The sequence below is a fragment of the Streptomyces sp. PA03-6a genome, from assembly GCF_033792765.1.
In the GTDB taxonomy this organism is placed as follows: Bacteria; Actinomycetota; Actinomycetes; order Streptomycetales; family Streptomycetaceae; genus Actinacidiphila.
On record NZ_JARAVK010000001.1, the window covers coordinates 1 to 115,343 of the forward strand.

Here is a 115,343-nt window from a genome sequence, read left to right on the forward strand (position 1 = left end):
GTTATATGTTGGTTTACTCATACTCTTCTATCTAGTCCTGCGCCGGACGGCCCTCGGCAGGCGCGTTCAGGCGGCTTCCACAGAACCGACCCGAGAGGCGCGGCGCGCCGCGGCGCCCGGTCCGGCGGGCGCCGCCACGCGGCCGCCGCCACTGGCGGGCCCGCCGCCGCCAAAGCCCATCCGGTGCGGGCCGGAGCGTGGTGGGCGGCGAGGGCGGCCCTGCCGACCGTGTGGGCCACCCGCCTGCGGTCGCCGGTGCGGGCGACGGCGTTCTCGTCGGACCAGCGTTCGATCGTGTACGTCACGGCAGCGGCGAGAGGGCGCAGGAAGGGGTTGGCGGCCGCGCCGAGCTGGGCGAATGCGACGAAGGCGTAGTGGTGCCCGGTCAGGTGGGCGCGTTCGTGGGCGAGCAGGATGTCGCGTTCGGAGGCGTCCAGGGTGCGCAGCATGCCGGTGGAGACCACCACGCGGCCGGGAAGACCGGGAACCGCGAAGGCGTCGGGGGTCTCGTCGTCGACCACGACCAGGCCGTCGTGCGTGGGCATGCATGCCGCCTCAAGCGCGGCGGTGGCCAGCGAGCGGGCGCGGTACCAGAGCATGCGGGCGGCCATGAGGACAGCGACGCCCAGGAGCAGGCCGGCGATCAGCGCCACGGACATCTCGGCGGGGTCGTTCCGCTGCGCGGCCTGGGCCGACCAGTGGCCGAGCCCGGCCAGTGCCGGGATGCGGATCAGGCCGGTGACCGCCAGCAGGCCCAGCGACACCGTGCTTGCCGCACCCAGCACCACGCAGACGGCCGTCAGCAGCCAGGTGGCCAGGCGTGGATCGCAGCGATCCGACAGCGGCCGTGCCCCGAGCGGGGCGAACAGGGACAGCAGCAGCGGGAGGTAGACGGCGATGCGCATCCGGGCGCCCCTCTACGGATTCTGGTCGGGGCCGAGCAGTTGGCGCAGCAGCTCCGCGTCCGCGTCGGACAGGCCGTCGGCGAAACGGGCCAGTACGGCCTCGCGATCGGAGCGCTCCTCCAGGACGGAACGCATACGACGGGCGGCGAAGCCGGGCTCGTCCGTCACCGGAGCGTAGGCGTAGGCGCGGCCCCGCTGGGTGCGGGTCAGCAGCTGCTTGGTGTGCATGCGGGTGAGGATCGTCACCACGGTGCTGTACGTCAGCTCGCTGCCGAGGCGTTCGGCTACCTCGCCGGGGGTCAGCGCGCCGTCGGCCTGCTGGAGCAGGCCCAGGATCTCGGCCTCGCGCTCGCCGTTGGCCCGCTTCGGGCCGCGGCCTTGCATGGGAGTGCTCATGGAGTTTGCCGGTCCTCCTCTCGTCTTCTACAGTCGTGTAAAACTTCTACGACGGTGTAAAAGCCGCCGTCCCCCGAGTGTGCCATGCGCCCGCACCAGACAGCACGGCCCCCTGGCTGCGCACGGCAGGAAAGGCTTACCGGTGCCCCTCGCCCTCAACCCGCTGGACGCCACATCGCTGCTGACGACGTTCGGCACGGCAGGCGTCTTCCTGGTGCTGTTCGCCGAGACCGGGCTGCTGATCGGGTTCTTCCTGCCCGGCGACTCCCTGCTGTTCACCGCCGGGCTGCTGTGCACCACCGGCGCGCACGGCCTGCACCTGTCCCTGCCCCGGGTGCTTGTGGCGGCCGCGGCCGGGGCGCTGCTCGGCGCGCAGGCCGGCTACCTGATCGGCCGCCGCGCCGGACGGACCCTGCTGACCCGGGCCCGCAACCGGCACCTGATCGACGGCATGACCCGGGCCGAGGACCTGCTCGCCCGGTACGGCCACGGCAAGGCGATCGTCTTCGCCCGCTTCATCCCGGTCGTACGCACCGTGCTCAACCCGCTCGCCGGTATCGTCCGCGTACCCGCCCGAACCTTCGCGCTCTGGCAGATCACCGGCGGCCTGGCGTGGACAGTCGGGCTCGTCCTCGGCGGCTACGCCCTCGGCGAGACCGTCCCCGACGTCGACCGCTACCTCCTCCCCATCGTCGGCGTCATCGTCGCCGTGTCCCTGCTGCCGCTGGCCCTGGAACTGCTCCGCTCGCGCCGTCGTACCGGCACGGAAACGAGCCGGGGGCCCGCCGCATGAAGATCACCTTCCTGATCCACAACGTCTACGGGATCGGCGGCACCATCCGCACCACGCTCAACCTCGCCACAGCCCTGGCCGGCCGGCACGAGGTGACGGTGGTCTCGATGCTGCGCCACCGTGCCGATCCCCGCTTCGCCGTCGACCCCCGCGTGACCGTCGTGCCCCTGGTCGACATCCGCCCGGACTCCGCCGACGCGGCCGACCCGCTGACGCACGAGCCGGCCCGCGTCTTCCCCGCCGCGGAGAAGCGGTACAAGCAGTACAACCGCCTCACCGACCAGCGCGTCGAGCAGTACCTGAGCACCTGCGACGCGGACGTCATCATCGGGACCCGGCCCGGCATCAACGTCTACCTGGCCCGCCTCGGCCCTGCCCGCGCCCTGCGCATCGCACAGGAGCACCTCACCCACGACGGCCACAGCAAGAAGCTCCGCGCCCACCTCGCCCGCTCGTACCGCGAGCTGGACGCGGTGGTCACCACCACCGAAGCGGACGCCGCCGCCTACCGGGCGAAGATGAGCCTGCCCGGCGTACACATCCTCGCCATACCCAACAGCGTCCCCGACCCCAGCCTGCCGCCCACGCAGGAGACACCGAAGGTGATCGCCGCAGCCGGCCGGCTGGTCCGCGGCAAGCGGTTCGACCTGCTCATCGAGGCGTTCGCGCAGGTCGCCGCCAAGTACCCCGACTGGACGTTGCGCATCTACGGCACGGGAACCGACCAGCAGCGGCTCCAGCAACTCATCGACCAGCACGACCTGGGACGGCAGGCGCGGCTGATGGGCGCGGTCTCACCGATCGAGGCCGAGTTCGCCAAGGCCTCGATCGTCGCCTCCGCCTCCGACGCCGAGTCCTTCGGCATGACGCTGGTCGAGGCGATGCGCTGCGGCGTACCGGTCGTCGCCACCGACTGCCCGCTCGGCCCCGCCGAGATCATCGACGACGGCGTCGACGGCCGCCTGGTCCCCCTGCGCGACCCGCAGGCCCTGGCCTCCGCGCTGTGCGACCTGATCGCCGACGAACCCGGCCGGCTCCGCATGGGCCAGGCCGCCCGCCACGCCGCCGAACGCTTCGACCCCGCCCACGTCGCCCGCGCCTACGAGGAACTGCTCACCAACCTCGCCGCCTCCCGGCGCTCCCGCACCTGGCAGCGCCACAGGGCCCGCTGGCGCAGCCGGGCGCGCCGGGCCCTGCGCCGACTGCGCCGCTGAGCCCGCCCGCACCGCACGACAACCACCGCCCGCACCGCGTCACAGAAACGGACCCAGATGAGCGCCATCAGCATCGGCCAGGCCGCAGTCCTGGGAGTGGTCGAAGGAATCACGGAATTCCTCCCCATCTCCTCCACCGGCCACCTGAAGATCACCGAAGGGCTGATGGGCATCCCCGTCGACGACACCTCGGTCGTCGGCTTCACCGCCGTCATCCAGGTCGGCGCGATCGCCGCCGTGCTCGTGTACTTCCTCAAGGACATCGTGCGCATCGTCTCCGCCTGGGGCCGCGGCATCCGCAACCGCGATGAACGCCACCACCACGACTACAAGTTCGCCTGGTGGGTCGTCTACGCGACCATCCCGGTGGTCGTCGTCGGCCTGGCCGCCAAACCACTCATCGAAGGCCCGCTCGCCTCGCTGTGGGTGGTGGCCGGCTCCCTGATCGTGGGCAGCGTCGTGATGTGGGCGGCGGACCAGATGGGCCGCCACAAGCGCGGCGAGGACGACACCAGCCTCAAGGACGCCATGCTGGTCGGCAGTTCGCAGATCCTGGCGCTCCTCTTCCCCGGGTTCTCCCGCTCCGGCGCCACCATGTCCACCGCCCTCGTCCTCGACCTCGACCGGGTCGCCGCCACCCGGCTCTCCTTCTTCCTCGGCATCCCCGCACTGACCGGCGCCGGACTGTACGAACTGAAGGACGCCGTGGGGTCCGGGGCCGCCGCCGCTCCACTCGTCGTCGGGACCGCCGTCTCCTTCGTCGTCGCCTACGCCTCCATCGCGTGGCTGCTGAAGTTCGTCGCCAAACACTCCTTCAACGCCTTCGTGATCTACCGCGTCGTCGTCGGTGTGCTGCTGTTCGGCTTGCTCGCCACAGGCGTGCTCAACGCATAGCGGGGTTCAATTGACCGGCCACAGGCTCACCATCTGCTCGTTGCTGTTGTCGTAGCTTCCATGGACGGCGGCGAGCGTCGCACCGTCCGGGCTGAAGGCCATGCCGCCGACGGCATGACGGGTGCGGCCTGTGGTGAGGGTCGCGGTGATGCGACGGTCGGCCACGTCCCACAGCGTCAGGGAGTCACGGCCGACAGCGAGAGTCCGGCCGTCCGGGGCGAAGGTGACGACCATGCCCGAGGCCCCTGTGAGCGTGGTCGGCTGACGTGAAGCGGTGTCCCACAACTGCACCACGCCGTCGCTGCTTCCGGTCGCGAGGGTGCCGTCGCGGCTGAATGACAGCGAGTACACGATGGTGCCCGCGGCGGTCAGGGTGCTGGTGATGCGCTTCTCAGGTACGGAGATCAGCCGGACCGTTCCGTGGTCCTGGCCATCCTGACCGCCGACGGCAAGCGTGTTGCCGTCGGGGCTGAACGCGAGCGCGTAGATCGGACCGTCGCTGATGGTGAGCTCCCCGATGGTGCTGCGGGTGGCGATGTCCCAAAGAGCGACCTCCTGGTCCTCGCTCGTGGCACCCGCGCTGACCACGGCAAGTGTGCCGCCGTCAGGGCTGAACGCCAGATCGGCTCCTCCATTGACTGCGTTCTGTCCGGTCAATGTAGTGATGGTGTCGCTGAGCTGGCCTGTTTCCGCGTTCCGGAGCTCGAACACGTGATTGCCGGACTGCATGCCGGCGCCACTGGCCACAAGGGTCCCATCAGGGCTGAATGCGACTGCGGACACTCCGAGGCCTGTCGCAGGGAAGGTGCGCACCGGCCGGCCGTTGGTTGTGTCCCAGAGGCGGATGCTTGCCGACGAGCCGTCGCCGACAACGGTCGCCAGGGACTGCCCGTTGGGCGCGAAGGCGAGCGAGTTGTTGCCGGTGAAAGCGTCCTCGAGGTTCAGCTTGGGTTCGACCGCGGCCGGAAGCCCGTTGGAGCTCTGCGATGTGACGGGGGCCGTACTGCCGTTCTGCGAGCTTTGGTTGTCGGTCCGGGCGGGGAAGTTCTGGTACCCCCAGAGACCGAGGAGGAGCAGCAGCGGTACGGCCATGGCCAGTGGCAGTCGCAGCTTCTGCATGAGCCGGTGGCCGCCGGGCCGGCCCGCTCCCTCTTCCAGGGAGTGGTCGCCCTCACGCCGGGGTCCCGGCCCTGACGCCGGTCCTTGTGGCGGCTCCGACGGGGGTTCGTCGGTGTGGCAGATCTCCCGGATACGGTCGGAGATCGCCCGACGCAGGGCAAGGCTGAGGAGGATGGGAAAGACGACGGGTGCGGCCATGCGTAGCAGGTGTCGCTGCTCTGTGCGGCAGACCGCGCAGTCGCCGCAGGTGGGGCAGGTATCCACGTGCTGCTGGACCAGCAGGGCCAGTTCGGCGGTGAAGGCGGTGCCGTGGTCCCGCTCGTGCGTCTCCAAGAGCGCACGCAGCTCGGGGCAGTTGGTGCGGTCGCCACGTACCAGCAGGAGCAGTCCGAAGTAGCTGCCGACCTTCTTGGTGAGATCTGTGCAGCGATTGCTCACGGTCTTGGAGTTCTTGCCGAGGTGTTCGGCGATCTCGGCGGGCGGCAATCCCTGGGTGAACCGCAGCCGGAAGAGCTGCTGCTCGCTCTCGCTCAAGGCGTCCTGCACTGCAGCGATCAGACGGCGAGCCTCGTTCGTTCTGTCCGGGTCGTCACGGACCTCCAGCTCCCGGGACAGCGCACGGTCGTTCAGCTCCGCCACCCCGGCCTCGTCCGCGGCGGGACGCTCACGGTGTTTGCGCCAGTACGCCTTGACACGGTTGCGGGCGACACCGCGCAGCCACGGACCGAGCAGGCCGGGCGGCGGCAAGGTGCCTTCTCGTTCGAGGTAGCTGAAGGCATCAGCGAAGGTCTCCTGGACCACGTCATCGGTCCCGGCCAGGTCACCGTCCATGGACGAGGTCACCAGGCGAACGATTGCATTCCCATGCCGGCGGGTGATCTGTTCGTAGATCTCGTTGCGGGCCGAGGCGCTGGGCCGGGGATCCACCTCGAGCGCGGCCAGCAGAGTCGCGTCGTGATCGGGCGTCCCCGTGCTCTCCAGGGTCATGGGATCAGGCACCGGACGGTCCCCTTCGGGGCCCTCAGCCGGACGGCGGAGCCGCGCCCAGGAAAAATCTTGAAAGAATTCTGCGCCCGTCCCGGGAAAAGCGGGAACTCGCCGACCTGTTCCTCCGTACGGCCCCGAGCCCGAGGAGGCAACCATGAACCGTACGGCAGCCCAGACCCTGGTGTCGTCCCGGACCGGCGCGGGACGCGGCGGGAGGCGGACGGCATGACGAGCACCGCGGGGAGGCTGGTCGCCTCCGGTGCGGCAGGAGGTCCTACGGCGGCCGTCGCCATGCAGCACGGCTGGGCCGGGGTGGCTGTGACCGTGGCGGTCACGCTCGGCGCGGCCCTACTCGCCGGGCACGGCAAGGACCTGGTGGCCGGGCTGTTCGGGTGGCTCAGCCCGCCGCATCTTCGGCTCCTGCGCTGGTTGCTGCGTAAGGACCACGTGGCAGGGCCACTGACCACCAGCCAGCTCATCGCTCTCACCACCGCCCTTCACGGCCAGGAGGCCGACGTCGAGCCCCAGGCGCCGGCGGCCGGATTGTCGCCGGGTCAAGGCACGGCGGCAGAGCGGCCGCGGCGGGGCACTGGCTCTCAACGGCGCAACCGCAGAGAGGGCAGGCCCATACAGTAGGACAATTCCCTTATGGGGAGCAGGGTTTGCGGGAAATGTGCGGGTCGCGAATCCTGGGGACCTGCCAGGGGACGCCGCCAGGGCGTAGGGCGTCAGCAGCGCCTGAGGCGGCGCCCCGTGCCGTCGGGACCGCTGTCGCATTCGCGGCCGCGCATGCCTTCATCGCCATGCTGCTGGAGTTCAGTCCTCTTCAGGGGGTGGCGGCTTCAGCACCGGGTCGTCCATGCGCACCAGGCGGTAGCCCTGGCTCCTGCCCGCCGGCCGGCCTGGGCGGCGTGGGCGGTAGGTGGTCGGTACGAAGTGCTTGGACCTCCGTGGCTGGAGCTTGCGCGCGGCCCGCGTCATCGCGGCAAAGACAGGTGAGGTGCTGCACAGTTGCCGGAAGCCCCATTGGGTGAGTCCCGCCCATCGTGCGGCGGTCTGCCAGGTCTCGCCCTGGCTGATCGCCAGGGCCGCGACGCGGACCATGGCGGGCGTGGTGGCGCCACCAGGCCGCAGCCCATGGGCATCGGCCAGCGAGGCCGCCGAAGCGACGGCGGTCGCAAACGCGGGATCCTGGTCGAGCCAGGTCTGCAGGATCCGGTGCGGCACCCCTGCCCACACCGCGGCGGCCTCCCGCCCCAGGCCGTGGGCCACGGCCTGCAGCACGTCAGCCATCCTGGACACGGTCGCGTCCCGCTGACTGGGCTTCTCACCGGCGGCTTTGCCCAGCTCGCGTTCCATCCCCTCGCGTGCACGCAGCCACGCCACCACCTCGGCGGCCGCGCCATCGGGCTCCGGAGCGCTGCGGTCACCGGACTCGCCCGCTGCTTCCCGCGTACGGCTGCCGCTGTGCGGCACGCGTGCGCGTACCTTCGGCAGCCGGCCCTCGGGCAGCGCAGCGCGCGCTGAAGTCTACTGAACTGTAGACACGAAAGGCTGCCCTTATGTCGCGCGTGCGGATCGGAGGGGCGGCACCGTCACCGCAGGGTCACGGGGCAGTGAGAGGGGTCTTCCCCCTGCGCCACCTCGACCCCGTCGTGCAGCCAGATCGCTCCGGTGAAGGACGAGAGGGCCGCGGCACCGCACAACAGGACCACGGTCAGCAGAGCAGGAGCCAGGCGGCGGGTGGGGGCCTGGGCGAGAAGGGCCTTGACCCGGGCCGGCACCGGACCGCTGGTCGCACCCGTGGCGAACGTGGGCAGTTCGCTGCGCTCCCCGTTCCGGGTGACGGCCAGGGCCGCCCTGCCGACCGCCTGCGCCGTCAGCGTACGGTCGCCGGAGGCTTTGGCCGCAGCCTCGTCTGCGGCCCGCTCGGCGGCGAACGACACTTGCGGGACAACGGCGGCGAGTCCCGGATGGCACCAGCCGGCCAGTTGGGCGACCGCCAGGAAGATGTGGTGGCGCCCGGCGAGGTGGGCACGCTCGTGAGCCAGCAAGGGCTCGCGCTCCTCGGGCGCCAGGGCGCGGAGCATGCCGGTGGTCACCACGATCCGGCCGGGGCGGCGCCGCGTGCCGGGCAGGGCGTAGGCGTCCGGCCGGGGATCGTTGAGCACGCACAGGCCCCCGGCCTGCGGGACGTCGGCCACATCACCGTGCGCGGTGCGGAACCTCCGCACTTCCGAGACCGCGCGCCGCACACCGATGACGCAGGTGACCACAAGCGCCCCCGCGGCCAGAGCCGAGACGGCCATCACGACAAAGCCCGGTCCGGCCTCGAGCGGCTGGATGACCTCCGCCAGCTCCGCCACGGCCGGCACCTTCAGGGCCATGGGGAGCAACAGCACTCCCAGGCAGGCCACGACCCCGATCGCCAGCGCCGCGGAGGCCGAGGTGACCACCCACAACGCGATCTCGGGCCGCACCTGAAGCACGGCCCGCCGGGCCAGCGGCAGCAGGACGAACGGCAGCAGCAGCGGAAGCAGCAGCAGGGCGATCACTCGCCGTCTCCCTCCAGTAGGCGCCGGAGCTCGGCCTCGTCGGTGGGGCTGAGCCCTTCCACGAACCGCGCCAGCACCCGCCCGTGATCGTCGTCCCTGTCCAGCTCCCGGTGCATCCGACGGGCGGTCAGACCATGGGAGTCCTCCACGGGGAAGTACACGAAGCCACGCCCGCCGGGGCTGCGGTTCACCACCCCCTTCTCGTGAAGCCGGGCCAGCAGGGTCGCCACGGTGGTCCGCGCCAGGGGCTGCGGCATCGCCTCCCTGACCTGCGCCGCCGTCTGCGGCTTCCCCGCCGCCCACAGCGCCGCGAGCACGCTGGCCTCCAACTCGCCCGCAGGCCGCCGCTCACCGTCCGCGTCCGCCATGGAACCGTCCTCTCCCCTGGATCGTCTACAGTGTTGTAGACGAACTCTGGCCTGTCGACACAGGTCGCCGGCCGGCCCTGACGCCACCCCTGAAACAGGCTCTGGCAGACGGCAACCGGCACCCACCCATTATCCAAGGGGCCCGCGCCGATGATCCTCCCCCACCCCGCATCACCGCAGGCAGCGGACCTGGCCGTGAACCTCCTGGACGCACAGTCCCTCCTCGCCGCGTTCGGAACACTCGGCATCGCGATCATCCTGTTCGCCGAGACCGGCCTGCTCATCGGATTCTTCCTGCCCGGCGACTCCCTGCTGTTCACCGCCGGACTCCTGTGCGCCGGCTCGGCCGGCAGCCCAGGCCGCCTGTCGCTGCCCTGGGTCCTGACCGCCGCCGCGGCCGGAGCACTGGCCGGAGCCCAGACCGGATACCTCCTGGGACGGCGCGCCGGGCCGGCCTTCCTCACCCGCGTGAAATCCCCCAAGATCCACGACGGCGCCGTCAGAGCGGCAGAGATCCTCCAACGCTACGGATACGCGAAGGCGATCGTGCTCGCCCGCTTCCTCCCCATCGTGCGGACCGTCCTCAACCCACTCGCCGGCATCCTCGACGTCCCGGCCCGCGCCTTCGCCCTGTGGCAGATCCTCGGCGGGCTGCTGTGGACCGTCGGCCTGGTCCTCGGCGGCTACGCACTCGGCGCATCCGTCCCGAACGTCGACCGCTACCTCCTGCCGATCATCGCCCTGATCGTCGTCATCTCCCTGATCCCCGTCGGCCTCGAACTACTCCGTTCCCGGCGCACCCGCCGCGCCGCGGAGAGCGCCTGAGCCGCCCATGACCAGCCACAGCACACGCACCCACACGGCAGCCGAAGCCGCCCCAGCCACACCGAGCCGGTCTGTCCTCCGCTGTGCCCTCGCGGCCGCGGTCGCCTTCGGTGCCCTCGCCGCAACCGTCCTGGTCCGCGGAACCAGGACGCTTCCAGCAGAGCTGGGCATTCACCGGCTGCTGCTGGAAAACCGCACCTCCCCGGTCGTGACCGCCCTGCGCGCCGTGACCGCCACCGGGACCGGCGTCTACCCCTACCTCCTGGCCCTGGCCGGCGGCCTGATCGCCGCGCCTGCCGCAAACGCCCTCGCCGCACGGCGGCCGGCGACCCGCACCGCGCTGCTCTGCCTCGCCTTTGCCGGATGGCTGGCGCTCGGGCAGGCGGTCAGGTTCGCGCTCATGACGACCATCGCCCGGCCGCGGCCACCAGGCGACGACTGGATCACCCACGCCTCCCGCTGGTCCTTCCCCTCCGGCCACGCCACCACCTCGGCCATGGCCGCAGGCCTCCTCGTCGCCGCGCTCCTCGCCCGCCGCCCACCCGCGTGGAGACCGTGGGTCGCCCTGACGCTGTGCTGGGCCGCGCTGGTGGGAGTGAGCCGGCTCTGGCTCGGCGTGCACTGGGCCGGCGACGTGGTGGGCGGCTGGCTGCTGGCCACGGCCTGGATCCTCCTCGGGTGTGTGATGGCCGCAGCCTCAGGGCTCCTGACCGCACGAACCGGGGCGAGAGGCTGACCGCAACTGGGTTGGCAGTCGGGCGAGTCGAACCAGGCACGGAACCGCGCCGCCCGTGCGGGTGATCCGCCGGCCGGTTGAGGCGCTGGCGGGCCGTACCAACGGCTCCGGCCCCTGCCCGACGGGAAGTCAGGCAGGGGCCGGATGTTGGTAGCGGGGGAGGGACGGGAACCACGCGACCTCCGGGTCATGGGCCCAGCGAACTACCCACTGCTTGTGCGGCAGGCCGCTCAGCGCTGCGGGACAGCGACGCTGTTCAGGCAAGGCTCGCAGTCGGCCGGACGATGATCTCGCTGACGTCGACCTCCGAAGGCTGGCTGATCGCGTAGGCGATGGCTTCGGCGATCGCCGAAGCAGGGATGGACACCTTGCGGAAGGCACGCATCTCGTCGCGGCCCGCCGGGTCGGAGATGGATTCCGCCAGCTCGGATTCCGTGACGCCTGGCGAGAGCGTGGTGACGCGGATGTCACCGCCCACTTCCTGGCGCAGTCCTTCGGAGATGGCCCAGGCAGCGTGCTTCGTGGCGCAGTAGACCGCCGCCGTGGGCGTGACGGAGTGAGCGCCGATCGAAGCGACGTTGACGAACTGGCCGTGGTGCTGGTCCTGCATGATCGGCAGTGCTGCGGCGATACCGTGCAGGAGACCGCGGATGTTGACGTCGATCATCCGGTTCCACTCGTCGACCTTCGAGGCCTCGAGCTTCGAAAGGGGCATCACACCGGCGTTGTTGACCATGACGTCGATACGGCCGTGCTTGACGTGTGCGGTCTCGACAAAGCGTCGGACGTCTCCGGCCTCGGTCACGTCGAGGGTCTCGTACTCGGCGCTGCCGCCGTCCGCCTGGATTTCCTCAACCACGGCTTTGAGGCGTTCCGTGCGGCGGGCGCCGAGTACGACGTGGTGGCCGCGAGTGGCGAGCAGGCGGGCAGTCGCTTCGCCGATTCCGCTGCTGGCGCCGGTGATGAGGACGATCTTTCGGTCGGTCGAGACAGACATGGGAGTGCCTTTCCGGGATGAGGATGAGGATCAGGGAGCGATGCAAGGTGTCGTGCCGTGCCGGATACAGCGGCCGACTGGAGCAGTTGGCGGGCGTTCACGCCGACCGGTCGGGCTGTTCCCCTTCGCGGAACAGCAACAGGTGCTCGTGATGGAGCACACCGTCGCGGACATCGCCTGTGGCGGTGAAACCGGTGTCGTCGACGTAGTCGATGTGGTTGCCGACGACGGTGTAGCGGCCTGTGTAGGCGCTCTTCCGGTTGCCGCGGGCCTCGTCGTAGCGTCCGTTTGCGAGCAATTCCTGCCGGATGAAGCCGTCTGCGGTCACCCACATGCCGACGTACGGGTGCGGCGGCTTGGGGGAGTTGTTGGTGGTCATGTCTCCACGGTGCGCTCCGCCGCAACGGGCTTCCAGGTCGCGGTCCACCCAGGGTGATGCGGTCCTGGGAGATGCGCACCCACCTTGTGGCGGGCCTGGGATGCAGCCGTGGAGTACGACCTCGGCGGCCGCCGGTAGGCGGCCTTGAGCGAGGGGCATGGACCGCGGGACAACTGGTCGGCAACCGGGTGGGGCTGGTCGCCCTGAGGCACCAACCCCACCCGCCGGGGTCAGATCGCCTGTGCCGTCGGCAGGATGGTGATCTCGGTGAGGTTGACGTGGCGGGGAACCGCGGACATGAACGCGACAGTTTCGGCGATGTCGGAGGACTGCAGGCAGTCGATGTCGCGGATGAGGTTCGCCATCAGGGTGCCGGCGTCGGCGTCCGTGACGTGGTCGGGCAGTTCGGTGTCGACCATGCCGGGCTCGATGGAGGCCACACGGACCATCTTGGGGCCGAGTTCCACCCGGAGCAGCCGCGTGAGGTGGCTGATGTAGGCCTTGGTGCCGGAGTAGATCGAGAACTTCTCCAGGATGCGGGTGGCCGCGATGGAGGAGGTGTTGATCAGGTCGGCAGGCTTGCCCTGAGCTGCGGAAGCCGTCAGTTGCGGCAGGAACGCGGCGATGACGTTCATGACGCCGGTGACGTTGAGGTCGATCTGACGCTGCCACTCGTCGACCTTGAGTTCCTCGATGCCCGAGATCAGCTGCACTCCGGCGTTGTTGAAGACGAGGTCCACCGTGCCCAGGTCGCGCGCGATCCGCTGAGCCGCTTCCGTGACAGCGGCGCGGTCCGTCACGTCGACGACGTACGCGCGAGCGGTGCCGCCGGCGTTCTCGATGTGCTTGACGACGCTGTCGAGCTTGTCCTTGCGGCGTGCCAGGACGGCGACCTTGGCGCCCAGAGCGGCAAGGTGTTCGGCGGTGGCGGCGCCCATGCCGCTGGAGGCGCCGGAGACGACTGCGACACGGCCGTCGAGCGGAGAGCCCGAGAGGAGAGTGGACATGGCAAATTCCTTCGGAATGGAGGGGAGTGTGCGAGGGGGTACAGGTCGGGGTGGAGCCGCCTCTCGCGCGGCGCAGCCTTGCCGGGGCTCGTCAGGGGGAGACCGGCCCGGCCGGGGCTGCTGTGCGGGTGGCGCGCAGTGGCGAGGAAGTCTTCGGCGGGCCCGCGTTACACGGCGACGTCGTGCGCGGTGGCCGCGGACTTCTCACGCCAGGGGGCGAGGTCGTCCTGGATCCGCTGGAGCTTGACCTCGAGACGCTCCAGGGTGTCGCGGCCCAGGTAGAGGTGGGTGGGCAGCTTCTCACCCGACGCCGCCTGGACGATCAGCGCAGCGCCCTTGGCCGGGTCGCCCAGCTGGGCGTGGTTGGCCCTGTCGATCCAGTCCAGCGTGACGTGGGCCGGGGTGTCGTCGTAGTCGGCGATACGCATGGCGGCCACTGACAGGGAACTGGCGTCGAGGAAGTCGGTGCGGAACACACCCGGCTCCACGACCATCGACTGGATGCCGAACGGCGCCATCTCGGCCGAAAGGGCCTCGCTGATCCCGGCCACCGCGAACTTCGACGCCGAGTACAGGCTCACACCGGGCTCGCCCTCGAAACCGGAGCGTGAACCGATGTGGACGAGCCTGCCGGAGCCCTGGCCGCGCATGACCGGCAGTACGGCGCGGGTGACGTTGATCAGACCGAACACATTGAGGTCGAAGAGCGAGCGCGCCTCCGCGTCCGTGATCTCCTCCAGGGCACCCAGCAGGCCCCGGCCTGCGTTGTTCACCAGCACGTCGATCCCGCCGAAGCGTTCGACCGCGGCCTGGACGGCGCCGTTGATGCCGGCCGTGTCGGTGACGTCCAGCGCGACGGCCAGCACCCGGTCGGACCCCTTGAGGTCGTCCGGGACGCGGTCCGGATTACGGACCGCGACCACCACGTTGTCGCCATTTGCCAGCGCGGCACGGGCGATTTCCACGCCGATACCGCGGGATGCTCCGGTGACGAACCAAGTAGTCATTTTCAGGCCTCTTTCTTCCGTGTTTTTCATTCACGTGTTCCGGGTTTTCCCCGACGCATCCGATTCTGCGGAATTCTGCGAGCGGCAGGAAGGCCGGAAGTTTCCTGGGAGAAAAATTCCCAGGCTGCGCGCGGCCGTCATCCCGTCAGCCGCGGAGCCCGCCACGCCCGTGCCCCCCCACCACGGGGACGGAGCCCCAGCGGTGCCACGGGGGCTCGGATTCCTGGGGGAACCGCACCCACTCTCCGGACCGCCACACGAGGCCCAGCCGCCCTAGCCTCGGCTCATGGACACAGACAGCCGCCCCGCGGGCGAGAACGCGCTGGGAGGCTTTCTCCGGGCACGGCGCGCCCAGCTACGCCCGGAGGACGCCGGACTCCCCACAACCGGCCGCCGCAGGGTGCCCGGTCTGCGCCGCGAGGAAGTAGCCACTCTGGCGGGGGTGAGCACCGACTACTACGTACGGCTGGAACAGGGCCGCGAACGGCACCCCTCACGCCAGGTGCTCGATGCCGTGGCGAAGGCCCTGCGCCTGGACGACGATGCAGTGGCGCACCTGTTCCGAGTGGCGATTCCCACCCCACGCCGTGCACGCCGGGCGTCGCGCGTCGAACGCGTCAGCCCCCATCTGCAGCGGCTCGTGGACACCTGGAGTCACACGCCTGCCTACGTACTGGGGCACGCCATGGACATCCTCGCCCGCAACCAACTCGCGGGAGCCCTGTTCGCGGGCTTCAAGACCTGCGACAACCTGATGCGCATGACGTTCCTGGATCCGGCCGCGCATCACTTCCACCGTGACTGGGACCGCGCAGCCGAGTCGTCCGTGTCCGCACTGCGACGGGCGGCCGGGATCGACCCCGACGATCCGCGGCTGGTCGAACTTGTCGGTGAACTGTCACTGAAGAGCGAAGAGTTCCGGTATCTCTGGGCCCGTCACGACGTCAGGGGCAAGACCCGCGAGGCGAAACGCTTCCACCATCCCGAGGTCGGCGACCTGGAGCTGCACTACGAGGCGTTCGCCGTGAACAGCGCACCCGGCCAGCAGGTCGTCATCTACCAGGCCGCGGTCGGCAGTGCGTCAGCCGACGCTCTCGCGCTGCTCGGTTCGCTCAGCGCACGGACAACCGCAGACCGCCCCGTGTCCCGCGGACGGCCCGACTGAGGACGAGAAAGGCGGGGGGATTTCGGGGATCCCGGGGAAAGTGGCACGCGAACAATGCGAGTGCTACGACGCACGAGAGCCGTCCGTCGTTTCCTGGGTGCGACAGGGCCACCTTAACCACTCCACACCCACACCGACGTCGCGGAGAATGACACTATGAGCCAGATCGTGGAACTGGGAGACTTCCTCCGTTCGTGCCGAGGCCGGCTGAGTCCCGCGGACGCGGGAATGCCGAGGACGTCCCGGCGGCGCGTCCCCGGCCTGCGCCGCGAGGAACTCGCCCAGCTGGCCGGAGTCAGCTCCGACTACTACACACGCCTGGAACAGGGACGCAGCCGCACCGCCTCGCCCGAGATCCTCGAGTCGCTCGCAACGGCACTGCGCCTGGACGACACCGAGCGCGAGCACCTGTTCGATCTCGCCAATCGCCGTCCGACTCAGCGGCGCGCGTCCCGGCCCACCCCGGCCGAACGGGTCAGCCCGGCCGTCCGTCAACTGCTGAGCACCCTGGACTCGGCCGGCTGCCCCGCCTTCGTCCTGGGCCGCCGCACCGATGTGCTGGCCGCCAACCCACTCAGCCGTGCACTGATCGCCGACTTCGCCACCATGCCGGCGGGCGAACGCAACCAGACCCGGTTCGTCTTCCTCGACCCCGCCGCCCGGGAACTGTACGCCGACTGGGACACCGTCGCCGCGGACACCGCGGCCATGCTGCGCATGGACGCCGGACGCCACCCGGACGACCGGCAACTGCGCGAGCTCGTCGGTGAAGTCGCCGCACGCAGTGCAGACTTCCGTGTGTACTGGGCGGAGCGCAGGGTGCACGAGCGCACCGAGGGGACCAAGGAATACCACCACCCGGTCGTCGGTGACCTCACCGTCACCTACCAGGCCCTCAGCCTTCCCGGCGACAGTGAGCAGACCCTGTTCATCTACAGCACCGAACCGGGCTCCTCCTCCGAATCCGCCTTGCGGTTCCTCACGACGTGGTCGAACGCATCCCCGGGCGGCCAGCCCCGGGCGGCGGCAGCACTTCGTTCAGCGAGCTTCGCGAAGTGAACCGCGGCGAACGGCCGAGCCTGATGAGCCGAGCACGCAAGTGCTCCCGCCGGGCCTGGCCGGTCGTCGGGTCAGTCCGGTGAGCCCGCCAGGCGGGACAGGGCTCTCACCAGCCCTGGAACGGTCATTCACCGGTCACGTATCGTTTCGGGCTAGCCTGAGGGGATGAGTGGCATCACCCCCTTGGGAGAGTTCCTCAGAGCACGGCGGGAAGCGCTCAAGCCACAGGACGTGGGGCTGCCGGAGCACGGCCGCCGACGGGTCCCGGGACTGCGCCGCGAGGAAGTCGCCCTGCTCGCCGGGGTCAGCTCCGACTACTACATGCGCCTGGAACAGGGCCGCGAGACCAGCCCCTCACCGCAGGTCGTCGATGCCGTCGCTACGGCTCTTCGACTGGACGACGAGGCCACCGAACACCTGCGCAGGCTCACCCGAGCACTCCACGAACGCCGTACCCCCGTGATCAAGAGCGACGAGGTCAGCCCGCAGTTGCTCCGGCTTCTCGACAGCTGGCCCGACACCCCCGCCTTCGTCCTGGGGCCGGCCCTGGACGTTCTGGCGCACAACGACCTCGCGGCCGCGCTCCACAGCGGCTTCCAGCGGTTCGACAATCTCGCCCGCATGGTGTTCCTCGACCCCGCCGGCCGCGATTTCTATCAGGACTGGGACAGGGCGGCCCAAGCGTGTGTCGCTGAGATTCGTTCCGCTTTCGGATACGACCCGGGATCTCCGCGGATCACCGAAATCGTGAAAACCCTGTCCACGAAGAGCCCTGAATTCGCCGAACTGTGGTCACGGCACGATGTGAAGCGGAAGACGCAGCAGGCCAAAGACCTGAAGCACCCGCGCGTCGGTGACCTGCAGATCCAGTTCTCCGCCTTCACCGTCAACGAAGCTCCGCACCAGCAGCTGATCGTCTACCAGGCCGAACCTTCCAGTCCCACCGCTGCGGCCTTCGCCGAGCTCCGTTCGAAGGCGGAGGATCACGAGGGCGCGCCGGAAAGCCTGCAGGAGTACGAGCGCGCCGGCGGCGAGCCGAGGCACCATCCATGACAAGAGTCCACTCGAGGTCGAATGACCCCGGTGGGCATACCCTGGCCGTCACACACCCGGGAAAGACCTGGCCTTACACCTCCGGTGCTTCCTGGCCGGACTGAACGTACCGCGAACGACGAGGGCTGCAGTCCGTGATCGCCCGCAGCCACTGCCGTTCGGCAGGCTGGTACGTGTCAGGAGAGATGAACGATGATCACTGTCGACGATCTGCGGGAACACCCCCTCGACCGGATCCACCGGCTGATCGAGCCCGGCCCGGTGATCCTGCTCAACACACAGCACCGAGGCATCCCGAACGTCATGACCAACGGGTTCAACATGATGGTCCGCCATGCCTCACCGCTGATCGGGTGCGTCGTCGGACCCTGGGATCACAGCTACACCGCGCTCCGGGAGACCGGAGAGTGCGTCATCTCCGTCCCCGGCAGCGAACTCGCGGAGACCGTCGTGGACATCGGCAACTGCTCCGGCGAGGACGTCGACAAGTTCCAGACGTTCGACCTGACGCCCATCGCCGGGAAGCATGTCAGTGCACCGCTGATCGCCGAATGCTTCGCCAACGTCGAATGCCGGGTCGCCGACGCCACCCTGGTCGGTGCCTACGACCTGTTCGTCCTGGAAGCGGTCGGTGCCTGGACCGACCCCACCCAGCCGAACCCGCGGATGCTTCATCACCGCGGAGACGGAACCTTCACGCTGGACGGCGAGATCATCGACCTCAAGGACCGGATGACCAAGTGGCAGTACCTGCAGTGACTGCCTCGTGAGGTCGCCCAACCAGTCGGGTCCACAGGCGTGGGGGCCTCGCGTTTGGAATGCGACCTCAGTTGTATCGACGTTTCGGTCACCGATCAGCGAGAACCGGCCGATGCCCGTGTCGATGCAGTCACACCCTTCCGGTGCGAACACGCGTTCCCGTAATCTCCCTTTCTGCATGATCAAAGGGGTCAGGCCTCCCGTCACCCGAGGGCAACACCCCCGTCATGGCACCGGCTGGCGCGGCTTCCGCGCGCATACCGGGCCGGTGACCAGATGCCGAAGCGGCTTCCGCAACCGAGGGGACCATGTTGGACTTCGACACCGCAGCGTCGCGCCATGCCGGCCGTCGCATCGGCCTGCCGCTGGCGGTCGTGGCCGTGACCGCTCTCGCGGCCGGATGCGGCCCGTCGGAGGGGAAGCCGTCCGCGGCTCGCACGACGTCACCGGCCCCCCTCGTCGTGGTGACGGCTCACGCGAGCCCGTCGCGGTCCGAAGCCGAGCCGCGGGGCGGCGGAACAGGCGACGCGGGGACCGCCGCTTTCAAGGACGGTGTCATGGTGCGTGAGCCGGTGCTGAAGGCGACCGGCGACGCCTTCCGGGTCGGCGTCAGGGTCGTCAACACACACTCCGCACCGGCCAGGATCCAGGCCGTCATCCGGCTGACCGGACCCTGGGGGTACAACGCCGTGATTGATGTAGAGACCGACGTTCTGGGGTACGGCGATTCCTACGACGGCGTCTACACCGCGCACGACGAGACTGCGGGTGCGGTGATCCCCGACCGGCCAACGGTCGTGGTGGTCGCGGTCACTCGAACCCGGGCGTGACGCCCCGCGTTTCACTTCACCGCCCTGGCCGCGGGCGCGCGGATACGCCGAGAAGCGGGTCTGCCGACGCCTAGCGCGCCGCTCCGTGGTGTCCGGCCCGCCCTGAACGTCCGAGATAGCAGCTGCCGTCCCGGCCCATCCGGCCTTCCCCCTCCCGGAGGCCGGCGGGGGAGGGCAGACTGGTGGGCATCTGCGCCCCCGCCAAGGCAGTGTGGTGGAGAGAGGGGCGCCGATGGGCAGCGCCGTGCGGAAATCCCCTTGAACGGGCGCCAGTAGACGTGCAGGCTTGCGCGGTGATTCCCGTGCTGGCCCCTGGCTTTCTGAGCTGGGACGAGGTGGAGCCCACCCGTCATCCCTTCGACAGCGTGTCGGCTGCGCAGGTGGTGCGTTCGCTCGGGCCGGCCGGGCGTGTGCCCCGCCGCCCCGACGTTGCTGTGGCCAACCCGGCAATGGGTGCTTGGAGCCACGGCGAGGGCAAACTCTGGGCCGACGCCATGTCTCATGTCCTCGTTGAGCGCTATGGCCGCTGGGCCGTGGGCTGGCGGTGGGCGCACGACGAGGGCGACTTCGACGGTGGGCCGGTCGGGAACTGGTGCTGCCCCCGTCACTCGATCACCACTCCGGACGAGACGCTCGCGCGTGTTGTCGCGGCGCTGTGCGAGTGGCGCGGCTGGCTGGAGAGTCTCGCCGGGTGGTTCGAGGCGTATCCGTTGGACCTGACCGCCGTCGAGGACCAGCGGATCCTGTGGGAACGCGCCGCACGCAACCTGATCCTGCAGGTGACCGACCGCACCGGCTGCGGCAGCGGTTGGCACGGGCACTGTGAGCAAGTGCTCATCTGGTTCCTCAGCCGCTGGGGAGTCGCGCCCGATGCCGCGAAGGAGCTGGTCGGTCAGGCCATCGGCGGTCGGTTCCAGAGCTGGACCGGCCCTGACACGGTGCTCGTCGAGGACATCGCGGAACGGATTGCGCTGTCCCTGCGGCCGAACGACGGCGTGGGCCCCGCCGGGCCCGCGCCGGACCACCTGCAGCGCTGGCTCGAGGTCCGCGAGACGGTGGCGTGGCAGAAGGCGCCGGACGGCGTCACCGACGGCCCGGTGGTTCCCGCCCGCGACGGCGCGGCGGAGGACATCCGCGCCTTCGACGGCGCTGTGGACGCAGCGAGGGCGGATGGCCTGCTCGCCGCCCTGGAACAATCGCGGGACGACGCGGCGCGCGGCGCCCCCCTCAATTTCGAAGTACTGCAGGGTTGGCAGCAGCACGTCCTGGACACACCGCAGCCGCCACCGTTCCGAAGCCTGCCCGCCTTCGCCAAGGGCGGCCGGGAACGCTACGGCATCGCCCCGGACACCCGCGACCGCCTCGACGCCTGCCTGAGCGAGAGCGCAGCCGGCGGCGAGCAGCCTTTGCCCCTGACAGCCCGAGCCGCCCGCGCCTATCTCGACGTCTGCTTCTTCCATCCCTTCGACGACGGCAACGCCAGGTCCGCGTTCCTCGCCCTCGTCTTCGTGCTCGCCCGCGAGGGCGTCGCGTTGAACGGGGTCAGCTTGCTGCGTCGCATCGCCTTCCAGGCCGCCGACCCCCAGGACGCGCTGCTGCTGGCCCGGTACATCGACACCCACCTCGCGGATACTCGGCGCAGCTCGCCGCCCTCGGCTCCTAGCCCGACCGGCAGGACGACACATGGCCCCCCGGCGACTGCAAACCTGCCCTGAAGACCGGCACAGGAAAGACTTTCCTACGCAAGACCCCATTCCGTCACGAATGCGCTGGGGACGCTGTCCGAAGACGCGGTCATGCTCATCGTCGTGGTCTCGGTGGTCGCCTACGTCAGGTCCAGGATGAGCCGGAAAGCACAGAGCTGAGCGGATCTGGTGAGCGATGCGCGTCGGGGCGAAGGCCGCTGAAGCGACCGTTCGTCGTCTGTGCGGCACACTGATTGAGTGCCGCACAGGGAACGGCAGACGGATCAGCGCCTGGAGCGGGCCATTCTGGAGCTGCTGGACCGTCGTGCGCCGACCGCGACGATCTGCCCTTCTGACGCCGCGCGGGCGGTTTACGAAGGGGATGACGACGGCTGGCGCGCGCTCATGGAACCGGCCCGGCGAGCGGCCCGGCGGCTGGCCGCAGCCGGCGAGGTGGAGATTACCCAGGCCGGCCGTCCCGTCGAGCCGGACAAGGCCCGCGGCCCCATCCGTATCCGCCGCCTCCGCTGACCTGTCCCCGGGTCGGCCCGTTGCTGGTAGTCCGGTGGTCTGCCGGTCGTGTGTGGGAGGCGCGCGGTGGGACGCGGTGATCAGGGGGCTGTGGTGGCGGCGCTTGTCGGGGCCGGGCTGTCTTCGGTACGGGCGGTCGCCCTGAACTGGCCCGGCGGTTGTGAGCGTGCCCGGCGGAAGGCCCGGCTGAAGGCGTAGCCGGAGGAGTAGCCGACCGAGGCGGCGATCGCGTCGAGGCTGTCGTGGGTGTCGCGCAGGCGCCGGGCGGCGAGGTCCATGCGCCAGCGGGTGAGGTATGCGCCGGGCGACTCGCCGGTGGCGGCGGCGAAGCGGCGGTCGAGAGTGGCGCGCGAGACTCCGACCTCACGGGCCAGGGCGGCGGTGGTCCATGGTCTGGCGGGCTCCTCGTGGAGCCTGGTCACGGCGGCTCCCACCACCGGGTCGTCCAGAGCCCCGAGCCAGGAGGGGGCGGACGTTCCACCGGAGGTGAGCCAGGCCCGCAGCACTTGGACCAGCAGGACGTCCACCAGTCGGTCGAGGACCACGCCGGTGGCCGCCCGCGGAGCGGCGAGTTCGCGGCCGAGCAGGCGCACGGTGTCCTGGGCCAGCCCGTTCGGATCATCGCCCGAGCGCAGGTGGACCACATCGGGCAGCAGGGTGAGCACCTGCGTCGAGACGGTCCGGTCATGGTCGTAATCGGCGCACAGGATGCGGGCACGTACCGGTCCGGTGCCGATCGACACGGTCCCCGAGCCGGTGAGATGCCAGTCGTCGAACGTGCGGGGCCCCGTGCGGGCCACTGCTGCCGGGTCGCTGCCGAGTGCGTGCGCGGCCCCGCCGGGCAGGAGGACGACGTCACCCGGCATCAGTTGCAGGGGCGGGCCGTCCGGCAGACCCACCCAGACCGTTCCCGCGGTGACCGCGTGAAGCGACGCGCGCGGCGTTGCGGAGGTCCACCACCAGCCCCAGTCCTCGCCGGCCTCGATGCGTGCACCGACAGCTCCCCGCACATCCGACAGGGCCAGTACCTCGGCGAGCAGATCCATGGAGGCAGCCTACCTAAGTGCGGTGAGGCAAACAGATATGTTTTTGCGGTAATGAGCCATCGTTCCGCTCAAGGTCTGCGCCATACGGTGAACGCATGAAGATTTCGGGAAGCACTGTACTGATCACCGGGGCCTCTCGCGGGCTCGGCCGTCACTTCGCCGAGGAACTCCTCGCGCGCGGTGCCAAGGTGTACGCGACCGCACGTGACCCCGAGCGCGTGGACATCGCGGGCGCCGAGCGCCTGCGCCTCGACCTCCTCGACCCCGCCTCCGTCACCGCTGCGGCCGCAGCCGCACCGGACGTCACGCTGCTGATCAACAACGCGGCCATCAGCCTCTACCAGGACCTCGTCACCGGTGACCTGGACAAGATCCGCCGCGAGCTGGACACCTCCTTCTACGGCACCCTCTCGGTCGTACGTGCCTTCGCCCCGGTGCTCGCCGCGAACGGCGGCGGCGCGATCCTGAACGTTCTCTCGCGTCTGTCGTGGCTCTCCTATCCGGGCGCCAACTCCTACGCGGCCGCCAAGGCGGCCGCCTGGAGCCTGACCAACGGCGTCCGCCTGGAGCTGGCGGGGCAGGGCACCCAGGTCACCGGCCTGCTGATGAGCTCGACCGACACGGACATGATGAGCGGGTGGGACATCCCGAAGAACGACCCCGCCGATGTCGTGCGCCAAGCCCTGGACGGACTCGAAGCCGGCGAACTGGAAGTCCTCGCGGACGAGGACACCCGCCTGGCGAAGGCGGCGCTCAGCGCCGACCCGGGCGAGACGTACGGTGCGCTCCTCACGCAGTCAGGAACCCACGGTGACCCGGAGGGCGGCGCCCGGCAGTGAGGCGGAGGGAGTGACGCGCCGCTGCCAGGCCGTCTTCAGCCGCCCACGGCCCTGGGCCACCATCCGCACCCCACGGATGAGGGAGACCCCACTGCCTGTGGGCTGCGCGGTGGGGCCTCGCGAGGGTCCCGGTTCCTGCGTGGTACCGCGCACGAACCGGTCCGGAACGGTGAGCCAGGGCTTCTCCGGCGTCGCCCGACTGCCCGGCCGCGTACGCGAGGTCCTCACCGCGCGGGCGGATGGGCCAACCGCTCACGCGGGCACGGCCGATACGGAGCGAGTGGATCGACTCACCCCCGTGTCAGGCGACCGATGTGTAGTGGGAGGCGTCGCCCTTGATCGAGTAGCTCGCCTTGCCCCCGACGCCGACCGGCACGTCACCCGCGACCGTCACGCGGTGCAGGCGGGCTACTGGTCCTGCGGCATCAGGGCGCGGAACACGAGGAGCACCATCGGGCGGGGATGCGCGGCGACCGGCGCCGGTGCCACACGATCCAACGTCCAGCCCACCGCTTCCACCTGCTCGATCACATCCGAGAGGTCATTCGTCGTCCCGGCCCGAGCAGACTCCAACTCGACCAGCACCGAATACACCTGCCGTCCTGCGCCACGTCGGGAAGCAGCCTCATCCGCCGCTACGACAGCGGCACGCGAACCCCACCGCATCACAGCTCCCTCGGCCCAGTTGCATCGACCGATGTCGTCGTCACCGGTCCGGAGCGATCGTCGTCCATCTTGTCCTTGTGCGGGTACATCCACACGGCTGCACAGATGAGCACTCACGAACACCCCCCTCTGATCTGGAAGCACACGGTACAGCGGTGCTTGATCAACGACCATCGCCAAACGGCCTCGCTCCGTAGGCAGGGGGGACTTCACACCCCCAGGACGTGGCCCGGCAGCGCCGCCCTTGCCGACCGGCCGGGCAGGTCGACGTCCAGCGTGAGGCGGTGTCGTAGGAGGCGTCCCACCCGTCGCTCCACTTGTGTGTAGATGAGCGCGGCGAGACCAAGCACGAAGACAAGGGACACCGTCATCGAAGGCAGTAGTCCCAGCCCCGGGACTGCCTTGAGCAGTCCCTTGGCCAAGGGGATCCCGATGCTTTGGTGGACGAGGTAGAAGGGATACGTCAGTCCGCCGGCTGTGATCAGCCAACGCCACCGCACTCCGGCCCATGGTCCGACACCGGCCAGTGCCAGCAGCGCGAGGCAGAGGGTGAGTATGGCCGCGCACGCGGCCCAGGAGGGCCGCCCCTCGCCACCGGCGTGGTCCGCCACGCGGAATTCCAGCACGGTGAGTGCGTAGCACCAGGCGAAACCCAGCAGCAGCCACAGCAGCAGGTTCTGGCCGAACCTGCGCATCAGGTAGAGCACGATGCCGGCGACGAAGAGGCCGGTGTACCGGCTCAGTACGAACTCGTCGAGCATCGGCGAGTCGACTTCAAGTGCGATGGTGCCGGCCAGGAGCCATGCTCCGCAGAACGCCACCATCCGCCGGTAGGTCAGCCCGAAGACGAGCAGCACGGCCATCAGGAGATAGAAGCGGGCTTCCACCCAGAGCGTCCAGCTCACGCCGCTGACCAGGTCAAGCCCGAGTGGGCCCGGAGCCATCGTCAGGTTTCCCAGGACCGTGCGGGTGTCGATGCGCGTGGCGGCGTCCCAGTGACCCAGCTGCGCGACCACGACGAGGGCGACCACCAGGAGCACCGTGCACCAGTAGGCAGGGAAGAGTCGTGAGACGCGGGAGACGGTGAACTGCGCGGGTGTACGTCCCCAGCCGCTCATGCAGATGACGAATCCGCTGATGATGAAGAAGAACTCGACGCCGAGCCAGCCGTAACCGCTGAGCGTGTGCAGGAGCGGCACGGCGTCCTTGAGTTCGGTCCGCCCCCAGAAGTGTGGGGTGGGCGTGCCCAGATAGTGGTAGGCGGCCACCATGGCCGCTGCCACCAGGCGGAGCCCGTCGATGGCGGCCAGTCGTACCGGCCCCTTCTGCGGTCGGCCGGAGTCGACGGACCCGCTGATCTCAACGGGGCGGTGGCCGTGACTTGAGGCCTGTCGTTCCTTACCGGGATGCACGCTCATGCTGTGTGTGCCTCTTCGTGGATCGCTCGTCGCAGACCATGAACCCCAGCGAGAACAGGGCATGGCCGCGGATTGGTTGGGCGCTCAGGTGGAAACCGCGGACGGTGTGACCGGTGAGCACGTCCAGGACTATACATGCCATGTATACACACGCTGTATAGGAGTGTGTTTCTTTTCCCGGTCTCCACACCTTCATCGGTGGGGTCAGGACGTCGACGCCGACGGAAGCCGCATGCCGACCGCACGTGAGCGTCGATTTCTCCTGCTCAGGCATGTGGCGTCGGCTTCGTGAGCAGGCGTGCGCCGTGGCATCGGCGCCGGGAATCCGGAGAGGGGGCGGTCGGGACCGAGCAGGTACGGCATCCGCTTCACACCGTTCACACGACTCAAGGCCAGGGGATCACCACCCCGCTCAAGCGGTACGGTTGGAGCCACAGCCCGGTCCTCCGCGGCGGATCCGGGCGCGGTGACGCGGCCCGGGTCGTGGCGCCCGCAGGGTGGGGACCCCTACCCGAGCACCTTGCCGTCGGCTGACACGTCCTGCATCAACTCGGCGATGTCGGTGGGGATGGGCGGGACGGCTTCCCGGCGCACCCCGGTCTGCGGCGACCACACCAGGTTGACCGTCAGGTCCGGGTCGAGATCGGGGTAGTCGGACCGGTTGTGGCAGCCCCGCGTCTCCCGCCGCTCCACAGCGCACTCCAGTGTCGCCCGGGCGGCGAGAACGGTGGAGCGGAGGTTGAAGGCGAACGCGAGGTCCTGGAAGCCGCTGATGTCGACGTGCACACCCACGTCCGCCATCCGGGCCTCGATCTCGTCGAGTCCGGCGAGCCCGGCGGCGAGCCCGGCCTCGTCCCGTACGACGCCGGCGTGCTTCGTCATCAGGTGCCGCACCGACCGTTGCAGCCCGCGGACGTTCTGGTCGCCGTCAGCGGCCAGCAGCCGGTTCACCTCCGTCTCCGCGGCGCGGATCGCCCCCAGCGACCGTTGCTGGCCGGCGAGCCCGGCCGAGTAGGCTGCCGCGGCCCGGCCGGCGATCCGGCCGTAGACGAGCAGTTCGATCAGCGGGTTCCCCTCCAACCGGTTCGCGCCGTGCAGTCCACTGGCGGCCTCCCCGATCACGAAGAGCCCGTTGACGTCGGTGCCGTGGTCCTCAGGCCGGACCCAGACGCCGCCCATCGAGTAGTGGGCGGTAGGTGCGACCTCGATCGGATCGCGGGTGACGTCCATCTGCAGGTCCAGCAGGGTCCGGTGCACTTGCGGCAGCCGCGTCAGGACCGTCTCGCGCGGCAGGTGGGACAGGTCGAGCCACACACCGCCGGCCTGGGTTCCGCGACCCTCCTTGATCTCGGTGTAGGACGCCAGCGCGACCCGGTCCCTGCTGGAGAGCTCCATCCGCTCGGGGTCGTAGCGCCTCATGAACCGCTCACCGAGGTTGTTGAGCAGGACCCCGCCCTCGCCGCGTGCGGCATCGCTGACGAGGGTGCCGGCCGCGTTCTCCGGATTGATCAGCCCTGAGGGGTGGAACTGCACCAGTTCGGCGTCACGCAGCCGGGCACCGGCCTCGACGGCCAGGCGGAGGGAGTCGCCGGTGTTCTCGTCGCGACGCGACGACGCACGCCGCCAGATGCGCGTGTGCCCTCCCGTCGCGAGGATCACGGCGTCGGCATGCACGACGTAGCGCGAGCCGTCGACGAGGTCGAATCCATAGGCACCGAACACCGTCCCGTCGTCGACCAGCAGTCGGGTGACGTACAGGTTCGACAGGATGGGAATGGCGAGCCGGTTCGCGTGTGCGCGGAGCACCCGCTGCACCTCCGAGCCGGGGGAGTGGCCTGCGAGGGAGGTGCGTCGGTACGCGGGGGCGCCGAAGTGGCGCGGATCGATCCGGCCGTCGCCATGGCGGTCGAAGTGCATGCCGTAGCGTTCCAAGTCGTGGATCCCGCGTGCGGCGTGGCGGGTCACGACCAGTACGGTGCGTGGGTCGGCCAGCGAGTGGCTCTCCCGCAACGTGTCAGCCGCATGCTGCTCCCACGTGCCGGCGCGGTCGGAGGGGGCCAGCGCCGCGTTGACACCACCGGACGCCAGGACGGTGTGGGCGTCGTCGGCCGCGCGCTTGCCCACCGCGATGACCGCGACACCGGCTTCGGCGACCTCGATGGCCGCTCGAAGGCCTGACCCACCGGTTCCCACCACGAGAACGGACGTCGCGAGTTGGTGTCCGGGCGATGACATGGAACCTCCTGGGACAGCGGACGGGCGATAGGCAGTGCCTGACCCGATAGGGGAGCCGTCCGTGACAGCCCCGGGAAATTCTTCGCTGTGGAGTAAGTCACACGCTTTGCCATCCCTTGCCGGGCAGGGCGACGCCGTGATGGCGATACGGCGGACCCAGGCCCGCCCCCTGCGGGCCTTGCTGCTGGTCGCGAGCGTTCGACCCGGACTCTCACTCTTCACAATAGTGTGCCACGTAAAGTGTGAATGCGGTGGTCGTCCCAGGTATGGTTCGACGGTCGTCCAGCCAGCCGTCGTGGGAGCCGTCCCAGGAACCTCTAGGAGCCGCGTCGCATGACCGCCAGCCCGCTTCCCGTCCTGGTTGGCAGGCATCGCGAGTGTGCGGCAATCGACGACCTGCTGGCCGGCCTGCGCAAAGGTGAGTCCCGGGTATGGGTGATCCGTGGCGAGGCGGGCATCGGGAAGTCGGTGCTCCTGGAGTACGCGGCCACCCAGGCGTCGCGGGTGACGGTGACCCGGGCGCGAGGCATCGAAGCCGACATGGAGCTGCCCTACGCGAGCCTGCACCAGCTGTGTGCGCCGTTCCTGACCGAGGTCGAAGCGTTGCCGGGACCCCAGCGCGATGCCCTCCGCGTGGCATTCGGGATGGCCGCCGGAGACCCGCCAGACCGCTTCCTGGTCGGCCTCGCCGTGCTGACCCTCCTCACCCGGGCCTCGGAGACCCGACCGGTGCTCGTGGTGGTCGACGACGCCCAGTGGCTGGACCAGGTCTCCCTGCAGACACTGGAGTTCGTGGCCCGGCGGCTCCTCGCCGAAGCAGTCGCGATGACGTTCGCCGTACGGGACCCCGAGGGGCGGGCCGCACTGATCGGTCTGCCGGAGATGCGGATCGACGGCCTCGACGCCGCCGCGGCGGGAGAGCTCCTCGAGGCCGCCGTGGGCGGGCGGCTGGAGAAGCGGGTCCGGGACCGGTTCGTGGCCGAGATGCACGGCAACCCGCTCGCGCTGCTCGAGTTCTCCCGCGGCCGCAGCGCCGCCGATCTGGCATACGGGCTGGACTCGAGTTCCCCGGGTGTCCCAGGTGCGGTGTCGAGCCGGATCGAACGGGACTTCGCCAGCCGGCTCGGTTCGCTGCCGGCACCGACCCGGACGCTGCTGCTGATCGCCGCGGCGGAACCGGTCGGTGACGCGCGCCTGCTGGTCCGCGCAGCCGCCTCTTTGAAGATCACTCCCGATGCGGCACCGGCCAAGGCGGCCGGCCTGATCGAGTTCGGCGAGTCCGTCCGGTTCCGGCACCCGCTGGTCCGTTCGGCGGTCTACCACCAGGCCGACCCCGAAGAACGCCGCGCGGTGCACCGGGCGCTGGCTGAGGCCACGGACCCGGTCCTGGATCCCGACCGGCGCGCCTGGCATGCCGCGCAGGCTGTCGGCGGGCCGGACGAGGAGGTCGCCGCAGGTCTGGAGCAGGCAGCAGGCCGAGCGCGGCAGCGGGGCGGCATGGCGGCCGAGGCGGTGCTGCTGGAGCGCGCGGCCGAGGTGACGCCGGACCCTTGGTCCCGGGGACGCCGCGCCCTCGCGGCCGCCGAGGCGCACTTCTCGGCCGCTTCCCCTGACCGCGCCACCGAGCAGGCGACGCTGGCCGAATTGAGTCCCCTCAGCCCCTTGGACCGCGCCCGCCTGGCGCGCCTGCGTGCCAGGATCCTCTTCGCCCGCAGCCGCAGCGACGAAGCGGCACCGCTGCTCCTCGACGCCGCCGCACAGTTCACCGCTGCCGGATCGCCTCTGGCGGGGGAGACCTACCTCGAGGCGATCAGCGCGACCATCTTCGCGGGAAGGGTCCACGGTCCGGCGGGTGCCCAAGCCGCGGCGATCGCGGCCCGCGGGTCCGGGGCGCCCCCCTCGGGCTCCCACCCTGCCGACCTGCTCCTGGACGGTGTGGCCACGCTCCTCGCGGACGACCACCAGGCCGGTGGCCGGGCACTGCGCCGCGCGCTGGAGCCGCTCGCACACGAGGACGTCAGCACCCGCGAGGCGACGATGCGTTGGCTCCTCCTGGCCCCGGTCGCGCTGGAGGCGTTCATCCACTACGCCTGGGACCTGGGCGCGTGGGACACGCTGTCGACTCGCGCGGTGCGCCTGGCGCGCGACATCGGAGCGCTCGGCGCACTGCCCCCGGCACTGATCTACGCCAGCGGGGTGCACATCCACACCGGCGAATTCGCCGAGGCGGAACGGATGATCGACGAAGCCGACGCGATCGCCGACGCGACCGGTCACGCCCCGCACAAATACGCGACGCTTGTCCTGGCCGCCTGGCGGGGCGACGAGGACGTTGCCGCCCCCTTCATCGAAGAGGCCAAGGAGAGAGCCGCGCAACGTGGCGAGGTGTCCCTCCTCGGCGTCACGGGCTACATCCAAGGCGTGCTGTTCAACGGCCTGGCACGCTACGACCAGGCCCTGGTGGCCGCTCGTTCGGGCATCGAGCACGACGGGTTCAACTTCACCGGTCTGTCGCTGGTCGAACACGTCGAGGCCGCGACCCGGTGCGGCGAGCTCGACCAGGCCCGGGCCTCGCTCGCCCGGCTGGTCGAACTCACCCGCGCCGCCGATTCCGGCTGGGCCCGTGGCGTCACCGCGCGCAGCCAGGCTCTCCTCACCGACGGCGACGAGGCCGACGGCCTGTACCGGAGCGCGATCGAGGAGCTCGGCCGCGACCGCGTGGTCGTGGCCGTGGAGGTGGCACGCACCCACCTGCTGTACGGCGAGTGGCTGCGCCGTAGCCGGCGCCGTTCACTGGCCCGGGAGCACCTTCGCACGGCCCACGAGATGTTCGGCGGAATGGGGGCGAAGGCGTTCGCCGAGCGGGCCCGCCGCGAGCTGCTCGCCACCGGCGAGCACGTCCGGGTGCGGGAATCCCAGCCGGAGAGCGCCCTGACCCCACAGGAGTCGCAGATCGCGACCCTCGCCGCCGCCGGCATGACGAACCCGAAGATCGGTGCGGAGCTGTTCATCAGCCCGCACACCGTGGAGTGGCACCTGCGGAAGGTGTACACGAAGCTCGGGATCAGCTCACGTCGCGCGCTGCCGGGTGCCCTCACGAAGGCCCCGGCCACGGACACCAAGGGCGCGGGCACGGTGCGATCCGGCTGAGATCCGGTGCGGGCCCCCCGGGGTCCCTACGGACTCGACCACGGACTTCCAGGGCGCGGTGAGCGGTGCCGCGAACCGAGGGTGGAGGCATCGCCCTCGATGGGCGCTGTCCACGAAGAGGAGCCCTCATTGTCCGCGCCCAGCCTGGAGACGACCACGCCGACCGAACCCCCGGTCGCCCGGTCGGCCCCGGACGACCTGGACGACCTGGACGACCTGGACGTCGCACTCGACATCTTCCTGGCCCAGCGGACGCGACTGTTCCGCGTCGCCTACCACGTTCTCGGCGACGTCCCGGGAGCCGAGGACGTGGTCCAGGAGATATGGGTGCGCTGGCAGCGCACCCACCGTGCGAAGATCGAGAATCCGGCCGCGTTCCTGACCGCCGCCACGACCCGACTGGCGATCAACGTCATCCAGTCCGCGCGACACCGCCACGAAACCCCGACCGAGTGGGAGTTGGTCGACCGCGTCGACCGGGCCGCCCAGGATCCCCTGCTGCGTGCCGAGCAAGCCGCGGCGATCAAGGAGGCCTTGGCCCTGCTCATGGCGAAGCTGACGCCGGACGCACTGGCCGCCTACGTGCTGCGCAAGGGCTTCGACTACACCTATGCCGAGCTCGCGGGGGTACTTCGGACCAACGCCCCGAACGCACGACAACTGGTCCACCGCGCGCAGGCCCGCCTGCAGAGTGATCGCAAGCGGCCGGTCCCCACGGACTCGCACCGTCGCCTCGTCGCCGCCTTCCAGACCGCGGCTGTCACCGGTGACCTCGAAGACCTCACACAGCTGCTCGCCCCCGACGGTCATCCGCACCGCTTGCCGTCGCCCCCTCAGCCGTCGCGTCCGGGCCGCCGGCCGGCATGACGCGCTGCGTGGGCGGCCGACCTTGTCGGCCGGACGTTTTGCGCTGAGTGTTGACCGGTCAAGACATCCGATGTTCACTTCCTTTGACGCGGCCATGCCGATGTCGTGGTGTACCCGCACGCCGTACCTCCGCTTGTCGTAGGCGCGTCGAGGGCGAACAGCCCTCGTGTGCCGTGCTTTGGTCATTCGGTTACATGTCCCGATCGGTGCACCGCTTCTCCATGCCCTCGTGCGGCTCGGGGAAGTGAGTGCGCCGAAGAAGCAGTCCGGCCAAGTCATCCGATCAATCAGGCTCGATGCGACCGCTCACGCTCCAGCCCCGCGCTGTCCGGCACCGGTCGTCACCCCCATGACCAGCAGGGAGGGCATTCGATGAGACTGCGCAGACTCGTGCGAGCCGCGCTCGCAGCCGTCTGCATCATGACCGCGACCGCCGTCGGCCTCTCGGCCCCGGCCGCGGCGGCACCGACGGACGCCGCGTTCGACTCCGCCACCGGAGCCCTGAACGTGGATCGCGCCGCCTACCTGTCCAAGCACGACCTCGTCTACAACCGGCCCACCACCAACCCGCTGCACGGGCTCACCGTCGGAAACGGCCGTACGGGTGCGATGGCCTGGCAGAACAACGGGCTGACCATGCAGGTCTCCGGAGTGGACACCTCGCAGCAGACGGCGTTCGGCGCGGGACTGCTCAACCTGTCCACGACCCCGGCGCTCGAGAGCGGCTACAGCACCTATCAGCAACGCCTGTCGCTCTACGACGGCACCCTGACCACCAGGTACGACGCCAACCGCACGGTGACGGTGATGGGCGTGCCGAACTCCGAGGTCATGGGCGTGCACGTGGAGGACTCGCGCTCCGGGGTCTCCGCGGTCAACCTCGACCTGAGCCTGTGGGACACCTCCCAGCTGGGCAACAGCGGAGACGTGCCCGACCTCAACACCTGGAAGACGGTCTCCACGTACGCCGACTCCACGGGCGCCGGACTCAGCCGCGGCCAGTCCGACCCGCAGAACTTCGGCTACACCCTGGCGGCCACGGTGGAGGGAGCGGCCTACAACGCACGCGTCGTCGACGGCCGGACCGTCCGGCTGTCGATCACCCCTTCACGCAGCTACACCATCTGGTTCACCGCGAGCAGCCGGCTCAACGCGCCCTCCCACGACTCGGTGACCGAGGCGAAGCGCGCGCTGGCATCGGCCAAGAGCCGCGGCTACAGCGCGACGCTCGGCGACTTCACGTCCTGGTGGCACGATTTCTGGGGCACGTCGTTCGTGCAGTACTCGGGGCTGTCCGGGGACGCGGACTACCTGGAGAACGTCTACTACCTGAGCACGTACATGATCGCCGCCGGCGGGTACGGCACCAATCCGTTCCACTTCATCAACGGCGTGTTCCGGGCCACCGGTGACCAGACCAAGTGGAGCAACGCCTACTGGTTCTGGAACCAGCGCGACGTCTACAACTCCTTCCTGGCCTCCAACCACGTCGACCTGCTGGCCGGCTTCAACCGCCTCTACAGCCGCAACTCGGCGGCGCTGAAGGCGTACACCCGGACCCGCTACAACGTCGACGGGCTGTGGGTGCCGGAGACCATGGGCTGGGACGGCAATGCCCGGGGCACCGTCAACAGCGACTTCACGAAGAACATCTGGTCGACGGGCACCGAGGCCGCGTACAACATGTACCTCCAGTACGCGTATACCAACGACACCGCCTACCTGCGGGACACCGCGTACCCCTTCATGCGGGACGTGGTGAAGTTCTACGCCGCGAAGCTGTCCTACGACTCCGCGTCCGGCAAGTACCACGTGGCGAGTTCGCACGCGCACGAGACGTACTGGAACGTACCGAACGCGATCACCGACCTCGCGGCGGTGCGCACCCTGTTCCCCCTCGCGATCCGCGCGTCCCAGTCCCTGGGCCTGGACGCCGACCTGCGCCCGCAGTGGCAGCGGATCGTGGACAACCTGATCGCCTACCCGTCCACCACGGACGTCTACCTGCCGCACACCCCGCCGCTGGCGCAGACCCGGAACGGGGAGAACGTCGCGGCCGAGATCATCTGGCCCTACGACCGGACCGGCATCGGCTACCCGGATCAGCAGAAGGCCGTGAACACCTTCAACGCCCGTCCCTTCCCGTACGGCAACGTCTGGGCCAACGACGCCGTGCAAGCGGCCCGGTTGGGGCTGGGCGATCAGGCGTACCAGGGCATGAAGACGATGCTCCGCAAGTACCAGACCTATCCCAACGGCATGACCGACAACACCAACGGCGTCTTCGAGTACCTCGGGGTGCACCTCGCCGCCCTCAACGAGTCGCTGCTCCAGTCCTACAACGACAAGATCCGGGTCTTCCCCGCGGCGCCGAGCGACTCCTCGTTCACGGGACGATTCACCCTGCTGGCCAAGGGCGGCTTCACGGTCAGTTCGGAGCGTGAGGCGGGCGAGGTGAAGTACATCGGCATCAAGAGTCTGTACGGCAACACCACGCGGGTCGTGAACCCGTGGGGGAGCCAGCAGGTCAGGGTACGTGACGTCACCGGTGGCACGACCGTACTCACCACGAGCGCAGCCGAGTTCGACCTCCCCACGGTCGCCGGACGGGTGTACGTGGTGGAGCGCACCGCCAAGCCGCTGTCCTCCTACACCCCCGTACGGCTCACCGGATCCGCGAACCAGGGGGAGAAGGCCCTGAGCGGCACCACCTCCACACTGGGCATGGCCCAGACCCCCAACCCCATGGTGAACAACACCCAGTTGACCTACGACAGCAACTGGTATGCGACCAGCGGGCGAGGCTACGGCGACTACAACGACGACACCCACCACAGCACGACGGTGAACGCCGTGGCCCAGTACACCTTCACCGGTACGGGCGTCGCCTACATCTCCGAACGCAACGGCGACATGGGACCGGTCGACGTCTACCTCGACGGCGCCCTCCAGGCGACCGTGGACCTGCGGGTCTCCGGCGCGCGGCAGGTGCAGCAGACCGTCTGGCAACGCAGCGGCCTGACCCGGGGAACGCACACCATCCGCATCGTCAACCGCAGCACCTCGGTGGGGATGGTGGACGCCCTGCGCATCACGTCGTAGGGCGTCCGTGGACCGAGGGCAGGACGTGCCCCCGGTCGGGTTCCATGGGCTGGGCCGATGTCCGGCCGAGCCCATGGAACCGCACGGAGCATCCTGGAATCGTCGACATCCCTTGGTGCGTCCGCAGGGCGCCGCGGGTACGGTCGCCCCATGTCGGCCTTCCGGACGCCTCAAGTGATTCTGTTCAGCGACGATCTCCCGCGGGCCGTTGCCTTCTACGTCCGGCTGGGATTCACCGAGACGTTCCGCGTGCCCATGGAGGGCGAGCCGATTCACGTCGATCTCAACCTGGACGGATACAAGATCGGCATCGCCTCCGCTGCCTCCACCCGCGATGACCATGGCCTGGACCCGCTTGTCCACGGCCAGCGCGCGGCCGTCGTCCTCTGGACGGACGATACGACCGCGGCCTACGACGCTCTCGTCGCGGACGGAGCACCCGCCCTCGCGGCCCCGCATGCCTGGCTGGATCGGCTGGTGATCGCCTGGACGGCTGATCCCGACGGCAACCCCATACAGATCGTGCAGTCCATGGCGCGACCGGCCGCAGGCCGGAACCCGGACGGGCCGTCTTGATGCAGCGCGTCGTTCCAGGCCGGGCATCCGCAGGCCTGGATTGACGCCGCCACACATCAGTCCAGCGGGTCAGGCCACTCATGGGCGGGCAGGAGTCCGCGCAGCCTCGCCGTCTTGTGGCGTCCCAGGACTACTTCGGCATCCAGGTACCCACCCGGCCAACCCGAGGCCACTGCACTCGGCCCTGCTCTTCGCCTGGGGCGCGGCGTCCGACGACTCAGGCGGCGATGCCGCGCTTGTCCATGGAGTCCTCGACGATGCGCAGCCCTTCCAAGCCGGGCAGCTTCGCGATGTGCGAGTCGACGTCGCGGACGAGCCTGCGGCCCTCGGCGCCTGCGAAGAGGTGGGTCATGACGTGCGTGACCTCGCTCTCGGGCATGACGCCCGAGCCGACCGGGCCCCAGGCCTTCTCGAGCGCGAACCGGGCGACCACACGGGCCTTCTTGCTCGCCGCGAGCCGGTCACGCGCCTGCGACGCGTAGAACGCGACGTGCTTCGTCTCCTGCTGAGCGATCCGCTTCAGCAGCGGCACCAGAACCGGGTGGCTCTCCAGCGCCGCGAGCCGGTGGTACGCAGCGTGCGCCGACCACTCGTTCGCCGCACCCCACGCCATGTGCACCGCGACGAAGTCATGTCCGATGAGGCGGCTCATCGCCGTCTGCTTCACCGTCCCCAAACGGTCCTTCCAGCCGAGCTTCAGACGGGTCGCCTTGAGCTCGTCGAAGTCGACGCGGACGCCGTGGCGCTCGAGCACGGCCGCGAGCGCTTCGCCGTGCCAGAACTCCTCGCGGTTCCACATCGTCATGAAGGTGCCCACCGCGGGCTCGTTGTGGGACGGGGTCGTCAGCAGATCACGCATGTAGCAGACCGTGTGGTACTCGATGTCGCACATGTAGCGCAGCGTGCGCAGCGTCCCCTCGGGCAGCGGGTTGCGCTCGAACTCGTCGAAGTCGAGGTCGGACCACTGCACCCCGGTGGAGTTCTTGGCGTACTTGTCTATGTCGAAAGCCATCAGGCACTCTCCTCTTCGGTCCGCGCCGGATCCGTCACCCGTGCGGCGATGACCTCGCTGCGCACACCCGAACCGCCCCTCTTCCAGCGGTGGATGTCCCAGTTCCTCTTGTGCGACTCGCGCGCCAGTTCTGCGTCGGGGTTGATCGCCGAAGGCTTGCCCAGCAAGGACAGCCACGCCAGGTCGCAGTGGCTGTCGCCGTAGCCGTAGGAGGCCGCGAGGTCGTAGCCGCCCTCCTCGGCGTACCGCAGGAGCCACGCGGCCCTCGCCTCGTCGACGAGCGGGGGCTTGTCGAGGTAGCCGGTGAGCACACCGTCCTTCGCGTGCATGGAACTGCCGACGACCTCGTCGAACAGGCCGGCGAGCGGAGCGGCGAGCAGGCCGATGGAGCCGGTGACCAGGACGGTGCGGTGACCCGCCGCACGGTGCTCTCGGATGCGCGCCAGGGCGTCCGCACTCGTGTGCCGCAGCATCGTGTCGGCGTACCCGCGCCGCACGACCTCCTCGAGACGGGCGACGGGCAGGCCGCGGTAGCGGCGCAGGAACGCACGGATGAACTCGCCGCGGTCGCGCTTCTCGGCGCGGAGGTAGCCGGGCAGCGAGGCGAGCAGGTCCGCGACCTCCTTCGGCCAGGCCGCCTTGCGGAAGCCCGAGGTACGCACCCAGAGGTACTGCTCGACGATGTTGGAGTCGACGACGGTCCGTTCGAGGTCGAAGACGGCGAGCACGTCGGTACGCTCCGGCAGCGCGGGTATCGGGCGGCCGTTCGCCGGCCGGGCGGCCGCGGCCTTCCGGCGGCGGTGCGCCGCTGTCAGCTCGCTCAGGGAGGGCAGGTGGACCTTCTGCAGGTACTCCTCCCAGTCGATCCGCTCCACGTCGAAGCCACGGTCCTCGCGCACCTCGGCCGGAAGGGCGTCGTTCAGCGCGCGGGCGTTGCGGTCGTCGAAGATGATCTCGGTCTGCACGTAGGCGCGGTAGAGGTCGGTGAAGTTGCCGAGGGTGGCGATGCCGGCGCGCAGCTTGGCGTTCTCGGCCGCGAGGGCGCGCTTGCGCTCGTCGTTCGGCATCAGCCGCAGACCGGCGTCCCACAGGTCGGCCTTCTTCTTCGCCAGCGCAAGACGTCGGTTGAACTTGCGCTCGCCCGCGAACTTCCAGGTCGGCACCTTGACGAAACCGTCGTCCTTGGGCAGCGGGTGCTGCATGTAGTAGTCGCGTACGTTCTCGTACATGCGGTGGAAAGGCAGTGGATTCGACGCGCCCGAGGCGATGTGGAAGTACGTCGGCTCGTCGACGGGGGTCGGGTTGGCCGCCGCGGCGAGGATGGCGTTGACGACGAAGTCGACGGGGATGACGTCGAGGATCGAGTCGGGCAACCCCGGGAAGTCCGGCAGCTGGCCGCGGCCGTAGGCGAAGATCAGCGGATCGGCGACCTTGAAGCCGTCGATCCAGCCCGGGAACGGATGCTCCAGGGCGCTCTCGATGATCGCGGGCCGGACCACCGAAAGCCGGTGTCCGGCCTCGCCCCACAGGTCTTCCGCGGCACGTTCCGCGAGTGCCTTCGTCAGTGTGTAGACGTCGGTCCACCCCAGGCTCTGGGCGCGCCGCCGGCCGGCGTCGACGAGATGGGAACGCACCCACTCGCGCCGGGCGTCCTCGCTCGCGCGGGCCGCCGCGATCGGGCCCTCCTTGCCGTGGTCGCCGCGGGCGCGGGACATGAACCGCTCGAGCCGCGCCGGTTCCCGCGAGGTGAGCTCGGTGCGCTCGTGGGCCTGTGTCGCGGAGCGCCACTCGGCTCGCCAGTCGACGTCGTGCTCGAGCCTGGCCTCGGGCACCACACCGCGGCGGAGTCCCCCGACGTAGCAGGTCGACACGTGGACGACGTGCGGGTCCGACCCGGAGGCGAGCAGGGCCTGGTAGAGGCTCACGGCACCGTTGACGTTCGTGTCGAACGCCTCGTGGATGGGCGGGTCGAACGAGACGGTCGACGCCGAGTGGATCACGACGTCAAGGTCGGAAGGCAGCTCGGGAATGCTGGTCATGCTGCCGTCGAGCACCGTGATCCGCTCACGGACGATGCGCTCGGCCTCTTCGGCCCCCACAGCGTCCCGCCAGCGCCCGAACACGGGTTTGCGCAGCAGCCGCCGGAGCCGGTCCTGCCCGGTCTGGCTGCCCTTCCCACGTACGAGGAGCGAGACGTGGGTGGCGGGGTGATCGGTGAGCAGCCGCTCGAGGACGGCTTGCCCGACGAAGCCGGTCGCGCCGGTGAGCAGGACGTGCGCGTTGCCGAGTTCGGTCTTCGCGGTGTGCGGCATCACGGAAGGAGCCTCGATTCCACGGTGGATGCGACACCGGGACCGATGCCGGGGAGCGCGGCGACCATGGCGCGGATCCGGCCCGCCTCGGCCCTTCCGCGCTGGTCGCCGAAGACATGGCGTTCGAAGAAGGTGCGCTCGTGCCGGGAGCGATCGACCGAGCCGAGCGGCCAGGCGGAGTGCCGGAGGGCGCGACCGGTGATGCGCCGGGCGCGGACCGAGCGCCGGAGCCGCAGTTCCGCCTCCTCGGCGAGGAAGTGGATGTGACGCTGCTTGATCTCCACCACGGGGTCGATGATCGACGCCATGGCGGGGGACACCCCGGCCAGACGCCGGTAGGCCGCCTGTGTGATCCATTCGTCCACGAGGCTCGTCGTCACGTGTTCGGCGACGATCTGCGTACCGGTGATGTTGGCGATGAGGGAGCGACGGATCGGGCCGCGGCGCTCGCGCCGCTCCGCCAGTACCCACCGTGCCGGCCCGGAGCTCGAAGGCAGGCCCCGGGCGGCCGGGGAGGCGTCCAGGACGGCGTCGAGGGCGTCGGCGATCCAGAACCGCTCGAACATCCACGTGGTGAGGAACGCGGTGACCCGGGCGTCCTTGTGCGTCGCCGTCACGAGGAGGTTGCGCACGCGGTGCAGCGTCGCACGTTCCATGTCGCGCAGCGCGCGGACGAGCCGGACGGATTCGGCGTCGAGCGGCTCTTCGGCGAGCGACCCGAGGTCCAGCTTTCCGCGGTGGCTGCCGTGTGCCGTGCGGGCGAATTCACGCACGTCGAAGCCCGCTGTCCCGGGTGGCGCGGTCGTCGCCTCGTCGTTTGAGTTCATGCGCGGGCTTTCTGGGGCCGGAGGAGGGGCAACTCTGTAGCGGCCCCGGAACGCACGAAAGGCTGTCGGGGGCTATGACGTCCGACCGGGAAACCCACGCATGTGTGACAGCCGGCCGGGTTCCGCTTCGTGGCGGACGGTGCGAGCCAGGGAATGATCTAGGGCGAACCGGCACGATCGCGACGGATGGCGTTCTGCCGGTGTCGAGGCCCTTCACCCTGCGTCCGCATGAGCACGTGCGGAAGTTCCTGTCACAGGGCTGATGCGTGCCCGGTCGTACGTAATGAGCCGGGAAAGGAAGGGTGCGTCAGGCGCGAGGAGTCAGCCATCGGCTGCTGCCGCGCCCGACGGCATGGACCCGCTCGCCACCCCATGTGAACGCTACGAGCGGGGAGTTCGGATGTCGAGCAGATGGCATATGAAACTATGCTGAGCCGTACGGGAGTCGCACTTGTCACCGGTGCGACGTCGGGTATCGGAGCGGCGTTCGCGCGCGCCCTGGCGGGCCGTGGCTGGGACCTCGTCCTGGTGGCGCGCGACAGGGAGCGGCTCGGCCGCATGGCGGTCGAGCTCGGATCCCGGGGCCGTGCCGTCGAGGTGCTGCCCGCCGACCTGTCCGATCGCGCCGACGTCGAACGTGTCGTCGCGCGACTGGAGGACCCCGCCCGTCCGGTGGACATGCTCGTGAACAACGCCGGATTTGGCGTGCACGCATCGATCACCTCGACCGACACCGCTCCCCACGACCGGGCGATCGAGGTCATGGGGCGGGCGGTGCTGGTGCTCGCCGGTGCCGCCGGGCGGGCCATGCGCGAACGCGGACACGGTGCGATCGTCAATGTGTCGAGCACGGCCGGCTTCGTCACGATGGGGAGCTATTCGGCCGTCAAGGCCTTCGTGACCTCGCTCACCGAGGGACTGGCGAACGAACTGCACGGAACGGGCGTCACCGTGACGGCGCTTTGTCCCGGCTGGGTCCGTACGGAATTCCACGCCCGGGCCGGAATCCGGTCGTCGAGCATTCCGGACTTCCTCTGGCTCGACGCCGATCGACTCGTGGAGACGAGCCTGCGCGACGTGCGGCGCGGACGGGTGATCTCCATGCCGAGCCTCCGGTACCGGCTGCTCATCTGGTTCACGCGTCATCTTCCGCGCCACACGGTGCGGTGGATCTCGCGACGGATCTCGTCCGGCCGCAACGACTCTCGCACGCACTGAAAGAAACGGTGCGGGCGAGCCCGCACGGGAAGGAAGCGGATGCCCGCGACGATGCGCGACCGTTTCACCTCACGCTCTCACGCTGCGGCGCGATTCGTCGCGCAGCGGGGGCTGCTGAAGCCCGTCGTGTGGAGCGTGACCAACGTCACGGTACTCGGGCGCGAATGCCTGGAAAAGGTCGAGGACGCGTATGTGGTCGTCGCCAACCACACGTCCCACCTCGACACGCCACTCATCATGGGTGCGCTGCCCCGCCGACTGGCGCGTTACCTCGCGGTGGGAGCCGCCGCCGACTACTTCTTCGACGTGTGGCGGCGGCGCGGCCTCACGGCCCTCTTCTTCAACGCCTTCCCGGTCGACCGCACCGGAGCGAGCGCGCGCAGAGTGAGCGCCAGGGCCCTGCTGAACCGGGGGGTGCCGCTCCTGATCTTCCCCGAGGGCACCCGCTCGCGCGACGGATCGCTCGGGGCGTTCAAGCCCGGGGCGGCGGCGCTCGCCTCGTCTGCCGAAGTGCCGGTGCTCCCCGTCGCGGTCATCGGGGCGTACGCGGCGCATCCCCGCGGATCGAATTGGCCGAAACCGGGCCGCCTGCCGGTCGGGGTGGTCTTCGGCGAACCGCTCACCGCCCTTCCCGGAGAGTCGGTGGACGAGTTCAGCGAACGCATCCGCTCGGCGATCGTCAGCCTGGCCGAGGAGCACTCCGACCGGATCCTCGGCGCCCATGCCACCTCACGTCGTCCTATCTGAAGGAGACCGTCCGTGACCGAACCCACCTCCCGCACCGACGCGATGCCCACCGGTGAGGTGAAACACATGAAGTGGTGGGGCTGGGGCGTGGAAGGCGTCGGCTTCCACCACGAGGACAAGCCCGGTTTCGCGCCGTTCGTGCACAAGGCCGTCGGTCTCGATCTCCGGGCGGGCGAGCGCACCGGACAGCCCGACTTCTCACAGTTGAAGGTGCCGGCCTCGACGGTGCCGGAGGGGTTCCTCAGCGCACTGAGCGGCATCGTCGGGCCCGGGAACGCCGTCGTGGACGACCTGTCCCGGGTCGTCCACATGTACGGCAAGAGCCTGCGCGACCTGGTCCGCCTCCGAGCCGGCGAGATCGCGCGCACTCCCGACGTGGTCGTCTACCCGGCCGACGAAGCGGAGGTGCAGAGCGTCGTCGACGCGGCCGTCGAGGCGGACGCCGTGATCATTCCCTTCGGGGGCGGCAGCAACATCGCGGGCAGCCTCGAGCCGCACGCGGACGAGTCGCGGGTGGTCGTCTCGCTCGACCTCGGTCGCCTGGCCCGCGTGCTGGAGATCGACACCGACTCCGGCCTGGCACGCATCCAGGCCGGGGCGCTGGGTCCCGATCTCGAGGCCCAACTCAACCGGCGCGGCTGGACTATGGGGCACTTTCCCGACTCGTTCACCCACTCCTCGGTCGGCGGGTGGGTCGCCACGCGCTCGTCCGGCATGCAGTCGGACAAGTACGGCGACATCGCGGACATCGTCAAGGGACTGCGTGTCGTGCGGGCCGGCGGGGTCCTCGTGATCCGTGCCGTTCCGAGCGCGTCGACCGGGCCGAGCGTGCGGGAGATGGTGGTGGGCTCGGAGGGGCGGCTCGGCGTCGTCACCGAGGTCACGGTGCAGGTGCACCGGCTCCCCGAGAGGCGCGGCATCTACGCCTACTTCTTCAAGAACTTCGACCACGGCCTCGCCGCGATGCAGGAGATCGCCGAGAGCGACGCGTCGCCCTCGGTCACCCGTATCTCGGACGCGCACGAGACGGGCTTCTCGCTCGCGACGACCAAAGCGTCCAGGGGTGTCGCCAAGAAGGCGCAGGCCGGCCTCATGGCGTACCTCAAGCGGCGTGGCTGGGACCTCGACGAGATCTGTCTCTCGTTCATCGGCTTCGAAGGGGGCACGGCGCACGCGAAGCGTCAGAAGTCGATCGTCGACCGGATCGTGCGCAAGCACCACGGCATCGGCGTCGGCAAGGGACCCGGCGCGCTCTACGACCAGAAGAAGTTCGACACGCCGTACATCCGCGACTTCCTGCTCGACCACGGTGCCGCAGGCGATGTGAGCGAGACCGCCGGTCCGTGGTCGAAGCTCCGTGGCATCCATGCGGCGGTCTACGACGCCGCCGACAGCGCCTACGGGAAGATCGGCCGCAAGGGCTGGACGATGTGCCACATGTCGCACTCGTACCACTCCGGCGCCTGCCTCTACTTCACCTTCGCCTTCGTCTTCGGTGATGACCCGCTCGGCGAGTACGACACGGTCAAGCGCGCGATCCAGCAGGCGTTCGTCGACGCCGGCGGCACGATCTCGCACCACCACGGGGTGGGCCTGGAGCACGCGCCCTGGCTGGAGGAGGACATCTCGGCCCAGGGCGTCGCGGTCATGTCGGGCCTCTTCGACGCCGTGGACCCGGGCGGCAACTTCAACCCGCGCAAGATCGTGGTCTGAACCCTTCGGTCCCTGCTGCCCGACCCCGGTGGGAGCGTGCCCACTGAGTGCTGCAACCGTCTTCGCTCGTCGGGGTCACCGCGCTGCCGTCCCTGTGCGGGGGAAGGCGCGCGCTGACCGCTCGGGCGGCCCTGAGGAGGGTCCACCCCGAGCAGCTCGTGTCAGCCCCCAGTGGGGCGCGGAGCACGCAGATGGGTGCGCTGGGCCAGCTCATCCTCTTCGACCACGGTGAGCATCGGCTGGCCCGGCGCGCAGAGCATGGTCACGACGAATTCGGTCCGCTGGTCGTCCAGGGCGTTGCCGTCCTGGTAGTGGATCACGTCCCCGCCCGGCTCCCAGAACGTCTCACCGGCCTTGATCACGCGCTCCGGCTCGCCCTCCAGCTCAAAACGCACCGCACCCTGGGTGACGTAGCCGAAAGCCGGTCCCGAGTGCCGGTGCGGAGGGGCGCCGGGGTCACCGGGCTCCCGCCAGACGATGATGGTCATGGATGTGGCGCCCTCCGGGACGAAAGGCGGCTTGACCTCTTGCAGCGTCTTCAGCTGCGACTTCCACAGCTCCGAGCGGGGCTGCTCATCGGTCCTGTCCACTGATGTCTCATCCGACACGGTGCTGCACCTCCGTATATCACCGTGCGCCGCCCGTGCCACTGCGCGGCGGCGGTACCCGATTCCAGGTTCACACCCATCCTTCGAGTGCACGACCGGGGTGGCAGCCCGTCGAAGACCGTCCGAGGCCGGCAAGGAGCCCGTCCTCCTGCTCATCAGTCGCCTGGCCTGGGGCGATGAGATGCAGGGCGAAGTCTCTTCGACGGCCTCGAATCCCTGCGCGTTGAGCGCCCTATTTCTGAGAGTGGGCATGCCGAAAGTGCTCTGCGGGGTGTGGAGGGCGACGTCGGCCTGCACCCGCTGACGACCTGCGGCCACTGCCGCGAGGAAATCCGCCCCGGAGAATTCGACGTCGCAGGCGGCACGCATCCCCGGTGCTACAGGGCTGGTGAGGCGGCTGCAGATCATGATCTCGCCGGCAGAGGCCGGCGCGGACCTGGGTGCGGTCTCAGGGCCGGCCACTGCTGCCTCGCGTCACGGCAACGAGCGTGTGAGCCAGACCACTTCGCCGTTGTCCTCCGTGGAAACGTGATCCCGCTCGAACCCGAGCTTCCCAAGGACACGTAGCGACGGTGTGTTCCACGTGCCGACGGTCGACCAGAGCCGTTTGCGCCCGGTCGCTATTGCGGCGTCGAGCACCGCGAGGGCCGCCTCGGTGGCGTAACCGTGCCCATGCGCGCGCTGGAACAACTCATATGCGATCTCGGGTTCGTCCAGGGTGGAGCGGCCGATGATCAACCCGCAATAGCCGATGAAGTCGCCTTCATCGCGACGCTGGATGGGCAGCAGGGCGATCCCCGTGCTCTCGGTCGCCGTGAGCAGCTCCGCGATGGCCGTCCGGATGCGCTCGACCGTGGGCGTGCCGTTGCCGCGTTCGGAGAGGAGGGCGCTGAATTCAGCGGCGTCCGACTCGGCCCACGGCCGCAGTATCAGCCGCTCGGTCTCAAGGTGGAACGACATCGTCTCGTACGTAGACATGCCCCTACTCTGCCCCACGGCTTGCTCGGGCAGGCCGTCTGCCGTTGGGGGCCGGCCCTCGGCGAATCCGCGGAGTCCGCCTGCTATGGTGCGCCGATGTCAGCGATCAAGAAGTTCCAAGTCACCTTTGACTGCGCAGAACCTGAGCGCGTCGCCCGGTTCTGGTGCGAGGTGTTGGGGTACGTCGTACCGCCGCCACCGGAGGGGTTCGCCACCTGGGAGGATTTCAACGGCACCCTGCCTCCTGCGGAGCGGGGTTCATGGTTCGCCTGCAGTGATCCCTCAGGCGTGGGCCCGCGCCTGTACTTCCAGCGCGTCCCCGAAGGCAAGAGCGTCAAGAATCGGGTGCATCTCGACGTCCGGGTCGGCACCGGGCTCGTGGGGGACGAGCGCCTCGCCACGCTCGAAGCCGAGTGCGCACGACTCGTCGCGCTCGGCGCCACCCATGTGCAAACGCTGTACGCCGATGAGGAGAACGAGTCGTGCATCCCCATGCTGGACATCGAAGGCAACGAATTCTGCATCGACTGAGCATCCTCACGCGCGCCGCCGGAACCTCACGGGGGGCGCCCGCGTCCGATCGCCGCACCGGCTGAGTACGATCACCCACGCCGGTCTGAGTACGTGAACGGTTACCCGCCGCGTGCGGCGCCGAAAGGGTGGACGCATGCGCCGACTACTGCTGCTCGCCCCGCTGTTGCTGTTCACCGTCGGCTGCGGGGTGGTGCAGTCCTCCGAGGATGAGGCGACGGACGCCGCACGGGAGGTGGCCAGGAACGCGGGTGAGCGGCTCTACGGCCAGCGTCCGCGCACGGCGGAGGAGGTCGGGCGCGCCGCTTCCGGCATCGACGGCGTGGAGGTCATGAGGGTGACGGGTACCTCGACACACGACGGGGACGGTGTCGACGTCGTCGTCCGCACGTCCGGCTCGGCGTACAACGGATGGCTCGACCCCGAGGAGATCGTCGTGCGGCGCTGCTTTGCCGTGCGGGTGTCGCCCAGGTCGGAGTGGCGTGAGGATCCCCGTGACGTGGACTGCCCGGACGGCCCTCCGCTCACCTTCGCCCCACCACCCGAACCGCCCCGGCTGCCGTACGAGGAGCTCCGCGCGGAACTCCCCCGGGTGCCGGAGGGCGGCCGGGTGGATGAGGCTGAGGTGCGCCGTACGCTCGCCGCCCTGGACCTGGATCCGGCGATCCGTACCGAGGTGAAGGCGGACGGCGGCCTGGTCGGCGTTCTCCTGTCGGTGAAGGGCAACGGCTTTGACGCGCAGGACTGCCTTCTTGCCCGCGTGGCCCCCGGGGCCACCGAGGTGTGGGTGCCGCCCCGGATCCAGCGGATGCCCGGAGAGGGCGGCTGCACCGTCGGCAATGCCCTGGACCCGGCACCGCCACCGCACTGAACGGGGTGGCTGCCTCCGGTTCAGCGCCGCACCGTCTGCCACAGGGCGCGGTAGAAATCGGGGTAGGTCCGTTCCACGTGCACGGCATACCGGACGGTTTCCGCGTGGCGGGTGGGCAGCTGGTTGATCGGGACGCTCATCGCCGCGTGGTGCTCGATGTGCAGGTTGTTGCCGTTGGTGAACCAGGTGCTGAACCAACTCCCGCGGATGGATCGGGTGTTACGAAGGACATCCGCGGTGTCGGTGTCGCAGAGGATGTGTTCCGGCAGCTCCACGAGGAAGTGCATCGGTACGGAGAGCAGCAGGGGCAGCAGCCACAGGAGCAGCACCTCCTCGTGGTAGCCGGCGGCGGTGAGGACGCCCACCGAGGCGATGACGCCGCCGAGGACGAGGTGCTCGGTGATCACCCGGCGGCGCATCTTCCGGCTGATGTCGCCGAGTTCGTACCGCCAGCGACCGGTTGCCGCGCGGGCGACGTCGCGGACGACCACCGCGAGCCGCCGGTAGTCGAACAGTCCGCGCAGGAGCATCCCCTTCGTCAGGGGTTCACGGGTGTCGAAGCCGAAGAACTCGGTGTCCTGCGGCGTACCGAGGTAGCGGTGGTGCTGCAGGTGCCGGACCCGGTAGTGGCTGTAGACCACGAGCATCGGTATGCCGAGCGGCACTCCGACGAGCCTGTGCGGCCATGCCCGGCGGAAGGCCGAGTGGTGCAGGGCCTGGTGCTGCAGTTCGACCGCATGGGTGTACATGGCGGCCAGGAGCACCACGCCGATGACCGCGGCCGGCGGTTCGGACCGCAGTGCGAGGGTGGCGCCGAGCGTGGTCAGCGCGGCCAGCAGGGCCAGCTTGGCAAGGAAGATCCGTTCGTCCCTCGCGGCCGTTCGCGTCCGGGCGAACAGCAACGTGGGGGACGGTGCCACGTGGGTCATCGAACATTCTCCGTGAGGGGGTTCACTCAGCGTCCGCTGAGCAGGACGACGTGGGTTCCGGCGAGGGCGGCGGTCCGGGCATGGCCGAGGAGTCCCGCCAGGGCGACCGAGCCGGCGGCGGTGGGGCGGGCACCCCGGTCGGCGAGCAGGGCCGCGGCGGCGCGCAGCTGGTCGTCGTCGACGCCGTGGACGGCCCCGCCGGAGTCGGCGACCGCCGCCATCGCCTCGGGCCCCTGCAGCGCGTGCCAATTGACCAGCGGCTGGTTGTGGTCGGTGGTGACGACGCCCTCGGGCGGCAGGGTCCGGTACTCCCCGGGCCAGCTGGTGACGACGGGGTTGTTGGCGGCGGAGCCGACCCCGTGGACGGGCACCGACCAGCCGAGAGCCCGAAGCTGCCGATGCACGGCGATGATCGTGGTGCCGTTCCCGACGGGGATCCACAGCGCCGCCGGCGGCTCGCCGAGTTCCCGGTGCAGCGCGTGGGCGACGACGCCGTGTCCGGTGAGGACCGCGTCGACGTAGGGGCCGTCGACGTTGCCGTCGACCGATCCGTCGAGGAGCGCGAGCCGGCGTGATGCGTCGACGGCGTCCTCGTAGGTGCCCGGGACCGGGTGCACGTCCGCGCCGGCGGCGCGCATGAAGGCGCCGCCGTCGCTCCAGCCTTCCGGCAGCACCACGGTGCAGGCCATTCCGGCTGCGGCGCAGGCCATGGCCATGGCCCGGCCGTAGTTGCCGCAGGTGGCGATCACGATCCGGTGGTGGCCGTCGGCCGCGGCGCGCTCCACGACGGCCCGGGCCGCGGGTTCCTTGTGGCTTCCGGAGGCGTACCGGGTCTCGTCCTTGATCAGGACCCGGGTGCCGGGCACCAGCTCCCCGGCGTCGATGAGCGGAGTGCCGTAGGCGTCGACGGGTGCGTCAGAGGACAGTTCGTACAGGGACAAGGGGATTCCTTAGCGGGTGAGCAGGGCGTCGGCTTCGCGCTGCAGGTCGTCGCGGGAGCCGATCTCGGCGGGCGGTACGGCGTTGGGCAGGTGGTCTTCGAGCAGCCGCAGCCGGCGGTTGAACCACCCGCGCACCGCCCATGCCAGCTGGAGGAGGCCGCTGATGACGACGAGCAGTGCCAGACCGCGGCCGGGTCCGGTACCGAGCAGGTGTCCGACGGTGCCGGCGAGCGCGCCGCCGGGTTCGAGCAGGGGCTGTACGTAGCGTTCGGCGAGCGGCCCGACCACGAGGTAGCCGAGCGGCATCGTCAGCAGCATCACCGTGATGAAGATCGACAGGACCCGGCCCTGGAGCTCGAAGCCGACCTTGCTCTGCACCAGGGCGATCCAGTGGCCCTCGGCGAGGGATTCACCGAAAGCCACCAGGAACATGCCGGTCATCACGAGGGCGGGTGTCGTGCCGGCGCCGACGACCGCCATCGCCAGACTGCCGACGCCCATGAAGATGATCAGCCCGTTCGCGCGCCGTGCGGTGCCGCCCCACAGACCCATCAGCAGGCTGCCGGCCAGCCCGCCGAGGCCGCCGGCTGCCAGCGCGAGGCCCAGGACCGCGGGGCTCTGTTCGATCAGCAGCATCGGCGTGATGACGGCGAAGCCGAGGGTGTAGAAGGCGTGGTCGATGACGAAGAAGCGCAGCGCGGCGCGCAGCCCCGGTCGCCGGGCGATGTAGCGCCAGCCCGCGGTGAGCTCGGTGCGGAAGGGCTCTTCACGGCGGCGGAACATCAGGTCCGGGAAGCGGACCGGCAGCAGGGTGAGCACGCCGACGGCGAAGGTGAGCATGTCGACGACGAGTACGCCGGGCACGCCGATCAGGCCCACGAGGCCGGCACCGAGCATGGGGGCGAAGACCAGTCCGACGTTGATGCCGAGCTGGGTGACGCCGCTGACGTGCCCGAGGTACCGCTTCGGCACGAGTTGGGCGACGGCGGCGAGGTAGGCGGGCCGTTGGAACGCGCCCGCGAGCGAGGTGACCGACACCGCGAGGTAGACGTGCCACAGGTGCATGCCGCCGGTGAACATGAGGGCGCCGAGGGTGCCGATGGCCGCCGCGGCGGCACCGTCGCAGGCGAGCATGATCGTGCGGCGGTCCCAGCGGTCGGCGACGACTCCGGCCAGTGGTCCGGCGAGGATGCCGGGCAGCAGTCCGATCGCGTTGACGGTGGCGAAGTCGGTGAGGGATCCGGTCTGCTGGAACACCCAGATGCCGAGGACCAGCGCGCTGAGCCCACTGCCGATCATGGACACGAACTGGCCGAACGCCACCAGCGCGAACCGTTTCAGGCTCGGTTCGAGCAAGCGGCTCCGCCGCAGGCCGAGGCCCGCAGGGGAGGTGTGATCCGCTTCGGGTGCGCGCTCCCCCCGAGACGGGCCCGGTACGTTGTCCGCCGCCTGCGGCTCGTGCGGTGCCGGCGTGGAGCGCCCGGCGAACGAGACCAGTTCCCGGGCCAGTGGCTCCGCATGGCTCTTGACGAAGAAGTGACCGGCTTTCGGAAGGACGGCCAGGTCCACGTCGGCGGAGAAGTGCCGCCACTCCTGGTGGCGTTCCTGGTAGTGCTCGGTGACCCGGTCGCGGGCGCCGACGACGGCCAGCACCGGTGCGCGCAGGGGCTCCGCCCGGGTCCCGTACGCCGCGGTGAAGTACTCCTCGGCGTCGCGGGCGTCGTGGCGCACGTTGCGCAGCACCAACGCCTCCTGCTCCGGGTCGTCCACGTCCGTGAAGCCACCACGCCCGCGCAGGTAGGCGAGGTACTCGCGGTCGGAGGTGAACCGGTCGGTGGGTACCAGGCGGTAGAACCAGTCGAAGAACCGGCCGGGCAGCCGGGCCGTGGGGAAGCCGGCGCCGAGCCCCACGCCGACCAGGGGCAGACCTGCCTCCTCCGCCCGCCGGGCCAGCTCGACGGTCACCGCGACGCCGAGGCAGTGGCCGTACAGCAGAACCGGTCCCTCGATCGCCTTCATCTCGGTCAGGACCAGTTCCGCCACCTCGGCGGCGGGCAGCAGTGCGTCGTCGGGCCGGGTAAGGTCGTGGCCCGGCAGCTCGACGGCGTGCAGGGCCCAGCCGTCCGGAAGGGCGGCGGCGAGCGGCTGGTACGCGATGGCGCTGCCCCCGGAGAAGGGGACGGCCACGACGGTGATCCCGCCGGTGGACGGGTCGGCCTCGGCGGGCGTCAGCCGGTGCAGCAGCCTGTGTTCCCCGGCCACCGCGGGATCACGCGCTTCCAGCAGGGCGGCGAGCCGGCGCACGGTCGGGTGCTGGTACAGCTCGACCAGGGTCGGTGCGGGCTCGATGCGCCGGATGAGCCGGAGGGCACCGAACGAGTCACCGCCGAGGGCGAAGAAACTGTCGTCGATGCCGACACCGTCGATGCCGAGCACCTCGCTCCACACGGCCGCTATCCGCCCCTCCAGCGGCGTGCGGGGCGCCGTGCCGGACGCCTTGCCGCCGTCGTCGCCGGGCGGCGGCAGCTTGCGGCGGTCGAGCTTGCCGTTCGGCGTCAGAGGCAGTGCCTGCAGGCCCATCAGCCGCGCCGGAACCATGTGCACGGGCAGCGTGGCGCTGAGCGCGTCCCGGATCAGCGTCTCGTCCGGCGGCCGGACGGAGTGGGTGACGACGTACCCGACGAGCTGGGCGATGCCGGAGGGCAGCGGATGGACCGCGACCGCGCACGCGACGACGTCCGGCAGCGCGCCGAGCGCTGCTTCGACCTCACCGAGCTCCACCCGGTAGCCGTTCACCTTGACCTGGTCGTCGAGACGCCCGAGGAAGTCGACGTCGCCGCCGAGGTGGTAGCGGGCCGAGTCGCCGGTGCGGTACATGCGGGCGCCGGGTTCGGGAGCGTACGGGTCGGGCACGAAGCGGTCGGCCGTCAGCTCGGGGCGGTCGTGGTATCCGGCCGCTACGCCCAGACCGCCGAGGTAGAGCTCGCCGACCACGCCCGGGGGCACCGGCCTGCCGTGCGCGTCGAGGACGTAGACCCGGTTGTTCGGGAACGGCCGGCCGATCGGCAGCGGGGCCTCGTCGGCGAGGTGGTGCACCGGGCCGTCGAAGTACACGTTGTCGACCGTCGCCTCGGTGACCCCGTACGCGTTCACGACCCGGTTTCCGGGTCCGACCAGCCGCCGGGCCAGTTCGTACTCCCGTACGTGCCACTTCTCGCCGCCACCGATGAGCAGACGCACGAAGTCCAGGCCCTGCCCGGACCGCTGGGCGTGCGCGAGCAGGTTGCGCAGCACCGCCGGGACCAGTTCCGTGCACTGGACCTGCTCGCCGCGCATCAGGTCGTACAGCTCGGCCGGGTCCAGGAGGGTCTCCCGGGGGACGACGACCAGCCGGCCGCCGGTGCACAGGGCCCGCAGGGTTTCCCCGACGAACATGTCGAAGGAGAAGCTGGCCGCCTGCTGGTACGTCCACCCGGCTTCCAGGCGGTAGGCGTGCTGCCACATGGCGACGGCGTGCACCAGGTTGCCGTGGCTGACGACGACGCCCTTGGACTTGCCCGTCGATCCGGACGTGTAGATCACATACGCCGGGTCGGAGCCGCTGTTCACCGGCGTGAGGTCGCCGCGGTCGGACGGGAGCGGTCCGCGGAGGTAATCGGCGTCGACAAGCACCTTCGACCGGCTGTCCCGCAGCATGTGGTCCAGGCGGTCCTGCGGGTAGGCCGGGTCGAGCGGTACGTACGCCGCGCCGGACTTGAGCACGGCCCACATGGCGACGAACAGGTCGATGCCCCGGTCCAGGCCGATGGCGACCCGGTCGCCGGGGCGCACGCCCTCGGCCCGCAGCCTGCGCGCAACCTGGTTCGCTCGGCCGTTGAGCTCGCCGTAGCTGATGGTCGCGGAGCGGAAGGTCACGGCGGGTGCGTCCGGAGCGACCGCGGCATGGCGCTCGAAGAGCTGGTGCAACGCGGTCGCGTCCGGAAGGGCGATGGCGCTGTCGTTCCAGTCGTGCAGGATCCGCTGCTGCTCGTCCGCGCGGAGCAGGGGCAGCCGGGCGACCGCCGCTCCAGGGTCGGCGGCGGCTGCTTCGAGCAGGGTCAGCAGGTGCCCGAGCAGCGCCTCGATGCGGGCGGCGTCGAACAGTTCGGTGGCGTAGTCGATGCTGAGTTCCGGCCCGCCGGCCGGGAAGTCCAGGCTGACGGAGAGGTCCACCAGGGTCGCGGCCGGAGGGACCTCGCCGATGTAGCGCACGGCCTGGTGCCGCGGCGTGGGCATGTTGTGCACCGTGAGCACGACCGGGCTGAGGCGGTTGCGGTTTCCGCTGCCGGGCTGCCCCAGCGTGCCGACCAGGTCGGGCAGGGCGAGGCCCTGGTGGTCGAGGTCGCGCAGCGTGGCGTCGCGGACCCGGCTGAGGAGCTCGGCGAAGGAGGGATCACCGGCGACGTCACCCCGCAGCGGCAGGATGTTGAGCAGCGGCCCGACCACGCCCTCCAGGTCGGGGCTGTTCCGGCCGGCCACCGGCGACAGGACCGTGACGTCGGTACGCCCGGTGTAGCGGGTCAGCAGGGCCTGCAGGCCGGTGAGCACCACCATGAACAGGCTGGCGCCATGGGCCGTGCCGCAGTCGGTGAGCCGCGCCAGGAGCTCCGGGTCGAGCCGTCGGCCGATGCGGGCGGAGGCGAAGGAGCGGGCCGCGGGCCTCGGCCGGTCCGCCGGCAACTCCAGTTCCAGGTCGGCGCCGTAGAAGCGGTCCCTCCAGTACGCCGCGAGGCCGGCGTCCTCCCTGGCGCGGGCGTAACGGGCGGCCAGGTCGGGCACGGCGACGGGTGCGGGCAGCCCCGCGGCCGGACTGAGGCCGTCGGCGGCCTGGGGGTGGCTCAGCGCCGCATCGTAGAGCGTGGCCAGCTCATCGCACAGGACCGCCCCGGACCAGCCGTCGTACACCAGGTGGTGGATGAGCAGCACGAGTTCGTCGTCGTTGTCGCCGCGGACGACGAAGGCCCGCGCCAATGGCCCGTCGACGAGGTCGGTCTTGCCGACCGTGACGGCGCCGTCCGCCCCGGAACGCTCGGTGAGCGGAATGCGCCCGTGCTCGCCGATGACCATCCGCGGCTCGGTCCCGTCGTCGGGAAAGCGCGCGCGGAGCAGCGGGTGCCGCCGGACGAGTTCGTCGAGGCCCCTGGTCATCGCCGCCATGTCGATGCGGCCGTTCCACCGGAACCGCACGCCGAGGGTGTGCGCGGGCAGGTCGGCGCAGATGCGTTCGGCCACCCAGAAGTCGCGTTGCAGCGGGGTCAGCGGCAGGTCCACCCCTTCGGGCAGGCCGTCGGCCGGGGTCTCCTCGACCTCGGCAGGCCCGGTGATCAGTTCGGCGACCGCCGCCAGCGTCGGCGCTGCGAACAGCCGGCTCAGCGTCAACTCCGCCCCGTACCGCTGCCGCAGGGCGCCGATGAGCCGGACCGCTGCGAGGGAGTTGCCTCCGAGTGCCAGGAAGTCGTCGTCCGGCTGTATCTCACCGACGCCGAGCAGGGCGCCCCACAGTTCGGCGATCTCGGCCTGCGCCGGCGTCAGGCCCTGGGAGGACACGGGGGCCTCGTCGGTCACCTCCGACAGAGCCTGCCGGTCGATCTTGCCCTGCGGGGTGAGCGGGAGGGACGTGTGCGCGGTCAGCACGGCGGGGACCATGTACGGCGGCAGGCGGCGGCCGAGCCCGGTGCGCACCGCCGCGAGGTCGGTCCCCGGGAGCGCGACGACATGGCCGACCAGGCGTTGCTGCCCGGCGCGTTCCTCGACCAGGACGACGGCGTCGGCCACGGCGTCGTCCGCGCGCAACGCGGCCTCGACCTCGCCCGGTTCGATGCGGAAGCCGCGGATCTTCACCTGGTCGTCGAGCCGGCCGAGGAACAGCAGGCCGCCGTCGGACGCGCGCCTGACCCGGTCGCCGGTCCAGTACTCCCGGCCGCCGTCGGGTCCGGGGCGGAACCGGTCCGAGGTGAGGTCGGGCCGGTGCAGGTAGCCCGTGGCCACGCCGGCGCCGCCGATCACCAGTTCCCCGGTGTCGGCCTGCCCGCCCTCGGCGTCGACGACGCGGCAGGTGACGCCCGGCAGCGGGTGACCGATCGGCACCTGGTCGCCGTTCCACCGGGTCAGCTCGGCGACGGTGGCCACCACGGTGGCCTCGGTCGGCCCGTAGGTGTTGAGCAACTGCACGGAGGTGCCGACCGCGTCCTGCCAGCCGCGGACGAGGTCGGCGCGGGCCGCCTCGCCGCCGATGATCACCAGCCGGACCGTTGCCGCGAGGGTGGCCTCACCGCGGACCAGGGCCGTCACGAGCTCGTGCCAGTAGGCGGTCGGCAGGTCGAGGACCGTGACCGCGAGGTCCGCGCAGCGGTTCAGGAACAGGTCCGGTCGGCTGATCATGTCCTCGTCGCGCAGCACGATCGCGGCGCCGCTGACGAGCGCGGGGAAGATCTCCTCGACGCTGGCGTCGAAGCTCAGGGACGCGAACTGCAGCACACGATCGCGGTCGTCCAGGCCGTACCGGTCCACCGCGGCGCGGCAGAAAGCGTCGAGGGCGGTCCGCGGTACCGCGACGCCCTTGGGCCGGCCCGTCGAGCCCGACGTGAAGATGACGTACGCCGTGCCCGGCTCCACGGGCCCAGGCCCGGTCCCGGCGGGCCCGTACCCGGAGATCCCGTCCTCGTCGACGACGACGCGGGGACGGGTGTCCTCGAGCATCATCCGCGTGCGCTCCGCCGGATACGCGGGATCCAAAGGCACGTACCCGGCCCCTGCCCGCAAGACCGCCAGCATCGCGACGATCGCCCGGCGGCCACGCGGCAGGCGGATCCCCACCAGATCCCCGGCGCGCACCCCGGCGCCCTCGAGTTCCGCCGCGAGGGCCGTGACCTGCTCGGCCAACTCCGCGTACGTCGTCACGTTCGTCTGCTCGACGATCGCCGCCGCCTGAGGAGCACGACGTGCCCACGCGGCGACGGCCGCCCAGATGTCGACCGGACCGTCGTGCTCCGGTACGGCCGCACGACCGACGACTGCCTCGCTCACGGAACTCCTTCACTGGTTCGGGTGATCGGATTCCGCGCAACCATAGAGGTGATCTTGTACAACACGGTGTGACACCGAGAGAAACATGTGATGCCGGGGCGTGCCGCAGCGGTTGGGGAAGTGTTCACGGACCAGGCCATGGACATCCCGGGCGTCACGCACTTCCGAAGGAATGAAGGCAGCCGCGACGGCCGCCCGCCCGGCGTTCATGCCCCATCTCCCGTGTGCCCGGGCGTTGTTCATGTCCCGGCCTCACGCATGCAGAAGATGAGTGGATCAAGCGCGCTATCAACTGACGTGGAGGTAGCCGGGCTTGCGGCGCGCCGCTGCCCACGACTTCCCGAGCGCGAGGATTCCCGCATGGTGCGCACCTCGAGGCGGGGTGCGCACATGGCGAACGCGGTGACGAACAGCCCCAGGGAGAGAGCAGTGACACCGGAGATCGACGAGCACTTCGCCGCCATCAAGGCGGAACACGGCGCCGACTCACTGGCCCGGGTGGAGCAGATGCTGGAGCCACGAGGCCTCACCGAACAGCGCCACCCGCTCCAGCAGGCGGCGAAGTGGGTACTGCCGGGCGTCCCGCAGATCCCCTGGCACGACCCGTACGCCTACCCCGAACTGCTCCCGCTCGTCCGTGCGCTGGAGAGCAACCACGCGCAGATCAAGGCCGAGCAGGAGGAAGCCTGGGCGCGGCAGCGGGAGAGCTTCTCCGACTACGAGCACTACCTGGTCCGCCAGCGGAACTGGCAGGCCCTGTACCTCTACCGTGAGGGCGCTCTCGTCGAGGAGTCCGCACCGATAGCGCCGACCGCGTTCCGGGTGCTCGAGGAGAACGCCGTGAAGCCGGGCATCATCTGCCCGCTCCTGGAGTCGCACTTCTCGACGCTGCTGGCCGGTGCCTCCATCGCACCCCACTGCGACCTGTGGAACTTCAGCATCAACCTGCACCTGGCCATCGACATCCCCGAGGGTGCGGGCATACGTGTCGCGGGCGAGACACGGCAGTGGCAGGAGGGCAAGGCCCTCCTGTTCGACTACTCCTTCGAGCACGAGGCGTGGAACCACGGAACGCGGACCCGGACGTGTCTCCTCGTGGACCTCTGGCACCCGCACACCACGCTGCCCGAACGGGCCGCGCTGGTCACGCTCATGACGGAGATCCGCAAGATGATGGGCTGATCCCGGGCGCGTCCCCCCGCGTCGCGCCGGCCTTCTTCCCGGCCGGCCGGACGCGGCCGGCCGGGAAGAGGGTCACGAAGGCGCGGCGGGGCCCGTCCACGCAGAACCGCGACGCCGGCTGCGGGACCGGAACGCCCCTCCCGCGTTGGAGACGGTGAACACCATGCCTGCTACGGGTGGGTGGAGGCCAGTGATGCCACGTAGGGGGCCAGCTTGGCGGGGCTCACCACCCACATGACGCGTTCGATGCCTCGCTCTGACACATCGGCAGTCACGAGCGCCACCGCGTCGCCACGGTTCGAGACGAGGGCAGCCGGCCTGCCGTTGGCCTCCACCCAGCGGATCTCCGTCTCGGGCCAGAAGCGCGGGGAGTAGGCGACAAGAGTCCTGGAGACGTCTGCCCGGCCGACGACCGGGATCCTGGATGCTCCGCGCGTGCCCGCGCTGTCGGCGTAACTGACGACGTCCGCGGCGAGCAGTTCCTCGAGTGCCGCCAGATCGCCGGTTCGCGCCGCCGCGACGAACGCCTTCAGCAGACGCCGGTGTGCGGTGGAACTGACCGGCTCCCTGCGTTCCGCCGCCAGATGCTTCCGGGCACGGCTCACCAACTGGCGCGTATTGGCCTCGCTCGTCTCCAGGATGTCCGCGACCTGCTTGTACGGATAGTCGAAAGCTTCCCTCAGCACGTAGGCGGCCCGCTCCACGGGGTTCAGCTTCTCCAGCAGGAAGAGAACCGCCATGTCGAGTGCCTCGGCCCGTTCCGCTCCCAAGTGCGGATCCGCGCTGGTGTCGACCGGCTCCGGAAGCCAGGGCCCGACGTACGACTCGCGCCGCATCCTGTCCGACTTGGCGTAGTTGATCGAGAGACGGCTGGTGATCGTCGCAAGGAACGCCGCCGGATCCTTGACGTCGCCACGGTCGACGGTCTGCCACCGCAGCCACGTCTCCTGGACGATGTCCTCGGCCTCCGCGGCACTGCCCAGCACGCGGTAGGCGATACCGAAGAGTCGGGGACGCGCCGCCATGAAATCCCTCGTCGCCTGCTCAAGGGAGTCGGCGTCATCACCCGCACGCATGAGTGGCCTCCGATTTCGCATCACCACGGCTCAGGGCAGGCCCAGTGGGACGCGCGCTGAGCGGTGTGGTCCTGCTTGCCATGGGATCCAGGTCGGACCGCCCCCTGAACTCAATGCCGGATGAACCTATCACACGGTCTGATCATCGAGGTGGACGGCGTGTTTCGTGGGGACGGGTAGGCGTCGCGCCTGGTAGACGGGCATGTGGGCGTGCTAGTGGCGTCGTTTCGGGGAGGGCCGCTCACTCATGACGTGGCGCCTCCGTGACACTGTTGTGATGCTTGCTGTCTGCCACGTCACAACGTGCGCCCGCGAGCCATTGACGTTCATACGTCCATGTACGCTGCATTCATGCCTGAAGGTGCAGCCATCACCGGTACCGCGCTGGTCACCGGGGCCTCGCGTGGCCTCGGCGCAGTGATCGCCCGACGTCTCGCGGCCGACGGACACCCGGTCGCCGTTGTGTACCGCTCGGGGGCCGAAGCCGCTCGCCGGGTGGTGACGGACGTACGCGCCGCGGGCGGCACCGCCGGGGCCTTCGCCGCAGACGTGACCGACGAGGCCGCCGTCACCGACCTCGTGGCGGACGTGACGGCCCGCCTCGGCCCGGTCGCCACTCTCGTCGTCAACGCAACCGGCCCGCAGCCCGATGTGGATCCGGCAGCGGTGACCTGGCAAGACCATCTCGCCCAGCTCGTGTTCTTCGTCAAGAGCCCCACACTGCTGATGCAGGCGGTGCTGCCGGCCATGCGCGAGCGCGGAGGCGGCCGGATCATCCAGATCGGCTCGGACGTGCTGGAGCGCGCGGTGCCCGAGATGTCGGCCTACGTGGCCGCCAAGGCCGCCCAGCACAGCCTCACCAAGTCCTGGGCCCAAGCACTCGGCCCGTTCGGGATCACCGTGAACACCGTCGCCCCGGGTTGGATCCCGGTCGAACGGCACGCCGGAGCAGACCCCGATTCCCTGGCCGCATACGCCGCCGAAGTGCCACTGGGACGCATGGGCCGACCGGAAGACGTCGCCGCCGCCGTGGCCTTCCTCGCAACACCGGACGCCGGCTTCATCACCGGCGAACGCATCAAGGTCAACGGTGGTATCGCCCTCAGCTAAGGGTTGTCCCTCAATCGGCACCGCAGTCGGGTGCTCGCCTCGTTCCTCGCACGCTGGGGCGTGCCGGCGGCCACGGGGGAGGTGCTGGTCGAGGAAGCGATCGGCGGACGATTCGAGACGTGGACCGGACCCGAGCCCGACGTCGTGGACGACGTGGCGCAGCGCCTCGCGCGGTCACTCGCACGGCCCGGCGGAGTCTGAACCATGTCGTGACCGGACTGCCGCCGTCGTCCGGCTCAGCCGGACACGTCCATGCGCTGCGTGCCGATCACCGACAGGAGCCGCAGCGCCTCCTCCGCGGGCGAGCCGGGGTCTGCCGTGTAGATCACGACCTGCTGGTCGCGGTCGGTGATGTCGAGGACGTCGCAGTTCACGGTGATGCGGCCGATCAGCGGGTGGTGGACGGTCTTGCGCAGGGTGGGCTCGGCGCGCACGTCGTGGGCGGCCCACAGCCGGGCGAACTCCGCGCTGCCGGCGAGGAGGTCCGCTACCAGGGTGGCCACCTCGGGGTCGTCGGGGTAGCGGGCGGCGGTGGCACGCAGGTGCCGGGCCGCGGCGTGGGCGAACGCCTCCGCCTCGGACGGGTCGTAGATCAGCCGCTCGCGCGATCGCGGTGCGAGAAAGGCACGGCGTACGAGGTTGCGCTCGGGCCGGGACAGAGCCGAGAAGTCCTCCAGCAGGGCTGCCGCCAGGTCGTTCCAGGCGATCACCTCGTACGTCGCGGACAGCACGATCGCCGCGGCGTGCGGCAACCGCCGCAGTAGGTCGAGGATGCTCTGCCGCACTTCACGCGGGGGCCCGGCGGGCGGGCCGGGCGGGGCACCGGCGAGGTGGTGCAGGTGGTCGCGTTCGGCGTCCGACAGGCGCAGGGCCCGGGCCAGACCGGCGAGCACCTCGCGGGATGGGCGCGGGCCGCGGGCCTGCTCCAGCCGGGTGTAGTACTCGGTCGAGATGAACGCCAGCTGCGCCACCTCCTCGCGCCGCAGCCCCGGGGTGCGGCGGCGCGGCCCGGCGGGCAGACCCACGTCGGCAGGCGTGATGCCCTCACGCCTGCCGCGCAGGAAGCCTGCGAGTTCTCGTCTGTCCACGCCATCCAGTGTGCGCGGTGCCACCATGCCGATCCAGGTACCGCCGGTGCCTGGATCGGCTCCGCGGTCGGACGCACGCTCGATGCCATGAACAACGCACAGACCACCGACACCTCCACCCCCGCCGCCATGGGCCTGCTGGCCGGCAAAGTCGCCTTCATTACCGGTGCCGGTCGCGGTATCGGCGCCGCCGCGGCGCGGCTGTTCGCCCGGGAGGGCGCCCGGGTGCTGCTCGCGGCCCGTACGGAGGACCAGCTCAAGGCGGTGACCGAGGAAATCCGGGCGGCGGGCGGCACCGCCGAGTACGCGGTGTGCGACCTGGCCGACGGGGCCAGTGTCCGTGCCGCCGTCGACCGTGCCGTTGACCTGTACGGCCGGCTCGACGTCGCCTTCAACAACGCGGCGACCAGCGTGCCGCCGGCCCCGCTGGACCAAGTCCCCGAGGCGGATTTCGACCACGTCTACGCCGTGAACCTCAAGGGTCCGTGGCTGGCCGTGTCCGCCGAGGTCGCCGCGATCCGGGCCACCGCCGGCACGGGGGCGATCGTCAACAACTCGTCCGTCGGCAGTCTGAGGGGCAATCCCACACTGCCCGCCTACGGTGCGATGAAGCGCGCGGTCAACAGCCTCACCGAGTCGGCCGCCGTCACCTACGGCCCGGAGGGCATCCGCGTCAACGCCATCGCCCCCGGGACCACACTGACCGAGATGATCCGTGAGTGGAACGACCGCGCACCCGGCGTCGTCGACCAGCTCAACGCGCGCACCCCGCTGCGCCGTGCGGCCGACCCCGACGAGATCGCCCAGGCCGCCGCCTGGCTCCTGAGCGACCGCGCCTCCTACGTCACCGGGACCGTGCTCCCGGTCGACGGCGGCATACAGGCATGAGCCCGGGACGCGGCTGAAGGACCGGTCGCGGGCGGCTCCGGGGGTTGCCTCCCCTCCCGCCCGCCACCGAGTCCCTCGGTGAACGGAACCGCGCTACGGCCGGAAGCCGTCGATCGCCAGTTCCAGCAGGCGGGTGGCCTGGGCGGCGCCTTCGGGGGTGTCGGGGGTACGCCACAGGCAGCTCATGAGCATGATGACGTCGACGGGGTCGATGCCGGGGCGTACCTCGCCTGCCCGTTCGCATGCGTCGAGGAGCCGGCCCACGGCCGCGGTGACCGGGGGCCACGAGGCGCTGACGACCTCCTGCGCGGCGGCGGAGTGCAGTGCCTCTCCGAGGCCGTGCTTGATGCGTACGTAGGCGGCGAGGGTGGTGAACCAGTGCCTCAGCGCGTCCAGTGGGGCACGGGCGGCGAGAATGCCCGGCACCGAGTCCACCAGGCGGTCGACGTCGCGACGGTGGACCTCCAGGATCAGCGCCTCCCGGGTGGGGAAGTGCCGGTAGAGCGTGCCGGGGCCGACGCCCGCGCGTTTGGCGATCGAGTTGAGCGAGGCGTCCGGGGATTCGGCGAGCGCGTCATGGGCGACCTGGAGGATCGCTTCCCGGTTCTTCAGCGCGTCGGAGCGCTGCCGTGCGGCGTCGGGCATGGGTCCTCCAGCGTTGCGGACAGCCGTCCGTTGCGAAACGGAGAGTTCTCCGTTAACGTGACCGAGGTCAAGCGGAGAGCTCTCCGCTTAATCTCGTCCTCCATTGTAGGAGCCCCCTCGTGCGCTACATCAAACTCGGCCGCACCGGCCTGGACGTCTCCCCGGTGGCCATCGGCGCCATGACCTACGGCGAACCCGACCGCGGCCACCCCGTCTGGTCCCTGGACGAAGAGGCCGGCCGGCCCCTGATCAAGCACGCCCTGGAAGCGGGCATCAACTTCTTCGACACCGCCAACCTGTACTCCTACGGCTCCAGCGAGGAGATCCTCGGCCGCGCGCTGAAGGACTACGCGAACCGCGACGACGTCGTCATCACCACCAAGGTCCGCCACGTCATGCGCCCCGGCAGCCCCAACGGCGGCGGCCTGTCCCGCAAGGCGATCATGAGCGAGATCGAACACAGCCTCCGTCGCCTGGGCACCGACCACGTCGACGTCTTCATGATCCACCGCCTCGACAACGACACCCCGCTGGAGGAGACGCTGGAGGCGCTGCACGACGTCGTGAAGTCCGGCAAGGCCCGCTACCTCGGCGCGTCCTCCATGCACGCCTGGCAGTTCGCCAAGGCCCTCCACCTCCAGGAACGTCACGGCTGGGCACGGTTCGTCACCCTGCAGGACCACTACAACCTGCTCGCCCGCGAGGAGGAACGCGAAATGCTCCCGCTCTGTGCCGACGAGGGCGTCGCCACCATGATCTGGAGCCCCCTGGCCCGCGGCCGCCTCGCCCGCCCCTTCGACCAGGCCAACACCGGCGAGCGCGCCGCGACCGACGGCGCCTACGCCGACACGCTCTACGGCAACGCCGAAAGCGACCGGCAGATCATCGACGAGGTCGGCGCCATCGCCGCCGCCCGAGGCCGCAGCCGCGCACAGATCGCCCTCGCCTGGCTGCGCCGCAATCCCGTCGTCGCGGCCCCCGTCGTCGGCGCCCGCACCATCCGGCAGATCGACGACGCCGTCGCCTCCCTCGACCTCGACATCACCGACGAGGAAGCCCGCCGCCTGGAAGCCCCCTACACCCCCCGCCACGACCTCCAGGGCATCTCCGACGTACGCGAACTCGAGCGCATCAAAGCCGGCATCCCCGGCTACGCCAACGTCTGACGCCGCGCCTGGCCGCGGGGGTTCCCGCCGGGCTGGAGTGCCCGCGGTTGCGCCCCGCGCTCGGGTTTGCGAGCGCGGGGCGCGGCGAGGACCTCACCGGCCGGCGGTGGATGCCGCCATCCCCACCGAACCGGGACGGCCCTCGCCTCCGCCGTCATCCGGCGCGCGTGTCACCGACGACCCGGGACATCGCACCTACCCCGTGACGCGGAACAGGTGGGTCCCCGGGCCGACGGTGAAGCGGGCGGTGCCGCCGCTGCGTTCGCCGGCCGCCGCGGCTGCGGGTGCGTGCACCTTCTGCCGGCCGCTCACCGGTACGAGGACCTCGGCGGTCGACCCCACCGGCACGTCGACGCGCAGGGTGAAGCGTCCGTGCGTCCGGGTCCACGACGAGGCGATCCGGCCGAGAGGCGACTCGACGTGGGCGGAGGCGTGGGTCAGGTCCCCTACGGCATGGGGGCGGATCGTCACCTTCGTGTAGCCGGGCGCGGCGGGTGAGATGCCGGCCACGCCCTGGTAGAGCCAGTCGTCCACCGTGCCCATGAAGGCGTGGTCGTGGGAACGCGAGTTCGCGTTCCACTCCTCCCACATCGTCGTGGCCCCCAGGCCCTCGAACCAGTAACCCCAACCGGGGTAGGTCGGGTTGGTCGCCACCGTGTAGGCCAGGTCGGCATGCCCGGCGTCGGTGAGGACCGGAAGGAGCGCCTTGGTGCCGAGCGCGCCGGTATCGAGGTGGTCGCCGCGGGCGTGGATGTCCTCGACGAGGTTGTCGACCACGGCCTGGCGGTGTTCCCCGGGCACCAGGCCGAAGCTCAGCGGCAGCAGGTTCGACGTCTGCCGGTAGCCCGCGGCCTTGTTGTCGTAGTAGGCCTCCTCGTCCTGGTCGTAGAACGTGGCGTTGAAGGTGTCCTTGACCTGCGCGGCGAAGCCGCGGAAGTGACGGGCGTCCGTGTCGTGGCCCAGCGCCTTCGCCATCGTCGCCAGCCGCGTCGCGGTGAGGTAGATGTACGCGGTTCCGGACAGCCGGGTGCCCTCCGGCGCGTTGGCGCCCTCCGGGGAGAGCCAGTCGCCGTAGCTGAAGCCGGTGTAGATGCCGCCGGTGCCGGCGATCTCGTGCTCGTAGTGCTCCAGCCAGGCCTTCATGCCGTCGTAGTTGTCGGCGACCGCCTTGGTGTCGCCGTAGTACCAGTACAGGTCCCAGGCACCGAGGATGAAACTGGCGGACCAGATGGGATCCTTGACCTGCTTGCCCGACTCGGTGGTGGGCACCGTGGGCCCGATGGACCCGTCGTCGTTCTGGTCGTCGCGGTGTGAGCGCAGCCAGCTGTCGTAGAAGTTCTGCATGTCGAAGTTCGCGATCGCCGAGTCGGCGTACAGGAAGCCGTCGGCCGTGTAGGGCCGCTTCTCGTACATGGGCGTGTCGGTCGGGATCGAGTGCAGGTTGTTGAGGATCGTGTCGGCCTGCGCGTCCTGGTAGCGGTTCAGCAGGTCACTGGAGCTGGTGAAGTCGCCGGTGGACGCCACCGCCGTGTGCACCCTCATCCCGTCGACCGACCGGAGGGCGACCCCCTGGGGGACGACGACCTGGGCGTAGCGGAAACCGGCGTAGCTGTAGCTCGGCTGGTAGTGCTCCACCCCTTCGCCCTTCAGGGTGTACGAGTATTTCTGCAGGCCCAGTCCGAAGGCGCCGGTGTTGTCGACGGTGCCGTCGGCGCGCAGCTTCTCGCCGTAGGTGACGGTGACCGTGGCCCCGGCAGGTCCCTGGACCCCGATGCGCGCCCAGCCGGCGGTGGGGCTGCCGTAGTCGTAGACGTGCGTGCCGTCGGCCGGGGCGCTGGTGTGCTCGGCCTTGAGGTGGTCGGTCACCTTGACGGGCGGGAAGCTCTCCGAGCGGAGCGTGCCCTTCGGGCCGTCGACCGTCAGCGCACGGCGCCAGGTGCCGTCCTCGAAGCCCGGACGGTCCCAACCGGACTGCTCCACGCGGGCGTCGTAGGCCTCCCCGAACCAGAGCGACTGGGTGGTCGTCGGCCCGTCGGACACCTTCCACGAGTCGTCACTGACCACCTGCTGGTGCGTGCCGTCGGTGTAGGTGATGTCCAGCTCCAGCTTGAGCTTCGGCTCGCCCCACCAGGACGACGCCTTCCACTCGTCCGGGTCGGTCATCGCGTAGAAGCCGCGCCCGAGGCTGACCCCGATGGCGTTGCCACCGGTGCGCAGGGCGTCGGTGACGTCGTAGGTCGAGTACAGGACGGTCTTGTCGTACACCGTGAACCCGGGCTCGAGTTCCCGGTCGCCGATGCGCCGGCCGTTCAGGTAGAGCTTGTTGTAGCCCAGGCCCGCGACGTGGGCGCGCGCCGACGCCACGTGCTTCTTCGCCGTGAACTCGTCGCGCAGCAGCGTCTCGGGCGGCGGCGGCGCCGACACCGACCGGCCCCAGGGGCCCGAGCCGTAGCGTGCGGCCACGCGCGCGTTCGGCCACGCCGCGTCGTCGTACCCGGGCTGCTCCCACCCGTCGTCCGCGGAGGACGAGGCCTTCCAGCCGCTGTCGGTGACGATGTCGGCGGGCGAACCCGCCCCCTGCAAGTGCAGGCTTCCGAGCACGCCCGCCGGCCCCTGATTGGTGTTCGTCGCCTCGACCGCCAGCACATTGGTGCCCGCGTGCAGGTAGGGGGCGATGTCGATGACGCTCGCCGTCCTCCAGGAGTCCGCGACGCGTGGAGAGCTCGCCACCTCGGTGCCGTTGACGTACAGCGAGAAGCGGTCGTCTGCGGTGAGCTGCAGCTCCGCCGAGGTGATCTGCGCGTCGGCGGGCACGTCGAAGCTCCGGCGCATGTAGCGCGTCCCGGCGGGAGCCGAGTCGGCCGGGTCGCCCTCGGGGTACCAGATCCAGCTCGCGTCGTCGAGCCGCAGCGAGGGCGCCTTGTCGTGGGCCCCGATCCAGGCCCCGCGGAAGTCGCCGGGGTTGACGAAGGCCGTCTCGAATCGCGCCTCACCACTCCACGGCGACGCCTTTCCGGACCCGTCCCAGACCCGTACGCGCCAGTAGTAGCCCGAACGCGACGCGAGAGCGGGGCCGTCGTACGCCACGTCGAAGGACCGGGAGGAGCGCACGCGCCCGCTGTCCCAGACGTTCGCCCGGCCGCCGCGGGACGTGGACACCTCGACCTCGTAGGCCACTTGCTCGGCGGCGGTGCGACCGGCTGCGCCACGGCCCGGTGCCACGTGCCAGCTCAGCCCCGGCCGGGGGACGTCGACACCCAGGGGCTGGACCTGGTGCTCGACCTCCAGCCCGCTCACCGCGAGCGCCGACCCGCCTGCGGCCGAGCCCTGTTGGACCTCCGGGACGGGCGCGCCCGCCGCGCCGGGCGCCGCTTCCAGCCCCCACGCCGCCGCGAGTGACAGCACCAGCCCGGCAGCGATTCTTCGCTTCCTCACGCTTGCTCCCATCGATGACACCTTCGGCATGCGGCGCGCACGCAAGCCGGCAATGAATCGTTTCAGTTGTTTCGCGTGTTACTCAACCACAGCTGTCAGGAGGGAGACAAGGTGTCGTCGGCGGCCGCCGGGGCGCAGGTCCGCCTCGCGGCGGATGAGGGCGCGTTGCCGTCGTGGCGTGACCTGGCGCGGTCGTCGGGGTGACCTGCGTCCAGGTGACTTTCGCTCTGTGCGGTGTGGGTTCCCGCCCTGCCGGGGTGCTCATGGGTACGCCCCGCGCTCGGGTCGGTGAGCGCGGGGCGTGTGTGTGCCGGGATCCGGCGGGGGCCGCGGTGTGCCCGGCGGGTGTCCTACGGGACGAGCTTGAGGAGCTTGTTGGGCGAGCCGGAGCCGATGCCGCTCAGGGCGCCGTTGGTCGCACCGTTCACGAGCACCGAGGCGACCGTCGCGGGGGAGGAACCGGGGTGTGCGGTCAGGTACGCGGCGGCAGCACCGGAGACGTGGGGAGCGGCGAAGGACGTGCCGTTGCCCGTGTAGGTGGCGCTGTCGGAGTCGTTCCAGCCGGCGGTGACGCCCGAGCCGGGGGCGAAGAGGTCCACGACCGGGCCGTAGTTGGAGTAGCTCGCCCGTGCGTCGGTGCGGGTGGTCGCGCCGACGGTGATCGCGGTGCTCACCCGGGCGGGGGAGTAGCCGGAGGCGGGGGCCCCGGAGTTGCCCGCGGCGATGGAGTAGGTCACGCCGGAGGTGATCGAGTTCCGCACGGCGTTGTCCAGCGTGGTGCTGGCGCCGCCGCCGAGGGAGACGTTCGCGACGGAGTTGGCGACGTGGTTGGCGGTGATCCACTCCACGCCCGCGATGACGCCGGCGGTGGTGCCGGAGCCGTCGTTGCCGAGGACCCGGACCGCGACGACCTTCGCCTTCTTGGCCACGCCGTAGGTGGTGCCGGCGGCGACCGTGGCGACGAACGTGCCGTGGCCGTGACCGTCCTGGGCGGTGGCGTCGTTGTCGACGAAGTCCCAGCCGTAGGAGGCCCTGCCGGCGACGTCCTGGTGGGTGATGCGTACGCCGGTGTCCAGGACGTAGACGGTCGCGCCGTTCCCGCCGTGGTCGGGGTAGGTGTAGGTGCCGCTCAGCGGCAGGTTCGCCTGGTCGATGCGGTCCAGGCCCCAGGGGGCGCTGGTCTGGGTGCCGAGGGCGTGGACCACCTGGTCCTGTTCGACGGAGGCGACCTGCGGGTCGGCGGCCAGCCGCCGGGCCTGGGTGCCGCTGAGCGTCACGGAATAGCCGTCGAGGGTGGAGGTGAAGGTTCGCTTGACCTTGCCGCCGTACTTGGAGATCAGTGCCTTGCCCGGTAATCCGGTCGCGGTGAGACCGGCGCCCGGCTTCAGGGTGACGAGGTAGCTGCCGGGCACGGCCTCGGCGGAGTTGGCGGCCAGCACGACGCCCTCGGCCGGCGCGGCCTGGGCGGGAACCGCCGCGAAGGCGGCGGCGGATGCCACGGCGAGGCTCGTCGCGATCGCCACGGCGATCCGCTGCTTCATGCTGCGCACTGCTGACATCGGTATGGGTCCTCCTCGACCAGGCACGTGCCGGGGGGCGCGTGCTGAACCGGAAGCGGCACGCGGGGCGGTGCCACGGAGCGACCTTGAGCCCCCGCCGGGCAGCGGAACAAGAGTTCCCGAGATCTGTCATGAACAAGACATGGGGTGCCATTCTCATGCAGTCCTGCAGCAATACGAAAGCGGGGCTTTCGCGATGATCCAGGACGAAGTGCGCCGTGGTCGCGGCGGACGGTGCGCACCTCGGTGCCGAGGGTTGCGGCGTGTTCGACGAGGTGCCGGCGGTAGCCGTGGAAGGGGCGAACCGCCTTCGCACCCTGTACCGCTGCCGTCCCCTGTCGGCTCCCGTCGGACGCAGAAGGTGGGGCTCAGCAGGTCCAGCCGCCGAGATGCACTTCCGGTGCATCCGTACCTACGATCGATAAGTCAAGCGCAGTGTGCGGCGGACGGTTGGTAGATCTTGGATCGCCGACGCGAAGGCCGCCCGTATCGGAATGAGCAGCTCATCCGTCGGGCGGGCCTCAACCTTCCTGCTCAAGCGCCTGATACGCCCCGCGGAGACAGCGAGTCTTGTCGCGCACGTCGCGTCCGATCAGGCTTCGGCTACAACCGGTGCGCCACCAAGCGTGGGCGGCGGTTTCGTACCAACGATTTTCCCCTGACCTTCCCGGCTGAATTCCTCGGATTCTCCTTGGCGCGCCGATCGCATACCAGGGGCATATTTCGGCATCCTCAAGGAAGGATATGCTGTGAAACTCGATCAGATCCTCCCGGCGCACATAGGGTTTGGTAGTGCGCCGCTCGGAAACATGTTCCGCTCCGTTCCCGAGGAAGAGGCCATGGCAACTGTCGACGCTGCCTGGGAACAGGGAACACGCTACTTCGACACCGCGCCCTTCTATGGTTCCGGACTGTCGGAGATACGTCTTGGGAAAGCGCTTTCCGGTCGTCCACGTGACAATTATGTGCTCAGCACGAAGGTCGGCCGTGTCATCCTGGACGAGGAGGAGGACCCTTCTGCACGTGATCTTGGCGAGAAGGGCAATCTCTTTGCCTACGGGCGTCCGAACAAGATGCTTCACGTGTGGACGGCCGACGCCACGAAGCGCTCGATCGAAGACAGCCTGAAGCGCCTGCAAACCGACCGCCTGGACATCGTATGGGTGCACGACATCGCCCAGGACTTCCACGGCGACGTATGGCTGCAGAAAATCGAAGAGGCCCGCACGGGCGCCTTCCGCGTCCTTACCAAATTGCGCGACGAGGGTGTCATCAAGGCTTGGGGACTCGGGGTCAACCGCACCGAGCCCATCGAAATCACTCTCGCGCTCGAAGAGCCACAACCGGATGGGTTCCTGCTGGCCGGTCGCTACTCCCTGCTCGACCATGCGCACGCCTTGCAGCGACTGCTGCCCATGGCAGAGGAGCAAGGCGTCGGCATGGTCGTAGGAGGTCCCTACAGCTCCGGCATCCTCGCCGGCGGCACCCACTTCGAGTACGTCACTGCCCCGCCCGAGATCGTGGCCAAGGTCGAGCGGCTGAAGGAACTCACCAACAGGCACGGCGTGACCATCAAGGCCGCCGCCCTGCACTTCTCGCTGGCGCACCCGGTCGCCGACGCGGTGATCCCGGGCGCGACCCAGCCCGCCCACACCGTCGAAGACCATGCCGCGCTCAACGAGAAGGTGCCCGCCGAGTTCTGGACCGATCTGCGTGCCTCCGGCCTGGTCAGTCCCATGGCGCCCCTGCCGGGCGGCGCGTAGGTCGCATCGCCGTCAACAGCCGTCCAACGAGTCCTGGAGGAGCGACATGGCATCCACATCGGTGAGCAGGGTCGTCCCGGCCTCTCCCGCACGCGTTTGGGAAGTGATCGGCGGGTTCGGATCGCTGCCCGACTGGCTGCCGTACATCCCCGAAAGCACCTTCTCGGAAGGTGGTCGTGTGCGGCACCTGAAGAACCCCGAGGGTGACCCCATCGTGGAGCGGCTGATGGCGTTCGACGAGGAGCAGCGGTACTACAGCTACCACATCCTGCAGGCGCCCTTCCCGGTCGTCGACTACCTGTCGACCCTGCGGGTCTACGAGATCAGCGGCAACGAGAACGCCGCCGAAGTCCAGTGGTCCGGCCGCTTCGTTCCGAGCGGGGCCACGGACGAAGAGGTCGTCGACCTCTTCACGGGCATCTACCGTGACGGCCTGGACGCTTTGGTCAAGACACTCGGTGGCTAGGAGCGCCGTTCCGAGCGCTGAGGGCACGATGCCCTCGATGAGGCCCGATCCTTCGGCGCCCTGTCCGCACGACTGTCATGAAGGCGACAGTTCACAGGAAGGGCGTCAGTCTTGGCGGCCGGGGAGCATGGTCAGGGCCCGGGAGCGCTGTGCGACGAGGCCGTCGTAGGTGCCGTCGCGCTCGGCCCAGCGGTGCATGAGGACGCCCTTCACGAGGACTTCGTGGGGGGTGGGCTCCTCGGAGAGCAGCTGCATGACCTCGGTGGCGAAGTCGTGGAGCGGCAGCGCGTGCGGGTTCACCTTCTCCTGGCCCGCAGTGGCGACGGCCGGGGGAACGAGTTCCACGACGCCGACACCTGTGCCGTCGAGCTGCGCGCGCAGTGCCTCGGAGTAGGCGTGCACCGCGGCCTTCGACGCGGCGTAGCTGGGCATGGGCGGGAACGGCAGGAAGGCGATGCCGGAGGTGACCGTGACGAAGGTGCCGGCGCCCCGCCGGACCAGGTGCGGGGTGAAGGCGTCGATGACCCGGATGGTGCCGAGCAGGTTGGTGTCGATCGTCGTCTCCGTCGCCTCGAAGTGCGCGGGGTCGCGCAGATCCTCCAGGAGCATGACGCCCGACATCGTCACCACGGTGTCCAGCTCGGGGTGCCGGGCCAGCACGGCGTCACGGGCAGCCGTGACGGAGGAACTGTCGGTGACGTCGATGACGAACGTGGCGAAGCCTTCCGCGGCGAGGTCGGAGAGCGCCTGCGGGCTGCGCCCGCCGACGGCCACGGTGCTGCCCGCCGCCGCAAACCGGCGGGCCAGCTCTCGGCCGATTCCCGAGGTCCCGCCGACGATGAGAACGGTGCGATTGGAGAGATCCACGAGATCTTCCCTTCGGTGCAGGGCGCCAACGGCGTTCAAGGCCGCGGCGCAGACAGTGATGTCCGCTGTCCCTTTCGAAGCAGCGCTACCGAAGTCTCGACGGCATCCGCTGAGTGAGGCAGGGCCCCCTTCTTCCCTGGTCCTGCCAGGGCCCCCTCTCAGACACGCGCACCGCATTACGGTGTCGACATGAAGGACGAGGGATCCGGCAACCGGCTCGGCAGCTACCTCCGGGCCCGGCGCGAGCTGGTCTCCCCGGCACAGGCGGGGCTCCCGCCCGGCGGAAACCGCCGCGTCCCGGGCCTGCGCCGTGAGGAAGTCGCCCTGCTCGCCGGAATCAGCCCGGACTACTACCTGCGTCTGGAACGGGGCCGCGACAAGAACCCTTCGCCGCAGGTCCTGGAATCGCTGGCACGCGTCCTGCAGCTCGACGACATCGAGCGGACGTATCTGCTCGGCCTCGCGGCGGCACGCCCCAGGGCGCTGCGCCGCAGGCGGCCCGAGCACGTGCCGGCGCGGGTGCACGAGCTGCTCGCCCACCTGCAGATCCCCGCGTTCGTCGAAGGGCGCGCGTTCGATGTCCTGGCTTCCAACCCCATGGCCGTCGCGCTCTCCCCCCGCCTGCAGCCCGGCCAGAACCGGCTTCGTTCGCTTCTCCTCGATCCCGAGGAACGAGCCTTCCAGCAGGACTGGACGAAAGCCACCGCCGATTTCGTCGCCGCCCTTCGCACCACCATCGGGGACGACACCGACGACCCCCGGTTCGTCGAGCTCGTCGGCGAGCTCGCACTGTCCAGCCAGCGGTTCCGCACCCTGTGGGCCCGGCACGACGTCCGCACTCTGGACGGAGGCACGACCACGGTGAACCACCCCGTCGTCGGTGAACTACGCCTCCACCGCGACAAACTCGCGATCGGCGATGTCATCCTCGTCGTCTACTACCCCGACAAGGGCGACGACAGCGACGGGAAACTGCAGCTCCTTGCCGCACTCTCACGCGCCGATTCAGCCGGCACGGCACCCGACAGGCCGACGGACAGCCCGCACCCATAGGCCCCCTGACCTCCACGCGCCGCGCTGGCGTCGCCACCTGACGCGCGCCCCGACATCCAGGGTTCGCGCAGGGATCCCAGGGAAGCGTGGCAGGCTGGTCGGCATGTGCGGCCGCTACGTCTCCACCCGACGCCCCGAGGACCTGGTGAAGCAGTTCCGGGTCACCGAATGGAACCCCGAAGCCCTCGTGGCGCCGAACTGGAACGTCGCCCCGACCAACCAGGTGTGGAGTGTCTTCGAGGGCGTCGACCGGGAGACCGGGGCGCTGGAGCGGCAGCTGCGGCCGCTGCGGTGGGGGCTGGTCCCGTCCTGGGCGAAGGACCCGGTGATCGGTTCCAAGATGATCAACGCGCGGATGGAGACGGTCCACGAGAAGCCCGCCTACCGCCGCGCCTTCACCAAGCGCCGTTGCCTGCTGCCGGCCGACGGCTACTACGAGTGGGTACCCGTCCCGTCCACCGAGGACAGGAAGGCGCACAAGCAGCCCTACTTCGTCAGCCCGGAGGGCAGCGACCAGGGCATGGCCTTCGCGGGCCTGTACGAGTGGTGGCGGAACAAGGCGGTCGTCGGTGACGACGCCCCGGGCGCCTGGCTGGCCACGTGCACGATCATCACCACCGAGGCGACCGACGCCGCCGGCCGGGTCCACCCTCGGATGCCGTTGACCATCGCGGCCGCAGACTACGACGCTTGGCTCGACCCCGAGCACCAGGACCCCGACGAACTCCGCGCCCTGCTGACTGCGCCCGCCGATGGCCACCTGGCGGTCAGGCCCGTGTCGCTGAAGGTCAACAGCGTCCGGAACAACGGGCCGCACCTCTTGGACGCCGCCGAGTTCGAAGGCTGATCCCCCCCCGGCAGCGAATGGCTGTGATCGGCTCTACGACCGGACGGCGGAGCGGCGTGCGGCCGACTCAGGCGGTAGAGGGCCGGACCTCGACAGGAGCGGGCCGCTTGCCCAGGTTCCGCCAGGCAATGGCGCCCACGATGGGGAACAGGACCATGATGACCAGCCAGCCCGCCTTGGGCAGCGTCCGAATCCGTGCGGCAGGGGTCCTGATGCAGTCGACCAGGGCGTAGACGTACAACGCCGCGACTATTGCGTACATCACGTAGACCGGCACCGACGTCATCGGGTCACCTCATGTGCAAGGGCGGCTGCCCGCTTCGGTGCGGCACGGCCTGGCCCCACTGGATGGTCATATTAACGGGCATCCCAAGGGGCTGAAGAAACCCTCTGACGGTCTACGGCCACGAAGGAAGACACGACACGCGCGGTGACGGTCCGGCACGGCACGGGACCCCGGCAGATGGCGGCCGGGGTCCCGTGCTGGGGGTGTGTCTCGTTCCCGGGATTCAACGAACGGCAGCAGCGGGCGTCACGGCCCGGCGACGGGGTGCGTGATTGCGCGGAGTGGCGCGCCACCCTTGCCCTTTTTAGATGCCACATGTAATCTATTGTCGTAGGTCCGGCCGCAGGCAGTGCTGTCCACCCGTGGAGGTTTCCTCCTCGGTAGGTGACGGATCTCCGGGCACTGGCCGCGCCCGCGTGGCGCCGGGGATCCCGAGCCCTCACCGGCAACACCGGCGAAAAAGAGGCGAAGAATCAATGATCACGATCTTGATCACGACAGCCAACGGCGAGACCGGCCGTCCGATGGTCGACTACCTGCTCACGGAGGGCTTCCACGTGCGCGCCATGGTCCGCACGGACGACGAGCGGGCACAGCGGCTGCGTGACAAGGGCGCCGAGGTCGTGTTCGGAGACCTGCTCAACCTCCGCGACGTTCGTAAGGCCCTGGAAGGGGTCCAGCGCGCCTACTTCAACTACCCGCTCGGTGAGGGACTGGTGGAGGCCGCAGTGATGTTCGCCCAGGCCGCCAAGGAGGAGGACCTCGAGCTCATCGTGAACATGTCGCACTTCCAGTCCCGGCCCCACGCGCGCAGCAAGGCCACGCAGAACCACTGGCTCTCCGAGCAGATCTTCGACTGGTCGGAAGTCCCCACCACTCACCTGAGGGTCACGTTCTTCATGCAGTGGCTGCTCTACATCTCCGGGCTGATCCGCTACGGCCGCTACGTGATGCCGTTCGACAAGGAGAGCCGCTTCGCCCCGATCGCCGGCCGCGACATCGCGCTGACCGCCGCCAACATCTTCGCCTCGCCCGAAGAGCACGCCGGGCAGGTCTACGCCCTCACCGGCCCTGTGGAATACAGCCACGAAGAGCTCGCGGCCGAGGTCGGCCGGGTGCTGGGCAAGGACCTTCCGTTCGAGCAGGTCACCGTGGCCACCTTCCTGGAGATGCTCGGTATCGGGCAGGACATGGCGAAGCTCAGGCACTTCGAGGCCGTGACCCTCGACCAGCACGAGGGCCGCCTCGCGGGCATCAGTGACACGGCCCCGCGCATCAACGGGCAGCCGCTCACGACGGTCGAGGAGTTCATCACCGAACACCGCCCGGCGTTCGAGCTCGACCACATCAAGCCGAGCGCGTAGCCGGCCGGCCTGAGATCGCCCGCAGCACGGCGAGCCCTCGAACGCCGGCACCGTACGCCGCGGACCTCAGTGCGTGGGATCGTCGGAGTGGCCGTCGGGGAGGTCGACGAGGATCACTGCCACGTCGTCGCTCAAATGGCCCTCGGTGTGGTGGAGCAGCCGCTGGTGCAGTTGTTCCAGGAACTCCTCCGGGGTGGTGGCGTGCAGCGCTTCCATTGCTTCGGGCAGGGCGAAGAATTCGTCGTCGCGGTTGCGGGCTTCGATGACGCCGTCGGTGTAGAGCAGCATCCGGTCGCCGGGGAGGAACGGATGGCTTTCGGCTTTGGGCGGAGGCCCGGTGCAGAGGTCTTCCAGACCGAAGGGCGGTAGCGGGCAGGAGGGCGTCAGGGCCTGCACCTTGCCCTGGTGCAGCAGCAGCGCGGGCGGGTGGCCACGGTTGATCAGCTCCACCACATGTTCACCCGGGATGTCCGGCACCTGGGCCAGCAGGGCGGTGGTGAATCCTTCCAGCGCGGCTTCCTGCCCGAACGCCCCCGGCACGTCCGCCTCCCTCAGCAGCGCGGCCCCACAGCGGTCCATGACCTTCACCAGGTCGTCCTCGTAGTGCACGGCTTCCCGGAAGGCACCCAGCGCCACCGCGACCGCTCGCATGGCGTTCAGCCCCTTGCCGCGGACGTCCCCCACGATCAGCCGGACGCCGTACCGTGTCAGCACCGCCTCGTACAGATCACCGCCGACCTGCGCGCCCGTCCCCGCCGCGAGGCTCAAGCTGGCCGTCCGTACCGGACCCAGCCGCGCCGGAACAGGCCGCAGGATGACGTCCTGTGCCGCCACGGCGATACGGCGGACCTGGTCGAGCTCGCTGCGCCGACGCGCACGCACCGCCTTGCTCAGCATCACACTGGCCATCGACACCACCAGCAGACCCACGAGGTTGCCGAAGACCAGATGGGTTCCCCACGCATGGTTGTAGGTGGCCGTGGTCAGGTTGACGACCAAGGCGGCAGCCGCCGCCGACAGGGTGCCCTTCGGGCCCATCGTCAGCGCTGCCAGCGCCGGCACGGCGGTGAGGAGGGGGCCGGTCATCAAGAAATGCGCAGGTGACAGTTCGATCCCCAGCACGCCCAGCGCTATCACGAAGGGCACAGCCTGCGTGAGTGTCAGGAGGACCCCGCTATGGCCGCCCGCTCCCGGCCCGGGAGACGAGCAGGACGGTGACCGCATGCATTCAGCCTGCCCCAGTGCAGCGCCGATCGCACCGCCGAGCGTCCGGCACGGCCTGACCCATGCCGAGCGCAGCGCTCGCTCCGTAAAGGGCCGCTGCCGCTCATCGGGCTGTGGCCGCCGCAAGCTCGTGGCCTGCTGGTGAACTCCTTCTTCCACGAGGAACACGAGGAAGGAGAACGCCGGCCCGGCCTCACGTCGGAACGCGTCCGGCAGATCTCGTCGACGGCCCGTCCCCTCATGGTCTGGCCGCCTCCGCGCACACCGGGTCGTCGACCGCGCTCACGGTGTACGGGGGCTGTCCCGGCGGGTCGTCGTTCTGGCTGTTGACGACGTAGAGCCGGCAGCCGTGGCGGGCCAGGGTGGTGGGCAGGTCGAAAGGCTCGCCGGTGATGCGGTGCGTCACCGTGCCTGCGTGCAGACCCTGGTCAAGTTCGGCGATGTAGACGCCGTTCGGGGCGCCGTAATTGAGCACGGCGTAAAGCGTCCGCCCCCGTAGCAGCATCCCATCGGCCCCGAAGGACGCGCCGCCCAGATCGAGCTGGACGACCTCACCGGTGGCGACGTCCACCCGCCACACCGCCTCGGTCCCGTTGGACGCCACCAGAAGTGTGCTGCCCGACCGGTCCGCGACGATGCCGTTGAGCAGCCAGTACTGCGCGGGGAACTGCGGGAAGGCCGAGCGGATGTCCAGCCACGGTTCCAGGGGCCCGAGCCTGCCATGGCGGAGGGCGGCCCGGTACACCACGGGGTTGGCCCAGTCCGTGGCGTAGACGGCGTCGTCGGTGATCACCAGGTCGTTCAGGTCCGGCGCGCCGAGCGGACCGCCCTGCGCGGTGCGCGTGGCGAGCAGTCGGCCGCGACGGTCGTGGACGGTCAGTTCGCCTCCTCCGACGGAGTACACCCGCCCCCGGCCGTCGGTGTGCACCCCCAGCGTGCTCGGGCGGTTCGCCAGGCCGTCAGCCCGAAACGACCGCAGGCGCACGGTGCGGACGTCGCCCCGGTACAGCGCGCCGGTGCCGTCGGAGGACACGTACATCGTGCCGTCGCGGTCGATCGCGATCCCCTCAGGCAGCACCCCGCGAGCCTCGGAGACGACGTAGGTGCGCGGCAGTTCGTGCGCGGTGGCAGGGACGGCGGGCAGGGCCGCAAGGCCGGCCAGCAAGGCCGCGGCGCCGAGCCGCGGAAGTCGGGTGGAGCCGGGCATCGTGGCTACCTCCGGGTGCGTGGTGGACGTCCCCGCGACGCGGGGACGTCCGAGAGCCTGCCCGGGGCCGTACGGCGGCCGCATCGCCTTTCACGTCTAGGCGAAAGGCTCCGCCTGGCCCATAATCGGTCGGCGTGATCCGCTTACACTTCGACGCCGCCGACCTGTGCCGGATCACACTCGCCCCGGCGCCCAACGCCCTGTGGGAGGCGGTCCTCAGCGTGCGCGGCCTGCGCACCGCGACCGCCGGAGCGGGCCGGGCGCACCCTGCCGCCGGGCGGTGGCGCCGCCAGGTGAACGGCAGCTTCGCCGACCGCGCCGGGGTCCTGCTGGACCTGGTGCCCCGTGACGGCCACGTGCCCGACTTCTTGCTCCAGCCCGCCGCCGGGGACCTCGCCACGGCCGTCGACCTGGCCGGGCGCACCCCCGCCGCCCGCATCGCCGAGGACCTGAGGCTTCCACGGGACCCTGGCGGCCGGGGCGGCGCGCAGGAGCCGCCCAGCCGCTGGTCGCTCGAGCTCGCCGCCGGATCGGCCGCCGCACGGCGCGTCCTCACCGCCGACCTGCGGAGTTACTTCGCCTCCTCGATCGCCCCGCTGTGGCCGCGGGTCCGCACCGACGGCGCGGCGGACCGCGCCCTGCGGGCCGAGATGCTGCTACGCGGCGGCGTCGACGCCCTGCTGACCACACTCGGCCCCACCTGGCGCTGGGAACCCCCGGTGCTCCACCTGCCGTCCCGGAACACGTATGACATCCCGCTCTGCGGCCGGGGCCTGCTGCTCATGCCGTCCTGGTTCGCCACCGGCCCCATGATCAGGTACCAGCCCGGCGAACCGACCGTGCTGGCCTACCCGATGCACCTGCAGGAGCCCTCCACCGACCCGGGCGCCCTGCCCGGGGCTGCCCTCGGACCGCTGCTGGGGCGGACCCGGGCAGCCGTTCTCCAGGCCCTGCGCGATCCGGCGACGACCACCGCGCTCGCCGAGCGGCTCGGGGTCTCGCTCGCGACCGCCAGCCAGCACGCCGGCGTCCTGCGCGACGCAGGGCTGGTGCGCACGACCCGGATCGGCATCGCCGTCCTCCACAGCCTCACCCCGCTCGGCACGGCCCTGCTGTCGGGCGAGCCACCCGCGGCGTTCCGCTAGGCCGTGTCGTCCGCGAGCGTGTGCGCGGTCCGTCCGCGGTGGCCGGACCACCGCGGACGGACCGGCCGCACCGCACCCGTGGCGGGTGCGTGAACGGCCGCGCCTCAGCGCAGGCCGAAGGCCCGGATCACCGTCTGGTGCACCGAGTTGCCCGCCGAGTCCTTCGCGGTCGCCCGCAGTGACACGAAGGACGCCTTGTCCGGGGCGTCCAGGCGGAACCGCCCGTCGCTGCCGCAAGCGGCCCTGTGCCAGGTCCGGCCGTCGTCGTAGGACAGCTCCACGCCAACCGCGCCGAGCTTGCCGGCGAGGCTGGCGCCCGGCAGGTGGGCGGCGGTGACGGACAGGGTGTCGTGCCGCCCGGCACGCCCTGCCGCGTCGGTGCCGATCCGGTAGTCGAGCTGCACCAGCGGCAGCACCACGGTGGCGGCATCGGTCGGCTGCGCCGACGTGAAGTCCCACTCGGTGCGCGTACGGGAGGAGTACGGGGTGTAGGTCACGTCCCGCTCGCCGGTGACGACCAGCTTGTACGGCAGCTTGCCGCGGCTGGGGGCGTCTCCCCAGACGTTCGTGAAGTTCCCCTGGCCCAGCTGGGTGTTGCCCTGGTAGAGCGTCTGCTGCTGGGTCACGGCCGGGTCCTGGTTCCACCCGACGTGGTTGCCGCTGCCCCAGGCCGGGATGTCGACGTACAGGAGGCTGCCGTTGCGGGTGGGCGGCAGGTTGTTGAAGAAGGCGTCGTTCAGGAAGGGGCGCTGGATCGGCTTGAACCACTCCTCGGACTGCCTGCTGCCGGCCCGGTAGGCGGTCTTCGCTCCCTCCTCGAACCCGATGGACTCGGCGAACACCTCCTGGTGCCAGCGGACACCGTCGGTGGAGACCCAGTCGGTCCGCTTGCCGTTCGCGGGCTCCGGCATGATGGGGCCGGAGGACCAGTCGACGCCGTCGAGCCACTCGAAGCGGAACTCGGCGCCGGGAACGTCCGGCTTCGGGCTCGCGAAGGTGACGTCGATCCGGGCGAGGTTCTTCGTGTCGCCCTTGACCGTCATCTTCGACGGGATCTCGTTGTGCCAGGCGTGCGCGAGGTCGTACACGTACGGGCTCGCGGTCTCGGAGCCGACGGTGATCCTGGCCCCGCCGTCCGCGGCCTGCCGGATGAGCTTCTCGCCCTCCTCGGTGCCGAGCAGGCCGACGTCGAGGGCGACGGGCCGCTGACCGAGCGGCGCGTAGGAGCGCACCGGGCGGCCGTAGCCGTTCTCCACGACGAGCATGAGCTTCGCGCCCGCGGCGATCGCGTTGGCCGCCTGATCGAGGTCGCTGACGTCGTCGCTGTGGCGGACCACCACGACCTTGCCGCGCGCGTCGAGGTGGGCGTAGTCCTCGCTCGATCCCTGGCCGGCGAAGACCAGCGGCAGCTTGTAGGTGCCCCTGGCCAGCGGCGTGATGCCCTCCTGGCGCAGGATGCCGGTGAACTCGGTCGTACGGGTGGAGACGGCCAGTGCCGGCTTCTCGGCGCGCCAACGGGCGGTCAGCTGGAAGTCCCCGTGGGTGACCTCGTGGGTGGTCGGCTGCGCCCAGATGCTGTCGTAGTACACGCTCTCGGCGGACAGACCCGACCTGACGCCGTTCATGACGCGGTTGTAGCCCAGCTTCTGGAACGTCACGTCGCTGCGCTGCGGGGTGGTCATGTCGATGCGCTTGACCTTGGAGGCGTCGAACGTGACGGTGGTGTCCCGGTCCACGAGCACGTCGGGGTCGCCGAGCAGTGCCAGGCCCCTGGAGTGGGGACCGTGGACGCCCTGGACCTCCTGGTAGGACAGGGCCGAGTACACGTCGTCGGGCACGAAGATCTCCACGGTGCCCGAGGGGCCGACGCCGACCGGGACGGGGTCCTTGCTCCCTGCCTTGATCAGCATGACGTCGCCGGACGTGGGATTGCCCTCGGAGTCCTTGAACGTCAGGGTCAGCTTGTGCATCGTCGCGAAGCCGAGGGAGACGGCGGTGTGCGCCACGGCCCGGCCGGCCGTGTCCGTCGCGAGCACCTGGCCCGAGTAGTGCTCCTTGGCGGTGCCCGCCGAGCCGTCGATCGTCACCGTGACCTTGGCGGAGCCGTGCGCGGGGACGACCACCTGGGAGGCCGACAGGCGGAACATCCCGGACGGGGCGTGCGCCGCGTCGACGGACAGCGAGAGCGCGACCGGCGCGTCGGTGACGTTGGTGTACGTCACCGGACGCTGGAGGGCGCCGCCCTTGTACTGGGCGGCGAAGGCGGTCGCCGAGGCGAAGACCCCGGCCCGTGCTGCCGCGGCGACGTCCAGCCGGCCGCTGCCGGCCTCGAAGGCGTCGTACGTCGGGGTCTGCCGGGAACTGCTGGCCAGCAGGTCCTTCAACTGGCTCCCGGTGAGGTCCGGATGGGCCGCGGCGAGCAGGGCGGCGGCGCCCGCGACGTGCGGTGTGGCCATCGACGTGCCGCTCATGGACTGGTAGGCGCCCTGGTCGTTCCCGTCGAACTGGGAGTTGGCCGCCAGGATGTCAACGCCGGGGGCGGTGATCTCGGGCTTCAGCGCACCGTCGATACGGGGGCCCCTGCTGGAGAACGAGGCGAGCGAGTCGGCCGAGTCGACCGCGCCCACGGTCAGCGCCGAGGAGGCCGCCCCCGGTGCGACGATCGTGTTCGGATCCTCCCCGTAGTTGCCGGCGGCGACCACGAACAGCGCGCCGGTCTGGGCGCTGAGCCGGTCGATGGCCTGGCTCATCGGGTCGGTGCCGTCGGACACCTGGCTGGTGCCGAGGCTCATGTTGATGATCTTGGCGTGCCGGTCGACGGCCGCCCACTCCATGCCGGCCAGGGCGTAGGAGATCTGTCCGCCGCCGTGGTTGTCCAGCACCTTGCCGATGCTCAGGCGGGCGCCCGGGGCGACGCCCTTCTCCTTGCCGCCGGAGGCCGCACCGGTTCCGGCGATGATGGACGCGACGTGGGTGCCGTGTCCGGCGTGGTCGTCGGTGTTCTCGTCCGGTACGAAGCTCTGGCGGGTCGCGATGCGGTCCGCCAGGTCCGGGTGGCCGGCGTCGACGCCGGTGTCGAGGACGGCGACGTCCACGCCCTGCCCGGTGTCACCGCCCTGCCAGACCTGCGGGGCGCCGATCTGCGTGGTGCTGTCGGCGAGGTCGGCGTGGATGGGGGCGTCGAGCCAGATGTGCGAGATGCCGCCGCCGAAGGACGGCTGGGCGTTCTGGGACCGGGCGCCGTCGCTCACCGCCGCCCCGGCCACGGACTTCCAGAAGTCGTCCGCGCGGGAGCGGTCAGCGGTCAGCGCGGCGCCCTGGATGCTGTCCAGGTTCCGCACCCGGGCCGCGCCCTCGGGGACGGCGGACGAGCGGCGTGCGCCGCCGGGCTGCGTGTAGGAGACGATCAGCGGCAGCCGGGCGCGGTGTGCGTCGTCGTATCCGTCCGCGATCAGGTCCGTGACGTTGAACAGCTGCCGGTCCAGCGTGCCCTGGGCCAGGAAGGGCAGGGCGGACTCGGGGTAGACGTAGAGGTCGTCGCCCGACGTCATGATGCGGGTCCGCGCCGGCAGTCCGTCGGCACCGCGGACGGTGACGGTGCCCCCGGACTGTCCGCCGCCCCGGGCGGCCTGACTGGTGGTCACGACGTCGCCGGTGATCAGTGTGACGGTGTGTTCGCCCGCGGGCACATGGTCCGCGGCGGATGCGGATGCGCGTGATGGAGTGGGTGCGTCGGAAGGGGCGGCTGCCTGAGCCGTGATCGGGCTCGTGAGGGCGAGTACCGAAGCGCCGGCGATGACCGGCACGCTCCAGCGTCTGTGGTGTCGCTTCAAGGGTTTCCCTGGTTGGGTCCGGGCAGGGGACGATCGCCCCCTGCCGTCCAGGGGCGTCACACCGCAGCGGGTGGCGTCACCTGGGCGACGTGATCATATGCACGTATGAATTCACTGTGAAGAGTGGTGCCTCCACCTTGTGAAACTCGGGGCAACGATGCGTTCCGCGGTGGGCGCTCAGTCGTGTCGTGCCGTCCCGCCTGCGGCAGAAGTGGCCCCCGGGCGCCGGTTGGTGCAGGCGGCAGCCAGGGCGGACGCGCGCCGCATCCCTCGCCTGCCGCGGGGGAGGGCAACGACGGAAACGGTGGTGACAGTGTGCTCGATCGTGTTCGTGCCGGCGCGGGCGAGTGGGGATCCGCCACCGGGGTGTCCGTGCCGCTAACTCCTTGGAGATGCAGTCCAACAGCCTGCTACGTTGCAAGACTTTGCCCCGACCGGAAGGAATGCCATGGACGTCCCCTCCCTGCACGGCCGGTTCCTCGACGACGTGCTTCCGCGGATCCGACAGGACGACCGCGTCAGTGGTGTTGCCGTCGCGGGGTCGATCGCCGGTGGACACCCCGACATCTACTCCGATGTGGACCTGATCGTGGTCATCGACGACGAGGCGTTCGACTCGGTCATGGCGGAGCGTCTCACGCTGATCGGTTCCTGGGCCGCCCTCGTGGCCGGATTCACCGGGGAGCACGTCGGCGAACCCCGCCTGGTCATCACGCTCGTCGGGCCGCCCCTCCTCCACGTCGACTTCAAGTTCGTGCGGGGCTCCGACTTCGCCGACCGCACCGAGGACCCGCACGTCCTGTGGGACCGCGACGGCCGCCTTGCCACCTCACTTGCGGAGCACCCGCCGACCACCGCGTCGTTCGACCTCCAGTGGATCGAGGACCGGTTCTGGACCTGGCTGCACTACGGCGCGACGAAACTCGGCCGCGGTGAACTGTTCGAAGTCATCGGCTTCCTCGGCTACCTGCGCGAGGCCGTACTGGGCCCCCTGGCGGCTCTCCGGGTGGGTGCGGCCCCCCGCGGCGTGCGCCATCTCGAATCCATCGCACCGGACGAGGCGCGTGACCTCCGGGCGACCCTGTGCGGTTACGACCGGCACGACGCCGGCCGGGCCCTCCTCGCCGGCGTCACGCTCTACACACGGTGGCTCGAGGAGGCCGGAGTGGCGATCGAACGTCACCCTCGCGCCGAGAAGCTCGCCGTACAGTACCTCCGCGACGTCATCGACCAGACGAGCTGAGCCAGTCTCCTCGGTGTGCACTGTTCGGCGGCCGGCGGCCGGCGGCAGTACCCGGAGACCGCAGTCGACCGCGTACGGCTGCTCCAGGCGTCGCACCAGGCGGGGCCACCTGTGGCCGCGAGTGTGCAGTGCCGCCTTGCATGAAGGGAGGGGCGGGGCGGCTTACCGCCTTCCGGCGGAGTCCCTGCCGCCGTCACTCGACGTAAGTGGTCAAACACATCTTCCGCCAAGAAGTCGTGGAGAAATGAGCGAAAATGGAGAAGAGGACGTATTGGTATTTGTCGGGGAGCCATAAATGGATGCCTTGGACGAACTCCTTCGAGGGGCTGACCCGGCGGCTCTTCTGACGCTGGACGGTGCCATCCTCGGCCTCAACGCTGCGATGGCCACAGCGCTCGGTGGGCCGGCGGAGCAGTGCCTGGGACGTGACTTCGATGAGCAGCGCCTGGGAGGTGATTTCGGCGATCTGCTGCCCGCAAGCCAGCGGATGTCGGCCGAGAGCCTCGTGGCCCAAGCCGCCAGGTCCAAGGCGGTCGCGATGCGGGTGCTGGAGTTCCCCGGCCCGGGCGACGCACCCGTTGCCTGCTTGATCGAGGCGCGGCAGGTGAAGGATCCCGCAAGGGACGAGCCGTTGGTCTGGGTGCACGCCCTGGATGCGCGGAACGACCTGGCGAGCCTGTTGATCCCGTTCCGGCTGGCCACCGAGGCCGCCGATCTCGGCCTGTGGATGTACGCACCCCAGGGACGCCAGCTGGAGTGGCTCGGTGGCGCACCCTCCCTGGCCGCGCTCTTCCCGGCACCCACTGTGTCGCTTTCCCGTGTGATCTCGGCGGTGCACGCTGACGACCGGGAGGCCTTGCGGCAGCTCCTGCGCTCGACCTCCACCCGGCAACCCTCCTGGGTGAAGTTGCGGTACCTCCCCCAGCACGACGCCTGGCACCAACTGGCCGCCCAGACCATTCGAATCCAGTTGGGATACGGCGGACCCGAGCGGATCTTCGGGGTGGTCCGCGACGACACCAAGCAGGCGAAGCGCAAGGAGAAGGCGCAGGCCGCACTGACTGCAGAGCGGCAGCGCGCCAAAGACATCGCCGACTTCTCCTCCGCCTTGATCACCGCAGCCACGGAGCAGGAACTGCAGCAGATCGCTCTGACCCGGCTCGCCGCAACCTTCGGTGCCACCGGTGCCCTGTTCGCGCTCGTCGACGACGGCCGCCTGCGCGTCTCCACCGATGCCGGGATAGCCATGTGGGAGGCCGGCCCCTTGCACGGCCTGCCGCTGGACCATCCGAGCCCGGTGCCCGAAGCGATCCGCACCGGCACGCCACAGTTCATCGCCGGTCTCAGGGACTACATCCACCGCTGGCCGCAGGGGGCCGAATATCCGCGGCTCGCCCGGCTCGGCTCCGATTACGCCGTCTCCATCACACCCCTCAGCGAAGCCGGCAATCAGCCACTCGGGGCGTGGCTGGTGACCCATGGCAGCGGATACCGGCCGTCCTTGGACGAGATGACCCTCATGGGTACGCTGGCCGACCTGGCAGGCCAGGCACTGCGGCGCATCAGGTTGCAGCAGGCACGAGTCGAGCTGGCCACCGCGCTGCAGCAGACCATGCTCCCCACGCTGCCCGAGGACCTCGCGGGCCTGGAGGTCGCCGCCCGCTACCGGCCCAGCCGGCACGGGCTGGACATCGGCGGGGACTGGTACGACGCCTTCGTCATGTCCGACGGCGCCATCGCAGTGGAGATCGGCGACGCCCAAGGGCACGACGTGGCCTCTGCGGCCCTCATGGGGCAGGTCCGTTTGTCCATGCGTGCGATCGCCGCTCACGAACCGGATCCGGCAACCGTGCTGACGCGCACCAATGAACTGCTCGTCACGATGCAGGCGGCACGATTCGCCAGCTGCACCATGCTGCATCTCGACCCACACGACGGGCAGGTCACCGGCGCCAGCGCCGGCCACGTGCCGTTGTTGTGCGCGTACAAGGACGGCAGCCACAGCATCCACGAGCTGCCGGGCGGGCCGCTCCTTGGAGTCGTGCCCGACACCGAGTACCGCGAGGAGACCTTCACCCTGGACAAGGACAGCGCGCTGATCATGGTCACCGACGGCGTCGTCGAAGGACCGGGCCTGACGTTGGAAGCCGGACTGGAGCGAGCCGGAACACTGGCCGGCGCAGCCCTCCACGACGGACTGAACACCGAGGAGACCGCCGACCGCATCCTCGACGCCGCGGTCGCGGTGGACCACGCCGACGACGTGGCCGTGCTGGTCATCCAGCGCACGTGACGGCGCCCGCTCCTCGCGCACCCTCTGTACGGCCCCCACGTGGGTGCCGGGGTGCGTCAGGGGTGTGGAGGGAGGCGCAGGGCGACGAGGGCGGCGAGGTCGTCGTCGTGGGTGCCGTGACCGTAGGCGAGCAGGTCCCGGTGGAGGAGGTCGAGGAGCCGGCGGGGCGGGGCGAGGGCCCATCGGCGGACGCGCTGGACGAGGGGGTAGAAGGTCCCGGTACGGTCGCGGGTCTCGCTCACGCCGTCGGTGTAGAGCAGCAGGCGGTCGCCGGCGGCGAAGGGAATGGTGTCGACCCGATAGCGGTCTTCGAGGAGGTCCGCCATGTTGATGGGGGGCGACGGCGCGCTGGGTTCCACCTCGCGCACTTGGTCGCCGTGCAACAGCAGTGGCGGAGGGTGGCCGCAGTTGAGCACGCGCGCGATCGGTTCTCCGGCGGGGATTTCCACGAGCACGATGGTGGCGAAGCGCTCCAGCGCGTCGTCGGGGACGTCTCGGGAGTAGTGGCTCATGACGGTCTCCATGTGTCCTGCCAGGGACGGCAGGTCGGGCGCGCTCATCCTCAGCACCCGGAACGTGCTGAGGATGACCGAGGCGACCTCGACGGCCGGAAGTCCCTTGCCGCGGACGTCGCCGATGATCAGCCGCACCCCGTGGGGTGTCTGCATCGCCTCGTAGAAATCGCCGCCGATGCGGGCCTGCGCGGCGGCGGCTTGGTAGAGCACCTCGACGTCGATGTCTTCGAGGTGCTGCGGGAGTGGGCGCAGCAGCACCCGCTGCGCGGTCTCCGCCACGGAGCGGACCTCGGCGAGGGTGTGCTCCCGGTTCTGCCGTACCCGGCTGGCGTAAGCGGCGGCCAGGGTGACGACAATGATTGCGAGCACGGTGAAATTGCCCGGTGTCCGGCCCAGAGTGTGGTCGGCGGCGGAGATGGCGAACCCGGCCATCAGGGCGAGCAGCCCGATGCCCAGAGTGCCGGCCACGGAGAACATCGCGGCGGCCAGCGCCGGCGCTGCCCCGATCAACCGGTAGAACTGCAGGTGGGGCGTGAAGGCTGCGGTCACCGTGTCCAGCACGATCACGAGCAGCGGAATCAGGAGCGCCGGCGAGAACGGCCGGCCCTCTTCCCACATCCGCGGGGAGAGCCCCTTCTGGGCGATCACCTGAGTGAGCGGTGCAGTCGGCCGCGCCATCAGCGACGCCCGACAGAGGCGACGGCGCCGGCGCGGCCTGCGCTCTGCCCGACCATGGGCCTAGTGGGCAGCCCGCCGGACAGCACGTCGATGAAGATCTCACTGTGGTGGTTCCCGAACTGCGCGCCGAGCTCCGGATTCATCGCGATCAGCCTCCTCGCTTCACCAGCCCTGGACCGTCCAGCGTGTGAAGGAGGTGAGGCGGCGACCATGTCCTGACCGTACGAATCCATGGCGACAGCTTGTTGCCAACGCACAATCACTCGTCGGAGGGTCGTTGGTCGTGGTTGACCTCTGTCGAGGCAGCCTAGGGTGGTCCAGAGGCCGCTGACTCCGGCCCTGCCGCGCACAGGTGCGCTCATGGCCCGAGCCAAGAGCCCGCGACCACAGGCACAGCCTTGTCTCACCGTACGAAGTCGGTGGCCCACACCTCACGGACACCGATCCGGCGGTCATGCGGGGCTGGGGCGAAGTAGGGTCGAGCCGAGGTACTGGACCGCGAGCAACGCGACCTCCAGATCGGTGTGCCCCAGCTGGACAGGGTGTCCCAGCGTCTCCTCGACTTTCCGGATGCGGTACTGCACGGTGTTCTTGTGCAGAATTTGGGCGCCGGCGGTCGCGGTGTAGCTGCAACCGTTGTTCAGGAAGATCTGCACGGTCTCCCGCAGCCGTGCGCAGCTCTCGTTGTCGGTGGCCAACGGACCCAGGACGCCCTGCACCCAGGTGCGCAAGTCCTGGATGTTCCCGGCCATGAGGGCGACCGGAGCGACTTGGGAGTATTCGGTGAACCGCGGTGCCGGGTCGGCCATGGACGCGAGCTCCTGACTGTGCAGTGCCTGCCGGTGCGTAGAGCGAAATCCATCGATTCCGAATCCCATGCCACCGAAACCCGCGTGCACGGAATGATCACCGCGCTCGGCGATATTCGACAGCCGATCCCAGGGAACATCGACACGCGAGCCGAACGGCAGCCAGACCCACGAAAGAATCTCGTCGCGAGGGACGAAAAGCGGCCTGGCGGGGCATTGGAATTCCTTGGCGATCACATGGGCCATCCGGCCGAGCCGGGACAGTCCATTTCCCTCACCGGTCAGCGGAGGCAGCCAAGCCACCATTCCGAGGTGATGTTGCCGGAGTCGGTAACCAAGTGCCGATTCCGCCCAGTCGAGGTCGACATCCTGCTCGGCCAGGATGTCCCGCACCCGCGCGGCGCGCACGGCGGTCTGGCTGAGCAGCCAGTGCTCCCGTTCGAACTGGTACACGTCGATGACGTGCTCGGTCACCCGGTCGATGTAGCCGAAACTCACCTGCAACATGTGCCGATTGGTGGCGGCCCACAGATCCCTGTCGGCGCCCTGCCGGTCAAGTTCATCGAGGCACCACTGCATGAACCGCCAATGGCCGATCCTGTAGGCCCGGACCAGCGCGCTGACGGAGACATTCCGTTGCGCGAGTCTCCTGGCGTACTCCGAGGCGGCCACGGGCCCCTCGACGTTGTCCAGCGGAATGTCGTTCTCGAAAATGTGCAGCAAGGTGGCGACGTTTTCCGTGACGCTCGCCTGGAGAATTTTGACGACGGTCTCGTCGCCCCTGAGATCCGGGATCTCGGCAATCAGATTCTGCCCTATGTCGCGGCTTACCGCCGACAGGTGTGACCCTACGTTCTCCGCGACCACGGACAGTTGCTTTACTGCGCCGGGATATTCCGCAACCATGGTCACGATTCTACAGCGGGCCTCATGAACTTCTTGCTCTTCTGCCCGGTGATGGACAGGCATGCCCCCGACAGCGCGTACGGACGCAGCCCGCTCATGTGGATTGGTTCAACGGCACCAAATTCCGCGCGAAGGTCGTATTGCGCGCCCAGTGGCTGCCGTGCCTCCCACCCCTAGCGTCGTCCTTTGGCGGGATCGCCCCGAATCCGTTCTGCGGCGGTCGGCGCACGCCGGCCCTCGCTTCGAGACAGATCCATTCGAGGAGATGGTCCTCAGTGACCGACACCTACCGAGGCAGCCTCAGCACGCAGCAGTACACGACCCTCGAGACGACCGATTCCGCGATCGCGATGGTCGATTCCGAGGGGCGGGTCGTCGCGTGGACGAGCGCCGCACAACGGCTCGTCGGCTACTCGGCCCGGGAGGTGGTGGGCCAACCCGTCTGGTTCGTGATGCCCCTGTCCCGGAGCATGTGGCAGGTACAGGCGTTCGTCGAGGAGTGCCGCGTGCGGGGCGGCTGGTCCGGCACCACGGCGGTTCGACATCGCGACGGCCGCACGCTCCACGTGGGGGTGCGGATTTCGCTGCTGTGGGGACTGGACGGGAATCTCCACTGGCTCGTCTCCGGCACCGACATCGCCGCGCTGTCGTCGTCGGCGACCACCGGATCGGTGCGCGAGTCGCTTCTCATGCGCACGCCGATCGGCGTCGTGGTCCGCGATCTGGAACTGCGCTGCACCTGGGTCAACGAGGTCATGGAACGGCTGGACGGCGTACCCCATGACCGGCGATTGGGACGTCGCCTTGCGGATGCGCGACCTGGCTTCGAATCCGAAGCGCTCGAGGCGGTGATGCGGCAGGCGCTGAACAGCGGCATTCGCGCGGCGTACGAATACCGGGCGTCGCCCGTGAACGACCAGTCCCGGGAACGTGCCCTGGCGGCGTCGTTCTTCTGCCTCCACGACAGCCACGGTCGACCGCTGGGGGTGTGCTCCTTGACCGCGGACGTCACCAGCAATCAACGGGCGCACGAGCGTCTCGCCATCCTCAGCGAGGCCGGCACCCGGATAGGCAGCACCCTGGACGTGATGCGGACCGGCCAGGAGCTGGCCGACCTCGCCGTGCCCCTCCTGGCCGACTACGCAGTCGTCGACCTCGCGGAGTTCGTCCCGCTCGGCGAAGAGCCGACGGTCCCGGTCCATTCGACGGGGGAGCGCCGCCAGACCTTCCGCCGCGCGGGCCTGGCCTCGATCCACTCGGGCACCCCGGAGTCGCCGTGGGCGCGTGGGGACTCGATCCTCGTCCCGCCGACCTCGCCCTGGATCAAGGTGCTGTCCTCCGGTAGTTCCCACCTCGAACCGGTCCTGGACACCTCACCGGGCACCTGGGTGGACCACGACCCCGCGCGGGCGCGGGCGATCCGTGAGCACGGAATGCACTCCATGATGCTCGTGCCCATCCTGGCGCGTCATGCCGTGCTGGGGGTCGCCTTGTTCATCCGTAGCGAGGATCCCGAGCCGTTTCAGGAGGACGACTTGCTCCTTGCGGAGGAACTGGTCACCCGGGCTGCGCTGTCGCTGGACAACGCCCGCCAGTACACGCGCGAGCACGCCACCGCTCTCACACTGCAGCGCAGCCTGCTGCCCCAGCGCTCGAGGAGCGGCGCAGCGATCGAGGCGGCCTCACGCTACCTGCCGGCCGATGCGGGCAACGGTGTCGGGGGCGACTGGTTCGACGTGATCCCCCTCTCCGGCGCCCGGGTGGCGCTGGTCATCGGAGACGTCGTCGGGCACGGCATCAACGCCGCGGCGACCATGGGAAGGCTCCGGACGGCCGTACGCACTCTCGCGGACATGGACCTGGCTCCCGACGAACTGCTGACCCATCTCGACGACACGGTCCGGCACCAGGCCGACGAGGATGCCGACGCCGACCACGGGGCCTTCGCCGCCGTCGGCGCCACGTGTCTCTACGCCGTCTACGACCCGGTCTTCCGGCGGTGCACGATGGCTCGGGCCGGGCACCCCCCGCCCGCGATCGTCGATCCGCAAGGCCGGGTGACGTTTCCCGACCTGCCCACAGGGGCTCCCCTCGGCATCGGATCGGTGCCCTTTGAATCGGTGGATGTGGACCTCCCCGACGGGTCCCTGCTCGCCCTGTACACCGATGGCCTGGTCGAGGCCCGCGAGAGTGACATCGACACCGGGATGCGGCGGCTGGGCGCGACCCTCGTGGCCCAGCCCCGGCGGTCTCTGGAAGCGCTCTGCTCGGCGGTGATCGAGGCGCTGTCGCCCCGGTCACCCTCTGACGACATCACGCTCCTGGTGGCCCGGACCCATTCGCTGACCCCCGTCCAGACCGCCTCATGGGACGTGCCCCGCGACCCCGCCGTCGTCTGCCGCGCCCGTGCACTGGTGACCCGGCAACTGACCCAGTGGGGCTTGGAGGACCTGGCCGCCGACGCGGAGGTGATCGCCAGTGAACTGGTCACCAACGCGATCCGTCACGGCAGCGGACCCGTTTCCCTTCGTCTGATCAAACATCGGCTGCTGACCTGCGAAGTCTCCGATGCCGGAAAGTCCTTCCCGCGCCTGCGCCACACCTGCAGCAGCGACGAAGGCGGTCGCGGCATTCTCCTGGTCTCCCAGCTCTCGCACAGGTGGGGCAGCCGCTGGACGACCGGCGGCAAGGTCGTCTGGGCGGAACAGGATCTGCCCGGACACGGCTGAGCGTCGACACCGGGGCCGTGCATACATCCGTCTGGCCTTCGGGCTCGAGACCCTACTGGGTAAGGAGCCGTCCTCCGGCGCCGGCTGGCTGATGGAGTGCGAGTGTCCGGTGGGCGCCCGGTCGTCGCAGCCGGCCGACCAGCCGACAGCAAGAAGCAAGCCGGCCACCAGCCAGGCCGGCGGGGAACGAATACGGAACCGGGTCACATCCCTCCCAGGGACGCCGAGTGGCCGGGCGGAGGTCACGCCCGGGGGGATGAAGTCACAACGGCCCACCGACGGCCCGTCAGCTGGACGTAGGGAGACGAGGGACCCGGACAGATCCTCGCCGTTCACACGAATCGCCAGCCGTACGACACCGGCGCCCCTGAGGCGCCGCTTCGGCTGCCCCCGCCCGAGCAGATTTGGTCACCGTCAGGAGGCGGGTGTCTGGTGGGGGACGCGCTTATGCCTGTGCAGAGCGGTGATTTTGCATATATCCAATTCCTCTTTCCGTGTCAAGCCCCGAACTGGAGTGACCTGACAGAATCCGAACGGTAGGGCCGAATGGAATGCGAGGCGTTCCGGAAGGAAAAAGTGGAGACTTCCACCACCGCCTCTGCCATCGACCCGATATCGCGGCCCGTAGCCCCGGAGGAATCCCGGCTGCAGACCGCACCGACTGTGGGTGAACGACCATGCACTGGAATCACGAGCCACGATCCGCGAGCTCCTCCTGTCCCCACGGGCAGGAGGAACGGCCGTGACCTGCAACAACTTTGAGCAGTCCACTGCGGCTTCGGCCGGCTCGCAGAGCGTGGCCGGCGCTTCGGGATCCGGAGAGGAAATTCCTGTCGAGACACTTCTTGCCGAAGTTCTCGCGGGTGTCCTGCGAACCGAGCAGGTACCGGCAGACGGTCACTTCTTCACCGACCTGGGCGCGGATTCTCTGCTGATGGCTCATTTCTGCGCTCGCGTACGCAAGCGCGACGACCTGCCCACCGTCTCGATGAAGGACGTCTACCGGAATCCCACCATCCGCGGCCTCGCCGCCGCCCTGGAGCCGCGGGCGGAAAGGCCCGAAGAGCCTCCGGCCGGATCAGGCGCCGGCGTACCCGGTGCGGTGCCCGTCGCGGCGGGCACCGCGCGGTACGTGCTCTGCGGGGCGCTCCAGCTGCTCGCGTTCCTCGGCATGTCCTTCGTGGCCGCCCTCGCGCTCACCCGCGGATACGAGTGGATCCGGGACGGCTCGGGATTCGCCGGTGTGTACCTGCGGTCCGTGCTGTGCGCCGACGCGGGGTTCACCGGCCTCTGCGCCCTGCCCGTCGCCGCCAAGTGGATCCTGATGGGGCGCTTCCGGCCACGGCGCTTCCCCGTGTGGAGCCTCACCTACCTGCGGTTCTGGTGCGTGAAGGCCCTGATCCGCACCAGCCCCATGCGTCTGTTCGCCGGCACCCCGCTGTACGTGCTCTACCTGAGGGCGCTGGGAGCGCGTGTCGGACGCGACAGCGTGGTCCTCTCGCACCATGTGCCGGTGTGCACGGACCTGCTCACCGTCGGGCAGGGGACCGTCATCCGCAAGGACGCGCTCTTCTCCTGCTACCGCGCCCGTGCCGGAATGATCGAGACCGGTGCGGTGACGCTCGGCCGGAACGTGACGGTCGGCGAGCAGGCCGTCCTGGACATCGACACCTCGATGGGCGACGGCGCCCGGCTCGCCCACGCCTCCGCGCTCCACAGCGGCCAGGCCGTTCCCACCGGCGCTTCCTGGCACGGTTCCCCCGCCCAGCCGAGCGGCACCGATTTCCGGGTCGTCGAGCCGCTCGCGTGCGGCAGTCTGCGCAAGGCCCTCTACACGGCCGCACAATTGGCGCTTTTGCTCGGGCTGTACCTGCCGGTGGCGGTGGGCGGTCTCGCCCTGCTGTCCGCCGCCCTGCCGCAGCTGGACGTGGTGTCGGCCCCCGAGCACGCCTTCACCAGTCCCGCGTTCCACATCGACGCACTGACCGCCTCGCTGGTGGCCTTCTTCGGCGGTCTCCTGGCTTCCCTGGTGGCGGTGAACGCCCTGCCGCGCCTGCTCCACCGGACGATCGAACCGGGCAGGAGCTACCCCCTGTACGGCTTCCACCACGGTGTCCAGCGGGCCCTCGCGCGGATGACCAACATCAGGTTCTTCGTGCTGCTCTTCGGTGACAGCTCCGCCATCGTCCACTACCTGCGCTGCCTCGGGTACGGCCTGCGCCGGGTCGAGCAGACGGGCTCGAACTTCGGCTCGCTCGTCAAGCACGACACTCCGTACCTGTGCGAGGTGGGCAACGGCACGATGGTCGCCGACGGCCTGTCCGTCATCAACGCCGACTTCTCCAGCACGTCCTTCCGCCTCTCGCCGGCGGCGATCGGCGCGGGCAGCTTCCTCGGCAACAACATCGTCTACCCCGCGCACGGCCGCGCCGGTGACGACTGCCTGCTCGCGACGAAGGTCATGGTCCCCGTCGACGGCCCCACGCGGGAAGGCGTCGGCCTGCTCGGCTCGCCGAGCTTCGAGATCCCGCGCACCGTGCACCGTGACCAGCGGCTCGACCACCTCGCCACCGGTGAGGAGCGGCGGCGCCGCCTGGCAGGCAAGAACAGGCACAATGCCCGCACCGCGCTCCTGTACGTGCTGATGCGGTGGTTCCACTTCTACGTCGTCGCCCTCGTGGCGATGACCGCCGTCGACCTCTACCACGTCCACGGCGTGGCGCCGGTCGCCCTGGTCGGCCCGATCACCCTGATGTTCACCGTCGCCTACTACGCGCTGGTCGAGCGGGTCGTCACCCGCGTACGGCCGCTGAAGCCCCTGTACTGCTCGATCTACGAGCCGTCCTTCTGGCGCCACGAGCGCTTCTGGAAGCTGACCACCCACCGGTACATGCAGCTCTTCAACGGCACCCCGTTCAAGAACGTCGTCTGGCGGCTCCTCGGCGTCAGGATCGGCCGGAGGGTCTTCGACGACGGCTGCTCCCTGATCGAACGGGGCCTGGTCGCCATCGGCGACGGCTGCACCCTCAACACCGGCACGGTCATCCAGTGCCACTCCCAGGAGGACGGCGCCTTCAAGTCCGACCACGCCAGGCTCGGCGCCGGTGTGACCCTCGGGGTCGGGGCATTCGTCCACTACGGCACCACTGTGGGCGACGGGGCCGTGCTGGCCGCCGACTCCTTCCTGATGAAGGGCGAGGAAGTCCCCTCCGGTGAGGAGTGGGGCGGTAACCCCGCCCGCAAGGCCGCCGCCGTCCACCAGCTGCCGGGTGCCCGGCGCACCCCGCCGTCAGGCGGTCCTGAGGCGAGGCCGGGCAACCAGGAGACGCTTGCCGCCGTCGCCGCTCAGCACGGCTAGGTCGCCCGCCCGCGGCAGACACCCAGCACCACCTGACCCCGGCGGCGGTGTGCGGGGACGGCGCCGGACCGTCCCCGCACACCCGTTGTGGCCCCGCTGACGCTCAGGTGATCAGCCGGGCCGGGGTGGTGGCCGCGTGCATCAGGACCTCCAGTGGCCCTCGCCGGAAGATCCGTGTCCAGGCCAAGGCCAGGACCATCGCCGCCGCGGCGAAGGAGAGCAGGACCGGTAGGGCGGCGGAGTCCGGCAGGTCGTCGACGCCCAGGGCCTTGATGGCGACGATGTGGCCGACGTACGCGGTCAGCGAGATCGAACCCACGGCGATCACGGGCGTGGCCGCCCACCGCACGCGCGCCGACCGTTCGACCACCGCCAGGCAGGCGGCCAGCACCAGGAGCGCGCCCCCGGTGTTGCCGAGGATCGAGAACGTCGTCTGGCTGTGCGGCGCGGCCACCAGCAACCAGGACGGCGTGTCGACGACCTGGTCCCCGTACGCCTGGGACAGCGCGTCCGACCACCAGGCCGAGGCCGTTGGAGCGCCGTCCGTGGCCGCGCTGATCGCGGCCCGCGCGCCGGGAGCCAGGTGCAGGGCCAGCCAGGAGCCGCCGTAGCCGAGCACGGCCAGTACCGCCCCGCACACGGCGACCTTCGCGTGCACGCCGGGCCGCCGCAGGTCGAGCCGGGCCACGGCCATCCCGGCGATGAGGAAGGACACCCACGTCAGCACCGGGTAGTCCCCGGTGACCAGCAGCTCCAGGAATCCGTCCGAGCCGGTCAGCCGGGCCAGCGGATCGTGTGCGATCACCGTGTCGCTCCAGCCGCCGTTGTCGACGGCGACCCGCAGTACGTACAGGACCTGTGGCAGCACGAGCGCGGTGGCCGCCGCGATCAGCGCCAGCGTGCGGGCCCGCAACCGGTACAGGGGCAGGACGAGGAGGAAGGCGAGCCCGTAGTAGGACAGGATCACGTCGATGGACGTGCCCAGGTCCGTCAGCAGGTACCCGAGGACGATCAGCAGGCCGGCCCGGATGAGCACGCGGCCGATGGCCTGCCGTCCCGCCCGGCCGGTACGCGGCTCCGGCCGGCCCGTGAGCAGGACCAGGGCGAACCCGGCGAGGAGGGCGAACAACGCGGAGGACCGGCCCCGGGCCAGCTCCATCGCCCAGCCGAGCGGGCCGCCCACCGAGGGATCGGGACCCACGTGCGCGGCGAACATCCCCAGGATGGCCAGACCTCGCGCGAGGTCGACACCGATCAACCGCCCCGCCCCCGCCGGGCGGAAGGGGGAGCGGGCCGCCGGGACCTTCTTGTCGAGCGGCGGCGAGTCCTCGGCCGCGACGGGTGCTGCGTGAGTCATGCGCCCCAGACTTGTGACGCCACCGGTCGCACGCCATCCGGCGGGTGTCGGGATTCCCCCCGCCAAGTGGCTGGGCCCGCGCGCCCCCGCGTCCCGCCGTCGTGACGTTCCCGGTGGCCGAAGGCTCCCGGTGAACGCGGCCGTCCCTGAGGGCTGCGACGCCGCTCCGACCCCCGGGGTCCGGGGGTGCGCCGCGACGGGCAACCCTCCGGGAATGGCCGTTCCGTGCGGGAACCGTGAAGGGCGGGCCCCGAGGTGACGGGGAGGGCCAACGGTCACCCTCCAGCAATGTACGCGCCAACCATCCGGCAACTGCACGCCGCCCTGCACAACTGCAATGCCCTGGCAGCACCAACCGGGCCTCACGGCCGTACTCCGCACGCCAGGGATTGCGCACCCACATGCAGCCTTCCGCATCACCTTCTCCGTCCGGACACTCCGCCGAACTGCGTGACGCCGTACGCCGCTTGGACAGACGCCGCTTCCTGACCGTCACCGGGGCGGCGGCGACGCTGGCCTTCGCCGCGAACATCCCGCTCGGCGGCACCGCCGCGGCGGCCGAGGCGAGCGCCGTGCAGATCACCGAGAACCCCTTCACGCTGGGCGTGGCCTCGGGCGACCCGATGCCCGATTCGGTGTTGCTGTGGACCCGGCTCGCCCCCCGCCCCTACGAGACCGGCAGCGGCCTGCCCCAGAAGCGCTTCAAGGTCCGCTGGGAACTCGCCCACGACGAGCGCTTCACCCGCGTCACCAAGCGCGGCACCGTCGACGCGCACCCGGAGTACAACCACGCCGTGCACGTCGAGGTGGGCGGCCTGGACGCCGACCGCGTCCTCTACTACCGGTTCCGCGTGGGCCAGTGGATCAGCCCGGTGGGCCGTACCCGCACCGCCCCGTCGAAGGGCGCCCGGCTCACCGAGCTGCGCCTCGCCGCGGTGTCCTGCCAGGCGTACCACGACGGGTACTTCACCGCCTACCGCCACCTGGCCGACGAGGACCTCGACGCGGTCTTCCACCTCGGCGACTACCTCTACGAGTACGCGGTCACCGCGACCGGGGGCGCCCGCGCCTACACCGACCGCGTCCTGCCCGAGGTCTTCAACCGCGAGACCCTCACGCTGGACGACTACCGGCTCCGGTACGCCCTCTACAAGTCCGACCCCGACCTGATGGCGGCCCACGCGGCCCACGCCTTCGTCGTCACCTGGGACGACCACGAGACCGAGAACAACTACGCGGACGGCACTCCCGAGAACGACGTGCCCCCGGAGGAGTTCCTGCTGCGGCGGGCCTCCGCCTACCGCGCGTACTGGGAGAACCAGCCGCTGCGGCGCCGGCAGCTCCCGCACGGCCCCGACGCCCAGCTCTACCGGCGCCTGCAGTTCGGGCGGCTCGCCCAGTTCGACGTCCTCGACACCCGCCAGTACCGCTCCGACCAGGCGTACGGCGACGGCTGGCAGGTCCCGGGACCGGATTCGCAGGACCCGGCCCGCACGATGACCGGCACCACCCAGGAGCGCTGGCTCGTCGACGGCTGGCGCACCTCGAAGGCGACCTGGAACGTCGTCCCCCAGCAGGTCACCTTCGCCCAGCGCAAGGACCGCACGACACCGGACTTCAAGGTCTCCATGGACTCCTGGGACGGCTACCCCGCCTCCCGGCAGCGCCTCCTCGACGGCTGGGAGTCCGCCGGCCGGGACAACCTCGTCGTCCTCACCGGCGACGTCCACGTCCACTACGGCTTCGACATCAAGAAGGACTTCGACGACCCGGCCTCGAAGACCCTCGGCACCGAGATCGTCACCAGCTCGATCACCAGCGGCAAGGACGGCTCCGACAAGCCGTCCAACTGGGCCACCTACCTGCAGGCCAACCCGCACCTGAAGTTCTACAACGGCCGCCGCGGGTACGCCGTGGTCACCCTCGGCAAGGACGCGGCGCGCGCCGACTTCAAGACCGTGTCCGCGGTGACCACGCCCGGCGCCCCCATCACCACGGCCGCCTCCTTCGTCACCGAGGCCGGCAACCCGGGACTCACGCCCGCCTGACCCTCTGAGAAGGCCGCAGTACGCAGCGGGACCCCGGGGACGTTCCCCGAGGTCCCGCTCCCGTTCGGCCCGGCCGCCCGACGGCGGAACCGAGGGACATCGACGCGATGCGCCGGCGCGTTCCGCAGGTGCCGATCGGGGTCGCCAGGCTTCGCCGGAGCGAGCTGAGGTGCCGGTAGGGCCATACGGGCATGTTTTCCAGATATGGGTGACGTTCGGTGTGGGCGGAGGAGGCCTCGGCCGGCCTGGGCGGAGGCGACCGGAGGCCGCGTGGGGTGCCCGCGGGCGGCTGCTTCCGCCGGTGGGAGTGGGTGAGCGATGTCCACGGGTGCCGATTCCGTAGCGGCCTCCCGGCTCGGGGCCGAGGAGCTCGACGCCGCGCTGGAGCGTGTCGTCCTGGACACGGGCGCATCGGTGGGGCTGGTGTACCTGCTGGTGCCCGGCGAGCGGGTGCTGCACCTGGCGGTGGTGTCGGGGGCGCCGGTGCGCCTTGCCGCTCCGTGGGCGCGGGTCCCGCTGGACTCCCCGGAGTTGATGGCGGAGGCCGTGCGGGAGCGGCGTCTGGTGTGGCTGGGCAGTCAGGAGGAGGTGGCGCTGCGCTATCCCCGGACGGGGCTGCTGCTGCCGTACGACTTCATGGTGGCTGCGGCGCCGATGGTGCACGGCACGATCGTGTGGGGTGCGCTCGTTCTGTTGTGGCCCGCCCGGGATCCGCCCAAGCTGGACCTGCAGGAACGCGATGCGATGAACGTCTTCTCCTGCCGCGCCGGGTTGTTCCTGCAGCAGGCCGCCGACCGCGGGTCCCCCCTCCTGCCGGCGCCCAGCCCCGGGCGCTGTCCCGGTGGTCGTCCCGTATCCCCGGGCGGGCCGAGGCGCTGGCTGCTGCGCCGGCCCGACGGCCGCACCGAACCCCTCGAGCTGCCCCCCGGCCTGCTCCTCGGCATCGATCCGGCCGCCACGTACCCGACGACCGAGATCCCCCTGCCGCCGGGAGCGGCACTCGCGCTGTACACCGACGGGCTCGTGGAGACTCCCGGCACCGACATCGACGACACCATCGCCGACCTGGCCAACCACCTCGCACACGCTGAAGACCAGACCATGGACGCCCTCGCCGACAACCTCATCCAGCACGCCACCCACAACGCGGCTGCGACTTGGCCCGATGGGCCGACGTGCCTCCGCCGAAGGGGATCAAGCCCGGTGTTCACGAGTTCCGGTGGATGGCGTGTTGTCCCCGCCGGCCCACGGTGTCACTCGGCGGGCACGGTGAGCGCGAGCTTGCCCGTGACGCGGCCGTCGAGGAGGCGCCGGACGGCTGCGGCGGTCTCGGCGAGCGGGTAGACGCGGTCCACGACCGGGCTGAGCGTGCCTGCGTCGATGAGGGCGGTCAGGTCGCGCAGCCCGTCGGCGTGCTCCGAGGCGATGAAGGTGCCCAGGTGCCGGCCGGTGAACGGGGAGAGTGCCTGTGCACGGATCTGCCGGTCGGTGCCGCCGAGCCAGCGGCCGTTCGTCTCGCTGCCGGTGATGACCAGTCTGCCGCGGGGTGTGAGGGCGCGGCGCAGATCCCGCAGACTGCGATGGCCCGCGATGTCGATGATGGCGTCGTAGCGTCGCGGGCCGGCGAGGAAGTCCTCGCGCGTGTAGTCGATGACGTGGTCGGCGCCCAGCGCGGCTACGGCGTCGAGCTTGGGGGTGCCGGCGACGGCCGTGACCTGGGCGCCGAAGGCGTGGGCCAGTTGGACGGCGAAGGTGCCCACGCCGCCGGCGGCTCCGGTGATCAGGACGTGTTGGCCTTCGCGGACCCTGCCGTTGTCGCGAACCGCCTGGAGCGCGGTGAGCGCACTGACGGGTACCGTCGCCGCCTCCTCGAAGGTGAGTCCGCTCGGTTTGGGGGCGATCCTGTCGGGACGGGCAGCGGCGTATGCGGCGAACGCGGCGACCGCCGTGCCGTAGACCGCGTCGCCGGGTGCGAACCCGGTCACGTCGGTGCCGACCGCCTCGACGACACCGGCGACGCTGCGACCGGGGTTGGGGAGCTTCGGCCTCCGCAACCCGCTCACGGGCCGGATCGCGTACGGCAGTCCGGCCATCATGTGCCAGGTGCCACGGTCCACGCTGGAGGCACGCACCCGCACCAGTACCTCGCCTGGACCGATGCCGGTCCGGGCGAGCCGTGCCATGTGCAGCACGCCTTCAGGATCGGGGCCGTAACGCTCCTGGACGACGGCCGGCATGGTCTCGATCCCACCGGTTGGTGGGATCGGCTCGCTCATGTTCCGCATCATCACTGCTCCCGATCCCGCCTCCCCCTGTACTTACGCCGTAAGTACAGCACTTACGGCGTAAACTCGTCAACGCTGGGAGCCCATGAGAGGAAGCGACCGCCCACCGTGACCCGACGCACCACCCCGCAGCCCACCCGCACGACGCTCACCCGGCAGCGGGTGGTGCATGCCGCCGTCGAACTCGCCGACGCCGGCGGCTTGGAGACGATCAGCATGCGCAAGGTGGGCGAGGCCGTCGGGGTCGAGGCGATGTCCCTGTACAACCATGTCGCCAACAAGGAGGACCTGCTCGACGGCATGGTCGACCTGGTCTTCGGCGAAGTCGAACTGCCCACGCCGGGTGGCGACTGGCGACAGGCGATGCGGCAGCGGGCGATCTCCATGCGCCTCGCGCTGTCCCGCCACCGGTGGGCGATCGGGCTGATGGAGTCACGGTCCACCCCGGGCCCGGCCACCTTGCGTCACCACGACGCCGTTCTCGGCTGCCTGCGTCAGGGCGGGCTCTCCCTCACCCTGACCGCCCACGCGGTCTCGGTCCTGGACAGCTACATCTACGGGTTCGCCCTGCAGGAAAAGACCTTGCCCTTCGGCACCCCCGAGGAGACCGCCGAACTGGCGGACTCCATCATGAGCGGTTTCGGCGACGGTGAGTACCCGTACCTCACCGAGATCGCGACCGCTCACGTCATGCGTCCCGGGTACTCCTACAGCGACGAGTTCGAATCCGGACTGGACCTCATCCTCAACGGCCTGCAGCAAGCGGCGGGCTGACGAGGCGGGCCGGCCCTCGGGCATGGGCGGGCGGGTCCCCGGGACCGGACGCCCGCCCCACCGCCGTGGAGCGGGCGCCCGGCCGTTCTGCCGGGCTCGTGGCCTCTGCCTCGCGTAGAGCCCGGAGCGCGGGTCCCCCGTGCCGGGGTGCAGGCGGCCCGGGCACCGGCACGGACTTCCGGCCCCAGGTCAGCCTGCATACGGTGAGACCGGACAGCCGGGCGTCCTGTGACGTCGGGCCGTGAATCCTCGGGAAGCCATGTCCGCGATCGTGGACGTACGCACGCGGTGGACCCCGGGGCACTCCGTATCCTGGGCGCATGCATGACGATGACGGTGTCCAGCCGGCCGCCACCCGACGGAGGGACGCCGCTGCGACCAGGGCGGCGATCCTCCAGGCCGCCCGGCGACTCTTCGTCGAGCACGGCTACGACGGTGCGGGCGTGCGGGAGATCGCCGGCGCCGTCGGAGTGGATCCCCGGCTGATCGGTCGCTACTTCGGGTCCAAAGAGAAGCTCTTCGCGGAAGTGGTCGACCTGGCGTACCAGAAGTCGCTGATGATGACGCCCGAGCTGAACGCCGAGGCGGCCCGCGCGCTCCTCCTCGACTCCGATCAGTCCGCCGTGGAAGGGCTGCTGCTGACCCTGCGTTCCGCGGCGAACCCGCGGGCGGCGGAGATCATGCGGGACGTCATCGAACAGAACTACCAGCATGTCCTCGCCGGCGCCCTGCCCGGCGAACGGACCGCCGGGCGCGCCGCGCTCCTGGTCGCCATCTGCTCAGGCGTCCTGCTCACGCGCCTGATCCTCGGCAACACACAGCTCAACCAGCCGGAGACCGAGGACCTGGTCCCCCTCCTCCACAAGGCGCTCGACGCCGTCGCCGTCGCCCCCGGGCCCGTCCGCTGACCGCGTCACCGGAGAAAAGATCTCGGATCCGTCGGGCGGGCGACCTACGCTGAGCCCCGTCCGCACTATCTGGGAGAAGCATGACAAGCAGGTTCACCGAGTTGACCGTTGACTGCCACGATCCGGAGAGGCTCGCGGCCTTCTGGTGCGAGGTCCTGGACTTCAAGGTCGTCGACCGGAGCGAGGGCAAGGTCGAGATCGGCTCGTGGGTGCCGACCGTCGAGGATGTCCGGGCCCGCCAGATGCCGCCCACCCTGGTGTTCATCCGTGTGCCCGAGGACAAGACCGTCAAGAACCGGCTTCACCTCGACGTCAGCCCGATCGACGGCAGCACCGAGGACGAGGTGACCAGATTGCTCGGTCTCGGCGCCGTCAAGGTCGACGTGGGCCAGGGCCCGGACCGGAACTGGGTGGTCATGGCAGACCCCGAGGGCAACGAGATCGACGTCCTGCGCACCTTGGCACCGCAGGACTAGGCCGGTTACTTCGGATCATCAGATCCGAGGGAAATGGCCTAGTCCGCTTGCAGGACGAAGAACAGGAAGCAGAGGAAGCGGGGCTGGGCCGCGATGGCCTCGGGGAACAGCTCACGGGCGGCGGGGTCGGGATCCGGCTCGCTGATGGCCGTGATCCGGAAGCCTGCGGCGGTGAACGCATCGGTCATCGCATGCAGTGGCCTGTGCCAGAGCCTCATCAGGGCGGTCCGGCCGCCCAAGGTCCACTCGTCGGTCCAGGCGGTGGTGTCGAAGTAGCCGTGCTCGGCCGCGCGGCCGGCCTCGCGGTGCATGGTGGCGATGGCGAAGGGATGGTCGACGGACGCGATCAGCCGGCCGCCGGGCTTGAGTGCGCGCCGCAGCTCGGCCAGCGCCGGCCCCCAGTCCTCCACGTAGTGCAGCACCAGGGACGCGACGACGTCGTCGAACGTGTCGTCGGCGTAGGGAAGGGGACTGCCCAGGTCGGCCACCTGCAGGTCCGCACCCTCGCCGAGCCGGCGCCGGGCCAGCTCAAGCATCCCGGAACTCGCATCGAAGCCGCTCACGAGGGCGCCACGGTCACGCAGCGCCGCGAACAGGGCCCCGGCGCCGCAGCCGGCGTCGAGGATCCGCCGGCCGGCCACCTCCCCGGCGAGGGCCAGCATCGCGGGACGCTCGTAGTAGGCGTTGATCAGGCTGGTCTCGTTCTCACTCGTGTACGCCTCGGCGAAGCTGGTGTAGTCGTTGACCTTCGGCGGATCCATCGTCACGGCGGACGGCGAGGTGCGCCCGTTGAGGCTCGCGTGCCCTTGCTGCTCGTCAGAAGTCATGGTGCGAGGGACGTCGGCCCGCAACAGTTCGGTTCCTGGTCCGAGGCATGACGGGCACGTCGGAGACGTCGACGGCGCGTAGCCCTGTGACGCCCGGGGGGTCAGTGCCGCGCCGGCGGCGTGACGCCGTTGAACCAGTTGGTCGCGGTCATCGCGGAGGCCGCCTCCCGGTCCCCTGTGACGGTGAGGGCATCGAGTGTGGCGAACTGCTCCGAGGTCAGGGTCAGTTCGGCAGCCGCGGCGTTCTCGGCCATGAACGTGACGCGGCGGGTACCCGGGATGGGGGTGACGTCCGGGGCCTTGGCCAGCAGCCACGCGAGGGCCACCTGCCCGGGGGTCGCCTCGTGCTGCTCGGCGATGTCGCGAACCGCCTGGAGCGTCTGCATGTTGCGGTCGAAATTCGCCTCCGAGTACCAGGGCAGGCCGCGGCGGTGGTCGTTCTCCGCCAGACTGTCCCGTGAGGTGATGGTGCCGGTCAGCGCGCCGCGGCCCAACGGGCTGTACGGAACGATGCTGATGCCCAGTTCCCGGCACAGCGGCAGGATCTCGGATTCGATTCCGCGCTCCCACAGCGACCATTCCGTCTGCAGCGCCGTGATCGGGTGTACGGCCGCTGCGCGACGCAGGGTGTCCGGTGCGGCTTCGGAGAGGCCGAGATGCAGGACCTTTCCCTCGGCGACGAGTTCGGCCATCGCGCCGACGGTTTCCTCGATCGGCGTCCGGGGATCGACACGGTGCTGGTAGTAGAGGTCGATGTGGTCGGTGCCCAGCTTCTTGAGGGAGCGCTCGACGGCCTCGCGGATGTAGCCGCGGCTCCCGTCCATCCGCGCCTCCGCCCCGCCGAACGGACCCGAAACGATGCCGAACTTGGTGGCGAGCACGAGTTCGTCGCGGCGACCGGCGATCGCCCGGCCGAGGATCTCCTCGCTGTCGCCGTAGCCCTCGGCGGTGTCGAAGAGCGTGACGCCGATCTCGAGCGCGCGGTCGACGATCTCCCGAGCGGCCCGCTCGGGGTCGTAGCCGGACTGCCCGTAGGGGTTGGCGTAGCTCATGGCGCCGTAGCCGACCGCGCCGACGGCGAGTTCGGCGGGACCGAGGTGACGTACAGGGATGGGCATGGCGGGGCCGACCTTTCTGCCGTTGCGAGCAGTGAGGACACGATGTCCTCGGGTGTGGACAAAGGTAAGTCCTCACTTGAGGACAAGCAAGTGCGGAGCATGCGGCGGTCGATCCCGCGCCGCGCACGCTCCGTGATGTGACCCACCACTCCCGGCTCCTGATTGCCCGCGGTGGAAGTCGCACATTAAGTTAGGTGGATAGAACGTTCTATCTACTTGCGTCTGTCGCCCGCACCACTGAAGGAGTAGCGATGTCCCACCGTCGTCCCGTTCGCCCCGTCCGTCTCGCCGTCGTCGGCGCGGTCGGCCTGGCCCTGGCCGCCGGACTGGCCACGACCGCCTCGGCCACCCAGGGCCATCACGCCAAGCCGGCAGGCAAGCCGAAGCCCAAGCCGACCGTCGTCCTCGTCCACGGTGCCTGGGCGGACTCCGCCGGCTGGAGCGGCGTCGCCAAGCGCCTGCAGGCCGACGGCTACCGGGTCACCGCCCCCGCCACGCCGCTGCGCGGTCTGGGCAGCGACGCCGCCTACCTCGCGGACTACCTCAAGACGATCAACGGCCCGGTCGTCCTGGTGGGCCACTCCTACGGCGGCGCGGTCATCACCAATGCCGCCACCGGCAACCCCAACGTCAAGGCACTCGTCTACGTCGCCGCCTTCGCCCCCGACAAGGGCGAGAGCGTCACGGACCTGGTGGGCAAGTTCCCCGGAAGCCACCTCAGCGACGACCCCGACGCCCCGCTGCCCACTGCCCTGAACGCGGTCCCCTTCACCCAGGCCGACGGCGGCACCGGCGTCGACCTCTACATCAAGCCCGACAAGTTCCGCGACGTCTTCCTCAGCAACCGCGTCAGCAAGAGCAAGGCCGCCGCGCTCGCCGCGACGCAGCGCCCCGTCACCGCGCAGGCCGTCGGCGAGCCCTCGGCCGTGACTCCGGCCTGGAAGACCATCCCTTCCTGGTACCTCGTCGCCCGCGGCGACCGGACGATACCCCCCGCCGCCGAGCGCTTCATGGCCTCGCGCGCGCACGCCCGCACCATCGAGGTCGACGGCCCGCACGCGGTCCACCTGACCGACCCCAAGGCCGTGACGCGTCTCGTCGAGAAGGCCGCGACGGCGCGCTGACCCACCCCCGCCCCCGGCCTCCTCCCGGCACCTGCGGGAGGGGGCCGTGCACCGTGTGCAGGAGCCGTACTCAGGCCGCGGCCATGAGCACGGCGACCCCGTGCTCGAAGACGGCGCCCGCGGCCCGGGCGTCGCCGAGGTAGCCGGCCACCATCGCACCGTCCCGCATGGCCATCATGGCGTCGGCCGACCGTGCGGGATCGGCTGAGCCGAGCCGCTGGAAGGCTTCCTGCAGCACCTGGAGGAACCAGGCGCGGTGTCGCAGCACCGCCTGGTGGACGGGGCTTTCGGGGTCCGGGTACTCAGCCGTGGCATTGATGAACGGACAGCCCCGGAACCCGGCGCCGCACACTTCCTCACCGATGCCGTGCGCCACGGCGGCGAGGAGGCCGGAAGGCGAACCGATGCCTGCCTGCGCCGCGGTGATCCGGTCCCGGATCTCCTGATCCGTCGCCTCGAGGTAGGCGCGCACCAGGTCGTCCTTGCCGGCGAAATGCCGGTAGAAGGTGCCCCGGGCGACGTCGGCCTCCGCCATGACGCGGTCCACCCCCACGGCCCGGATGCCCTCGCCGTAGAAGAGCCGGTTCGCCGTGCTCAGCAACCGCTCACGGGCCTCGGAGCGGCGGACCGGCGCGGATGCGTCCGTAACGTTCGACATGGCTACAGCATAGAACGGTCTTTCTACTTCCGGGTGTGGATCTCATTGCTGTCGCGCCACCCGCGTGGGAGCATGCGCTGTTCATCGCCGGTGCCTGCGGGACTGCCGCTCCGTGCCGGTGCGTCTTGGGAACTGGGTGGGGCAACGTGGGCAGAGAGGTGGCGCGGGCAGCCGCGGCGGTGTGCGTGCTGACCGTGGCCGTTGTCGGATGCAGGCACGGGGGCGAGGACGGGGGCCGGGACAGTGCGGGGGCCTCGCACCCCGCGAGGCAGGCCGCGGCACCCGAGAAGGTCCTGGGTCACCGGGAACTGGAGCGGACCGCTCTGGGGTCGGGGGACGTCGACGGATTCAGCGTCGGCCCCGTGGTGGGCGACGTCGGGGCCGGTCAGCCGGTGGTGGGCCCGGTCGCTCCCGCCCCCGCGCGGTGCAAACCGCTCAACGACATGACCGCGTTCGTCGGCAGGTACCAGCCCGTGTGGCAGGTCGCGAAGATCGTCAGTCGCACGTCCGATGAGGGCGACACGTCGTCCACGACGGTGGCGCTCAACTCCTACCGGCAGCAGGAATCGGTCAAGGTGATGACGGAACTGCGCGGTGCGCTGGACACCTGCACGAAGTTCGCGCCACCCGGGTCCTCGGTCACCGGCTGGACGTACTCGCACATCCACAAGCTGCCGGATCCTTCGCTGGGGGACGACGCGCTCTCGTACCGCATGACGCTCGACATGCCCGCGGACGACATGGGCCCCGCGCACTCCGTCGTCTTCACCTACGTGGTGGTGCGGAGCGGAACGACCGTCACGACGTTCGCCTCGAACCTCTTCGGCGTGGACGGCAAACCCACCGAGGTCCCCCGGCGGGTCATCGACGCCCAGATCAAGAAGCTGAGCCAGGCGTCGTCGGGCTGAAGGACCCGGTGCCGGCACCCGGAACCCGGGCGGGGCGCGCCGCGCTCGGCGCCCCGCCCGGGTGCGGGATCCGCCCGGGTCAGTCCCGGGCGGCGCTGTGCTGCTGCTGGGCCCACGCCAGGTGCCATGTGTCCGGCGGCGTCTCGGAGTTCAGCTCCAGGCCGGGCACCGGCTCGAGACGTCCCCCGCGCAGTTCGGCGAGGAGGCGCTCGGCCTCGAGGGAGGGGTAGTCGAGGTAGCCGCGGTCGTCACCACCGAAGAAGGTGGCCCGCAGCGCCTCGCGCAGCTCCGCGTTGCGGGCCAGGCGCTCGGGCAGGTCGGGGTTGGCGATGAAGTCGCGGCCGAAGCCGACGGCGTCGACGGTGCCGTTCTCCACGGCGCGCAGGGCCTCCTCGCGTGCGTAGCCGCCGGTCGCGATCAGGCGGCCCGGGTAGCGCTTGCGGGCCCAGGCGCTGTCGATGGTGTCGGCCGGCCGGCGCTCGGCCGTGGAGTCGTCGTTGCCGACGATGCCCGGCTCCACCAGGTGCAGGTACGCGAGGTCGCGAGCGGCGAGCTCGTCCACGACGTGGCCGAACAGGGCCTCCGGGTCGGAGTCGGTCATGTCCTGGAAGACGCTGCTCGGGGATATGCGGACGCCGATGCGGTCCGCCCCCACCGTCTCGACCAGGGCGTCGACCACCTCCAGCAGCAGGCGTGCGCGGTTCTCGACGCTCCCGCCGTAGCGGTCCGTGCGCCGGTTGGCGCTGTCCTGGAGGAACTGGTCGATCAGGTAGCCGTTGGCCGCGTGGACCTCCACACCGTCGAAGCCGGCCGCCAGCGCGTTCGTGCCGGCTTGGGCGAACTGGGCGACGACGGCCTGGATCTCGTCGATCTCCAGCGGTCGCGGCGTCATGAAAGGCACGCGGCCCTCGTCGGTGAAGACCAGGCCGTCGATCGCGATGGGGGAGGGGCCGACCGGGGTCCTGCCTTCGGGCTGGAAGACGGGGTGCGAGGCGCGGCCGGTGTGCCACAGTTGCGTGACGATGGTGCTCCCCGCGGCGTGCACCGCGTCGGTGACGCGCTTCCACCCCTGGACCTGGGCGTCGCTCCACAGGCCCGGAATGCCGGGGCCGCCGACACCTTCGGCGGAGACGACGGTGCCCTCCGTGATGATCAGTCCGGCCGAGGCGCGCTGGGTGTAGTAGAGCTGCGCGGAGGGGCCGGGGCTGCCGTCAGGCAAGGAGCGGCTGCGCGTCATCGGCGGCATGACGAAGCGGTTGGACAGCGGCAAGGCGCCGAGCTGGACAGGGTCGAACAGGGGGCTGTTGTGCATGGTTTCTTCTCCGGGCAATGGGGATGGGGATGGGGGTGAGGAGTGGTGAAGGTGCAGGCCAGGCGGTTGCCGGGCCTGGAGGCGTGACGCCGGGGACGTGGCGGTTCGCCGGACGGTGCGGCCGTCGGATCTGCGTCCCGGCCGCCGAGCCGTGACTTACGCCGCCTGGTACCGGCGGGTGTTGACCCTCCCGCCCAGCGACGTGGCCGCGCGGAGTGCCCAGTACGGGTCGCGCAGCAACTCCTGGCCGAGGAGGACGGCGTCGGCCTCGCCGGAGCGGACGACGGCCTGCGCCGCCTGGGCCGGCCCGGTGAGGGGGCCGACGGCGGCGACGGGCATGCCGGTCCGGTTGCGGACGCGGTCGCCGCCGGTGGAGACGTCCATCAGGTCCACGCCCCGGGCCTGCAGCTCCTTGGCGAGGCGGAGGGTGTCGTCGGTGATCTCCTCCGGCCAGTCGGGGTCGGACGTGCGGAAGAAGACCGGCAGGTCCTGCGGCCACACGGCGCGGACGGCGTCGACGACCTCCAGGGCGAAGCGGGTGCGGCCGGCGAAGTCCCCGCCGTAGGCGTCGGTGCGGCGGTTGCTATGCGGGGACAGGAACTGGTTGATGAGGTGTCCGTGGAGGCCGTGGATCTCGGCGACCTGGAAGCCGGCGTCCAGGGCGCGCCGGGCGGCCGCGGCGAAGTCCGCCACGATCCGGCCGATCTGCTCGGTGCTGAGCTGTTCCGGTGTGGTGGAGCCGGTGCCGAACGGGACGGCGATGGGACCGCCGGGCGCCCAGCCGTACTGCCTGCCGGGGGCGCCGGGGAACCTGCGGTCCACCCAGGTCCCCTCGGTGGCGTCCCGGTGCCCGGCGGCGAGCTGGATGCCGGGCACGGTGCCCTGGGACTTCAGGAACGCGGTGATCCGGCGGAAGGCCTCGACCTGGGTGTCGTTCCAGATGCCGAGGTCGTACGGGCCGGTCCGGCCCTCGGGGCTGACCGCGGTGGGTTCGGTGAGGATGAGCCCGGTGCCGCCGGTGGCGCGGGCCGCCAGGTGCGCGAAGTGCCCGTCGTCCGGGACGCCCGCCTGGTCGCCGTCCGGTGGGGCGGTGGACCGGCACAGGGCGGCCATCCAGATCCGGTTCGGAACGGTCAGTGACCGGAGGGTCATGGGCTCGAACAAGGTGGTGCTCACGAAAGTGCCTCCTGCTGGAGCGATGGGGGAGTGGGTACCGGGCGAACACCCGGACGTCATCGCGCCAGGTGAGGCGTCCATCGGTGCGGCTTGCGCCGGTCGTGTCGGTCTCTCAACCGTCACATTCCACGGTACGGTATGGACGGTTATGTCCGGAATATTGAGATCCAGATGGTCCGAATCGGGAGACAGCGATGCCGACCGCGCTGCCGGTCAGTGCCTACGTCGTGCTCGGCCTGCTGAGTAGGCAGGACGGCGCGACCCCCTACCAACTCGACCAGAGGATCCGCCAGAGCATCGGGTACTTCTGGGTCTTCCCCCGCTCGCAGCTGTACGCGGAGGCCGGACGGCTGGTGCGGCGCGGACTGGTCGTCGAGCACCAGGAAGAGGGCGGCCGTCATCGCCGCACCCTGTCACTCACCGACGAGGGGCGACGCGAGCTGTGCCGATGGCTCGCCGCCCCGACGCGGGCGATCACCGAGATCCACGACGAGGGGCTGCTGAGGCTGTACTTCCAGCCCCAGGCCTGTGACGCCGACGCTCCCGGCGACGCGGACACGGTGGACGCGATCAGCCGGCTCGCCGCGGAGCAGATCCAGGCCCACGAGGGCCAACTCGCTGAGTACCGGCAGCTCGTCACCTCCGGACTGCTGCCCGCGGGCTCGCCCCAGCGGGCGACGGTCGAGGTGGGGTTGCGGTTCGAGCGCATGATGATCGGCTTCTGGCGCGAGGTCGCCGCCTCGCCGGCGCACCTGATCGGCGAGGGTGCCGAGGAGGCGTGAACGACGGCGGACGACGCGGGGCGCAGGTCGGTGCCGCGTACGAGGGCACGGACGCCCTGCTGCTCGGCCGGCGGACGTACGACATCTTCGCCGCCTACTGGCCGCACCAGAAGGGCGGCGAGGACGGCGAGATCGCCACGCTCTTCAACGGCGTCCCGAAGTACGTGGCCTCCCGCGGCAGGCCCGACCTCTCGTGGGCCGGGTCCACGCAGCTCGGCCCGGACCTGGCCGGCGCGGTGCGCGAGATCCGCGACCGGCACGAGCACGTGAAGGTCGTCGGGAGCCTGAACCTGGTGCAGACCCTCCTGCGTGAGAAGCTCTTCGACCGTCTCGACCTCTGGGTGCACCCGATCGTGCTCGGCGTCGGGAAGAAGGTGTTCGACGGCGGCGCGGTCCCCACGAACGTCACGCTCCTCGAACCGCCCGCCGCCAGCCCGACCGGCACCGTGTACCTGCGCTACGGGCTCGCCGACGGCACGCCCGGCACGGGGGACATGAGCGCACCCGATCGCGGCGTCGGGCGCGCCGACTGACGCCGCCGGCAGTGCATCCGCCGGGTCGGCATCCCGTCACGGCGTCGGCGGTTCGAGCCGGCGACGCCGCGACGACGCCGCGACGACGTGCCTCGCCGGCAAGCGGAGCGGATCGCCGTCCAGCTCCTTCGCCGCCGCGCAGGCCGTCGCGTCATGGCGCCCCACGGCCGCGGGCGGCTCGTGGGGCATCAGTGGTCGTCCCAGTCCTCCACGAAGAACCGGGCCTCGCTGACCACGGTGTCCCCGGCTCTGGCGGCCCGCACGTACATATGGGCCCCGTCCGGTCCCAGGTCGCCGCTGCAGCCGATGAGCAGGTCGACCCGTTGCTTCTCGATGTACCGGGTCAGGTCCGTGTCGACTGCGGACAGCGTCTTGCCGATCAACTCCAGTCCGTCGAAGGTGACCTGTGGGCCGGTTCGTCCGTGCACGGTCACGGCCGCCAAGGTGGGGAACCCCTCTTGGTGCCAGTAGTGGGCGGTCACCCCGGCGTCGTGAAACCGGTCCTCACCCAGGTACCAATGCCCGGCCTTCTGGTGGACCGGCCAGGGATAGTGGCCCTGCCGCTCGGCCGGTACCTCGCCGCCCAAGGCGGCCACGACCTGCTGCGGGAGCATCCCGAAACGGAGTGGACCGACGCTCTCCAGCGGAGTGAAGCCCCACTGCGGTCTGTCCTGCTCGGCCCTCACCGGCCATGCCCCCGGGTTCGTCTCCCGTTCGCGGACGTCCCGCCATCGGATGACCGGATCGGCCCCGTACGGGTCCTCGGCCAGCTCCGGGCCGACGAGCAGGGCGTCGGTGATCACCGCGTCCCTCCGCACCGCGTACCCCTGCGGATCCTCCCCCCACTCCAGTGCGGTGCCCATGGAGACGCCCCACGCGGCGACCTCGGGATCACCGCTCCAGTTCACCCGGACCTCCACTCCCTCGTCACGGGCGAGATCGTGGATGCCCGCGCGCACCTCGGACGGGGCTCGGGCGATCAGTTCCATGTCCCGCAGCCGCACCCGCGGACCGTCGTGCGCCTGGATCGCGACGGCGGCCAGCCGCGTCCCCGGCCCGTAGATCGCGGTCACCCCCAGGTCCCCGTACCGCTGCCAGGACAAGGTGCATTCCCTGCTTCGTGACACGTGGACGTCCGCCCCGTCCAGCGCTGCCTTGACCTGGTCGGGACTCATCCCGAACCGCAGCGGACCCACACCCACCAGCGGATCAAGCTCCCACTGCGCCCGCTCGTCAGGCTTCTTGTTCCGCCAGAACATCCCAACCCCCACGAGGCTCCGAACAGCCCGGCGCCCTGCCGGTGATCATGTCCGGCACCCTAGGTGTGCCCTGGAGACATCGTCGGCGGCGGTTCGCGGCATGTCGCCGCCGGTCACCCCGCGACCGCGCCAGGAACCTCTTCGGAGGCCGCGGGCGTCGCGGCACCGGCGTCCTCCCAGGCGCGCAGGTACGCCTTGATCGCGTGCCGGTTGCGCTGCAGCACCTCGATGCGTCGCTCGATGCTGCTGAGCTGACGTCGCAGTCCGTCCAGGTCCTTGGCCGCCGGGCAGGACCGGACGTCCGTCCCCTCCTTCGCGGCATCGAGGCAGGGCAGGACCTCGCGGATCATCTCCGTCGTCAGGCCGGCTTCGAGGAGTTCGCGGATCTGCAGGACGCGGTCGACGGCCGGCTCGCCGTAGCTGCGGTACCCGTTGGCGCTCCGGAAGGGGTGGAGGATGCCGACCTCCTCGTAGTAGCGGAGCAGCCGCGGCGCGACACCCGTCTTCTCGGCCAGGTCCCCGATCTTCACATCGCCCTCCTTGGCTGGGCATCCGTACGGACGGTGCGCCTCGCCGTCGCACCGTGGGCGATCCGGTCGCCGCTTGACCTTCACACTAATGGAAAGGTTTAGCTTCTTGCACGGCCCCGGAGCTGCCGGCGCGGGGTGACCGGGACCGTGTCAAGAAGAATGCGAGATCAACGATGCCGACAGGCTCCAGCAAGGGATGGACCGCTGACCGAATGGCCCCACAGGAAGGCCGCACCTTCGTCGTGACGGGCGCGACCAGCGGTCTCGGTCTGGTGACGGCGCGCGAACTCGCCGCGCACGGCGGCCGGGTACTGCTCGCCGTCCGTGACACCGCACGGGGGGAAGCGGTGGCGTCCTCGCTGCGCAGGGCGTATCCCGGGGCCGAGGTCGCGGTGCGCCGGGTCGATCTGCTGGACGTGGACTCGATCCGCCGGGCGGCGGAGGAGATCGGCGAGGGGGAGTCCGTCGACGTACTGGTCAACAACGCGGGCATCTCCATGGTCGGGCACTCCGTGACCGCGCAGGGCGCCGAGCGCCACCTCGCCGCGAACCACCTCGGCCACTTCGCCCTCACGGCGCTGCTGGAACCGGCGCTGCGCCGGTCGCCGGCACCGCGGGTGGTCACCGTGACGTCGTACATGCACGAGAAGGGGGAACTCGACCTGGACGACGTCGCGTGGTCGCGGAAGTACACGCCCCTCGCCGCCTACTCGGCCTCGAAGCTGGCCAACGCGGTCTTCGGCGTGGAGCTCGCCCGGCGCGAGCGGTCGTCACCGTCGCCGATCACCAGCGTCCTCGCGCACCCCGGCTACAGCAACACGCCGATGCAGAGCAAGGGCACCGGGCCCGTGGGGATCGTCATGCGCGTGTCCGGCAGGCTCTTCGCGCAGAGTCCGGAGATGGGGGCCCTGCCCCAGCTCTACGCGGCGACCGAGCCCGATCTCGCCGCAGGTTCCTACATCGGCCCTGACGGCAAGGGCGGACGATCCGGGCATCCCGTCCCCGTGCAACTGTCGGCGGCGGCGCAGGACCCGGGACTCGGCCGCCGGCTGTGGGAGCGCTCGCAGCAGCTGACCGGCGTCCGCTGGCACACCGCCTGAGTCCGTACGGGCCATCCGCGGTACGCCCGCTGGGGCCGCGAGCCGGGCAGGCGCGTGCTCCGCCCCACCCCGGAGCTTCAGGGGTGGGGCCGGACGTGCCGCGTCACCAGGCGCTGGCGCCGCCGTCGACGGCGTAGTTCGCCCCGGTGATGTAGGAGGCTCGGTCGGAGGCGAGGAAGGCGGCCAGGTCGACGATCTCCTCGGGCCGGGCGAAGCGCTTGAGGAGGGTCTTGCCGGTGATCGCGTCGCGGGCGGCCTGGTTGTCGCCGAGGTCGCGGTCGCTGGCGGGGGTCAGGACGGGGCCGGGGCTGATGGCCACCGCGCGGATCCCGTGCGGGGCGCCTTCGAGCGCGAGTTGCCGGGTCATGCCGATGACGCCGGCGTTGGCAGCGGTGTGCCCGACCATCGGGGGGTTCTCCCCGGCGATCATGCCGGCCATGGAGGCGACGTTGATGATGACGCCGCCCCCGCGGCGTACCAGGTGGGGCCAGGCGAATTCCGAGACGAAGAAGGGGATGTCGAGTTCGCCGGTGATGGTGGCGTGCCAGTCCTCGACGGAGAAGTCGGGCAGCGGGCCGAAGCGCAACGAGGCGGCGTTGTTGTAGACGACGTCGAGCCCGCCGTAGGCGGCCGCGGCACCTTCGACGAGGCGCCGCACTTGCTCGGGGTCGGTGAGGTCGACCGGAGCGATGCCGGTCATCTCGCCGCCCGCGCGGCGGACGAGTTCGGTCGTCTCCTCGTTGGCGTCGGGGTTGATGTCGGCTCCGACGACCTTGGCGCCTTCTTTGGCGAACAACTGGGCCGCGACGCGGCCCATGCCTCCGCCGGTGCCGGTGATCAGCACGATCTTGCCGTCAAGAAGAGGTGTCATGGGAGTGCTCCTGGTCAGTGCGGTGTGCGGGTGCGTGTGTGCGATGCCGTGGCCCCCCGGGCGCCCGCTGGGGGCGGTGCGCCCGGGGTGCGTGCCGCGGCCTGGTGAAGCCGGTCGTGCGAGGGCTACTTGGTGGTGGGGTGAACGGTGCCGGGAGGCGTCTCCCCGCGGAGCTCGTCCAGGAACACCCCGAAGTTGCCCTCCGACCAGTGCTCGACGGACTGGCCGTGGATGACGCGGTCGATGGAGATGCCGCTGAGCTGGACGTCGCGGCCGGAGGCGGGGATGCCGAAGACCGTGCCGGTGTGACGGCCCGCGAAGCTCCAGCGGGTGACGACCTTGTCGCCCTCCACGATCTGGTCCAGGACGGTCATCTTGAAGCCGGTGAGCCCGGCCTTGATGTCGAGGTCGCCCTTGATCCAGTCGTCCCGGTTCTCGGGGCCGTTGAAGCCGTGGAGCACCAGGTCCTTGGAGATGTAGCGGTTGAATCCGGCGGCCAGGTCGCCGTTGTAGCTGGCGTAGTACGCCGAGGTGACCTGCAGCGGCGAGAGGTAGTGGTGGTGGGCCGCGTGGCCGGACGAGGCGGCGTTCGGTGCCGGGCTCTGGGCCGCGGCCGGGACGGCCACGGCGGTGAGGGCGGCGGCGACGGCGAGGCCGGTCATGGCGCCCACCACCTTCTTGCGTCCGCTGGACGTGGGAGTGGCCGGGGTGGATGCGGCCTCACGGGTCTTGTTGAAGATCACGGGGCACTCCTCAGCTGATCATCGGTGCCCGAGAGCACCGAAGTGATTGACACGTCAAGCATCCTCCCGAGCTTGACAAGCGTCAAGCAGTTTTCGGTGGGGCCCTTCCGAGGTCACCCGGCCGGTGACCGGCATGGAAGACTTGGATCACCGGCGATCGCCTCGCCATCCCGCCCGGGATTCCGGACGCGCACGCCGCCCACCAGGCGCGATGCGCCCGTACCGGGGGCATGACCGGCCCGGTGGCCGAGAGGGAGTGCGATCGACGCCAGGCCGGCCGACGCCGAACGGAGCGATGCCAGAGTGACCGACGGAACACCGGATCAGGCGCCGGCAGCGACGGCGCGCGGGAAGTACGCACCCGTCCGGCTGCGTGAGAGCGAGATCCTCCGGCGGGGCCTGGACACCTTCGCCGAGCTCGGCTACGCCGCCACCACCATGCGGGAGTTGGCCCGGCGGCTCGGCGTGAGTCACAACTTCGTCCACGAACGGTATGGGTCGAAGGGCGACTTCTGGCGCGCGGTGGTGGACTTCGCGCTGCGGGACGCCCAGCCCGCGCTCGACCGGCTCCTGGCCGAGTGCCACGACGACGGCGAACGCCTACGGGCCGTCGTCGTCCACCTGTACCGCCTCGCCGCGAACGACTCCGCCATGAACCGGTTGCTCACCGACGAGTCGACCCGGGACTCCGGTCGCCTGGACTATCTCCACCAGCGGTTCATCAAGCCGTTCTGGGACAGCATCGAGCCGACGGTCGACGGCCTCATGGCGGCGGGCCGCATGCCGCGCGTCCCCCCGCACATCCTGTACTTCGCCGTCACGGGCCCGGCGCTGGCCCTGGCACAGGACCCGATCGCCGACCGGCTCAACCCCGACGACGTCCCGACGGCGGAGCGCGACAGGA

The 115,343-nt window shown here is 70.3% G+C and carries 94 protein-coding genes and 1 pseudogene (1 of these 95 running past the window's edge); 49 read left to right on the forward strand and 46 right to left on the reverse strand.

All coding sequences use genetic code 11. The features are described 5' to 3' along the window. Positions 1–17: 17 nt before the first annotated feature. Together PV350_RS00005 and PV350_RS00010 are read right to left on the reverse strand one after the other, a co-directional pair. Positions 18–905, reverse strand: a complete 888-nt coding sequence (locus PV350_RS00005) for a M56 family metallopeptidase (RefSeq protein ID WP_500332411.1) — start codon at positions 903–905, stop codon at positions 18–20. Positions 906–917: 12 nt separating this feature from the next. Then, positions 918–1,301 (reverse strand): BlaI/MecI/CopY family transcriptional regulator, encoded by a 384-nt coding sequence (locus PV350_RS00010; RefSeq protein ID WP_500332412.1) that lies wholly within the window; start codon positions 1,299–1,301, stop codon positions 918–920. A 142-nt stretch (positions 1,302–1,443) separates the two neighbouring features. Here PV350_RS00010 and PV350_RS00015 point away from each other — a divergent pair, with 142 nt between their 5' ends. Genes PV350_RS00015 through PV350_RS00025 form a run of 3 tightly spaced genes read left to right on the forward strand, consistent with a single transcriptional unit; the run spans position 1,444 to position 4,202 of the window. Further along, positions 1,444–2,094, forward strand: a complete 651-nt coding sequence (locus PV350_RS00015; RefSeq protein ID WP_499516664.1) for a DedA family protein — start codon at positions 1,444–1,446, stop codon at positions 2,092–2,094. Beyond that, complete coding sequence (locus PV350_RS00020) at positions 2,091–3,308, forward strand: glycosyltransferase family 4 protein (RefSeq protein WP_500332413.1); 1,218 nt, start codon at positions 2,091–2,093, stop codon at positions 3,306–3,308. The genes PV350_RS00015 and PV350_RS00020 overlap by 4 nt, the downstream gene beginning before the upstream one ends. A 57-nt stretch (positions 3,309–3,365) precedes the next feature. Then, a complete protein-coding gene (locus PV350_RS00025; RefSeq protein WP_500332414.1) occupies positions 3,366–4,202 on the forward strand; it encodes an undecaprenyl-diphosphate phosphatase in 837 nt (278 codons plus the stop codon). A 6-nt stretch (positions 4,203–4,208) separates the two neighbouring features. Here PV350_RS00025 and PV350_RS00030 read toward each other — a convergent pair whose 3' ends face one another. After that, complete coding sequence (locus tag PV350_RS00030) at positions 4,209–6,308, reverse strand: sigma-70 family RNA polymerase sigma factor (protein WP_500332415.1); 2,100 nt, start codon at positions 6,306–6,308, stop codon at positions 4,209–4,211. A 225-nt stretch (positions 6,309–6,533) separates the two neighbouring features. Here PV350_RS00030 and PV350_RS00035 point away from each other — a divergent pair, with 225 nt between their 5' ends. Continuing rightward, positions 6,534–6,944, forward strand: a complete 411-nt coding sequence (locus PV350_RS00035; RefSeq protein ID WP_500332416.1) for a hypothetical protein — start codon at positions 6,534–6,536, stop codon at positions 6,942–6,944. A gap of 180 nt (positions 6,945–7,124) precedes the next feature. Here PV350_RS00035 and PV350_RS00040 read toward each other — a convergent pair whose 3' ends face one another. The 3 genes from PV350_RS00040 to PV350_RS00050 all read right to left on the reverse strand — a co-directional run bounded on the left by PV350_RS00040 (position 7,125) and on the right by PV350_RS00050 (position 9,231). Beyond that, a complete protein-coding gene (locus PV350_RS00040) occupies positions 7,125–7,784 on the reverse strand; it encodes a hypothetical protein (RefSeq protein ID WP_500332417.1) in 660 nt (219 codons plus the stop codon). Positions 7,785–7,903: 119 nt separating this feature from the next. Further along, complete coding sequence (locus tag PV350_RS00045; protein WP_500332418.1) at positions 7,904–8,863, reverse strand: M48 family metalloprotease; 960 nt, start codon at positions 8,861–8,863, stop codon at positions 7,904–7,906. Beyond that, a complete protein-coding gene (locus tag PV350_RS00050) occupies positions 8,860–9,231 on the reverse strand; it encodes a BlaI/MecI/CopY family transcriptional regulator (protein WP_500332419.1) in 372 nt (123 codons plus the stop codon). Before PV350_RS00050 ends, PV350_RS00045 begins: the two co-directional genes overlap by 4 nt. A gap of 150 nt (positions 9,232–9,381) precedes the next feature. Here PV350_RS00050 and PV350_RS00055 point away from each other — a divergent pair, with 150 nt between their 5' ends. After that, positions 9,382–10,056, forward strand: coding sequence for a DedA family protein (locus PV350_RS00055; protein ID WP_500332420.1), 675 nt, complete (start codon positions 9,382–9,384; stop codon positions 10,054–10,056). Between the two features lie 7 nt (positions 10,057–10,063). After that, a complete protein-coding gene (locus PV350_RS00060) occupies positions 10,064–10,792 on the forward strand; it encodes a phosphatase PAP2 family protein (protein ID WP_500332421.1) in 729 nt (242 codons plus the stop codon). 256 nt (positions 10,793–11,048) lie between these two features. On the opposite strand, the gene PV350_RS00065 is transcribed toward PV350_RS00060, so the two are convergent. The 4 genes from PV350_RS00065 to PV350_RS00080 all read right to left on the reverse strand — a co-directional run bounded on the left by PV350_RS00065 (position 11,049) and on the right by PV350_RS00080 (position 14,182). Further along, positions 11,049–11,789, reverse strand: coding sequence for an SDR family oxidoreductase (locus PV350_RS00065; protein WP_500332422.1), 741 nt, complete (start codon positions 11,787–11,789; stop codon positions 11,049–11,051). 97 nt (positions 11,790–11,886) lie between these two features. Next, positions 11,887–12,168 carry an Atu4866 domain-containing protein gene (locus PV350_RS00070; RefSeq protein ID WP_500332423.1) on the reverse strand — a complete coding sequence of 94 codons (282 nt, stop codon included), beginning with the start codon at positions 12,166–12,168 and terminating at the stop codon, positions 11,887–11,889. 230 nt (positions 12,169–12,398) lie between these two features. After that, a complete protein-coding gene (locus tag PV350_RS00075; RefSeq protein ID WP_500332424.1) occupies positions 12,399–13,175 on the reverse strand; it encodes an SDR family oxidoreductase in 777 nt (258 codons plus the stop codon). A 167-nt stretch (positions 13,176–13,342) separates the two neighbouring features. Next, positions 13,343–14,182 carry an SDR family NAD(P)-dependent oxidoreductase gene (locus PV350_RS00080; RefSeq protein ID WP_500332425.1) on the reverse strand — a complete coding sequence of 280 codons (840 nt, stop codon included), beginning with the start codon at positions 14,180–14,182 and terminating at the stop codon, positions 13,343–13,345. A gap of 286 nt (positions 14,183–14,468) precedes the next feature. Between PV350_RS00080 and PV350_RS00085 the strand changes: the two genes are divergently transcribed. From PV350_RS00085 to PV350_RS00115, 7 genes are all read left to right on the forward strand, one after another. Next, complete coding sequence (locus PV350_RS00085; RefSeq protein ID WP_500332426.1) at positions 14,469–15,347, forward strand: helix-turn-helix transcriptional regulator; 879 nt, start codon at positions 14,469–14,471, stop codon at positions 15,345–15,347. Between the two features lie 156 nt (positions 15,348–15,503). Next, positions 15,504–16,406, forward strand: coding sequence for a helix-turn-helix transcriptional regulator (locus PV350_RS00090; protein WP_500332427.1), 903 nt, complete (start codon positions 15,504–15,506; stop codon positions 16,404–16,406). 165 nt (positions 16,407–16,571) lie between these two features. Further along, entirely contained in the window at positions 16,572–17,459 is an 888-nt protein-coding gene (locus PV350_RS00095) for a helix-turn-helix transcriptional regulator (protein WP_500332428.1), read from the forward strand. Positions 17,460–17,651: 192 nt separating this feature from the next. Beyond that, entirely contained in the window at positions 17,652–18,218 is a 567-nt protein-coding gene (locus PV350_RS00100) for a flavin reductase family protein (RefSeq protein WP_500332429.1), read from the forward strand. Between the two features lie 311 nt (positions 18,219–18,529). Next, entirely contained in the window at positions 18,530–19,048 is a 519-nt protein-coding gene (locus PV350_RS00105; RefSeq protein ID WP_500332430.1) for a hypothetical protein, read from the forward strand. 293 nt (positions 19,049–19,341) lie between these two features. Next, the gene (locus tag PV350_RS00110; protein WP_500332431.1) at positions 19,342–20,763 is read left to right on the forward strand and encodes a Fic family protein; all 1,422 of its coding nucleotides are present in this window, start codon (positions 19,342–19,344) and stop codon (positions 20,761–20,763) included. 228 nt (positions 20,764–20,991) lie between these two features. Continuing rightward, positions 20,992–21,264, forward strand: coding sequence for a DUF3253 domain-containing protein (locus PV350_RS00115; protein WP_499510007.1), 273 nt, complete (start codon positions 20,992–20,994; stop codon positions 21,262–21,264). Between the two features lie 80 nt (positions 21,265–21,344). On the opposite strand, the gene PV350_RS00120 is transcribed toward PV350_RS00115, so the two are convergent. Beyond that, on the reverse strand, positions 21,345–22,310 hold the full coding sequence (locus PV350_RS00120) for an AraC family transcriptional regulator (protein ID WP_499510006.1): 966 nt from the start codon (positions 22,308–22,310) through the stop codon (positions 21,345–21,347). A gap of 95 nt (positions 22,311–22,405) precedes the next feature. Between PV350_RS00120 and PV350_RS00125 the strand changes: the two genes are divergently transcribed. Next, on the forward strand, positions 22,406–23,149 hold the full coding sequence (locus tag PV350_RS00125; protein ID WP_499510005.1) for an SDR family oxidoreductase: 744 nt from the start codon (positions 22,406–22,408) through the stop codon (positions 23,147–23,149). A gap of 408 nt (positions 23,150–23,557) precedes the next feature. Here PV350_RS00125 and PV350_RS00130 read toward each other — a convergent pair whose 3' ends face one another. The 3 genes from PV350_RS00130 to PV350_RS00140 form a co-directional block, all read right to left on the reverse strand. Continuing rightward, positions 23,558–23,743: a hypothetical protein gene (locus PV350_RS00130; protein WP_500332432.1), complete on the reverse strand. Its 186-nt coding sequence runs from the start codon at positions 23,741–23,743 to the stop codon at positions 23,558–23,560. Between the two features lie 281 nt (positions 23,744–24,024). Then, on the reverse strand, positions 24,025–25,233 hold the full coding sequence (locus PV350_RS00135; RefSeq protein ID WP_499510003.1) for an acyltransferase family protein: 1,209 nt from the start codon (positions 25,231–25,233) through the stop codon (positions 24,025–24,027). A 507-nt stretch (positions 25,234–25,740) separates the two neighbouring features. After that, positions 25,741–27,468: an FAD-binding protein gene (locus PV350_RS00140; protein ID WP_500332433.1), complete on the reverse strand. Its 1,728-nt coding sequence runs from the start codon at positions 27,466–27,468 to the stop codon at positions 25,741–25,743. A 333-nt stretch (positions 27,469–27,801) separates the two neighbouring features. On the opposite strand from PV350_RS00140, the gene PV350_RS00145 reads away from it, so the two are divergent. From PV350_RS00145 to PV350_RS00160, 4 genes are all read left to right on the forward strand, one after another. After that, the gene (locus PV350_RS00145; protein ID WP_500332434.1) at positions 27,802–30,618 is read left to right on the forward strand and encodes a helix-turn-helix transcriptional regulator; all 2,817 of its coding nucleotides are present in this window, start codon (positions 27,802–27,804) and stop codon (positions 30,616–30,618) included. 129 nt (positions 30,619–30,747) lie between these two features. Further along, positions 30,748–31,485 carry a sigma factor gene (locus PV350_RS00150; protein ID WP_500332435.1) on the forward strand — a complete coding sequence of 246 codons (738 nt, stop codon included), beginning with the start codon at positions 30,748–30,750 and terminating at the stop codon, positions 31,483–31,485. A 372-nt stretch (positions 31,486–31,857) separates the two neighbouring features. Next, the gene (locus PV350_RS00155; RefSeq protein ID WP_500332436.1) at positions 31,858–34,587 is read left to right on the forward strand and encodes a glycosyl hydrolase family 95 catalytic domain-containing protein; all 2,730 of its coding nucleotides are present in this window, start codon (positions 31,858–31,860) and stop codon (positions 34,585–34,587) included. Positions 34,588–34,737: 150 nt separating this feature from the next. Beyond that, the gene (locus PV350_RS00160) at positions 34,738–35,163 is read left to right on the forward strand and encodes a VOC family protein (RefSeq protein ID WP_499509998.1); all 426 of its coding nucleotides are present in this window, start codon (positions 34,738–34,740) and stop codon (positions 35,161–35,163) included. Positions 35,164–35,380: 217 nt separating this feature from the next. On the opposite strand, the gene PV350_RS00165 is transcribed toward PV350_RS00160, so the two are convergent. The 3 genes from PV350_RS00165 to PV350_RS00175 are packed head-to-tail and all read right to left on the reverse strand — an operon-like array spanning position 35,381 to position 39,314. Next, positions 35,381–36,175 carry a ferritin-like domain-containing protein gene (locus PV350_RS00165; protein WP_499509997.1) on the reverse strand — a complete coding sequence of 265 codons (795 nt, stop codon included), beginning with the start codon at positions 36,173–36,175 and terminating at the stop codon, positions 35,381–35,383. Then, positions 36,175–38,487: an SDR family oxidoreductase gene (locus PV350_RS00170; RefSeq protein ID WP_500332470.1), complete on the reverse strand. Its 2,313-nt coding sequence runs from the start codon at positions 38,485–38,487 to the stop codon at positions 36,175–36,177. Before PV350_RS00170 ends, PV350_RS00165 begins: the two co-directional genes overlap by 1 nt. Then, positions 38,487–39,314: a hypothetical protein gene (locus PV350_RS00175; protein ID WP_499509996.1), complete on the reverse strand. Its 828-nt coding sequence runs from the start codon at positions 39,312–39,314 to the stop codon at positions 38,487–38,489. The genes PV350_RS00170 and PV350_RS00175 overlap by 1 nt, the downstream gene beginning before the upstream one ends. Before the next feature lie 426 nt (positions 39,315–39,740). Between PV350_RS00175 and PV350_RS00180 the strand changes: the two genes are divergently transcribed. Genes PV350_RS00180 through PV350_RS00190 form a run of 3 tightly spaced genes read left to right on the forward strand, consistent with a single transcriptional unit; the run spans position 39,741 to position 42,992 of the window. Beyond that, the gene (locus tag PV350_RS00180) at positions 39,741–40,532 is read left to right on the forward strand and encodes an SDR family NAD(P)-dependent oxidoreductase (RefSeq protein ID WP_499509995.1); all 792 of its coding nucleotides are present in this window, start codon (positions 39,741–39,743) and stop codon (positions 40,530–40,532) included. A 39-nt stretch (positions 40,533–40,571) separates the two neighbouring features. Then, on the forward strand, positions 40,572–41,279 hold the full coding sequence (locus PV350_RS00185) for a lysophospholipid acyltransferase family protein (protein WP_500332437.1): 708 nt from the start codon (positions 40,572–40,574) through the stop codon (positions 41,277–41,279). A 12-nt stretch (positions 41,280–41,291) separates the two neighbouring features. Next, on the forward strand, positions 41,292–42,992 hold the full coding sequence (locus PV350_RS00190) for an FAD-binding oxidoreductase (RefSeq protein WP_500332438.1): 1,701 nt from the start codon (positions 41,292–41,294) through the stop codon (positions 42,990–42,992). 161 nt (positions 42,993–43,153) lie between these two features. On the opposite strand, the gene PV350_RS00195 is transcribed toward PV350_RS00190, so the two are convergent. Both PV350_RS00195 and PV350_RS00200 read right to left on the reverse strand, forming a co-directional pair. Beyond that, positions 43,154–43,549: a cupin domain-containing protein gene (locus PV350_RS00195; RefSeq protein ID WP_499516734.1), complete on the reverse strand. Its 396-nt coding sequence runs from the start codon at positions 43,547–43,549 to the stop codon at positions 43,154–43,156. A 525-nt stretch (positions 43,550–44,074) separates the two neighbouring features. Continuing rightward, positions 44,075–44,578: a GNAT family N-acetyltransferase gene (locus PV350_RS00200; protein ID WP_499509992.1), complete on the reverse strand. Its 504-nt coding sequence runs from the start codon at positions 44,576–44,578 to the stop codon at positions 44,075–44,077. 96 nt (positions 44,579–44,674) lie between these two features. On the opposite strand from PV350_RS00200, the gene PV350_RS00205 reads away from it, so the two are divergent. Both PV350_RS00205 and PV350_RS00210 read left to right on the forward strand, forming a co-directional pair. Beyond that, a complete protein-coding gene (locus PV350_RS00205) occupies positions 44,675–45,109 on the forward strand; it encodes a VOC family protein (protein WP_499509991.1) in 435 nt (144 codons plus the stop codon). A 136-nt stretch (positions 45,110–45,245) separates the two neighbouring features. Beyond that, positions 45,246–45,980 carry a translation initiation factor IF-2 gene (locus PV350_RS00210; protein WP_499509990.1) on the forward strand — a complete coding sequence of 245 codons (735 nt, stop codon included), beginning with the start codon at positions 45,246–45,248 and terminating at the stop codon, positions 45,978–45,980. Positions 45,981–46,000: 20 nt separating this feature from the next. Here the strand turns inward: PV350_RS00210 and PV350_RS00215 are convergent, their stop codons facing one another. From PV350_RS00215 to PV350_RS00225, 3 genes are read right to left on the reverse strand one after another with little or no spacing between them, the layout of a single operon-like run. After that, positions 46,001–46,909, reverse strand: coding sequence for a fatty acid desaturase family protein (locus PV350_RS00215; RefSeq protein ID WP_499509989.1), 909 nt, complete (start codon positions 46,907–46,909; stop codon positions 46,001–46,003). Between the two features lie 26 nt (positions 46,910–46,935). Next, a complete protein-coding gene (locus PV350_RS00220) occupies positions 46,936–47,850 on the reverse strand; it encodes a pyridoxal-phosphate dependent enzyme (RefSeq protein ID WP_500332439.1) in 915 nt (304 codons plus the stop codon). Positions 47,851–47,859: 9 nt separating this feature from the next. Further along, positions 47,860–54,915, reverse strand: coding sequence for a non-ribosomal peptide synthetase/MFS transporter (locus PV350_RS00225; RefSeq protein ID WP_500332440.1), 7,056 nt, complete (start codon positions 54,913–54,915; stop codon positions 47,860–47,862). Positions 54,916–55,344: 429 nt separating this feature from the next. On the opposite strand from PV350_RS00225, the gene PV350_RS00230 reads away from it, so the two are divergent. Beyond that, positions 55,345–56,097: an aspartyl/asparaginyl beta-hydroxylase domain-containing protein gene (locus PV350_RS00230; RefSeq protein ID WP_499509986.1), complete on the forward strand. Its 753-nt coding sequence runs from the start codon at positions 55,345–55,347 to the stop codon at positions 56,095–56,097. 170 nt (positions 56,098–56,267) lie between these two features. Here the strand turns inward: PV350_RS00230 and PV350_RS00235 are convergent, their stop codons facing one another. After that, positions 56,268–57,173, reverse strand: a complete 906-nt coding sequence (locus PV350_RS00235) for an RNA polymerase sigma-70 factor (protein ID WP_500332441.1) — start codon at positions 57,171–57,173, stop codon at positions 56,268–56,270. A gap of 351 nt (positions 57,174–57,524) precedes the next feature. Here PV350_RS00235 and PV350_RS00240 point away from each other — a divergent pair, with 351 nt between their 5' ends. Beyond that, on the forward strand, positions 57,525–58,283 hold the full coding sequence (locus PV350_RS00240; RefSeq protein WP_500332442.1) for an SDR family NAD(P)-dependent oxidoreductase: 759 nt from the start codon (positions 57,525–57,527) through the stop codon (positions 58,281–58,283). Positions 58,284–58,313: 30 nt separating this feature from the next. Continuing rightward, positions 58,314–58,484, forward strand: coding sequence for a hypothetical protein (locus PV350_RS00245; RefSeq protein ID WP_500332443.1), 171 nt, complete (start codon positions 58,314–58,316; stop codon positions 58,482–58,484). 35 nt (positions 58,485–58,519) lie between these two features. Here the strand turns inward: PV350_RS00245 and PV350_RS00250 are convergent, their stop codons facing one another. Continuing rightward, entirely contained in the window at positions 58,520–59,371 is an 852-nt protein-coding gene (locus PV350_RS00250; RefSeq protein WP_500332444.1) for a helix-turn-helix transcriptional regulator, read from the reverse strand. Between the two features lie 87 nt (positions 59,372–59,458). Here PV350_RS00250 and PV350_RS00255 point away from each other — a divergent pair, with 87 nt between their 5' ends. Next, complete coding sequence (locus tag PV350_RS00255) at positions 59,459–60,259, forward strand: SDR family NAD(P)-dependent oxidoreductase (protein WP_499509982.1); 801 nt, start codon at positions 59,459–59,461, stop codon at positions 60,257–60,259. Positions 60,260–60,352: 93 nt separating this feature from the next. Here the strand turns inward: PV350_RS00255 and PV350_RS00260 are convergent, their stop codons facing one another. Next, complete coding sequence (locus PV350_RS00260; protein ID WP_499509981.1) at positions 60,353–60,904, reverse strand: TetR/AcrR family transcriptional regulator; 552 nt, start codon at positions 60,902–60,904, stop codon at positions 60,353–60,355. 119 nt (positions 60,905–61,023) lie between these two features. Here PV350_RS00260 and PV350_RS00265 point away from each other — a divergent pair, with 119 nt between their 5' ends. After that, on the forward strand, positions 61,024–62,070 hold the full coding sequence (locus PV350_RS00265) for an aldo/keto reductase (protein WP_500332445.1): 1,047 nt from the start codon (positions 61,024–61,026) through the stop codon (positions 62,068–62,070). A gap of 195 nt (positions 62,071–62,265) precedes the next feature. On the opposite strand, the gene PV350_RS00270 is transcribed toward PV350_RS00265, so the two are convergent. Further along, positions 62,266–65,505 carry a family 78 glycoside hydrolase catalytic domain gene (locus PV350_RS00270; protein WP_500332446.1) on the reverse strand — a complete coding sequence of 1,080 codons (3,240 nt, stop codon included), beginning with the start codon at positions 65,503–65,505 and terminating at the stop codon, positions 62,266–62,268. Positions 65,506–65,855: 350 nt separating this feature from the next. Continuing rightward, positions 65,856–67,064 carry a S8 family peptidase gene (locus tag PV350_RS00275; RefSeq protein ID WP_499509978.1) on the reverse strand — a complete coding sequence of 403 codons (1,209 nt, stop codon included), beginning with the start codon at positions 67,062–67,064 and terminating at the stop codon, positions 65,856–65,858. A gap of 749 nt (positions 67,065–67,813) precedes the next feature. Between PV350_RS00275 and PV350_RS00280 the strand changes: the two genes are divergently transcribed. Beyond that, positions 67,814–68,827: an aldo/keto reductase gene (locus tag PV350_RS00280; protein ID WP_499509977.1), complete on the forward strand. Its 1,014-nt coding sequence runs from the start codon at positions 67,814–67,816 to the stop codon at positions 68,825–68,827. 46 nt (positions 68,828–68,873) lie between these two features. Continuing rightward, positions 68,874–69,293, forward strand: coding sequence for an SRPBCC family protein (locus PV350_RS00285; protein ID WP_499509976.1), 420 nt, complete (start codon positions 68,874–68,876; stop codon positions 69,291–69,293). Positions 69,294–69,398: 105 nt separating this feature from the next. On the opposite strand, the gene PV350_RS00290 is transcribed toward PV350_RS00285, so the two are convergent. Then, positions 69,399–70,160: an SDR family oxidoreductase gene (locus PV350_RS00290; protein ID WP_499509975.1), complete on the reverse strand. Its 762-nt coding sequence runs from the start codon at positions 70,158–70,160 to the stop codon at positions 69,399–69,401. A 189-nt stretch (positions 70,161–70,349) separates the two neighbouring features. Here PV350_RS00290 and PV350_RS00295 point away from each other — a divergent pair, with 189 nt between their 5' ends. Continuing rightward, entirely contained in the window at positions 70,350–71,213 is an 864-nt protein-coding gene (locus PV350_RS00295) for a helix-turn-helix transcriptional regulator (RefSeq protein ID WP_499509974.1), read from the forward strand. Between the two features lie 103 nt (positions 71,214–71,316). Next, positions 71,317–72,060, forward strand: a complete 744-nt coding sequence (locus PV350_RS00300) for an SOS response-associated peptidase (RefSeq protein ID WP_499509973.1) — start codon at positions 71,317–71,319, stop codon at positions 72,058–72,060. Between the two features lie 67 nt (positions 72,061–72,127). Here PV350_RS00300 and PV350_RS00305 read toward each other — a convergent pair whose 3' ends face one another. Next, positions 72,128–72,346, reverse strand: a complete 219-nt coding sequence (locus PV350_RS00305; RefSeq protein WP_499509972.1) for a PLD nuclease N-terminal domain-containing protein — start codon at positions 72,344–72,346, stop codon at positions 72,128–72,130. Positions 72,347–72,834: 488 nt separating this feature from the next. On the opposite strand from PV350_RS00305, the gene PV350_RS00310 reads away from it, so the two are divergent. Beyond that, entirely contained in the window at positions 72,835–73,710 is an 876-nt protein-coding gene (locus tag PV350_RS00310; RefSeq protein ID WP_499509971.1) for an NmrA family NAD(P)-binding protein, read from the forward strand. 66 nt (positions 73,711–73,776) lie between these two features. On the opposite strand, the gene PV350_RS00315 is transcribed toward PV350_RS00310, so the two are convergent. After that, complete coding sequence (locus tag PV350_RS00315; RefSeq protein ID WP_500332447.1) at positions 73,777–74,832, reverse strand: PP2C family protein-serine/threonine phosphatase; 1,056 nt, start codon at positions 74,830–74,832, stop codon at positions 73,777–73,779. 340 nt (positions 74,833–75,172) lie between these two features. After that, the gene (locus PV350_RS00320) at positions 75,173–76,141 is read right to left on the reverse strand and encodes an SMP-30/gluconolactonase/LRE family protein (protein WP_499509969.1); all 969 of its coding nucleotides are present in this window, start codon (positions 76,139–76,141) and stop codon (positions 75,173–75,175) included. A gap of 134 nt (positions 76,142–76,275) precedes the next feature. On the opposite strand from PV350_RS00320, the gene PV350_RS00325 reads away from it, so the two are divergent. Continuing rightward, positions 76,276–77,286 (forward strand): winged helix-turn-helix domain-containing protein, encoded by a 1,011-nt coding sequence (locus PV350_RS00325; RefSeq protein ID WP_500332448.1) that lies wholly within the window; start codon positions 76,276–76,278, stop codon positions 77,284–77,286. Positions 77,287–77,390: 104 nt separating this feature from the next. Here PV350_RS00325 and PV350_RS00330 read toward each other — a convergent pair whose 3' ends face one another. Continuing rightward, entirely contained in the window at positions 77,391–80,930 is a 3,540-nt protein-coding gene (locus PV350_RS00330) for a S8 family serine peptidase (RefSeq protein ID WP_500332449.1), read from the reverse strand. A 637-nt stretch (positions 80,931–81,567) separates the two neighbouring features. Here PV350_RS00330 and PV350_RS00335 point away from each other — a divergent pair. Both PV350_RS00335 and PV350_RS00340 read left to right on the forward strand, forming a co-directional pair. Next, entirely contained in the window at positions 81,568–82,362 is a 795-nt protein-coding gene (locus PV350_RS00335) for a nucleotidyltransferase domain-containing protein (RefSeq protein ID WP_499509966.1), read from the forward strand. A 295-nt stretch (positions 82,363–82,657) separates the two neighbouring features. Beyond that, positions 82,658–84,655, forward strand: coding sequence for a SpoIIE family protein phosphatase (locus PV350_RS00340; RefSeq protein WP_499509965.1), 1,998 nt, complete (start codon positions 82,658–82,660; stop codon positions 84,653–84,655). A 56-nt stretch (positions 84,656–84,711) separates the two neighbouring features. On the opposite strand, the gene PV350_RS00345 is transcribed toward PV350_RS00340, so the two are convergent. The 3 genes from PV350_RS00345 to PV350_RS00355 all read right to left on the reverse strand — a co-directional run bounded on the left by PV350_RS00345 (position 84,712) and on the right by PV350_RS00355 (position 87,563). Further along, the gene (locus PV350_RS00345; RefSeq protein WP_500332450.1) at positions 84,712–85,818 is read right to left on the reverse strand and encodes a PP2C family protein-serine/threonine phosphatase; all 1,107 of its coding nucleotides are present in this window, start codon (positions 85,816–85,818) and stop codon (positions 84,712–84,714) included. A 29-nt stretch (positions 85,819–85,847) separates the two neighbouring features. Then, positions 85,848–85,991 (reverse strand): hypothetical protein, encoded by a 144-nt coding sequence (locus tag PV350_RS00350; RefSeq protein WP_499509963.1) that lies wholly within the window; start codon positions 85,989–85,991, stop codon positions 85,848–85,850. 309 nt (positions 85,992–86,300) lie between these two features. After that, positions 86,301–87,563, reverse strand: a complete 1,263-nt coding sequence (locus PV350_RS00355) for a PucR family transcriptional regulator (protein ID WP_499509962.1) — start codon at positions 87,561–87,563, stop codon at positions 86,301–86,303. A gap of 98 nt (positions 87,564–87,661) precedes the next feature. On the opposite strand from PV350_RS00355, the gene PV350_RS00360 reads away from it, so the two are divergent. Further along, complete coding sequence (locus PV350_RS00360) at positions 87,662–90,292, forward strand: SpoIIE family protein phosphatase (protein WP_500332451.1); 2,631 nt, start codon at positions 87,662–87,664, stop codon at positions 90,290–90,292. Positions 90,293–91,088: 796 nt separating this feature from the next. Continuing rightward, positions 91,089–93,650: a Pls/PosA family non-ribosomal peptide synthetase gene (locus PV350_RS00365; RefSeq protein ID WP_500332471.1), complete on the forward strand. Its 2,562-nt coding sequence runs from the start codon at positions 91,089–91,091 to the stop codon at positions 93,648–93,650. Between the two features lie 103 nt (positions 93,651–93,753). On the opposite strand, the gene PV350_RS00370 is transcribed toward PV350_RS00365, so the two are convergent. Continuing rightward, positions 93,754–95,007, reverse strand: coding sequence for a DUF418 domain-containing protein (locus tag PV350_RS00370; RefSeq protein ID WP_499509959.1), 1,254 nt, complete (start codon positions 95,005–95,007; stop codon positions 93,754–93,756). Between the two features lie 401 nt (positions 95,008–95,408). On the opposite strand from PV350_RS00370, the gene PV350_RS00375 reads away from it, so the two are divergent. Both PV350_RS00375 and PV350_RS00380 read left to right on the forward strand, forming a co-directional pair. After that, the gene (locus PV350_RS00375) at positions 95,409–97,055 is read left to right on the forward strand and encodes an alkaline phosphatase D family protein (RefSeq protein ID WP_499509958.1); all 1,647 of its coding nucleotides are present in this window, start codon (positions 95,409–95,411) and stop codon (positions 97,053–97,055) included. Positions 97,056–97,934: 879 nt separating this feature from the next. Next, positions 97,935–98,198: pseudogene (locus PV350_RS00380) on the forward strand (SpoIIE family protein phosphatase); the annotation flags it as partial. Between the two features lie 110 nt (positions 98,199–98,308). Here PV350_RS00380 and PV350_RS00385 read toward each other — a convergent pair. Continuing rightward, positions 98,309–99,331, reverse strand: a complete 1,023-nt coding sequence (locus tag PV350_RS00385) for an NAD(P)-dependent alcohol dehydrogenase (protein WP_499509957.1) — start codon at positions 99,329–99,331, stop codon at positions 98,309–98,311. A gap of 117 nt (positions 99,332–99,448) precedes the next feature. Between PV350_RS00385 and PV350_RS00390 the strand changes: the two genes are divergently transcribed. The 3 genes from PV350_RS00390 (at position 99,449) to PV350_RS00400 (ending at position 101,498) form a co-directional block, all read left to right on the forward strand. After that, entirely contained in the window at positions 99,449–100,114 is a 666-nt protein-coding gene (locus tag PV350_RS00390; protein ID WP_500332452.1) for a TetR/AcrR family transcriptional regulator, read from the forward strand. A gap of 320 nt (positions 100,115–100,434) precedes the next feature. After that, on the forward strand, positions 100,435–101,022 hold the full coding sequence (locus PV350_RS00395) for a TetR/AcrR family transcriptional regulator (protein ID WP_499509955.1): 588 nt from the start codon (positions 100,435–100,437) through the stop codon (positions 101,020–101,022). 80 nt (positions 101,023–101,102) lie between these two features. Further along, positions 101,103–101,498 carry a VOC family protein gene (locus PV350_RS00400; RefSeq protein WP_500332453.1) on the forward strand — a complete coding sequence of 132 codons (396 nt, stop codon included), beginning with the start codon at positions 101,103–101,105 and terminating at the stop codon, positions 101,496–101,498. Positions 101,499–101,536: 38 nt separating this feature from the next. Here the strand turns inward: PV350_RS00400 and PV350_RS00405 are convergent, their stop codons facing one another. Continuing rightward, positions 101,537–102,325, reverse strand: a complete 789-nt coding sequence (locus PV350_RS00405) for a class I SAM-dependent methyltransferase (protein WP_500332454.1) — start codon at positions 102,323–102,325, stop codon at positions 101,537–101,539. Between the two features lie 101 nt (positions 102,326–102,426). Beyond that, positions 102,427–103,443: an aldo/keto reductase gene (locus tag PV350_RS00410; RefSeq protein ID WP_500332455.1), complete on the reverse strand. Its 1,017-nt coding sequence runs from the start codon at positions 103,441–103,443 to the stop codon at positions 102,427–102,429. Positions 103,444–103,694: 251 nt separating this feature from the next. Between PV350_RS00410 and PV350_RS00415 the strand changes: the two genes are divergently transcribed. After that, entirely contained in the window at positions 103,695–104,567 is an 873-nt protein-coding gene (locus tag PV350_RS00415; protein ID WP_499509951.1) for an alpha/beta fold hydrolase, read from the forward strand. Positions 104,568–104,637: 70 nt separating this feature from the next. On the opposite strand, the gene PV350_RS00420 is transcribed toward PV350_RS00415, so the two are convergent. Beyond that, positions 104,638–105,225 carry a TetR/AcrR family transcriptional regulator gene (locus tag PV350_RS00420; RefSeq protein ID WP_499509950.1) on the reverse strand — a complete coding sequence of 196 codons (588 nt, stop codon included), beginning with the start codon at positions 105,223–105,225 and terminating at the stop codon, positions 104,638–104,640. Between the two features lie 146 nt (positions 105,226–105,371). Between PV350_RS00420 and PV350_RS00425 the strand changes: the two genes are divergently transcribed. Further along, positions 105,372–106,133, forward strand: a complete 762-nt coding sequence (locus PV350_RS00425; protein WP_500332456.1) for a hypothetical protein — start codon at positions 105,372–105,374, stop codon at positions 106,131–106,133. 79 nt (positions 106,134–106,212) lie between these two features. On the opposite strand, the gene PV350_RS00430 is transcribed toward PV350_RS00425, so the two are convergent. Both PV350_RS00430 and PV350_RS00435 read right to left on the reverse strand, forming a co-directional pair. Beyond that, positions 106,213–107,445: an alkene reductase gene (locus tag PV350_RS00430; protein WP_500332457.1), complete on the reverse strand. Its 1,233-nt coding sequence runs from the start codon at positions 107,443–107,445 to the stop codon at positions 106,213–106,215. 156 nt (positions 107,446–107,601) lie between these two features. After that, a complete protein-coding gene (locus PV350_RS00435; RefSeq protein WP_500332473.1) occupies positions 107,602–108,597 on the reverse strand; it encodes an oxidoreductase in 996 nt (331 codons plus the stop codon). Between the two features lie 218 nt (positions 108,598–108,815). Here PV350_RS00435 and PV350_RS00440 point away from each other — a divergent pair, with 218 nt between their 5' ends. Continuing rightward, positions 108,816–109,403, forward strand: coding sequence for a helix-turn-helix transcriptional regulator (locus PV350_RS00440; RefSeq protein ID WP_499509947.1), 588 nt, complete (start codon positions 108,816–108,818; stop codon positions 109,401–109,403). Continuing rightward, complete coding sequence (locus PV350_RS00445; protein WP_500332458.1) at positions 109,400–109,936, forward strand: dihydrofolate reductase family protein; 537 nt, start codon at positions 109,400–109,402, stop codon at positions 109,934–109,936. The genes PV350_RS00440 and PV350_RS00445 overlap by 4 nt, the downstream gene beginning before the upstream one ends. Positions 109,937–110,124: 188 nt before the next feature. Here the strand turns inward: PV350_RS00445 and PV350_RS00450 are convergent, their stop codons facing one another. Further along, entirely contained in the window at positions 110,125–111,195 is a 1,071-nt protein-coding gene (locus PV350_RS00450) for a hypothetical protein (RefSeq protein WP_500332460.1), read from the reverse strand. A 113-nt stretch (positions 111,196–111,308) separates the two neighbouring features. Continuing rightward, entirely contained in the window at positions 111,309–111,725 is a 417-nt protein-coding gene (locus tag PV350_RS00455; RefSeq protein ID WP_499509944.1) for a MerR family transcriptional regulator, read from the reverse strand. Between the two features lie 173 nt (positions 111,726–111,898). Here PV350_RS00455 and PV350_RS00460 point away from each other — a divergent pair, with 173 nt between their 5' ends. Further along, entirely contained in the window at positions 111,899–112,825 is a 927-nt protein-coding gene (locus PV350_RS00460; RefSeq protein WP_499509943.1) for an oxidoreductase, read from the forward strand. 103 nt (positions 112,826–112,928) lie between these two features. On the opposite strand, the gene PV350_RS00465 is transcribed toward PV350_RS00460, so the two are convergent. After that, complete coding sequence (locus PV350_RS00465) at positions 112,929–113,696, reverse strand: SDR family NAD(P)-dependent oxidoreductase (RefSeq protein ID WP_500332461.1); 768 nt, start codon at positions 113,694–113,696, stop codon at positions 112,929–112,931. 125 nt (positions 113,697–113,821) lie between these two features. Then, entirely contained in the window at positions 113,822–114,439 is a 618-nt protein-coding gene (locus PV350_RS00470) for an ester cyclase (protein WP_500332462.1), read from the reverse strand. A gap of 303 nt (positions 114,440–114,742) precedes the next feature. Here PV350_RS00470 and PV350_RS00475 point away from each other — a divergent pair, with 303 nt between their 5' ends. Beyond that, positions 114,743–115,343: the 5' portion of a TetR/AcrR family transcriptional regulator gene (locus PV350_RS00475; protein WP_499509940.1), read on the forward strand. The gene runs 95 nt beyond the window's last position; only the first 601 of its 696 coding nucleotides appear in the window; its start codon is at positions 114,743–114,745; the stop codon falls past the right edge of the window.

What these genes read in the sequence shown, in the direction of transcription:
- PV350_RS00005 (WP_500332411.1), bottom strand. Translation starts at nt 905, where the DNA reads ATGCGCATCGCCGTCTACCTCCCGCTGCTGCTGTCCCTGTTCGCCCCG.
- PV350_RS00010 (WP_500332412.1), bottom strand. Translation starts at nt 1,301, where the DNA reads ATGAGCACTCCCATGCAAGGCCGCGGCCCGAAGCGGGCCAACGGCGAG.
- PV350_RS00020 (WP_500332413.1), top strand. Translation starts at nt 2,091, where the DNA reads ATGAAGATCACCTTCCTGATCCACAACGTCTACGGGATCGGCGGCACC.
- PV350_RS00025 (WP_500332414.1), top strand. Translation starts at nt 3,366, where the DNA reads ATGAGCGCCATCAGCATCGGCCAGGCCGCAGTCCTGGGAGTGGTCGAA.
- PV350_RS00030 (WP_500332415.1), bottom strand. Translation starts at nt 6,308, where the DNA reads ATGACCCTGGAGAGCACGGGGACGCCCGATCACGACGCGACTCTGCTG.
- PV350_RS00035 (WP_500332416.1), top strand. Translation starts at nt 6,534, where the DNA reads ATGACGAGCACCGCGGGGAGGCTGGTCGCCTCCGGTGCGGCAGGAGGT.
- PV350_RS00050 (WP_500332419.1), bottom strand. Translation starts at nt 9,231, where the DNA reads ATGGCGGACGCGGACGGTGAGCGGCGGCCTGCGGGCGAGTTGGAGGCC.
- PV350_RS00055 (WP_500332420.1), top strand. Translation starts at nt 9,382, where the DNA reads ATGATCCTCCCCCACCCCGCATCACCGCAGGCAGCGGACCTGGCCGTG.
- PV350_RS00060 (WP_500332421.1), top strand. Translation starts at nt 10,064, where the DNA reads ATGACCAGCCACAGCACACGCACCCACACGGCAGCCGAAGCCGCCCCA.
- PV350_RS00065 (WP_500332422.1), bottom strand. Translation starts at nt 11,789, where the DNA reads ATGTCTGTCTCGACCGACCGAAAGATCGTCCTCATCACCGGCGCCAGC.
- PV350_RS00070 (WP_500332423.1), bottom strand. Translation starts at nt 12,168, where the DNA reads ATGACCACCAACAACTCCCCCAAGCCGCCGCACCCGTACGTCGGCATG.
- PV350_RS00075 (WP_500332424.1), bottom strand. Translation starts at nt 13,175, where the DNA reads ATGTCCACTCTCCTCTCGGGCTCTCCGCTCGACGGCCGTGTCGCAGTC.
- PV350_RS00080 (WP_500332425.1), bottom strand. Translation starts at nt 14,182, where the DNA reads ATGACTACTTGGTTCGTCACCGGAGCATCCCGCGGTATCGGCGTGGAA.
- PV350_RS00085 (WP_500332426.1), top strand. Translation starts at nt 14,469, where the DNA reads ATGGACACAGACAGCCGCCCCGCGGGCGAGAACGCGCTGGGAGGCTTT.
- PV350_RS00090 (WP_500332427.1), top strand. Translation starts at nt 15,504, where the DNA reads ATGAGCCAGATCGTGGAACTGGGAGACTTCCTCCGTTCGTGCCGAGGC.
- PV350_RS00095 (WP_500332428.1), top strand. Translation starts at nt 16,572, where the DNA reads ATGAGTGGCATCACCCCCTTGGGAGAGTTCCTCAGAGCACGGCGGGAA.
- PV350_RS00100 (WP_500332429.1), top strand. Translation starts at nt 17,652, where the DNA reads ATGATCACTGTCGACGATCTGCGGGAACACCCCCTCGACCGGATCCAC.
- PV350_RS00120 (WP_499510006.1), bottom strand. Translation starts at nt 22,310, where the DNA reads ATGGATCTGCTCGCCGAGGTACTGGCCCTGTCGGATGTGCGGGGAGCT.
- PV350_RS00125 (WP_499510005.1), top strand. Translation starts at nt 22,406, where the DNA reads ATGAAGATTTCGGGAAGCACTGTACTGATCACCGGGGCCTCTCGCGGG.
- PV350_RS00135 (WP_499510003.1), bottom strand. Translation starts at nt 25,233, where the DNA reads ATGAGCGTGCATCCCGGTAAGGAACGACAGGCCTCAAGTCACGGCCAC.
- PV350_RS00140 (WP_500332433.1), bottom strand. Translation starts at nt 27,468, where the DNA reads ATGTCATCGCCCGGACACCAACTCGCGACGTCCGTTCTCGTGGTGGGA.
- PV350_RS00145 (WP_500332434.1), top strand. Translation starts at nt 27,802, where the DNA reads ATGACCGCCAGCCCGCTTCCCGTCCTGGTTGGCAGGCATCGCGAGTGT.
- PV350_RS00155 (WP_500332436.1), top strand. Translation starts at nt 31,858, where the DNA reads ATGAGACTGCGCAGACTCGTGCGAGCCGCGCTCGCAGCCGTCTGCATC.
- PV350_RS00160 (WP_499509998.1), top strand. Translation starts at nt 34,738, where the DNA reads ATGTCGGCCTTCCGGACGCCTCAAGTGATTCTGTTCAGCGACGATCTC.
- PV350_RS00165 (WP_499509997.1), bottom strand. Translation starts at nt 36,175, where the DNA reads ATGGCTTTCGACATAGACAAGTACGCCAAGAACTCCACCGGGGTGCAG.
- PV350_RS00170 (WP_500332470.1), bottom strand. Translation starts at nt 38,487, where the DNA reads ATGCCGCACACCGCGAAGACCGAACTCGGCAACGCGCACGTCCTGCTC.
- PV350_RS00175 (WP_499509996.1), bottom strand. Translation starts at nt 39,314, where the DNA reads ATGAACTCAAACGACGAGGCGACGACCGCGCCACCCGGGACAGCGGGC.
- PV350_RS00180 (WP_499509995.1), top strand. Translation starts at nt 39,741, where the DNA reads ATGCTGAGCCGTACGGGAGTCGCACTTGTCACCGGTGCGACGTCGGGT.
- PV350_RS00185 (WP_500332437.1), top strand. Translation starts at nt 40,572, where the DNA reads ATGCCCGCGACGATGCGCGACCGTTTCACCTCACGCTCTCACGCTGCG.
- PV350_RS00200 (WP_499509992.1), bottom strand. Translation starts at nt 44,578, where the DNA reads ATGTCTACGTACGAGACGATGTCGTTCCACCTTGAGACCGAGCGGCTG.
- PV350_RS00205 (WP_499509991.1), top strand. Translation starts at nt 44,675, where the DNA reads ATGTCAGCGATCAAGAAGTTCCAAGTCACCTTTGACTGCGCAGAACCT.
- PV350_RS00210 (WP_499509990.1), top strand. Translation starts at nt 45,246, where the DNA reads ATGCGCCGACTACTGCTGCTCGCCCCGCTGTTGCTGTTCACCGTCGGC.
- PV350_RS00215 (WP_499509989.1), bottom strand. Translation starts at nt 46,909, where the DNA reads ATGACCCACGTGGCACCGTCCCCCACGTTGCTGTTCGCCCGGACGCGA.
- PV350_RS00235 (WP_500332441.1), bottom strand. Translation starts at nt 57,173, where the DNA reads ATGCGTGCGGGTGATGACGCCGACTCCCTTGAGCAGGCGACGAGGGAT.
- PV350_RS00240 (WP_500332442.1), top strand. Translation starts at nt 57,525, where the DNA reads ATGCCTGAAGGTGCAGCCATCACCGGTACCGCGCTGGTCACCGGGGCC.
- PV350_RS00255 (WP_499509982.1), top strand. Translation starts at nt 59,459, where the DNA reads ATGAACAACGCACAGACCACCGACACCTCCACCCCCGCCGCCATGGGC.
- PV350_RS00260 (WP_499509981.1), bottom strand. Translation starts at nt 60,904, where the DNA reads ATGCCCGACGCCGCACGGCAGCGCTCCGACGCGCTGAAGAACCGGGAA.
- PV350_RS00275 (WP_499509978.1), bottom strand. Translation starts at nt 67,064, where the DNA reads ATGTCAGCAGTGCGCAGCATGAAGCAGCGGATCGCCGTGGCGATCGCG.
- PV350_RS00285 (WP_499509976.1), top strand. Translation starts at nt 68,874, where the DNA reads ATGGCATCCACATCGGTGAGCAGGGTCGTCCCGGCCTCTCCCGCACGC.
- PV350_RS00295 (WP_499509974.1), top strand. Translation starts at nt 70,350, where the DNA reads ATGAAGGACGAGGGATCCGGCAACCGGCTCGGCAGCTACCTCCGGGCC.
- PV350_RS00300 (WP_499509973.1), top strand. Translation starts at nt 71,317, where the DNA reads ATGTGCGGCCGCTACGTCTCCACCCGACGCCCCGAGGACCTGGTGAAG.
- PV350_RS00305 (WP_499509972.1), bottom strand. Translation starts at nt 72,346, where the DNA reads ATGACGTCGGTGCCGGTCTACGTGATGTACGCAATAGTCGCGGCGTTG.
- PV350_RS00320 (WP_499509969.1), bottom strand. Translation starts at nt 76,141, where the DNA reads ATGCCCGGCTCCACCCGACTTCCGCGGCTCGGCGCCGCGGCCTTGCTG.
- PV350_RS00335 (WP_499509966.1), top strand. Translation starts at nt 81,568, where the DNA reads ATGGACGTCCCCTCCCTGCACGGCCGGTTCCTCGACGACGTGCTTCCG.
- PV350_RS00340 (WP_499509965.1), top strand. Translation starts at nt 82,658, where the DNA reads ATGGATGCCTTGGACGAACTCCTTCGAGGGGCTGACCCGGCGGCTCTT.
- PV350_RS00350 (WP_499509963.1), bottom strand. Translation starts at nt 85,991, where the DNA reads ATGAATCCGGAGCTCGGCGCGCAGTTCGGGAACCACCACAGTGAGATC.
- PV350_RS00355 (WP_499509962.1), bottom strand. Translation starts at nt 87,563, where the DNA reads ATGGTTGCGGAATATCCCGGCGCAGTAAAGCAACTGTCCGTGGTCGCG.
- PV350_RS00370 (WP_499509959.1), bottom strand. Translation starts at nt 95,007, where the DNA reads ATGACTCACGCAGCACCCGTCGCGGCCGAGGACTCGCCGCCGCTCGAC.
- PV350_RS00375 (WP_499509958.1), top strand. Translation starts at nt 95,409, where the DNA reads ATGCAGCCTTCCGCATCACCTTCTCCGTCCGGACACTCCGCCGAACTG.
- PV350_RS00385 (WP_499509957.1), bottom strand. Translation starts at nt 99,331, where the DNA reads ATGAGCGAGCCGATCCCACCAACCGGTGGGATCGAGACCATGCCGGCC.
- PV350_RS00395 (WP_499509955.1), top strand. Translation starts at nt 100,435, where the DNA reads ATGCATGACGATGACGGTGTCCAGCCGGCCGCCACCCGACGGAGGGAC.
- PV350_RS00400 (WP_500332453.1), top strand. Translation starts at nt 101,103, where the DNA reads ATGACAAGCAGGTTCACCGAGTTGACCGTTGACTGCCACGATCCGGAG.
- PV350_RS00405 (WP_500332454.1), bottom strand. Translation starts at nt 102,325, where the DNA reads ATGACTTCTGACGAGCAGCAAGGGCACGCGAGCCTCAACGGGCGCACC.
- PV350_RS00410 (WP_500332455.1), bottom strand. Translation starts at nt 103,443, where the DNA reads ATGCCCATCCCTGTACGTCACCTCGGTCCCGCCGAACTCGCCGTCGGC.
- PV350_RS00415 (WP_499509951.1), top strand. Translation starts at nt 103,695, where the DNA reads ATGTCCCACCGTCGTCCCGTTCGCCCCGTCCGTCTCGCCGTCGTCGGC.
- PV350_RS00420 (WP_499509950.1), bottom strand. Translation starts at nt 105,225, where the DNA reads ATGTCGAACGTTACGGACGCATCCGCGCCGGTCCGCCGCTCCGAGGCC.
- PV350_RS00430 (WP_500332457.1), bottom strand. Translation starts at nt 107,445, where the DNA reads ATGCACAACAGCCCCCTGTTCGACCCTGTCCAGCTCGGCGCCTTGCCG.
- PV350_RS00435 (WP_500332473.1), bottom strand. Translation starts at nt 108,597, where the DNA reads ATGACCCTCCGGTCACTGACCGTTCCGAACCGGATCTGGATGGCCGCC.
- PV350_RS00440 (WP_499509947.1), top strand. Translation starts at nt 108,816, where the DNA reads ATGCCGACCGCGCTGCCGGTCAGTGCCTACGTCGTGCTCGGCCTGCTG.
- PV350_RS00450 (WP_500332460.1), bottom strand. Translation starts at nt 111,195, where the DNA reads ATGTTCTGGCGGAACAAGAAGCCTGACGAGCGGGCGCAGTGGGAGCTT.
- PV350_RS00460 (WP_499509943.1), top strand. Translation starts at nt 111,899, where the DNA reads ATGCCGACAGGCTCCAGCAAGGGATGGACCGCTGACCGAATGGCCCCA.
- PV350_RS00465 (WP_500332461.1), bottom strand. Translation starts at nt 113,696, where the DNA reads ATGACACCTCTTCTTGACGGCAAGATCGTGCTGATCACCGGCACCGGC.